General features: G+C 71.6%; 109 protein-coding genes, 1 tRNA gene and 1 pseudogene (2 of these 111 running past the window's edge). 73 read left to right on the top strand and 38 right to left on the bottom strand.

What is annotated here, in order from left to right; genetic code table 11:
* The 6 genes in view from QSK37_RS05005 to QSK37_RS04980 are tightly spaced (at most 35 nt apart) and all read left to right on the top strand, a layout consistent with a single transcriptional unit that may run on beyond the window.
* Positions 1-540, top strand: the 3' portion of a protein-coding gene (locus QSK37_RS05005; RefSeq protein WP_285617878.1) for an ABC transporter ATP-binding protein. Its footprint begins 258 nt before the window's first position; the window shows 540 of its 798 coding nt (coding positions 259-798); its start codon lies off the left edge, out of view; its stop codon occupies positions 538-540.
* Positions 527-1234, top strand: coding sequence for an ABC transporter ATP-binding protein (locus QSK37_RS05000; protein WP_285617877.1), 708 nt, complete (start codon positions 527-529; stop codon positions 1232-1234). The genes QSK37_RS05005 and QSK37_RS05000 overlap by 14 nt, the downstream gene beginning before the upstream one ends.
* Before the next feature lie 35 nt (positions 1235-1269).
* Positions 1270-2508: an ABC transporter substrate-binding protein gene (locus tag QSK37_RS04995; protein WP_285617876.1), complete on the top strand. Its 1239-nt coding sequence runs from the start codon at positions 1270-1272 to the stop codon at positions 2506-2508.
* Between the two features lie 9 nt (positions 2509-2517).
* Positions 2518-2769, top strand: a complete 252-nt coding sequence (locus tag QSK37_RS04990) for an ABC transporter permease subunit (protein ID WP_285617875.1) — start codon at positions 2518-2520, stop codon at positions 2767-2769.
* Complete coding sequence (locus QSK37_RS04985) at positions 2727-3380, top strand: branched-chain amino acid ABC transporter permease (protein WP_285617874.1); 654 nt, start codon at positions 2727-2729, stop codon at positions 3378-3380. Before QSK37_RS04990 ends, QSK37_RS04985 begins: the two co-directional genes overlap by 43 nt.
* Positions 3377-4387: a branched-chain amino acid ABC transporter permease gene (locus QSK37_RS04980; protein ID WP_285617873.1), complete on the top strand. Its 1011-nt coding sequence runs from the start codon at positions 3377-3379 to the stop codon at positions 4385-4387. The genes QSK37_RS04985 and QSK37_RS04980 overlap by 4 nt, the downstream gene beginning before the upstream one ends.
* Before the next feature lie 39 nt (positions 4388-4426).
* Here QSK37_RS04980 and QSK37_RS04975 read toward each other — a convergent pair whose 3' ends face one another.
* Positions 4427-4813, bottom strand: coding sequence for an AMP-binding protein (locus QSK37_RS04975; protein WP_285617872.1), 387 nt, complete (start codon positions 4811-4813; stop codon positions 4427-4429).
* Between the two features lie 20 nt (positions 4814-4833).
* The gene (locus QSK37_RS04970; protein WP_285617871.1) at positions 4834-5499 is read right to left on the bottom strand and encodes a TetR/AcrR family transcriptional regulator; all 666 of its coding nucleotides are present in this window, start codon (positions 5497-5499) and stop codon (positions 4834-4836) included.
* Between the two features lie 225 nt (positions 5500-5724).
* Here QSK37_RS04970 and QSK37_RS04965 point away from each other — a divergent pair, with 225 nt between their 5' ends.
* Positions 5725-7605 (top strand): helix-turn-helix domain-containing protein, encoded by a 1881-nt coding sequence (locus tag QSK37_RS04965; protein ID WP_285617870.1) that lies wholly within the window; start codon positions 5725-5727, stop codon positions 7603-7605.
* A 163-nt stretch (positions 7606-7768) separates the two neighbouring features.
* On the opposite strand, the pseudogene QSK37_RS04960 reads toward QSK37_RS04965, so the two are convergent.
* Positions 7769-8108 (bottom strand): annotated as a pseudogene (locus QSK37_RS04960) (helix-turn-helix transcriptional regulator); the annotation flags it as partial.
* 21 nt (positions 8109-8129) lie between these two features.
* On the opposite strand from QSK37_RS04960, the gene QSK37_RS04955 reads away from it, so the two are divergent.
* Complete coding sequence (locus QSK37_RS04955; RefSeq protein WP_285618906.1) at positions 8130-8273, top strand: hypothetical protein; 144 nt, start codon at positions 8130-8132, stop codon at positions 8271-8273.
* A gap of 121 nt (positions 8274-8394) precedes the next feature.
* Here QSK37_RS04955 and QSK37_RS04950 read toward each other — a convergent pair whose 3' ends face one another.
* Entirely contained in the window at positions 8395-9168 is a 774-nt protein-coding gene (locus QSK37_RS04950) for a class I SAM-dependent methyltransferase (RefSeq protein ID WP_285617868.1), read from the bottom strand.
* Positions 9169-9478: 310 nt separating this feature from the next.
* Here QSK37_RS04950 and QSK37_RS04945 point away from each other — a divergent pair, with 310 nt between their 5' ends.
* Complete coding sequence (locus QSK37_RS04945) at positions 9479-9823, top strand: hypothetical protein (RefSeq protein WP_285617866.1); 345 nt, start codon at positions 9479-9481, stop codon at positions 9821-9823.
* A gap of 186 nt (positions 9824-10009) precedes the next feature.
* Here the strand turns inward: QSK37_RS04945 and QSK37_RS51625 are convergent, their stop codons facing one another.
* On the bottom strand, positions 10010-10258 hold the full coding sequence (locus QSK37_RS51625) for a WYL domain-containing protein (protein WP_285618884.1): 249 nt from the start codon (positions 10256-10258) through the stop codon (positions 10010-10012).
* A complete protein-coding gene (locus QSK37_RS51620) occupies positions 10233-10598 on the bottom strand; it encodes a helix-turn-helix transcriptional regulator (protein ID WP_285617864.1) in 366 nt (121 codons plus the stop codon). The genes QSK37_RS51625 and QSK37_RS51620 overlap by 26 nt, the downstream gene beginning before the upstream one ends.
* 410 nt (positions 10599-11008) lie before the next feature.
* On the opposite strand from QSK37_RS51620, the gene QSK37_RS04930 reads away from it, so the two are divergent.
* A complete protein-coding gene (locus QSK37_RS04930; RefSeq protein ID WP_285617862.1) occupies positions 11009-12769 on the top strand; it encodes a hypothetical protein in 1761 nt (586 codons plus the stop codon).
* Positions 12770-13063: 294 nt separating this feature from the next.
* On the opposite strand, the gene QSK37_RS04925 is transcribed toward QSK37_RS04930, so the two are convergent.
* The 3 genes from QSK37_RS04925 to QSK37_RS04915 all read right to left on the bottom strand — a co-directional run bounded on the left by QSK37_RS04925 (position 13064) and on the right by QSK37_RS04915 (position 19154).
* Complete coding sequence (locus QSK37_RS04925) at positions 13064-15232, bottom strand: vWA domain-containing protein (protein ID WP_285617860.1); 2169 nt, start codon at positions 15230-15232, stop codon at positions 13064-13066.
* 444 nt (positions 15233-15676) lie between these two features.
* Positions 15677-16273 (bottom strand): cytochrome P450, encoded by a 597-nt coding sequence (locus QSK37_RS04920; RefSeq protein ID WP_285618883.1) that lies wholly within the window; start codon positions 16271-16273, stop codon positions 15677-15679.
* A gap of 181 nt (positions 16274-16454) precedes the next feature.
* Positions 16455-19154 carry a family 20 glycosylhydrolase gene (locus QSK37_RS04915; RefSeq protein WP_285617859.1) on the bottom strand — a complete coding sequence of 900 codons (2700 nt, stop codon included), beginning with the start codon at positions 19152-19154 and terminating at the stop codon, positions 16455-16457.
* A 233-nt stretch (positions 19155-19387) separates the two neighbouring features.
* Here QSK37_RS04915 and QSK37_RS04910 point away from each other — a divergent pair, with 233 nt between their 5' ends.
* The 3 genes from QSK37_RS04910 (at position 19388) to QSK37_RS04900 (ending at position 22633) form a co-directional block, all read left to right on the top strand.
* Positions 19388-20242: a hypothetical protein gene (locus tag QSK37_RS04910; protein WP_285617857.1), complete on the top strand. Its 855-nt coding sequence runs from the start codon at positions 19388-19390 to the stop codon at positions 20240-20242.
* Between the two features lie 16 nt (positions 20243-20258).
* On the top strand, positions 20259-21098 hold the full coding sequence (locus QSK37_RS04905) for a class I SAM-dependent methyltransferase (protein ID WP_285617855.1): 840 nt from the start codon (positions 20259-20261) through the stop codon (positions 21096-21098).
* 113 nt (positions 21099-21211) lie between these two features.
* Entirely contained in the window at positions 21212-22633 is a 1422-nt protein-coding gene (locus tag QSK37_RS04900; RefSeq protein ID WP_285617854.1) for an Ig-like domain-containing protein, read from the top strand.
* 61 nt (positions 22634-22694) lie between these two features.
* Here the strand turns inward: QSK37_RS04900 and QSK37_RS04895 are convergent, their stop codons facing one another.
* The 3 genes from QSK37_RS04895 to QSK37_RS04885 all read right to left on the bottom strand — a co-directional run bounded on the left by QSK37_RS04895 (position 22695) and on the right by QSK37_RS04885 (position 25065).
* A complete protein-coding gene (locus QSK37_RS04895; protein ID WP_285617852.1) occupies positions 22695-23279 on the bottom strand; it encodes a dihydrofolate reductase family protein in 585 nt (194 codons plus the stop codon).
* An 86-nt stretch (positions 23280-23365) separates the two neighbouring features.
* Complete coding sequence (locus QSK37_RS04890; protein ID WP_285617850.1) at positions 23366-24427, bottom strand: SUKH-3 domain-containing protein; 1062 nt, start codon at positions 24425-24427, stop codon at positions 23366-23368.
* Positions 24424-25065: a hypothetical protein gene (locus QSK37_RS04885; RefSeq protein ID WP_285617849.1), complete on the bottom strand. Its 642-nt coding sequence runs from the start codon at positions 25063-25065 to the stop codon at positions 24424-24426. The genes QSK37_RS04890 and QSK37_RS04885 overlap by 4 nt, the downstream gene beginning before the upstream one ends.
* Before the next feature lie 248 nt (positions 25066-25313).
* On the opposite strand from QSK37_RS04885, the gene QSK37_RS04880 reads away from it, so the two are divergent.
* Complete coding sequence (locus QSK37_RS04880) at positions 25314-26819, top strand: PucR family transcriptional regulator (RefSeq protein WP_285617847.1); 1506 nt, start codon at positions 25314-25316, stop codon at positions 26817-26819.
* On the opposite strand, the gene QSK37_RS04875 is transcribed toward QSK37_RS04880, so the two are convergent.
* The 3 genes from QSK37_RS04875 to QSK37_RS04865 form a co-directional block, all read right to left on the bottom strand.
* Positions 26792-28201 carry a sodium:solute symporter family transporter gene (locus QSK37_RS04875; RefSeq protein ID WP_285617844.1) on the bottom strand — a complete coding sequence of 470 codons (1410 nt, stop codon included), beginning with the start codon at positions 28199-28201 and terminating at the stop codon, positions 26792-26794. The genes QSK37_RS04880 and QSK37_RS04875 overlap by 28 nt on opposite strands.
* A 28-nt stretch (positions 28202-28229) precedes the next feature.
* Positions 28230-29129, bottom strand: a complete 900-nt coding sequence (locus QSK37_RS04870; protein WP_285617842.1) for an agmatinase family protein — start codon at positions 29127-29129, stop codon at positions 28230-28232.
* Positions 29130-29276: 147 nt separating this feature from the next.
* Complete coding sequence (locus QSK37_RS04865) at positions 29277-30017, bottom strand: hypothetical protein (RefSeq protein WP_285617840.1); 741 nt, start codon at positions 30015-30017, stop codon at positions 29277-29279.
* Between the two features lie 235 nt (positions 30018-30252).
* Here QSK37_RS04865 and QSK37_RS04860 point away from each other — a divergent pair, with 235 nt between their 5' ends.
* From QSK37_RS04860 to QSK37_RS04835, 6 genes are all read left to right on the top strand, one after another.
* Complete coding sequence (locus tag QSK37_RS04860; protein WP_285617839.1) at positions 30253-30549, top strand: hypothetical protein; 297 nt, start codon at positions 30253-30255, stop codon at positions 30547-30549.
* A gap of 328 nt (positions 30550-30877) precedes the next feature.
* Positions 30878-31411 (top strand): (2Fe-2S)-binding protein, encoded by a 534-nt coding sequence (locus QSK37_RS04855; RefSeq protein ID WP_285617837.1) that lies wholly within the window; start codon positions 30878-30880, stop codon positions 31409-31411.
* The gene (locus QSK37_RS04850; RefSeq protein ID WP_285617836.1) at positions 31408-32397 is read left to right on the top strand and encodes an FAD binding domain-containing protein; all 990 of its coding nucleotides are present in this window, start codon (positions 31408-31410) and stop codon (positions 32395-32397) included. Before QSK37_RS04855 ends, QSK37_RS04850 begins: the two co-directional genes overlap by 4 nt.
* Positions 32394-34526: a xanthine dehydrogenase family protein molybdopterin-binding subunit gene (locus QSK37_RS04845; protein WP_285617835.1), complete on the top strand. Its 2133-nt coding sequence runs from the start codon at positions 32394-32396 to the stop codon at positions 34524-34526. Before QSK37_RS04850 ends, QSK37_RS04845 begins: the two co-directional genes overlap by 4 nt.
* Positions 34527-34554: 28 nt before the next feature.
* Entirely contained in the window at positions 34555-35691 is a 1137-nt protein-coding gene (locus QSK37_RS04840; RefSeq protein WP_285617834.1) for a damage-control phosphatase ARMT1 family protein, read from the top strand.
* A gap of 58 nt (positions 35692-35749) precedes the next feature.
* Complete coding sequence (locus QSK37_RS04835; protein WP_285617831.1) at positions 35750-36307, top strand: DUF6939 family protein; 558 nt, start codon at positions 35750-35752, stop codon at positions 36305-36307.
* Here QSK37_RS04835 and QSK37_RS04830 read toward each other — a convergent pair.
* The gene (locus tag QSK37_RS04830) at positions 36304-36654 is read right to left on the bottom strand and encodes a TetR/AcrR family transcriptional regulator C-terminal domain-containing protein (RefSeq protein WP_285617830.1); all 351 of its coding nucleotides are present in this window, start codon (positions 36652-36654) and stop codon (positions 36304-36306) included. The genes QSK37_RS04835 and QSK37_RS04830 overlap by 4 nt on opposite strands.
* Between QSK37_RS04830 and QSK37_RS04825 the strand changes: the two genes are divergently transcribed.
* Positions 36643-37866 (top strand): serine hydrolase domain-containing protein, encoded by a 1224-nt coding sequence (locus QSK37_RS04825; protein ID WP_285617829.1) that lies wholly within the window; start codon positions 36643-36645, stop codon positions 37864-37866. The two genes, QSK37_RS04830 and QSK37_RS04825, sit on opposite strands and share 12 nt — an antisense overlap.
* 41 nt (positions 37867-37907) lie before the next feature.
* Positions 37908-37980: transfer RNA gene (locus QSK37_RS04820), tRNA-Glu, on the top strand.
* A gap of 497 nt (positions 37981-38477) precedes the next feature.
* On the opposite strand, the gene QSK37_RS04815 is transcribed toward QSK37_RS04820, so the two are convergent.
* Complete coding sequence (locus QSK37_RS04815) at positions 38478-41636, bottom strand: ATP-binding protein (RefSeq protein WP_285617828.1); 3159 nt, start codon at positions 41634-41636, stop codon at positions 38478-38480.
* Positions 41637-41717: 81 nt separating this feature from the next.
* Here QSK37_RS04815 and QSK37_RS04810 point away from each other — a divergent pair, with 81 nt between their 5' ends.
* Positions 41718-42773, top strand: coding sequence for a DUF2332 domain-containing protein (locus QSK37_RS04810; RefSeq protein ID WP_285617827.1), 1056 nt, complete (start codon positions 41718-41720; stop codon positions 42771-42773).
* Here QSK37_RS04810 and QSK37_RS04805 read toward each other — a convergent pair.
* Positions 42766-43095 (bottom strand): ATP-binding protein, encoded by a 330-nt coding sequence (locus QSK37_RS04805; RefSeq protein WP_285569246.1) that lies wholly within the window; start codon positions 43093-43095, stop codon positions 42766-42768. The two genes, QSK37_RS04810 and QSK37_RS04805, sit on opposite strands and share 8 nt — an antisense overlap.
* A 365-nt stretch (positions 43096-43460) precedes the next feature.
* Here QSK37_RS04805 and QSK37_RS04800 point away from each other — a divergent pair, with 365 nt between their 5' ends.
* Positions 43461-43697, top strand: a complete 237-nt coding sequence (locus tag QSK37_RS04800) for a DUF397 domain-containing protein (RefSeq protein ID WP_285571323.1) — start codon at positions 43461-43463, stop codon at positions 43695-43697.
* 142 nt (positions 43698-43839) lie between these two features.
* The gene (locus QSK37_RS04795; protein WP_285617826.1) at positions 43840-44745 is read left to right on the top strand and encodes a Sco1979 family transcriptional regulator; all 906 of its coding nucleotides are present in this window, start codon (positions 43840-43842) and stop codon (positions 44743-44745) included.
* 20 nt (positions 44746-44765) lie between these two features.
* Here the strand turns inward: QSK37_RS04795 and QSK37_RS04790 are convergent, their stop codons facing one another.
* The 3 genes from QSK37_RS04790 to QSK37_RS04780 form a co-directional block, all read right to left on the bottom strand.
* On the bottom strand, positions 44766-45581 hold the full coding sequence (locus tag QSK37_RS04790; RefSeq protein WP_285617824.1) for an SAM-dependent methyltransferase: 816 nt from the start codon (positions 45579-45581) through the stop codon (positions 44766-44768).
* 77 nt (positions 45582-45658) lie between these two features.
* Positions 45659-46492 carry a hypothetical protein gene (locus tag QSK37_RS04785; RefSeq protein ID WP_285617821.1) on the bottom strand — a complete coding sequence of 278 codons (834 nt, stop codon included), beginning with the start codon at positions 46490-46492 and terminating at the stop codon, positions 45659-45661.
* Between the two features lie 43 nt (positions 46493-46535).
* Complete coding sequence (locus tag QSK37_RS04780) at positions 46536-47180, bottom strand: MerR family transcriptional regulator (RefSeq protein WP_285617820.1); 645 nt, start codon at positions 47178-47180, stop codon at positions 46536-46538.
* Between the two features lie 74 nt (positions 47181-47254).
* Here QSK37_RS04780 and QSK37_RS04775 point away from each other — a divergent pair, with 74 nt between their 5' ends.
* Positions 47255-48238, top strand: a complete 984-nt coding sequence (locus QSK37_RS04775; protein WP_349497941.1) for a redoxin domain-containing protein — start codon at positions 47255-47257, stop codon at positions 48236-48238.
* 3 nt (positions 48239-48241) lie between these two features.
* Here the strand turns inward: QSK37_RS04775 and QSK37_RS04770 are convergent, their stop codons facing one another.
* On the bottom strand, positions 48242-48955 hold the full coding sequence (locus tag QSK37_RS04770; RefSeq protein WP_285569229.1) for an IclR family transcriptional regulator: 714 nt from the start codon (positions 48953-48955) through the stop codon (positions 48242-48244).
* A 76-nt stretch (positions 48956-49031) separates the two neighbouring features.
* Between QSK37_RS04770 and leuC the strand changes: the two genes are divergently transcribed.
* From leuC to QSK37_RS04750, 4 genes are all read left to right on the top strand, one after another.
* Positions 49032-50429 (top strand): 3-isopropylmalate dehydratase large subunit, encoded by a 1398-nt coding sequence (leuC, locus tag QSK37_RS04765; RefSeq protein ID WP_285617818.1) that lies wholly within the window; start codon positions 49032-49034, stop codon positions 50427-50429.
* 18 nt (positions 50430-50447) lie between these two features.
* Positions 50448-51038, top strand: a complete 591-nt coding sequence (leuD, locus tag QSK37_RS04760) for a 3-isopropylmalate dehydratase small subunit (protein WP_285569225.1) — start codon at positions 50448-50450, stop codon at positions 51036-51038.
* Positions 51017-51346 carry an SCO5555 family protein gene (locus tag QSK37_RS04755; RefSeq protein WP_285617816.1) on the top strand — a complete coding sequence of 110 codons (330 nt, stop codon included), beginning with the start codon at positions 51017-51019 and terminating at the stop codon, positions 51344-51346. Before leuD ends, QSK37_RS04755 begins: the two co-directional genes overlap by 22 nt.
* 106 nt (positions 51347-51452) lie before the next feature.
* Positions 51453-51737, top strand: a complete 285-nt coding sequence (locus tag QSK37_RS04750; RefSeq protein ID WP_285569221.1) for an HU family DNA-binding protein — start codon at positions 51453-51455, stop codon at positions 51735-51737.
* 83 nt (positions 51738-51820) lie between these two features.
* On the opposite strand, the gene QSK37_RS04745 is transcribed toward QSK37_RS04750, so the two are convergent.
* Both QSK37_RS04745 and cofC read right to left on the bottom strand, forming a co-directional pair.
* On the bottom strand, positions 51821-52021 hold the full coding sequence (locus QSK37_RS04745; RefSeq protein ID WP_285569219.1) for a cold-shock protein: 201 nt from the start codon (positions 52019-52021) through the stop codon (positions 51821-51823).
* 11 nt (positions 52022-52032) lie between these two features.
* A complete protein-coding gene (gene cofC, locus QSK37_RS04740; protein ID WP_285617814.1) occupies positions 52033-52686 on the bottom strand; it encodes a 2-phospho-L-lactate guanylyltransferase in 654 nt (217 codons plus the stop codon).
* Positions 52687-52767: 81 nt separating this feature from the next.
* Here cofC and QSK37_RS04735 point away from each other — a divergent pair, with 81 nt between their 5' ends.
* The 4 genes from QSK37_RS04735 (at position 52768) to QSK37_RS04720 (ending at position 57007) form a co-directional block, all read left to right on the top strand.
* Entirely contained in the window at positions 52768-53562 is a 795-nt protein-coding gene (locus QSK37_RS04735) for a lysophospholipid acyltransferase family protein (RefSeq protein WP_285617813.1), read from the top strand.
* Entirely contained in the window at positions 53559-54563 is a 1005-nt protein-coding gene (locus QSK37_RS04730; RefSeq protein WP_285617812.1) for an NAD(P)H-dependent glycerol-3-phosphate dehydrogenase, read from the top strand. Before QSK37_RS04735 ends, QSK37_RS04730 begins: the two co-directional genes overlap by 4 nt.
* A gap of 5 nt (positions 54564-54568) precedes the next feature.
* Positions 54569-55816, top strand: a complete 1248-nt coding sequence (locus tag QSK37_RS04725) for a trans-sulfuration enzyme family protein (RefSeq protein WP_285617810.1) — start codon at positions 54569-54571, stop codon at positions 55814-55816.
* Between the two features lie 93 nt (positions 55817-55909).
* The gene (locus tag QSK37_RS04720; protein ID WP_285617809.1) at positions 55910-57007 is read left to right on the top strand and encodes a D-alanine--D-alanine ligase family protein; all 1098 of its coding nucleotides are present in this window, start codon (positions 55910-55912) and stop codon (positions 57005-57007) included.
* A gap of 3 nt (positions 57008-57010) precedes the next feature.
* Here the strand turns inward: QSK37_RS04720 and QSK37_RS04715 are convergent, their stop codons facing one another.
* A complete protein-coding gene (locus QSK37_RS04715; RefSeq protein WP_285617808.1) occupies positions 57011-58837 on the bottom strand; it encodes a beta-propeller domain-containing protein in 1827 nt (608 codons plus the stop codon).
* A gap of 151 nt (positions 58838-58988) precedes the next feature.
* Here QSK37_RS04715 and QSK37_RS04710 point away from each other — a divergent pair, with 151 nt between their 5' ends.
* Together QSK37_RS04710 and QSK37_RS04705 are read left to right on the top strand one after the other, a co-directional pair.
* A complete protein-coding gene (locus tag QSK37_RS04710; protein WP_285617806.1) occupies positions 58989-59624 on the top strand; it encodes an acetamidase/formamidase family protein in 636 nt (211 codons plus the stop codon).
* A 156-nt stretch (positions 59625-59780) separates the two neighbouring features.
* Complete coding sequence (locus tag QSK37_RS04705; protein WP_285617804.1) at positions 59781-60161, top strand: ankyrin repeat domain-containing protein; 381 nt, start codon at positions 59781-59783, stop codon at positions 60159-60161.
* Positions 60162-60189: 28 nt separating this feature from the next.
* Here QSK37_RS04705 and QSK37_RS04700 read toward each other — a convergent pair whose 3' ends face one another.
* The 4 genes from QSK37_RS04700 to QSK37_RS04685 all read right to left on the bottom strand — a co-directional run bounded on the left by QSK37_RS04700 (position 60190) and on the right by QSK37_RS04685 (position 63867).
* Positions 60190-61146 carry a sigma-70 family RNA polymerase sigma factor gene (locus QSK37_RS04700; RefSeq protein WP_285569197.1) on the bottom strand — a complete coding sequence of 319 codons (957 nt, stop codon included), beginning with the start codon at positions 61144-61146 and terminating at the stop codon, positions 60190-60192.
* A gap of 147 nt (positions 61147-61293) precedes the next feature.
* Positions 61294-61842 (bottom strand): YceI family protein, encoded by a 549-nt coding sequence (locus tag QSK37_RS04695; protein ID WP_285617802.1) that lies wholly within the window; start codon positions 61840-61842, stop codon positions 61294-61296.
* Between the two features lie 184 nt (positions 61843-62026).
* Positions 62027-63082 (bottom strand): galactose-1-phosphate uridylyltransferase, encoded by a 1056-nt coding sequence (gene galT / locus QSK37_RS04690; RefSeq protein WP_285617800.1) that lies wholly within the window; start codon positions 63080-63082, stop codon positions 62027-62029.
* Positions 63079-63867 carry a DeoR/GlpR family DNA-binding transcription regulator gene (locus QSK37_RS04685; RefSeq protein WP_285617799.1) on the bottom strand — a complete coding sequence of 263 codons (789 nt, stop codon included), beginning with the start codon at positions 63865-63867 and terminating at the stop codon, positions 63079-63081. Before QSK37_RS04685 ends, galT begins: the two co-directional genes overlap by 4 nt.
* Before the next feature lie 210 nt (positions 63868-64077).
* On the opposite strand from QSK37_RS04685, the gene QSK37_RS04680 reads away from it, so the two are divergent.
* The 6 genes from QSK37_RS04680 (at position 64078) to QSK37_RS04655 (ending at position 73162) form a co-directional block, all read left to right on the top strand.
* Complete coding sequence (locus QSK37_RS04680) at positions 64078-65124, top strand: substrate-binding domain-containing protein (RefSeq protein WP_285569192.1); 1047 nt, start codon at positions 64078-64080, stop codon at positions 65122-65124.
* A 213-nt stretch (positions 65125-65337) separates the two neighbouring features.
* On the top strand, positions 65338-67350 hold the full coding sequence (locus tag QSK37_RS04675) for an NPCBM/NEW2 domain-containing protein (protein ID WP_285617798.1): 2013 nt from the start codon (positions 65338-65340) through the stop codon (positions 67348-67350).
* A 120-nt stretch (positions 67351-67470) separates the two neighbouring features.
* Complete coding sequence (locus tag QSK37_RS04670; protein ID WP_285569190.1) at positions 67471-68988, top strand: sugar ABC transporter ATP-binding protein; 1518 nt, start codon at positions 67471-67473, stop codon at positions 68986-68988.
* A complete protein-coding gene (locus QSK37_RS04665; RefSeq protein ID WP_285617797.1) occupies positions 68985-70007 on the top strand; it encodes an ABC transporter permease in 1023 nt (340 codons plus the stop codon). The genes QSK37_RS04670 and QSK37_RS04665 overlap by 4 nt, the downstream gene beginning before the upstream one ends.
* A 90-nt stretch (positions 70008-70097) precedes the next feature.
* On the top strand, positions 70098-70823 hold the full coding sequence (locus tag QSK37_RS04660; protein ID WP_285617796.1) for an HAD family hydrolase: 726 nt from the start codon (positions 70098-70100) through the stop codon (positions 70821-70823).
* Positions 70820-73162 (top strand): glycoside hydrolase family 65 protein, encoded by a 2343-nt coding sequence (locus QSK37_RS04655; RefSeq protein WP_285617794.1) that lies wholly within the window; start codon positions 70820-70822, stop codon positions 73160-73162. Before QSK37_RS04660 ends, QSK37_RS04655 begins: the two co-directional genes overlap by 4 nt.
* Here QSK37_RS04655 and QSK37_RS04650 read toward each other — a convergent pair whose 3' ends face one another.
* Entirely contained in the window at positions 73163-73618 is a 456-nt protein-coding gene (locus QSK37_RS04650) for a DUF3515 domain-containing protein (protein WP_285617792.1), read from the bottom strand.
* A gap of 30 nt (positions 73619-73648) precedes the next feature.
* Positions 73649-73882, bottom strand: coding sequence for an Lrp/AsnC family transcriptional regulator (locus tag QSK37_RS04645; RefSeq protein ID WP_285571319.1), 234 nt, complete (start codon positions 73880-73882; stop codon positions 73649-73651).
* Positions 73883-73945: 63 nt separating this feature from the next.
* Here QSK37_RS04645 and QSK37_RS04640 point away from each other — a divergent pair, with 63 nt between their 5' ends.
* The 3 genes from QSK37_RS04640 to thiD all read left to right on the top strand — a co-directional run bounded on the left by QSK37_RS04640 (position 73946) and on the right by thiD (position 76383).
* Positions 73946-74854 carry a thiamine-phosphate kinase gene (locus QSK37_RS04640; protein ID WP_285618882.1) on the top strand — a complete coding sequence of 303 codons (909 nt, stop codon included), beginning with the start codon at positions 73946-73948 and terminating at the stop codon, positions 74852-74854.
* 171 nt (positions 74855-75025) lie between these two features.
* A complete protein-coding gene (locus tag QSK37_RS04635) occupies positions 75026-75574 on the top strand; it encodes a cellulose binding domain-containing protein (protein ID WP_285617791.1) in 549 nt (182 codons plus the stop codon).
* Positions 75575-75594: 20 nt separating this feature from the next.
* The gene (gene thiD / locus QSK37_RS04630) at positions 75595-76383 is read left to right on the top strand and encodes a bifunctional hydroxymethylpyrimidine kinase/phosphomethylpyrimidine kinase (protein WP_285617790.1); all 789 of its coding nucleotides are present in this window, start codon (positions 75595-75597) and stop codon (positions 76381-76383) included.
* 115 nt (positions 76384-76498) lie between these two features.
* On the opposite strand, the gene QSK37_RS04625 is transcribed toward thiD, so the two are convergent.
* The gene (locus QSK37_RS04625; protein WP_285617788.1) at positions 76499-76990 is read right to left on the bottom strand and encodes a metallophosphoesterase family protein; all 492 of its coding nucleotides are present in this window, start codon (positions 76988-76990) and stop codon (positions 76499-76501) included.
* 134 nt (positions 76991-77124) lie between these two features.
* Complete coding sequence (gene rpmB, locus QSK37_RS04620) at positions 77125-77322, bottom strand: 50S ribosomal protein L28 (RefSeq protein ID WP_285569164.1); 198 nt, start codon at positions 77320-77322, stop codon at positions 77125-77127.
* 220 nt (positions 77323-77542) lie between these two features.
* Between rpmB and QSK37_RS04615 the strand changes: the two genes are divergently transcribed.
* From QSK37_RS04615 to QSK37_RS04605, 3 genes are all read left to right on the top strand, one after another.
* Positions 77543-79102, top strand: coding sequence for a DAK2 domain-containing protein (locus tag QSK37_RS04615; RefSeq protein ID WP_285617786.1), 1560 nt, complete (start codon positions 77543-77545; stop codon positions 79100-79102).
* An 85-nt stretch (positions 79103-79187) separates the two neighbouring features.
* On the top strand, positions 79188-81395 hold the full coding sequence (gene recG / locus QSK37_RS04610) for an ATP-dependent DNA helicase RecG (protein ID WP_285617785.1): 2208 nt from the start codon (positions 79188-79190) through the stop codon (positions 81393-81395).
* A 172-nt stretch (positions 81396-81567) separates the two neighbouring features.
* On the top strand, positions 81568-82164 hold the full coding sequence (locus QSK37_RS04605; RefSeq protein WP_285617783.1) for a HEAT repeat domain-containing protein: 597 nt from the start codon (positions 81568-81570) through the stop codon (positions 82162-82164).
* A 19-nt stretch (positions 82165-82183) separates the two neighbouring features.
* On the opposite strand, the gene QSK37_RS04600 is transcribed toward QSK37_RS04605, so the two are convergent.
* Complete coding sequence (locus tag QSK37_RS04600) at positions 82184-82819, bottom strand: O-methyltransferase (protein ID WP_285617780.1); 636 nt, start codon at positions 82817-82819, stop codon at positions 82184-82186.
* A gap of 56 nt (positions 82820-82875) precedes the next feature.
* Here QSK37_RS04600 and QSK37_RS04595 point away from each other — a divergent pair, with 56 nt between their 5' ends.
* Entirely contained in the window at positions 82876-83490 is a 615-nt protein-coding gene (locus QSK37_RS04595) for a TetR/AcrR family transcriptional regulator (RefSeq protein WP_285617779.1), read from the top strand.
* A 52-nt stretch (positions 83491-83542) separates the two neighbouring features.
* The gene (locus QSK37_RS04590; RefSeq protein ID WP_285617777.1) at positions 83543-84121 is read left to right on the top strand and encodes a hypothetical protein; all 579 of its coding nucleotides are present in this window, start codon (positions 83543-83545) and stop codon (positions 84119-84121) included.
* On the opposite strand, the gene QSK37_RS04585 is transcribed toward QSK37_RS04590, so the two are convergent.
* Complete coding sequence (locus QSK37_RS04585; RefSeq protein WP_285617776.1) at positions 84068-85588, bottom strand: DHA2 family efflux MFS transporter permease subunit; 1521 nt, start codon at positions 85586-85588, stop codon at positions 84068-84070. The genes QSK37_RS04590 and QSK37_RS04585 overlap by 54 nt on opposite strands.
* A gap of 127 nt (positions 85589-85715) precedes the next feature.
* Between QSK37_RS04585 and QSK37_RS04580 the strand changes: the two genes are divergently transcribed.
* On the top strand, positions 85716-86447 hold the full coding sequence (locus tag QSK37_RS04580; protein ID WP_285617775.1) for a TetR/AcrR family transcriptional regulator: 732 nt from the start codon (positions 85716-85718) through the stop codon (positions 86445-86447).
* A 72-nt stretch (positions 86448-86519) separates the two neighbouring features.
* Here the strand turns inward: QSK37_RS04580 and QSK37_RS04575 are convergent, their stop codons facing one another.
* On the bottom strand, positions 86520-87179 hold the full coding sequence (locus QSK37_RS04575) for a hypothetical protein (protein ID WP_285617774.1): 660 nt from the start codon (positions 87177-87179) through the stop codon (positions 86520-86522).
* A 222-nt stretch (positions 87180-87401) separates the two neighbouring features.
* Between QSK37_RS04575 and rsmD the strand changes: the two genes are divergently transcribed.
* The 12 genes from rsmD (at position 87402) to ftsY (ending at position 99988) form a co-directional block, all read left to right on the top strand.
* Positions 87402-87968, top strand: a complete 567-nt coding sequence (gene rsmD / locus QSK37_RS04570) for a 16S rRNA (guanine(966)-N(2))-methyltransferase RsmD (protein ID WP_285617772.1) — start codon at positions 87402-87404, stop codon at positions 87966-87968.
* 27 nt (positions 87969-87995) lie between these two features.
* On the top strand, positions 87996-88475 hold the full coding sequence (coaD, locus tag QSK37_RS04565) for a pantetheine-phosphate adenylyltransferase (protein WP_285569128.1): 480 nt from the start codon (positions 87996-87998) through the stop codon (positions 88473-88475).
* Positions 88476-88563: 88 nt separating this feature from the next.
* Complete coding sequence (locus QSK37_RS04560) at positions 88564-89148, top strand: YceD family protein (RefSeq protein WP_285617771.1); 585 nt, start codon at positions 88564-88566, stop codon at positions 89146-89148.
* Between the two features lies 1 nt (position 89149).
* Positions 89150-89326, top strand: a complete 177-nt coding sequence (gene rpmF / locus QSK37_RS04555; protein WP_285569124.1) for a 50S ribosomal protein L32 — start codon at positions 89150-89152, stop codon at positions 89324-89326.
* A gap of 217 nt (positions 89327-89543) precedes the next feature.
* Positions 89544-90260, top strand: coding sequence for a ribonuclease III (gene rnc, locus QSK37_RS04550; protein WP_285617769.1), 717 nt, complete (start codon positions 89544-89546; stop codon positions 90258-90260).
* Between the two features lie 10 nt (positions 90261-90270).
* Positions 90271-91125 carry a bifunctional DNA-formamidopyrimidine glycosylase/DNA-(apurinic or apyrimidinic site) lyase gene (gene mutM / locus QSK37_RS04545; protein ID WP_285617767.1) on the top strand — a complete coding sequence of 285 codons (855 nt, stop codon included), beginning with the start codon at positions 90271-90273 and terminating at the stop codon, positions 91123-91125.
* Between the two features lie 289 nt (positions 91126-91414).
* On the top strand, positions 91415-91693 hold the full coding sequence (locus QSK37_RS04540) for an acylphosphatase (protein WP_285569116.1): 279 nt from the start codon (positions 91415-91417) through the stop codon (positions 91691-91693).
* Positions 91694-91860: 167 nt separating this feature from the next.
* Positions 91861-92058, top strand: coding sequence for a hypothetical protein (locus QSK37_RS04535; protein WP_285569113.1), 198 nt, complete (start codon positions 91861-91863; stop codon positions 92056-92058).
* Positions 92059-92580: 522 nt separating this feature from the next.
* Complete coding sequence (gene smc, locus QSK37_RS04530; RefSeq protein WP_285617765.1) at positions 92581-96237, top strand: chromosome segregation protein SMC; 3657 nt, start codon at positions 92581-92583, stop codon at positions 96235-96237.
* 521 nt (positions 96238-96758) lie between these two features.
* The gene (locus QSK37_RS04525) at positions 96759-97511 is read left to right on the top strand and encodes a pyridoxamine 5'-phosphate oxidase family protein (RefSeq protein ID WP_285617763.1); all 753 of its coding nucleotides are present in this window, start codon (positions 96759-96761) and stop codon (positions 97509-97511) included.
* Positions 97512-97513: 2 nt separating this feature from the next.
* Positions 97514-98653, top strand: coding sequence for a globin domain-containing protein (locus tag QSK37_RS04520; protein WP_285617762.1), 1140 nt, complete (start codon positions 97514-97516; stop codon positions 98651-98653).
* A 180-nt stretch (positions 98654-98833) separates the two neighbouring features.
* Positions 98834-99988 carry a signal recognition particle-docking protein FtsY gene (gene ftsY / locus QSK37_RS04515; protein ID WP_285617760.1) on the top strand — a complete coding sequence of 385 codons (1155 nt, stop codon included), beginning with the start codon at positions 98834-98836 and terminating at the stop codon, positions 99986-99988.
* 320 nt (positions 99989-100308) lie between these two features.
* On the opposite strand, the gene QSK37_RS04510 is transcribed toward ftsY, so the two are convergent.
* Positions 100309-102690 (bottom strand): ATP-binding protein, encoded by a 2382-nt coding sequence (locus QSK37_RS04510; protein WP_285617758.1) that lies wholly within the window; start codon positions 102688-102690, stop codon positions 100309-100311.
* 263 nt (positions 102691-102953) lie between these two features.
* On the opposite strand from QSK37_RS04510, the gene QSK37_RS04505 reads away from it, so the two are divergent.
* The 4 genes from QSK37_RS04505 to QSK37_RS04490 all read left to right on the top strand — a co-directional run bounded on the left by QSK37_RS04505 (position 102954) and on the right by QSK37_RS04490 (position 108511).
* On the top strand, positions 102954-104354 hold the full coding sequence (locus QSK37_RS04505) for an ammonium transporter (protein ID WP_285617756.1): 1401 nt from the start codon (positions 102954-102956) through the stop codon (positions 104352-104354).
* Positions 104351-104689, top strand: coding sequence for a P-II family nitrogen regulator (locus QSK37_RS04500; protein WP_285569096.1), 339 nt, complete (start codon positions 104351-104353; stop codon positions 104687-104689). The genes QSK37_RS04505 and QSK37_RS04500 overlap by 4 nt, the downstream gene beginning before the upstream one ends.
* 2 nt (positions 104690-104691) lie before the next feature.
* Positions 104692-106995, top strand: coding sequence for a [protein-PII] uridylyltransferase (locus tag QSK37_RS04495; RefSeq protein ID WP_285617755.1), 2304 nt, complete (start codon positions 104692-104694; stop codon positions 106993-106995).
* Positions 106996-107122: 127 nt separating this feature from the next.
* On the top strand, positions 107123-108511 hold the full coding sequence (locus QSK37_RS04490; RefSeq protein WP_285617754.1) for a hypothetical protein: 1389 nt from the start codon (positions 107123-107125) through the stop codon (positions 108509-108511).
* A 646-nt stretch (positions 108512-109157) separates the two neighbouring features.
* Here the strand turns inward: QSK37_RS04490 and QSK37_RS04485 are convergent.
* Positions 109158-110099, bottom strand: a complete 942-nt coding sequence (locus QSK37_RS04485; RefSeq protein ID WP_285617752.1) for a LysR family transcriptional regulator — start codon at positions 110097-110099, stop codon at positions 109158-109160.
* Between the two features lie 74 nt (positions 110100-110173).
* On the opposite strand from QSK37_RS04485, the gene QSK37_RS04480 reads away from it, so the two are divergent.
* The 6 genes from QSK37_RS04480 to trmD form a co-directional block, all read left to right on the top strand.
* The gene (locus QSK37_RS04480; protein WP_285617750.1) at positions 110174-110323 is read left to right on the top strand and encodes a hypothetical protein; all 150 of its coding nucleotides are present in this window, start codon (positions 110174-110176) and stop codon (positions 110321-110323) included.
* A 106-nt stretch (positions 110324-110429) separates the two neighbouring features.
* Entirely contained in the window at positions 110430-111986 is a 1557-nt protein-coding gene (gene ffh, locus QSK37_RS04475; protein ID WP_285617749.1) for a signal recognition particle protein, read from the top strand.
* Between the two features lie 297 nt (positions 111987-112283).
* Positions 112284-112754 (top strand): 30S ribosomal protein S16, encoded by a 471-nt coding sequence (gene rpsP / locus QSK37_RS04470; RefSeq protein WP_285569081.1) that lies wholly within the window; start codon positions 112284-112286, stop codon positions 112752-112754.
* Between the two features lies 1 nt (position 112755).
* On the top strand, positions 112756-112998 hold the full coding sequence (locus QSK37_RS04465) for an RNA-binding protein (RefSeq protein WP_285569079.1): 243 nt from the start codon (positions 112756-112758) through the stop codon (positions 112996-112998).
* Positions 112999-113161: 163 nt separating this feature from the next.
* A complete protein-coding gene (gene rimM, locus QSK37_RS04460) occupies positions 113162-113659 on the top strand; it encodes a ribosome maturation factor RimM (protein ID WP_285569076.1) in 498 nt (165 codons plus the stop codon).
* Positions 113660-113670: 11 nt separating this feature from the next.
* A protein-coding gene (trmD, locus tag QSK37_RS04455) for a tRNA (guanosine(37)-N1)-methyltransferase TrmD (RefSeq protein WP_285617748.1) crosses the window boundary here: on the top strand, positions 113671-113799 show its beginning. The gene runs 645 nt beyond the window's last position; the window shows 129 of its 774 coding nt (coding positions 1-129); its start codon is at positions 113671-113673; the stop codon falls past the right edge of the window.

Raw genomic sequence — 113799 nt, 5'->3', positions numbered from 1 at the left:
CCCGAGGCCATCACCCGGCTGGGGGTGGCGCGCTCCTTCCAGATCACCAGCCTGTTCGCCGAGTTGACCCCCCACCAGCACGTGGAGCTGGCGCTGGCGAGCCGGACCGGCCTCGGGTGGCGGTTCTGGCGCTCCGATCGGGCGCTGGCTCGGTTCGCCGGACGCGCCGGGGAACTGCTCGAACAGGTCGGGCTGTCCGGGCACGGCGGCGTCCCGGCGGGCTCGCTGTCGTACGGGAGCAAGCGCGCGCTGGAACTGGCGCTCGCCCTGGCGCTGGATCCCAAGGTGCTCCTGCTCGACGAGCCGACGGCCGGGATGGGCGTCGAGGACCTGGAGCGCATCATCGAGCTCATCCGAAAGATCCGCACGGGCCGCACCGTGATCCTGGTCGAGCACAACATGAACGTGGTCGCCAGCCTCGCCGAGCGGGTGACCGTCCTGCAGCACGGCAAGGTGCTCATCGAGGGCCCGTACGCCGAGATCCGTCACGATCCGCGCGTCATCACCGCCTACCTCGGAGACTCCCATGCTGCGCGTTGAGGGGCTGTCGGCCTGGTACGGCGAGGCGCAGGCCCTGCGTGAGGTGTCGCTGCACGTCGACGCCGGCGAGATCGTCACACTCGTCGGACGCAACGGCGCGGGCAAGACCACGATGCTGCGCTGCCTCATGGGCCTGCACGGCTCGTACGGCCGGATCGTCGGCACGATCTCGCTGCTCGGCGAGGACATCACCGGTCTCGCCCCCCATCGCAGGGCTCGCCGCGGTCTGGGTTTCGTCCCGGACGACCGGGGCGTCTACGCCACCCTGTCGGTGGAGGAGAACCTGACGCTCCCGCCGGCGACGAGGCGCGGACTCGACCCGTGGCCGCTGGAGCGGGTGTACGAGGCGTTCCCGCGGTTGCGCGAACGGCGCCGGTTCGCCGGGACGAAGCTGTCGGGCGGCGAGCAGCAGATGCTCGCGCTGGCACGGGCGCTGCGGACGGGCGCCCGGCTGCTGCTGTGCGACGAGCCCACCGAGGGACTGTCCCCGCTGATCGTCCAGCAGATCGGCGACATCCTGCGCGAGGTCAAGGCGGCCGGCGTGACCGTCCTGCTCATCGAGCAGAACGTGCATTTCGCCGCGACCGTGGCCGACCGCTACTACCTGCTCGCCGAGGGCCGGATCGTCGAATCGCTGGACAACGACCAGGTCCGCGAACGCGAGGACGAGCTGCTCGACTACCTCGGAATCTGATGGCGGCCGAGATCTGTGACAGAGGAGACGCCGGAATGAGGATCATGGGTTGGAGCGGCGGCCTGGCCGCCGCGGGGCTGCTGCTGGCCGGGTGCGCGGGCGGACCGGGCGGCGGCGGAGGGAAGATCAGCGATGGCAAGGTGGTGCTGGCCGTGCTGAACGACCAGTCGGGCGTCTACGCCGACACCTCGGGCCGCAGCACGATCGAGGCCGTCAAGATGGCGGTGGCCGAGTACCAGGCCGAGTACGGCGACAAGGCGGTGGCCAAGAAGATCGAGGTGAAGGACGCCGACCACCAGAACAAGCCGGAGATCGCCAACTCCAAGGCGCAGGAGCTCTACGACCGGCAGAAGGCCGACGTGATCCTGGACGTGCCGACCTCGTCCGCCGCGTTCGCCGTCGCCACCATCGCCAAGAACAAGAAGAAGGTGTTCATCGACGTCGGCGCCGCCAGCACCGAGCTGGAAGGCAAGCAGTGCAACAAGTACACCTTCCACTACGGCTACAACAGCTACATGCTGGCCCACGGCACCGGTACCGAGGTGACCAAGGACGGGGCGAGGAACTGGTACATCGTCTATCCCGACTATGCGTTCGGGCAGGACATGCAGAAGACATTCGCGGCGGCCGTGAAGGCGGCCGGCGGCAGCGTCGTGAAGAGTGACCCGACGCCGTTCCCGAACGACAACTTCTCCACCTTCCTGCTCAAGGCGCCCGGCCTCAACCCCAAACCGCAGGTGCTCGGCACGATGCAGGCGGGCGGTGACCTGGTCAACCTGGTGAAGCAGTACAACGAGTACAAGCTGCGTAACAAGGGCGTCGGCCTCGCGGTCGGGCTGCTGGCCCTCAGCGACATCCACTCGCTCGGCCCGGACGCCCTGGCCGGGACCCGCTACACCGACATGTGGTACTGGAACCTCGACGGCAAGAGCCGCGCCTGGGCCGACAAGTTCCAGGCCAAGACCGGCAAGCGTCCCACCGCCAACATGGCCGCCAACTACTCGGCCGCACTGCAGTACCTGGAGGCCGTGCAGCGCGGCGGCACCGACAAGTCCGACGATGTGGTGAAGCAGCTGGAGGGCCACAGGTTCGAGGACGCCTTCGCCCGGGACGCCACCATCCGCGCCAAGGACCATCTTCTGCTGCACGACGCGTACCTGTCGCAGGTGAAGCCGTCCAGCGAGGTCAAGGAACCCTGGGACTACGTGAAGATCCTCAAGACCATCCCGGCGTCGGAGGCGTTCCAGCAGCCCGACCCGTCCTGTGACCTGTAGGCGGCCGGTGTGCTCCAGCAAGCGTTCAACGGGCTGGTGGGCGGGGCGTTCTACGCCCTGCTCGCCCTCGGCCTGGCCGTCATCTTCGGGATGCTGGGCGTGGTCAATCTCGCTCATGGCGCGTTCTACATGCTCGGCGCCTTCGGGGCGTTCATCGCGCTCGATTCGTTCGGCCTGAGCTTCTGGGCGGCCCTTGTGCTGGTCCCGCCGCTGTTGGCGTGGCCGGCATCGTCGTGGAACGGTTGTTCGTCCGGTGGCTGACGCCGCTGGACCCGCTCTACAACTTCCTGTTCACCTTCGGCCTCGCGCTGATCCTGCAGGACCTGATGAAGCGGGAGTACGGGGCGAACTCCCAGCCCTACCCGAGGCCGTCGGCGCTGAGCGGCACCGTCGACCTGGGGCTGTTCACCTACCCCGCCTACCAGGTGTTCGTGCTGGCGGTGTCGGTGGTGGTGTGCGGGGCAGTGTGGGCGGTGCTGGCCCGCACCCGCGTCGGCGTGATCATCCGGGCGGCAACCGAGCGGCCCGAGCTGACCCGCGCGCTCGGCATCGACGTCGGCCGGTGGGTGACCCCGGTCTTCGGCTTCGGGGTGGCGCTGGCGGCGTTCGCCGGGGTGCTGGCCGCGCCGATGCGGGCGGTCAACCCGCTGATGGGCTCCGATCTGATCATCACGGTGTTCGCCGTCGTGGTGATCGGCGGGCTCGGCTCGGTGTTCGGCTCGGTCGCCGCCGGGTTCGCGGTCGGGATCGTGTCGGCCCTCGGCAACTACTACGTCCCGTCGCTGTCGCAGACGCTGGTGTTCGTCCTCATGGCCGCGGTGCTGCTGTGGCGCCCGGCCGGGCTGTTCGGACGTGAGGAGGCGTCGCGGTGATCCTTTCCCGGCTGGCCCGCCCAGGCCGGAGCGGGCGGCTGCTCTTGGTGATCGGAATCTTCGTCGCCCTCGTGCTGCCCTGGATGATCTACCCGCCGGTGGCGCTCGACATCGCCTGCTGGGCATTGTTCGCCGCGGCCGTGGACCTGCTGCTCGGGTTCACCGGGCTGCTGTCGTTCGGCCACGCCGCGTTCTGGGGCGGGTCGGCCTACTGCACCGGCCTGATCGCGCTGCACACCGGGACGCCCTTCCCGGTCGCGATCCTGGGCGGCGCGGCGTTCGCGGCGCTGCTGGCGCTCCCGATCGGGTACCTGTCGGTACGGCTGACCGGAATCTACTTCGCCATGGTCACCCTGGCCTTCGCGCAGATGATCTACTTCATCGCCAACCAGTGGCGGGACGTCACCGGCGGGGAGAACGGCCTGCAGGGCATCCCCCGAGAACTGTTCGGCCTTGACCTGTCCGAGCCGTTCTACTTCTACTACGCGGGCCTGCCGTTCGTGCTGGCCGGGTTGTTCGCGGCCTGGCGGATCGTACGCTCTCCGTTCGGCCGGGTGCTGGTCTCCATCCGCGACAATCCGGCACGGGCGCGCGCCCTCGGCTACCCCGTCGACCGCTACCGGCTCCTGGCCTTCGTCCTGTCCGCCGCGCTGTCCGGGACGGCCGGGGGCGTGCTCGCGATCGGCCACGGCTTCGCCTCGCTCGAGGGGGTCTACTGGACCACCTCCGGGCAGGCGGTGATGATGGTCGTCCTCGGTGGCATCGGCACCCTGTGGGGCGGTGCCATCGGCGCTGCCCTCGTCGTCCAGCTCCAGGACTTCCTGGCGACCGCCGGCTTCGAGGAGACCGGGATCGTCACCGGCTCGATCTTCATCGTGATCGTGCTGCTGTTCCGCCGGGGCATCTGGGGAACGGCCCGTCACCTGCTGGCATCCCGGCGGTGCCCGGACGCAGCGTCCGGCGACACGGCGTCCGAGCCGAGAAAGCCGGCCGGCACCGCCGCCTGACCGCCGAGGGTGGCGGACGCCACGCCGGCCAGGGGTGGCTCACGCGCTCGCGCGACGGCTCAGCACGGTGCGGCCGGCCCGCGCTGGGCCCGGCGGTGCGCGGCGTACTGTTCCCTGAGCGCCACCTTCGAGAACTTCCCGGTCGCGATCTTGGGATCGCCGGCAGGACCCAGATCCGCTCGCGTCGTTGAGAATGTAGGTCGGTTCCGTCGCGAACAGCCGGTGGTTACGGGTGTGCAGCACGCGGCCGCCGCTCGGTACCGCGAGGTACAGCTCGACGTGTCGCTGGGAGTTCCAGCCGAACGTCCCGACGCGGGCGTGACGGGGCACGTCGAGCAGGTCGAGGGCGGCGGCGAGCCGTCGTGCGCGGCTGACCACCTCATGCCAGGTCGTGACGACCTCCCCGTTCGCCGGCCGGTGGAGCACAAGGCACGAAGGATCGAGACCTACCGGGCGACCATCTTGAGTGCGAGACCGGCGTAGAACTCGCCGAGTTCCTCCGGCGAGTCGGAACCGTCGAGCCGGTACCAGCGGACGAGGTCGATGCTGAGCGACAGCATCGCGCGCGTGACCCGCTTGACGTCCACATGCGCGAACGACCCGTCGGCAGCCCCGCGGGCGATGGCGTCGCGGAAGAACGCGTTGGTCTGGTGGCGCAGCTCCAGTATCTCCTCGTAGTGCCCTGCCGTGAGTCCGGCCAGCTCCAGCTGGCAGACGCGCGCCGCTACGTGGTGGCGGGCATGCCAGGAGGTGTACGCCGCGATGACGGCTCGGAGCCGGTCCGCCGAACCGTCGCCGCCCGCGCTCAGCACGGACGGGTCCTGGATGTGCGTCAGTACCCGCTCGTGACCGGTCCGGACGATCTCGAACAGGACCAGTTCCTTCGACGGGAAGTGGACGTACAGCGCCGCCGGGCTGAGCCCCACGCCCTCGGCGATGTCGCGCGTGGTCGTGGCGTGGAAACCGTTCGCGGCGAAGCACCGTACCGCCGACGTCAGGAGGCCGCGCTGTACGTCTCCGAGCTCTTCTCTCCAGAGAGCGGAAGAGTGGTCCCGCAGCCGCGGATCGTCCGCCAACTCCTGTGCGGTGAACCGGGCCTGCCGTTTGGCCATCCGCGACTCTCGCTCCTTCAGGTCCGGCACATGGTGCTGATGCCGCTCGCGAGTGCCTCACCGGACGTCGCCGCACGATCCGGCCTTCGCTCGCGGCGAGCCTTGACAGAGGCATCCTACTCAGTGACTATGCGCTTATTCATTGCGGCCGCCCGGTGGTCGACCGCGTTCGGCATCCTCGGACAGGACCGGTGGACGAGCCCGCGTTGACGGGAGCGAAGGGTTGTGAAAACGCGCAGTTTTCTCCGGCTTCTCGTTGACGGGGCGCCGCTGCCGCTCTACGACGAGGTCCTGCGCGACGCGGTCGCCGACGCCGCATCACCCGCCGAGGCAGAGAACCTGCAGGCCGAACACACGCTCGCCCTCCACCTTCGCGACACACTGGAGAAGCAGCGCGCTCGCCACGAACAGCAGCGTGCGCTGGTCGAGTGCGCGAAGGAACTGGCCGAAGACCACAGCGACCCCGACACCATCCTGACCCTGATCGTGGGGCAGGCGCAGCGGCTCCTCGGCTGCGACATGGCCTACCTCAGCCTGAACGACGACGAAGGCGGCGCGACCTGCATGCGAGTGATGGTCGGCGCTACGTCCTCGGCCTGGAAGGATGTCCGGATCCCGTTCGGAACCGGTGTCGGCGGCAGAGTCGCCGCAACCGGCACGCCGTTCTCGACGCCCGACTACTTCAAGGACGAACGGCTGACGCACGATCCCGCCGTCGACGCCTCGGTCAGGGCTGAGCGGCAGGTGTCGATCGTCGGCGTGCCGCTGCGCAACAGTGCCGTCATCGGGGTGCTCTTCGCCTCCAACCGCACGGCGGGCCCGTTCTCCCACGACGCCATCGCTCTCCTCGGCTCCTTCGCCGCGCTCGCCACGAGCGCGATCGAGCAGGCGCGGTCGAGGCATGATCGGGAACGGACGCTGGAGGCCCTGCGGCATACCAACCAAACCCTTCGCCGGCGCACGGCCGAGCAGGAGAGAGCGGTCGCCGTGCACGACCAGAGTATGGACATCGTCCTTCGGGGCGGCGGCGTGCAGGAGGTCGTGACCGCCGCCGGGGAACGGCTCGGTGGTGCGCTCGCCATCTTCGACGAATTCGAGACGCCCGTCGCCTGGACCCCGGGGACGTCCGAGGAGGTCCTGAAGGCGATGTCCGCCGCGGCGGCCGGCTCCGCCGGCGGCGTCCATGACGGGACGTACTGGGTCACCGGTCTCGTGGCCGGCACCGAGACCCTCGGCACACTGGCCTGGGCCCCGGCGACCACGCCCGGCCAGGTCGGCGACCCGGACCGGCGGCTGCTCGAACGGGCGGCCGTCGTCGCCTCGCTGCTCCAGCTGTTCCGCCGCAATCTCGCCGCTGCGGAGGCCCGAGTGCGCGGCGAATTGCTTGACGACCTCCTCACGCCCAACCCCCGCACCTACTCCTCGCTCGCCGAGCGCGCCCTGCGGATCGGCTACCAGCCGCACAAACGGCATGCCGTCGTCGTCGCGCACATCCGGGCGGAGAACCGGCAGAGCCTCGCGTCCGTGGCGTCCGATCTCGCGGCCGCTCGCGGCGGTCTGAGCACCGTACGGGACGACCGCGCGGTCCTGGTCATTCCCTCCGACGACCCGTCGTTGACGGGCCGCCGGACGGCGCGATCGATGACCAAGCGCCTTGGGGCGCCGGTCACCGTCGGCGCCGCCGGGCCGGTCGACGACCCGGCCGACCTGCCCGCCGCCTACAGGGAGGCGCTGGCCTGCGCACACGCCCTGCTCCGGCTCGACCGTGCGGGCACCGTCGCGACGGCCACCGACCTCGGGTACACGGGGCTGCTCCTCGGCGACAGTGCGTCCGCCGTCGCGTTCGTGGCACGGACCCTGGGTCCGGTCATGCAGCACGACGAAGAGCGGTCGACCATGCTGATGGAGACGCTCGACACCTACTTCACCACCGGGCAGAGCCTCGTAGCCAGCGCAAAGCGGCTGCACATCCACCCGAACACCGTCACCCAGCGCCTCGACCGGGTAAAACGCCTCCTCGGAGTGGACTGGAACAGTCCGGACCACACGCTGGAAGTGCAGCTGGCGCTGCGGCTGCATCGCCTGAGCCGCGAACTCGAGGACTGACACCGGCCGGCCGCCGCCCATCAAGCCGGTCACAGCCGGAGATCGCCGGAGGTCTGGCCGGAGGCGTCGATCGCTCGCTGATAGCGCTCGGTCAGCTTGCGTAGTGCATCCACCAGCTCCTGGGAGTCGACGATCGTGAAGTCCACGTCCTGCCGACACCGCACGCGATTCGTGCCGCGACCTCCTGGTCGGGCGGCAGCGGGCGGGGTGTGAAGCGCGGCCCCGTGGGTGGGCGCGGCTCGACCGAGCGTCGGCCGGCGGTACCGGAGTGTGTCCGGTAGTCGAAGCGGAGCCGTTCATGGTCCCGGCACGCGCCGCGATCAGGGTGAGTACGTCGGGGTCCGCCTGCGGGCAGCGCGAGGGCATCGGCAGCGCGTGGGACTGGAAGGCGCCGCCCCCGGTGGCGCAGCCGCGAGGGCAGCAGCTGCCGCAGGCTTCGCCAGCGCACGTACCGAGGTCTCCTCGAGTCCCGCGATCGAGCCGCTCGCGGCGGTGCGCAGTCCTGGCAGATCCGGGAATGGGCGTTGCGCGTCAAGCCGTTCACCAAGCTGCGCCGGACGGACCGCGACGCGCTGCTGGCCGAGGCCGTACGGCGGTGCGCCTTCGTCGCGCCCCAGGCGACCTACGACATCGTCCTCGACGAACCGCAGGTGGACGGGCATGCCTGATGACGACGAACAGCGCGTCCGCGGCGCAGGTCACCGTCGGGCCGGGCGCGGCCGGCCTTCTCAAGGTCTCAGCATGCGGTTCTGCCTACCGACAGCGAGGCTTCACTCGGATCGCGGTGGGTCAGCAGCCGAACGGTTCGTAGAACGAGTCGACGGCGGGCTGGCCGGTGTAGTTCGGACCGGCTTGGTCATCGGCTCCGAGGTAGCGGTGAGAAAGCCGGATCTCCCCGCCGCCACGACGCGAGATCCGGCGGCGAGCGGCGTCGTAGACGAATCCCTGCCGGCGTAGTTCGGCGGTGAGCCGGCGACCGGCCGGTGTACCGTCGGCGCGGCGGACCGAGTGCGCGTCGAAGTTGGCGGCGAAGAGCCCGTCCTCGGTCAGCCAGGAGGCGACACGCGCCAGAGTGCCGAGTTTGTCGCCGACATAGTGCAGCCCATGCACACACGTGATCAGGTCGAACCGGCCGTCGGGAACCCACTCGGCCACAGAGCCGGTGACCAGCCGCAATACCGGCGGAAAGGGACCCGCCACGAAGTGGTCCACGAGGTCAAGTCCGACGATCTCGATTCGTCCCGCCACATTCCGGCCGGTCAGCAGTCGGGCGGCCTCTGCCAGAGCGCGCCCACTCCCACAGCACAGGTCCAGCCACCGTACACAGGCCGCCCCCGCACTGCGGTCGGTCAGTTCCGCAATGATGTCCAAGCCGAGCTCACGACCATAACCGTTCGAACCGCTGAGCGACCGCTCGCGATTCATCGCGCAGTTGGCCACCACCGACGAACTCTCCAGCGCATCATCGTCCAGCAACCCGTCACACCGATCATTGTGTCCGCCGTGCGGCAAAAGCGACACGGACGGGTGGCAGCCTTCGCGGAGGCGGGCATCGACGCTCACGATGTCACACCGTGGAATGCCTATCCCTGGTACATCAATCGAGCGAGATCCTCGAGCACCAACGCTTCCAGGTGGTAAGCACGTACCATCCCGGCAGACAGGCATTGTGGTCCCGCGACCCCGTCGTCCGTGCTCGGGTGTAGGAGATCGGCGACTGGCGGGTGGGTATGGAGTGAGCAAAACAGTACCGGTCGAGTTTGGTGGGCGTTGGTTCTGGGCCTACGACGTAAGCCTCGGGATCTTGCTCCTGGAAGCCATTCACGTGGCCAGGGAGACGCCACCCGGGCAGCGGCCACCACGGACCGACGCCGTGTTGGACGACCTGCGAACTCACGTGCAGGTCGGCTCCAGTTTCGCCTTTCCACTGGACGCCGACGAGTGGGATGACGGGCAACGGGACTTCGTCCGCTCGATCATCGCGGAGGCGGGCCGCCGGCTGCGCGGGTACGGGATCGTCACGTCGGCGCAGGCTGCTCAACGCTACGTGATCGATGGTGAGCCCTACTTCTTGCGTGGACATGAGCACGTCAACGGCGAGGTGGTCGCCGACCTCGCCGAGGCGATCGAATGTTTGATCCAGGATCAACTGCCGCCGGTGCCCGTGACTGACCGACATTGGTTCTTCGGCGTAGAAGGTGGCCCACGCACGCTGTGAGGACAGCTCGGCGAGGTTGCCCGGAATCGGCCACCCACCGTACGGAGCCGAGCGATCCCAGGAGGCCTGAAGTCGGCCGAGGCCGGGCGGAGCCACGGTGCAACGCGTACCGGTCCTCGCCCAGGGGTCGCATTTCCACGGGGGTCGGCAGCCGGCCGCGTACGTACGTCGCGGGTGCGCGCAAGATCACCCGTGCCCGGTATCGCCAGGTCGCCTGGCCGACACCGCGCGCGATTCGTGCCGCGACCTCCTGGTCGGGCGGTAGCGGGCCCGGAAGGTACGCCGAGCGTCCCGGTCCACGTCCCACGTCACCAGGTACCAGCGTCGCCGGTCGTGGACCGGGCGGTGCGGCTCGACCGAGCGTCGGCCGGCGGTACCGGAGTGTGTCCGGTAGTCGAAGCGGAGCCGTTCATGGTCCCGGCACGCGCCCGCGATCAGGCGAGTACGTCGGGGTCCACCTGCGGGCAGCGCGAGGGCATCGGCAGCGCGTGGGACTGGAAGGCGCCGCCCCCGGTGGCGCAGCCGCGAGGGCAGCAGCTGCCGCAGGCTTCGCCAGCGTACGTACCGAGGTCTCCTCGACTCCCGCGATCGAGCCGCTCGCGGCGGTGCGCAGTCCGATCACGACCGCGACCGCCTCCTCGTCGTCCAGCAGCAGTGGCGGCATGGTGGCGCCCGTACCGATTCGGTAGCCGCCGGCCACACCCGGCCGCGCGTCGATCGGATCGCCGAGCTCGCGCAACCGGCCGATGTCGTCGCGGATGGTGAGGGTGGTCACGCCGAGCCGGGTCGCGAGCTCGGGGCTGGTCCAGTCGCGTCGGGGTGGACGCGCGGCGCCCAACGAGGGATTAGGCCGCTGCACAGCATTCGCTCGCGGGCCCGGTTCCACCGGGCGTTTCACGCGCTCTCGATCCCTATCGGGCAGAACGCGCGGATCGTGCGGACCAGGTTATCTACCTGTGGTGATGTGTGGGACTCCGAGCTGGCCGGGTTGGTTCACGCGTGGTCCATGTCTGGTCACACGCTGCCGCTACCTGCTGATCACCGATAGAACCACAGGATATTCACCCCGCTTCGTACTCATCGAGGCGTTCGAATGCTGAAGAGGTTCGCAGTGGCCGCTGCTACCGCGCTGGTTCTGACTGGCAAGTGTCTGGCTGTTGCACGCCCCCGCGTGGAGGAGATCGAATGCAGGACCCCTCGGACTCGATGGAGATCGCCGCGCCTGAGGAGAACGGCCAGAGCAGTACAGCCGACTCACCTGGTGCGGACGATTCGGCGCCCGATTCGGACGCGATATCGACGGTCATAGCGGAGGTACTCCCGGGGATTGCCGTCATCTTTGGTGAGGTCCCGGGCGAGCTCAAGCTCGATTTGATCGACTTTGGGCTCGTGCCGACCGCCGACCGCGAGCAGATCTCCAGAGTCCTCGCCTCGATCGGGAACACGGCGACTGTGACCGGCAACGTCGGAAACGCATTCGCCGGCGTGCAGGGGCTCTACAGGATCACCGACGCGACACAGGCCCTACTGAAGGCCGGTGGAACGCTCGCCGTCAAGGATGGCGCGAACCTCGGAACAGTGCTCATTTCCGGTGGCTTCGCTCAGGCCCGCTTCATCCCCGTGACCGCGGTGAGCGCGGCGAAGAACGCGGCCGCGCTCGGGCCGGTGCTGGCCATGGTCGCCCTTCAGATGCAGCTGAGTGAGATCACAGGCCTTGTCAGCACCAACATCGCGCTGACAAGCCAGGTACTCACGACGACCCGCCACGGGCAGTGGGCCGAGCTGACAGGGCTCGTCGCCGCCGTCGATCGTGCGCTTGACAAGGCGCGAGAGGTCGGATCGATTCCGACGAGCCTGTGGGACACCGTCGCGGGCAAAGAAGCGGACCTGCGCAAGCAGCTTGACCTGTACCGGCTGAACGTCGGCGACCATGTCCGGCAGATCCATCGGCTCGACGCACATGGCCGTCGTGAGTATCTCGATACGAACGCGGAGGCGATCCTCTTCGACGCCCACGCGCTCCTGTCCTCTCTCAAGGCATGGACCGGCTATCAGGCGCTCCACGCCGCGCGAGCGAGAGCCGCCGGCCCCGAAGACGCCGGCGAGGCACGGCTCGTCGACGCCATCGCGCGCGACACCGGCAAGGAGCTCGGCTCCGCGCTCACCGAGACGAGGAGCCTCGTCGACGCGCTGACACGGGAGCTACGAATCGTCGCCGAACTCCCCGGACGCGACGCACTCTCACCGTCACTGATGAGGAAGCGGAGGGACTCGAAGGCGGCCCGCCAAACCTCCGCCCGTCTTCTGGAGGCGATCGAGCCTCTTGCCGATGCTCTCCATCCTCCAGCCCCTCCGCTCGAGGCTCCGGAGGTCGTCTGCGCACCCGAATCGCTGGATCTCGATCCGTACCTTCGCATCCTGCGGTGGTTTCTTGAGGACGGTGAGACCCTCCGTGTCCTCGGATTCCCCGACCAGCTCGATGCCCTCGGTCCGCTTTCTGCGATCTTCAGCGTGGCGAGGGAGAAGTTCGCGGCAGCGATCGACAAGGCGGCGGCACAGACACTGGTCGCCGTCACCGATCGCCGCATCATCACGGCCAAGACGAGCGCATTCCTTGAGCAAGGCGAGATCGGTCAGGACATCCCGCTTGACCGGGTGCGATACGTCCGAGCAGCGACCACACAGAACGGAAGCGGGCGCTTGGCGATCGACCTCATCACGCGCGACGAGAACATCCGGTGGCTCTTCCACGCTGACATCGACAACACCAAGGTGGACGCGCTTGCCGCGGTGCTCGCCGAGTCGATGACGATCCCGGACGTTGAACGCGACGAGCTTCAACGGCGGTGCTACGCCCCCATCGAGGCGGGCAAGAAGGACGGAAGTACAGGCACGAGGTCTACGGAACCGACTGGACGCGAGGCTACGACAGGCGATGCCGAGTAGGACTCGAGCCGGTAGAAGCGGGGCCGCAACCGACCGCACGCGCGTCTGGTCACGTGCGGCGGTGGGCCTGGGTGCCAGATGCGGGCACGATCGATGGAGCGAGTGAGCGGCTTCCCCGCGTGAGTACTCATTCGCTCCACTCGGTGGGCAGTGGTGTGCGGCCGGCCTGCGTAGAGGACTGGTCCGATCTTGTTGTCCGGAGCCGAGCGACCTCGGGGCCTGAAGTCGGCCGAGGCCGGGCGGAGCCACGGTGCTCCGTCCGGCCTCGGGGTTGATCGGTTCAGGTGGGTCGGGTCATGGGCAGTTGCCGATGTCGCTTTCGGAGGAGGCCAGCACGACGTTGGTCTTGGCCAGGCCGAGGGCGTCGACGGTGATGTGGACGGCGTTCACGGTCAGGCCCTTGTCGGGAGTGGTGATCGGGGTCTGCTCGTTGAGGACGAGCTTGACGACGCCGACGTTGACCGTGGTGTTGGGCTGGATGGTGGTGGGTTCTGAGATGACCACCGTGTTGCCGACCTTGAGGAAGGCGATCGTTGTGGCTCCGGTGGATCCGGTGCAGGTGGTGGCGGAGCTGGAGTTGATGGTCTTGACGCTGATCACCGGGATGCCGGTGATCCCGACGGTGGTGTCGTCGATGGAGGCGGTGGCCACGGATTTGCCGGGGAATTCGGTGGTGGCGACCTTGGCGCACAGGGCGTGCGCGCTGATCAGTCCGCTGAGGCTGGCGGTGCAGGGCACCGAGGTGGTGCCGGTCGCGGTGGTGGAGATGTGGCCCGTGTCGGGAGTGGGGGCGATGTTGACCAGCTGGATGCCGGCCAGGTTGGCGTCGGCGGTCAGGCCGTAGGCCCGTCCGGTCAGGCGCTGCGGCGTGACGGTGACTTGTTCGTCGCTGCACGGTGAGGTGACGGCGTTGTTGTTGGCGTCGCCGCCGTAGGCGGCGGTCCACCGGTAGGTGCCGGCCGCGCCGATGGTGACGTCGCCGGATGCGGCGGTGCCGCTGCCGGACAGCGTGTCGGTGCGCGTCGCGATGGGCGTCGCGCAGCCGGTGTCACCGGGCGCGTAGAGCCGGAACGTGACGGTGCCGGAGGGGTGGAACCCGCCGGAGACGGTGGCGGTGTCGGACACGACGCCGCCGGCCGGCACGGACTTCGACGGGGTGGTGGCGATGCCCGGAGTGGCCTTGACGACCACGACCTGTTCATCGCCGCACGAGGAGGTGACCGGGTTGTTGCTGTCATCGCCGCTGTAGGAGGCCACCCATCGGTAGGTGCCCACCCCGCCCGCGGCGACGTTGCCGGACGTGGCGGTGCCGCTGCCCGACACCGTCCCGGTACGCGTCGCGATGGGCGTCGTGCAGGCGGTGTCGCCGGGCCCGAACAGCTGGAACGTGACGGTGCCCGTCGGGTGGAATCCGCCGGTCAGGGTCGCCGTATCGGAGACGTTCCCGCCCGCGGGCGCCGAGCCCGATGGCGTTGTGGCGATCGATGGGGTCACCTTCGGGACGTGTTCGGTGATCGTTTCAGTGAAGCCTGGTTGCAGGACGCCGTTGAGCAGGAAGTCCACCTTGCAGTTCAGCGTGCTTCCCGGTACGGCTCCGGCGCCGACGGAGACGACCTCGGTGAAGTTGGCGCTGTCGCCGCTGGTCACCGTCCGACTGTCCGGGGTCAGGGACACCGACAGGTTCGGGTCGCAGTCGCGCAGCTGGTGGGTGACCGTGACCGGCAGGTTGTGCAGGGCCGCCAGGATGGTGCTGCTGACCTGCGAGGCGTCGATGCCGGAGAACAGCTGTCCACCCGTGGCGTTGGTGATCGCGGTCGCCTGGCCGGTCGAGTCCAGCCCGGACAGGTCGAGCGCGAGTACGGTGATGTGGGCGGCCTGCAGGGCGCTGATCGCATCGGCCAGCGAATGGCCGTTGCTGGGGTCATGGCTGGGGGCGTCCCCGATCAGCAACACGATCCGAGAGCTGTTCGGCCGGAAGCCGACCGCCCCGGACGCGACCTGGAACAGACCGTTGATGCCGTCCTCGGGGAAGTCGCCGCCGCCCGTCGCGACCAGCGAGTTGAGACCGTTGGCGACGTCGGTCTGGTTGGCGGTGAGGTTCTGCGCCACCCGGAACGATGTCGGGTCCGCCGACACGTCCCGGTACTCGGCGACCGCGAACTGCGCGTCCGGCTGCGCCGAAGCGACGTTGGACAGGATGGTGTTCGCGTTGGCCTGCACGTTCGAGATGACCCCGCCCATGCTCCCCGTTGTGTCGATCAGGAACGTGATATCGGGCTTGGGGGGGATCGCCGGAGTGGACACGGTCTTGGCGATCGTCGCCGATTCGCCCGGGTTCAGGTTCAGCGTCACATCCGCCGGGGTGACCCCGGGCGTGGCGGACGCCGTCCCCACCCCGGCCAACAGCATCGCACCGGCCGCCATCACGCACACGGCGGCCCGTAATCTTCGCGTCAGTCTCACAGTGTCATTCCTTCTGGCGGGGTGTTATGCCATAACTAATTCGGGGTGGCCGGCCATGGAGGATTTCTATGACTGCGCCACCCGGGTGCCCTCTCCTCACGTGGTGGCGCGTGACGAATCACAATGAAATTGGTCGACGACCTTGCTGATCTTTTCAGTGCCGGCCTCTGATCAACGAGGCGGGGGTGTGGCCACGGCCATAGGGTGGCTGGTCGACTAATGGATGTAAATAGGCCGTTTACGGTAAGTTTCCGACTGGCCGCAGTAGGCCACTCCCTGCTGATGAGGGGTGTCCGCGCCAAGTGATCTTTGTTGAGGTATGCACGATGAAATGGGTGATCCACGGTTTGCCGCGCCAAAAAGAACGGCCGTTTCCCGTCCGCTGGACCGTCTGAATTGTGGTTATGGGCATCGCCGCAGAGTCGAGAGACGGCCTCATGTGGCCTATTCGGTAACAGCCGGATCTGTGGCCAGCGCGAGGTCGAGTACGTCGATGCCGACCGGCGTGCGGGCGGTGTCGATCCGGCTTACCGACCACGGGCCGGGCATCCGGTTCAGCAGCGCGCGTACCGCGATCGCGACCTGGTGCCGGGCCAGGTGCGCGCCGAGGCAGAAGTGCACGCCGTGGCCGAAGGACAGGTGTTCGCCGGGTGCGCGGTCCGGTCGGAATCGGTCCGGCTCGGTGAACACTCTGGAGTCCCGGTCAGCTGAGACGATCATGGCGATCACCCGCTGCCCGGTGTCGATCGTGTGCCCGGCGATGCGCGCGGGGCCGGTGGTGAACCGGTCGGTGCCACCGATCGGCGGAAGGAACCGCAGGACCTCCTCGATGGCACCGGGCACCAGACCGGGGTCGGCGCGCAGCCGGGCCGGCGCGTCCGGGTGGGCCGACAGGCACAGCACGGCGTTGACCAGCAGCGTCTTGGTGGTCTCGTGGCCGTTGATGAGCAGCAGTGTGCAGAAGTCGAGCAGCTCGTCGTCGGTGAGCCGGCTGCCGTCCGGTTCGCCGGCCGGCCGGCACCGCCCGTCCGGCATCACCACCCAGGTCAACGGCGGGCTGTGGCAGTGCTCGCGGCACCGCGGAGCCGGCCAGGATCCAACTCCCGGCCAGCACGCGGGTCAGGTCGGCGGGAACGGACGGCTCAGCCACAGGTGCGGTCAACCGGCCCGACACGGGCGAGGCCAACGATTAACGCGGTTCCGCGGCCTCGTCGAACGCCGGTCAACGTCCGCCGGTCACGTGGACGGTGAACGCCGCGTCGGCGGACCCGTTCGGGCCCGTGGCGTGGAGGTGGGCGGTGTACGTGCCGCGCTTCGAGTAGTCGTGCGTCCCGCTGACCCGGTAGGCGCCGTTGACGTGCGTGTTGTCGGCCGGCCTGGCGAGCGTGACGCCGGCCGGCGTCGGCGCGGTGCCGTCGCCCCAGTCGATCGTCACGCTCAGCGTGTTGAGCCCGGTGCCCGGAGCGACCACGGTGCCGACCGTCAGGTTCTGGCCGGCGTGCTTCACCCACTGGTCGGCGCCGGCCGCGTCGACGGTCCACGGCACACGGGGACTGGCGTGGAAGTTGGTGTGCTGCAGCGTCCAGCGGTCGCCCAGCTGCGCCAGCCGGGCCGAGAACGGCGCGTAGTCCTGGCCGGCCTTCGGAGACCAGGCGACCTCGGCGGTGGCGGCGGCGCGCGGCCAGGTCTGGTACTCGGCCTCGGCGTCGCTGCGCAGGGTCTCCGTCCACAGCGGATCCTCGACGCCCCGGATCGCGCCGGCCGGCACGTCCGGGACGGTCGCGGCGGGATCCCAGTTGTAGAACCTGTCGACGTCGGCGGCCGAGTACGGGTAGTCGAGGTAGGTGTACGGGTAGTACGAGGTGACCACGCCGGTGCCCTTGCTCTTGGCGTCGGTGGCGGTCGCCGCGTCCGAGCCGTTGTAGTACTGGACCAGGTCGCGCGAGCCGAGGCTGGCCGTCTCGTTGGCGTAGGAAAGGTTCCAACCGGTCGTGTTCTTGCCGACGGCGTGCACCAGCCCGATCACCCGGGTCATGAAGTAGTCGAAGTCCGGTCCGGACGTCGAGTAGGCCTCGTCGCCGCCGACCCCGAGGTAGCGCCCCGGCGTCATCGCCGCGAGCTGCTTGAACACGTGGGCCAGGAAGGTGTAGGTCACCTCGGCGTGCGTGTCGAGCGACGACTCGCCGACCTGCTGCGTGGTGTTGGCCGGGATGGTGTCCTGTCCGGGCGGCGGCTGCGGCACCGAGTGCGCGGTGTTCAGCTGCGGGATGGCGTGCAACAGCGAGCTCGAGTGGCCGGGTACGTCGATCTCGGGGATCACCGAGATGTAGTGCGCCGCCGCGTACGCGATGACCTGGCGGTACTGCGCCTGCGTGAGGAACCCGGTCTGGCCGGGCAGATCGTCCGTGCCGCCCTCGTCGATGGCGGTCGCGCCGCTGATCCGGGTCAGCCGGTCGTAGTCGATCGTGTCGCCGTGCGCCCGGCCGGCGTTGGTGATCTGGACGCGCCAGCCCTGGTCGTCGGACAGGTGCAGGTGCAGGACGTTCAGCTTGAGGTACGACATCTGGTCGATGAACCGCTTGATCTCGCCGACCGACAGGAAGTCGCGGGCCAGGTCGAGCATGATGCCGCGGTAGCCGAAGCGCGGCCCGTCGGCGATGTGGACGTTCGGCACGGTCCAGGCGGCGTCCACCGGGGTGGCCGACTCGACGAACGCGGGGAACAGCTGGCGAAGGGACTGCACGCCGTAGAACGCGCCGGCCGCGCTCGGGGCGGCCACCCGGACGCCGGCCGCGGTGGCGTCCAGCGTGTAGCCCTCGGGGTCGCCGGCGAAGCCGGGAACCGACAGGTGCGGGTCGACCACGACCTCGATGTCGCGTTCCGCCCGGCCCCCGCTCAGCGGCAACCGGAACCCGGTGGCCCGGCGCAGCCGCTCGGCCAGGGCGGCGGCCACGGGCACCGCGGCGCCGCGCGCGACGACGTGGGTCTGGGCGGTGAGCACGAACGGCGCCGCGTGGTCGGGTTGGGTCATCGACGCGGGCTTCGGCGTCACGTCGTTGGGCACGGCCACCGGCGGGGGCGGCGGTGTGGTGAACGTGAGCTCGGTGCCGTAGCCCGGCTCGGCCCCGGTCCGGGTGGCCAGCCGGTACAGGTAGGTGGTGCCCGGAGCCAGCCCGGTCAGCGTCGCGGTGACGTCGTGGGTGACCGGGTCCGCGCCGACGTCGGCCGGGGTCTTGGGGAACGTGCCGGTGCCCCACGGCCCCGTGCCGGCGGCACCGAACTGGAACTGGTAGGCGGTGTCGGCGCCGGCCGGGACGACCTGGCCGTGCAGGGTCGCTGAGGTCGGCGTCAGGTCGGTGACGGCGCCGGTCGTGACGTGCGGGGCCGGCGGGGCGGCGCCGTCCCAGACCTCGAATTCGTTGATCGAGTAGCCATAGCTCAGCCTGCGCTTGATGCCCTGCATGCGCACGTACCGGTAGGACTGGTCGAGGCCGGTCAGGTCGGCCGTGTCCCACGACCGGCAGGTGGCCGGGCCGCGCACCCCGGTGGCGTCGGTCCAGCTCGTGCCATCGTTGGAGACCTGCAGCTTGTACTGGGCCGGGCACGACGTGGACCACTGGACGGCCACGTGGTCGATCTTCGTGGGCTGGGCCAGCTCGACCTGGAACCAGCCGTTGTCCGCGGCCTCCCCCGACCACCGCGACGCGTCGCTGTCCCAGACGCCGTCGACGGCCAGCTCCGGGCCGAGGGCGTAGGTCACCTCCCGACCGGACGACGAGGCCACCGCGCCGGCCGAGGCCAGCGCGACGTCAGTGCCGTACGGCGCCTTGTCCGCCGACGCCAACGGGCCGTTGCCGACCGTTCCCAGCAACACCAGCAGCACCGCGACGGTCAGTGTGAGGACTCGTCGGCGTCGGTTCACGGGCACTCCCAGATTTACCTAAGCGAAGTCGAACAGACCTTCACCGTTCACCCGATCACCGGTCAAGGGGTGCGAAGCAGCCCGAGTAGACCTCTGCCGCGCGCGGCATCCGAACGGGCAGGTGATCCGAAGCCGACGGTTACGACGTCCGGTTCCGGTCGATTGGCTGGTGGATTCGCCTTTGTTGTGGGCAAGTGGTCTCATCCGATATCGGGTCTGCCGAGGAGCGGCGCGTGGACAACATCTGGGAACCAGTACTGGAGCCGGCCGACCTTTGGGGTCCGGAGATCGCCGATAAGCTGGGCGATGCGATCGGCCAGCGGTACGCGGACATCGCGGCGGCCGCGACGCACAAGCTCGACCAGCTGCGGAGCCACGCCAAGCTCGCGGTCGATCTGACCGGCGGCCTCATCGACGCGCAGTCCGGCGCCTCCGCGCGGGAGCAGATCCAAAAGTCGATCGCCGACGCCGCGCCGCTCAGCCCACCGCCGTCGGAGACCCTGGTCGAGGGACTGCCCCTCGCCGTCCTGCCGCGAGCGAACAGCTGCGTGACCGGTAACGGGCCGTACAACCAGTGGGGCAACACCTGGGATCCGCGCGAGCTGACCCACATCGTCCACCCGGCCGCGATCAGCACGCCCACACCTCGGGTGCTGCACCCGCGGGTCGTCGCCGTGATCGACGGGGAGCAGGAACAGATCACGGGCTCCGGGTGCTGGTTCAATGTCGCCGTCTCGGGACGGGCGACGCTCAACGTCGAGTGGTTCTTCAATGCCGGGTGCGATGTCTTCACCCTGCTGGCGGGCTACGGCTACGCGTTCATCGGCATGTACGGCTCGGTCTGGGGCGCGCGGGAGAACCGGTGGGTCGACCACGGCGGCGCCGGCCTGACCCTGGCCGACCAGCACTACATCGGCATCCAGGAGTGGACGGGCCAGTCCCGGCGAATCAGCGTGGGCTTCGACGCGATCGCCGGTGGCGCGTACTACTGCGCGGGCTGGCTCCACCTGCACGCGTTCGCCGCCGGGCTGAGCGGGGCCCGCGCCGAGTTCGCCACCGTGCTGAACCCGTTGCAGGTGTGCGTCTGATCGCTAACATCCCCGGGTGGCCGGGGACTGGGAATGGCAGTGGGACGAAACGCTCTACGCCGACAGCGCGCCGCATTACGCCGTCGGCCGGATGCCGTACCCGCCCGGCCTCGCCGGCGCCATCGGCGAGGAACTCGGTCTCGACGGCCGCGGCCGGCTGCTGGACGTCGGCTGCGGGCCCGGGTCGTTGACGCTGCTGCTCGCGGGCATGTTCGAGGAGGCGGTCGGCGTCGACGCGGACCGCGGCATGATCGCCGAGGCGTCTCGCCGGGCCGGCGAGGCCGGCGTCGCCAATGTCCGGTGGCGGCGACTGCGTGCCGAGGATCTGCCCGCCGGGCTCGGGACCTTCCGGGTGGTCACGTTCGCCCAGTCGTTCCACTGGATGGATCAGGCCCTCGTCGCCCGCCGGGTCCGCGACCTGCTCGACCCGGCCGGTGCCTGGGTCCATGTCCAGGCCACCACCCACCGAGGCGTGCCGGGCGAGGATCCGCTGCCGCACCCGCGTCCGCCCTGGGACCGCATCGACGAACTGGTCGCCCGGTACCTGGGGCCGGTTCGCCGCGCCGGGCGGGGGGTGTTGCCCACCGGAACCCGCGCCGGCGAAGAAGAGATCATGAGCCGGGCCGGCTTCACCGGCCCGGCCCGGATCGAGGTCGGCGGTGGCCGGGTGGTGGAGCGGGGAGTCGACGACATCGTCTCGGCGGTGTTCTCGCTCTCCGGTTCGACGCCGCACCTGTTCGCCGCCGAACTGCCGGCCTTCGAGGCGGACCTGCGTCGGCTGCTGACGCGGGCGTCGGACGGCGGCCGGTTCTCCGAGCGGACACGAGAGGTCCGCGTCGTGATCTGGCGTCCGTGAGGACACCGCGACACGGTGATCACTTAACGTGGTCAATCGAATGCGTAAAGTAACGTCCCCCGTGAAGTCGATCTACGAGGACATCCTCACGACAGAGCGGGAGTTCAGCACTCATGTCACAACGATCCAGGTCCGCGTTCGCCGTACTGGCCGGTGCGCTGCTGGCCGCAGGGGGAACGCAGGTGGCGGCCGGCACCGACGCGCACGCCGGCGCGCGGCAGGCCGTCGCCCGGACCCTCTCCGGGCCCTGCGTACGGCCGGGACAGGCGGCCTACCCGGTCGACTACTACTGGAAGAACCTCGTCGGCTGGCGGCTGGGCAGCGGGTCGGTCTCGGTCACCACCTCCCCCTCCCTGTGGGGCGGGCAGATCGCGCCGGGCGGCACCTTCAGCCTCACGCTGGCACACCGTACGACCCAGTGGCCGCTGGTGGTCTCTCAGTACCGCACCACGTGGGACCTGTCGTCACTGCTGGCCTACGCCGACGTCGTGGGCCAGTCCGGGGGCGGAACCATCAGCGGCACGACCCTGACGGTCTCCTCGCCGGGCGGCAAGGCCGACGCGCCCGCGCAGGTCATCACCTTCCGGGTCAAGCAGGGCACCGTCGGGCGGACCATGACCATCCGGCCGGTGGGGATCTGGAGTAACAATTCCGCTCCGGGCCAGCTCGGGAACAACACGGCCGCTCCACCGATCACGATCGTGAGCGGGCAGTCCATCTCGCCCACGAACGCCGTCGACGACACCGCCACCACCCAGGGCAAGGCCGTCAGCGTGCCCGTTCTGGCCAACGACACCGCGAACGCGCCGACGATCAGCAGTGTCACCAAGCCCGCGGCCGGCACCGCGACGATCTCCGGCGGCAACGTCGTCTACACACCCGCGCCGGGCTTCGTCGGCACCGACACGTTCGACTACACCATCGACACCGCCTGCGGAAGCAGTACCGCCAAGGTCACCGTCGACGTCACCTGCACCGACACGCCGATCAACCTGGCCAACGGCAGCTTCGAGGCCCCGCCGGTGGCCTCGGTCGACTGGAACATCGACGATGCCTCCACCAACCCCGGCGTCGGCTGGCACACCACCGCCACCGACCACAAACTGGAGTTCTGGCGGAACGGCGCGTACGGAGTCCCGTCGGCCGACGGACAGCAGTTCGCCGAACTCAACGCCAGCCAGGTCTCCACGCTCTACCAGGATCTGCCCACGGTGCCGGGAACACGGCTGACCTGGTCGCTGTACCACCGAGGCCGCCTGGGCACCGACGTCATGCGGGTGCTCATCGGCGCACCGGGCTCCACCGTGGCACAGACCCCGACCGGGGCCTCGTCTCCGGACATCTCCGACGGCAACACCGCCTGGCGCCACTACACCGGCGTCTACGTCGTCCCGCCGGGACAGACCACCACCCGATTCTCCTTCGAATCGGTGTCGGCCACCGGCGGGGCCCCGAACATCGGCAACTTCATCGACGGCGTGGCCTTCGGCACGCCGCCCTGTTCGCCGGCCACGGCCACGGCGAAGCAGGACTGATCGACGGACTCCTGTGCGGCAGGGCTCCCTGCCGCACAGGAGGTTCCGTTCGGCGGCCCCGTCAGCGTCGGGAGTAGTGGGCGATGATCACGCCCTTGGTGGTCGTGACGCTCCGGGTGAGCTCGAACTCGGTCAGCGGGGCGGGGCCGTCGAACAGGCGCTTGCCGTCGCCGAGGGTCAGCGGGTGGATCAGCAGCGTGTAACGGTCGATCAGACCGGCGGCGTGCAGGCTCCGGACCAGCGACGCGCTGCCGTTGATCGACAGATCGCCGCCCGGCCGGGCCTTCAGTTCGGCCACCGTGTCGACGGCCTCGCCGCGCAGCAGGATCGAGTTCTGCCAGGCGTCCGCGTCCTCCAGCGTTCTGGACACGACGTACTTCGTGGCCGCGTTCAGGTGCGCGGTGAACGGGTTGCCGTCGGTCGCACGTGCCCACGCGGTGGTGAAGTCCTGCCAGGTCGAGCGGCCGAACAGCATGTCTCCCGGCCTGGCCATGCCCTCGGCCAGTTCCCGGCCCATCACCTCGTCGTTGTACCGCGGGCCCCAGCCGCCGTGGGCGAAGCCTCCGCTGGTGTCCTCGTCCGGGCGGCCTAGTCCCTGAACCACGCCGTCGAGGGCGACGAACATCGTGGCCGTGATCGAACGCATGGTCTGCTCCCTTCCGCGGGCCGCTCTGCCGCGGCCCCGTCACCCCCTACACGAACGGCCATCGGCGATATCGACACCGGACCGGTTCAGAAACGGAGGGGCGTGGGGGACCGGCCGTGAATGAGCAGTTCGAGGGTCGCGTCGATGTCGTCTCCCAGCAGTTGCCAGCCGTGTTCCTCGTGGTGGCGGTACACGCGTCCGGCCTCGTCCATGACGAGCCAGTGATACTCATTGATGGTCTGCGCGATCGGGAACATCCGCATCCCCAGGTGGTGGCTGATCCTGGCGAAGATCCACGGGTCGATCCGGACGTCCATCGGGTAGAAGTGCAGCGGCCTCATGACCTCTCCGTCCTCGGTGATGCCGAAGAGGTCGATGTCGAGCAGTCCGAACTCGTGCAGGACCGCGCGGGCCGCGGGGAACACCTCATGGTGCCGGCCGGCGACACGCTGGGCGCAGAACGCCTCCAGCCAGGGGTCGACGCGGGCGGCGGCGTCGCGGCCGGGCATCCAGCCGTCGGCGACCAGATGATCCTCGACCCGCTGGGAGAAGCGGTGGTACCGGCCTTCGAGCATCGCGTCGAACTGGTCCTCGTCCAGGTGCACGGTCGGCGGCTCGTTGGACAGGTCGCCGCGGACCAGGGTGAACGGGGTCTGTTCCCGCAGGCGGTTCTTCTCCTGTTCCCGCTCGTACTCCTCTCGCTCCCGCTGCCGGCGGCGCCGGAGGTCGAGCCAGTCCTGGAAGGCCGCCTTCGCCGTCTCCCGGACGTCTTCGTCCACGACCGGGCACCGGTAGCGGTGGGCGACGATGTGGGCCAGGAAGTCCGGCTCCGGGGCGAGCCGATTCTCGCTGAGGTGGTAGGTGGTGATGCCGGACCAGATCCAGGTCCCGTCGGTGTGGAAGGACAGGGGGACGAGCGGTGGGCGGGACCGGTCGAACAGGTCGCGCGTGAACGTGTCCGGATCGTGGACGACCGCGCCGCCGAGCAGGTAGCCGAGGATCTGGTCGCGCTCGGCGGCGTCCTCGATCCACGGCCGCGGCTGCCAGGGCAGCGGCCGGTCGCCGTCGAACCCGTTGATCGGCCTGGCGAACCGGAGTCCCCGGATGATCTGTGGACCGGTGGGCTCCACCGGCGGCTCGCCGCTCATGGCCGCGCGGCCGGGCGCCGACGGCGGGCCCGTGCCCCGAGAAGGAACGCCGGGACCAGCAGGGCCTCGCCCAGCAGGCCGACGACGCCGATCCACGCCGGTACCTGAGTGAGCCTGACCTCGGGACCGACCCGCTTGGCCATGTCGCGGGTGACCGCCGACGTGCCGAGCGCGTGTGCCTGGACGACGCCGCTGGAGGAGCCCCGGTACTCGAACGGTGAGAGCGTCAGGCCGCCGTGCACCGTTCGGCCGCCGACCGTCCAGGTGACGTGGTCACAGGTGGCGTAGAAGCTGTTCGAGCCGCTGTGCCGGGTGCAGGTGCGCGGCAACCGGATGCTCACCGGACGGCCGTACGCCCAGGTGTAGGCGTTCTCGTGCCGCAGCGCCACGGACTCGAGCGCCACCACGACGAGCGCTCCGCAGACGATCATCGCGATCGCGGCGGGTATCCCGATGAGCCGGAGCGTCGTCGTTCCGTACGCCTTCGGCAGCCTGCCGCCCGCCACGATCAGCGCGGTCACGAGCATCGGCACCGCGACCGCCCCCGCGAGGTAGGCGTACAGCCCCAGGCCCGGCGCCTCATTGCCGACGATCAGCGCGGCGAGGCCGAGGGGGATCGAGAGCAGGAGCCCTGCCACGAGCCATTGCCCCGCGTACGGTGTGTCCTTCGCGGTGCCGGTTCCGCGACTTACCGGTCTGTTTATCGCGCCATCTCGCTTTCATGTTCCAACTGTGGAATGGCGCGTGATTCTAGGCACCGTCGGTATACGACCGGTACAGAATAAAACGCCGCCGGGCGATGCCGCAGGTCAGGTCGCATAGCATCCAGGGATCCGGTTGTGGCCGCCGTGCGGGGCGCACCGGACACGGAAGGATCGGATGTGCCATGCCTTTGACGGTTCGCCAGCTCGCCGCGCGTGCCGACCTGGGGCTGCGGGTGGTGGCCGGAGAGGCGGGCCTGGACCGCGCGATCAGCTGGGTGCACTCCAGCGAGGTCGGCGACCCCACTCCCTGGCTGGAGGCCGGAGCGCTGCTGCTCACCACCGCCGCGGGCCATCGGGCGCCGGGAGAGCTCGCCGATCTCACCCGCAGGCTCGTCGCGATCGACGCCGCCGGCATCGGGCTGGCCGTCGGCGTCGCGTTCGACGAGGTGCCCGCGGAGTTGCGGGACGCCGCGGACGCCGCGTCGATCTGTGTGCTCGAGGTCCCGTACGAGACGCCGTTCGTCGCGATCTCGCAGGCCGTCGCGGGCCGGATCGCCGAGGAGCGGCAGGCCACCCTGCAGCGCGCCCTGCGCGCCCACCATCTGCTCACGCGGGCCGCGCTGGAACAGGGGGCGGTGCGCGGTGTGCCGTCCGTGCTGGCGCGGACGCTCGGCGGGTGGGCGGCGATCATCGGCGGGGACGGCCGTCCGCTGTCGGTCTCACCGGCGGCCGCGACGGCCGAGGTGGAGGCGCGGGTGCCCGAGGTGCGTCGCGCACCGGGAGTCCGGTCGCTGGCCCTGTCGGAGCCGTCGGGCCAGCTGGTCGGGCAGGCGCTCGGGGTGCGCGGTGCCGAGCACGGCCATCTCGTGGTGTACCGGGACCACGCTCTGGAGGGGCCCGAGCAGGCGGTCGTGGCGGCGGCCGCCTCGCTGGTCACCTACGAGCTGGAGCACGCCCGGACCGCGGCGGCCCACGCGTCACGCGTGGACGAGCCGATCCTGCACGAACTGCTGCGCGACGGTCTCGACGCCGGCGCCGCGGCCCGTCACGTCCGCTCGTGGGGGCTGGACCCCGACGACCTCATCGTCATGGCGGTCCTGCCGGAGAGCGGGGACGACGGGCTGCTGGACCGGGTCCGGGCCGCGCTGGGCGCCGCCCGCGCGGTGGCCACCACCGACGCGCGGCGGCGGGTGCTGGTGCTGGCCTCCGACGCCGACACCGCGTGCGCCGCCCTGGCCGGCGCCGCGCTGCCGGGATGGGTCGGCGTCGGCGCGCCCGCGACCGCCGGTGCGCTGGCGCCGTCGCGCCGCCAGGCCGAGGAGGCGGCGCACATCGGGTCCCAGGAGGACCGGCGGATGGCGCGGATCGAGGACTTCGACGGGGTGTCGCTGCTGCTGGCACCGGGCGGCGACGTCGGCGCGGGAGTCCTCGTACGCCGGCTGCTGCATCCCCTCCTGCGGGTCGAGCGGGACCGGGGGATCCCGCTGACCGAGTCGCTGCGGGTGTTCCTCGACCACAACGGATCATGGGGGGAGGCGTCGGCGGCGCTGGGGGTGCACCGCCACACTCTGCGGGCCCGGATGGACACCGTGGAACGGGTGCTGGGCCGCAGCCTCGACTCGTCCTACCTGCGCCTCGAGCTCTCCCTGGCGCTACGCGCTCACTCGCTCGCCACCGACGCCGGCTGAACCGTCGCCGGCGCCAGGTCCGTACGGGACCCCGCGGGCATGAGCGCGCCGACGGCCAGGAACACCACCAGGCTCGCCAGCCCGCCGTACATCACCGGCTCGTTGGCGTACAGGCCGTCGACCACCATGAACACGACACAGCCCGCGGCTCCGGCGACCATCGACGCGACCGCCGCGGTGCGGGAGGCCCGCGACCAGAACAGCGCGCCCATCGCCGGTACGAACAGCGCGGCGGCCAGCAGGTCGGCGGCGACCGTGACCGTGCCGACGACGCTGCCGGAGGCGAACGAGACCAGGAGCGCGACCACGCAGACCGCGCCGAGCGCGATCCGGTTGGCGCGTACCGAGACGGTGCGCTCGCCGCGCAGCGGACGGTACACGTCGTTGGTCAGCACGGTGGACGCCCCGATCAGCAGACCGCTCGCGCACGACATCGTCGCCGCCAGGGCCGCGGCGATGACCAGGCCGAAGATGCCCACCGGGAGCACCTTGCGGGCCAGTTCGGCGTAGGCGTTGTCGGGGTTGGCCAGCGTCGGGAGGATCACCCGCGCGCCGGTGCCGATGAGCGCGCCGGCCAGGCCGTACAGCGCGCAGTAGACGCCGGAGGCGATGCTGCCGTAGAAGGCGACCTTCTCGCTCCGCGCGGTGAAGAGCCGCTGCCAGTTGCCCTGGTCGATCATGAAGCCGAAGAAGAAGAGCAGGAAGTAGGCGAGGATCGTGCCGACCCCGATGCCGACCGGCGAGAAGAACGAGTGGGGGAGCCGGGCCTGCATGTGGCCGAAGCCGCCCGCCCGGTGGAGCGACAGCGGCAGCAGGATCACGAAGATGCCGACCGTCTTGATCACGAACTGGATGACGTCGGTGAGGGTGATCGACCACATGCCGCCGGCGACGCTGTAGAGCGTGATCACCGCCCATCCGGCCAGCGCCGCGACCGTCGGGGACAGGCCGAACACGACGTTGAGCACGGTGCCGATGGCCACGATCTGGCTCACGCCGACCATGAGCGAGTAGAAGACGACGATCACCGACGCGAGATGGCGGGCAGAGATCCCGAACCGCCGCCCGATCAGGTCCGGGACCGTGTAGATGCCGGCCCGCAGCAGTTTCTTCGACATCAGCAGCCCGATCGCGGTGATGCCGCACGCCAGCGCGAGCACCAGGGCCATGCCGGAGACCCCGTACTGGTAGCCCAGGCTCACGCCGCCGACCGTGGAGGCGCCGCCCAGCACGACCGTGCTCATCGCGCTCGTGTACATGAACGGGCCGAGCCGGCGGCCGGCCACGGTGAAGTCCTCGGCGTCGCGGCTGCGGCGCATGCCCGCGTACCCGGCGCCGAGCATGACCACGAAATACAGGACGATGACCAGCTTGTCCGTCATGGGGACCTCTCAGAGACAGTACGCGACGTCATGCGGCGATCCGGCCGTGGATGACGTGGTGGGCGATCAGATAGGCGGCGAGGTTGGCGGTCTGGTCCCGTACGTCGGTGAGCGGGTTGACCTCGGTCAACACCAGGGCGTCCACGTACGGGGCGAGCGACCGCACCGCCTCCAGCGCCTGGTGGGAGGTGAGCCCGCCGGGCTCGTGCGCTCCGGCGCCCGGCGCGTGCGCCGGGTCGATCGTGTCGATGTCGAACGCCAGCAGCACCCGGTCGGCGCCGGACACGTGCTCCACGACGTCCGCGATCACCGCCTCGGCGCCCCGCCGGTGCACCTCGGCCGCGGGGATGTTGCGCAGCCCCCGGCTCTCGCGGAACCGCAGCGAGGAGGGGAAGTTGAAGTGCCGCGAACCGACCTGGAGCGACCGGGCCACCTCCACGTTGGGCAGCTCGCAGGAGCGCCGCATTCCCGAGGAGTGGCTGTACCGGCCCTGGTGCTCGTTCTCGTCGAGCAGGTCGAGGTGCGCGTCGAAGTGGACGATCGCCACCGTCCCGTCCGTCGCCTCGGCCAGGCCGCGCGCCGCCGGGTACAGCAGGGAGTCGTCGCCGCCCAGCAGGATGGGGGAGCGGCCCGCCCGTACGGAGCCGGCGACCGCGTCGGCGGCCGACGCCAGGGTCGCCTCCAGGTCGTGGCCGATGACGTGGACGTCGCCGCGGTCCTCCAGCAGGTCGTCCGGGAACGGGTGGACGGCCGCGTGGTCGAGGCAGTACACCTCGCCGTTCTCCCGGCGCTGCAGGATCCACTCCATCGCCTGCCGCACGCGCGCCGGCGCGTACCTGCTCCCCGGCCAGCCGAGCGTCGAGCCGCCGTCGAACGGGGCGCCGAGCAGGTCGTAGCGGCGAGGGGGACGTGAGGCGGGGACGGGCATCGGGGCTCCAGGCGGACGGCTCGGTGACGTGATCGGAAGGATTCCGACACTGTCGAGCACGATCGCGCCGTCCGCACCGGCCCGGATGTCCAGCGGAGGGTCGTTCCACCGGACATCCGGTCCAGCGTGGGCCTCAGGTGAGCCTGGTCATCCCGGCATGATCAGGATGGTCGCCTCGGCGGGGTCGCCGGCCGGTACGACGGCCCGGAGCGTGGCGTCCGGCGCGGCCAGAGTCACGCGCCAGGAACCGTCGGATCGCGGGTCGGCGCCGGTCACCCGCAGCAGATCCAGGCTGTAGTCCAGGGCGATCGCCGCGGCGATCGCGGCGTCGACGGCCTCTTCCTCGCTGAGCGGCTCACCGGTGCGCCCTCCTCGGTGCCGCCAGCGGTCCCGTACGGACTGGAAGAGCCTCGCGGTGGTCCGCACCACGGCGGAGTCGGCCCGGTTGCCGATGATGCCCCCGATGCCCGCGGCACCCAGATAGGCGGCCACCTGGACGGTCAGCTCCACCATGCCGGTGGCGGGAAGGGGCGCGAAGTCGGGCTCGTGTTCGGAGGGCGGCACCGGGGGCAGCGGAGTGGTGGGCGCCGGATCGGGCTGCCCGCTCGCCCTGCGCCACAGCGTGAAGATCGCCGGATCGTCCTCGTCGCCCGGCGCCGCCCCGTCGTGACCCTTGATCCCGCGCAGCAGGATGTGGAGCATCAGCGAGGTCTCGGGGAGAGCCCTCCCGTCCAGGTACTCCTCGACCTGGGACGGCGACAGGGGCAGGAACGTCCCGTCGGTTCTTCCGGCGATCCGTTCTGCGCTCGGCGATCCGTGGGCGGACCATATCCGCCGCAGGCAGGCTGCGTACGCCGATGATTCGTCGGCTCGGTCACATCCGTCCATTCCATAATTCTCACTCATCAACGCCTCGATGATCTACTTTTTCCGGAATTTCGGAGTGATGTTTCCGCTGGTGAGAGCGAGTATGAGTCACCCGAAAAGCGTTCATAACAGACACTTAGCATTACGAATTGATCACGCGTCGAGTCGTGGCGGTGTCACCGGTCGGTATTCGGATACCACTTGGTCGTGGCCCCGTGATCGGGGTCATCAAGAGTAACGATTTAGGGGGAAATCAGTGCTCAAGAAGCTCACCGCAACAGGGATCCTGGCAGGGGCGGCCACGGGCGTCATCCTGCTCGGTGGTCCCGCTCACGCGGACCGTCTTGCTGCCAGCCCGAACGCCTACCCGGCCGACTGTTACATCACCACGCCCGGCTACGTCCCGCCGGCCTGGTGCTCCACCTACCTGCCGGCGCCGGTCCAGGTCTATCCGCCCACCACGTACTACCCGCCCGTCACGTACGCGCCCGGCTATGGCTACGGCTACGGCTGGAACCGGTGGCACAACGGGTGGCACCACTGGCACCGCTGAGGCACACGCCCGGGCCCTGACCGGCTTCCGGCGTGACACCCGTGGCCCGTCCGCGTCATCGCGGGCGGGCCGCGGCCGTTTCCGGCTCGCCCCATGAGTGCCGCCCCGGTTGCCATTCGGAGTTTCCTCCGCTTAGGGTGGTGGGTGCGGAGGAGTCTCCGGTTACGTGCGGCGCAACGGCGGGTCGCGCCGCCGAGAACAGGATGTAAATGATCGACTTCACCTGTCCGCACCGCGTCATGGTGAGGACACGGCATACCCGACGGCGTTATGGAAGAGCGGCGGCGTGCTCCCACGAGACGCCGGCACTCCGCCCCCAGGAGACTGAATGACTTCCACCAGGTCCACGGAGATCTCGCTCCGTGTCAACGGCGAGACCCACTCCCTCACGGTCGACAACCGCACCACCCTGCTCGACGCCCTGCGGGAGCGGCTCGACCTCACCGGTACCAAGAAGGGCTGCGACCAGGGCCAGTGCGGCGCCTGCACGGTGCTGCTCGACAGGCAGCGGGTCAACTCCTGCCTCCAGCTCGCGGTCGCCGCCGAAGGGCGCGACGTGACCACCATCGAGGGCCTGGCCGACGGCGAGGAACTGCACCCGGTCCAGCAGGCGTTCGTCGACCTCGACGGATACCAGTGCGGCTACTGCACGCCCGGTCAGATCTGCTCGGCGGTCGCGGTGATCGAGGAGCTCGCCCGTGAGTGGCCGAGCGCCGCCACCGATGACGTACGGCGCCCGCCGGCGGTCAGCGAGGAGGAGATCCGCGAACGCATGAGCGGCAACCTCTGCCGCTGCGGCGCGTACGTCAACATCGTCCGTGCCGTGACCCAGGCCGCGAAGAACGAGCAGGTGAACGCATGAGGGAGTTCGACTACCGGCGTGCCGCCGACGCCCACGAGGCGGTCGCGCTGCTTTCCGGCGAGCCCGAGGCGCGCTTCCTCGGCGGCGGCACGAACCTCGTCGACCTGATGAAGACCGGCGTGGAGAACCCCGCGCTGCTGGTCGACGTGCGCGGCCTTCCGCTGGACCGGATCGAGGTCGCCGGCGACGGCGCGCTGACGATCGGCGCGACGATGACCAACAGCGACCTCGCCGCCCATCCCGAGGTCAGGCACCGCTACCCGGCGCTCGCCGAGGCCGTCCTCGCCGGCGCGTCCGGGCAGCTGCGCAACATGGCCACGGTCGGCGGCAACCTGCTCCAGCGCACGCGCTGCGGCTACTTCACCGACCTGAGCCGGCCCTGCAACAAGCGCGAGCCCGGCAGCGGCTGCTCGGCGTTGAACGGCGAGCACCACAACCACGCCATCCTCGGGTGGTCCGAGCACTGCGTGGCCACGAACCCCTCGGACATGGCCGTCGCACTCGCCGCCTTCGACGCCGTCGTCCGCGTCCTCACGCCGGAGGGGTCCGCCGAGATCCCGCTCGCGGACTTCTACCTGCCGGTCGGCGACACCCCGCACCGCGAGACCGCGCTGCCGGACGGCGCGCTGATCACCGGGGTGACCCTGCCGGCCGCCCCGGTGGCCGCCCGGTCCCGCTACCGCAAGGTGCGCGAACGCGCCTCCTACGCCTTCGCCAACGGCTCGATCGCCGCCGCCCTGCACGTCGAGGACGGCACCGTACGGGACGTGCGCATCGCCTTCGGCGCGGTCGCCTCCCGGCCCTGGCGCGCGCGGGAGGCCGAGCGGGCCCTCATCGGCGGCCCGGCCACCCCGGAGGCGTTCGCCGCCGCGGCCGACGCCGAGCTGGCCGCGGCCCGGCCGCTCGCGCACAACGGGTACAAGGTGCCGCTCATCCGGAATCTCGTCGTCTCGACGCTCACCGAGCTTCAGGAGGCCGCTCGATGACCACCCCCGCCGCGCCACCCCGCACGTCCGCGACCGGAACGCCGCACACCCGGCGGGAGGGCCGCGCCAAGGTCACCGGGGAGGCCCGTTACACCGGGGACATCCCGTTCGCCGAGCTCGCCCACGGGTGGCTCGTGACCTCGACCGTGGCCCGCGGCCGGATCCGCTCCGTCGACACCGACACCGTGCTCGCGATGCCGGGCGTGCTCGCCGTCCTGCATCCCGGCAACGCGCTGCGCCTGACGCCCGGCGCGGGCTTGATGGGACCCGACGCGAACCTCCAGCTCCTGCAGGACGACCGGGTGCCGCACGTCGGCTGGCCGGTCGCCCTCGTGGTCGCCGAGACGCAGGAGCAGGCCAGGGCGGGCGCCGACGCCCTCGTCATCACCTACGACGAGGAGCCGTACGACACCGCCTTCCGGGCCGACCACCCCGGCCTGCGCCCGACGGCGCCGAGCCCCCTCGCCATGCCCGACGTCGACCAGGGCGACCCCGACGCCGAACTGGCCGCCTCGGCCGTCGTGGTGGACCGTGAGTACACCACGCCCGAGGAGTTCCACAACGCGATGGAGCCCCACGCCGCCATGGCGCGCTGGGAGAACGGCCGCCTGGAGGTGGTCGACTCCAACCAGGGTTCCTACGCGGTCGCCCAGGTGCTGGCCGCGCTGTTCTCCCTCGACGCCGACACGGTGCGGGTGCGGTCGGAGCACGTCGGCGGCGGCTTCGGCTCCAAGGGGCTGCGGCTCCCGCACACCGTGCTCGCGGTGATGGCCACCACCATCCTTCACCGGCCGGTCCGGGTGGTGCTCACCCGCCGGCAGATGTTCTCGCTGGTCGGGCACAGGCCCGCGACCGCGCAGCGCGTACGGCTCGGCGCGGACGCCGACGGACGCCTGCGGGTGGTCGAGCACGAGACCGCGTCGCCCACCTCGACCGTGCACGAGTTCGCCGAGCAGTCCACGCGGCACAGCCGGACCCTGTACGCCGCGGACGCGTTCCGCCTGCGCACCAGGGTGGTTCCGCTCGACGTGCCGACGCCGGGGTTCATGCGCGCGCCCGGCTGGGCTCCCGGGTCCTTCGCCGTCGAGTCGGCGATGGACGAGCTCGCCGCCGAGGTCGGGGTGGATCCGATCGCGCTCCGCCTCCGCAACGAACCCGAGACCGGTCCGGTGTCCGGGCTGCCGTTCAGCAGCCGCAACCTGGTCGCCTGCCTGGAGGAGGGCGCGCGCCGCTTCGGCTGGGCCGACCGCGACCCGCGTCCGGGCGTCCGACGGGACGGACGCTGGCTCCTCGGCACCGGGGTGGCGGCGGCCGCGCACTCGGCCGGCGTCGGAGCGTCGACGGCGGCCATCACCGCCGAGGCGGACGGCACGTACACCGTGCGCGTCACCGCCGCCGACATCGGCACCGGCGCCCGCACGGCGCTCGGCCAGATCGCCGCCGACGCCCTGGAGGTGTCCCCGGAGTCGGTACGGATCCGGATCGCGGACAGCGACTTCGGCCTCGCCTGGCTCGCCGGCGGCTCGATGGGCACCGCGTCCTGGGCCTGGGCGATCAACGAGGCGGCGGTGGCACTGCGCAAGAAGCTGGCCGACCTGCCCGGCGACATGGCCGACCTCCCGCCGGAGGGCGTCACGGCCCACGCGGACACCACCGAGCTGCTCGCCGCCCGTGAACAGCGCGAGAGCCACGGGTACGGCGCCCAGTTCGCGGAGGTCGCGGTGGATCCGGCCAGCGGCGAGGTCCGCGTGCGCCGGATGCTCGGGATCTTCGCCGTGGGCCGCGTCGTCAACCCGCTGACCGCGCGCAACCAGTTCATCGGCGGCATGACGTGGGGGCTGTCGATGGCGCTGCACGAGGAGGGCGTCCGCGACGACGCCTCCGGCGGCCTGGCCAACGGAGACCTCGCGGGCTACCACGTGGCGGCCAACGCCGACGTCCCCCTCATCGAGGCCGACTGGATCGACGAGCACGACACCTACAACCCCTCGGGGATCAAGGGCCTCGGCGAGATCGGCATCGTCGGCGGCGCGGCCGCCGTCGCCAACGCCGTCTGGCACGCGACCGGCGTACGTCACCGGCACCTGCCGATCAGCCTCGAACGGGTGCTGAGCGGCGGCCGGCGGTAACGTTCGTCGCGAACGACGGGAGGTGGCGGTGCCCCGGGGTGATCTCGACACGCCGGAGCCGCTCGGCAACGATCCGAGCGGCTACGGCTGGAAGGTGCTGCGCGAGCGCACTCCGAAACTGATCACCGAGGTGCGCGACCGGCACCCGTACGGGCCGGAGCAGCGCCGGGCGCTCGACGCGCTGCGGGAGGAGATCGCCTCCGGCCCGATGCGGCCGCTCGGCGAGGACGCGCCCGATCGCGCACGCTGGGACCGCTGGGGCGCCGCCTACTTCGGCCGCCCGTGGGCCGACGTGCCGTTCCTGTGGTGGGAGTCGTACTTCTACCGGCGGCTTCTGGGCGCGGTGGGGTTCTTCACGCCGGGCCCCTGGTACTGGGTCGACCCGTTCGAGTACTGGAAGGCCGCGGAGCTCCGGGACGCGACGGTCGCCGTGCCCGCCGCCGAGGAGCGGCAGGCGCTCCTGCGGGCCTCGCTGTGGGGCAACCAGGCGGATCTGGGCTTCCTGTTCGGGGCCGCCGGAGACCTGGACGCCTCCGGCGGCCTGGTGGCCGACGACGGCGCCCTGGTGTGGTCCGCGCTCGACGCGGGCGGTCCGCACCACGTGGGCGTCGTCGCGGACAACGCCGGCCGGGAGCTGCTCGCGGACCTGCTGCTGATCGACCACCTGCTCCGCACCGGCCTGGCCGCGACGGTGACGCTCCACCTGAAGCCGCATCCCTACTACGTCTCCGACGCGACAACGGCCGACCTGGTCGCCTGCCTGCGCCGCCTCGCGGCCGCGGACGGCGAGGCCGCCGCCGTCGAGCGGAGGCTGTCCGAGGCGATCGGAGCGGGCCGTCTCCGCCTCCGCGCCCATGCCTTCTCCTGCGCGCCGTGGTCGTACCACCGCATGCCCGCCGACCTGGCGGAGGAGTTCGGCGGCCACACGCTCACGATCATGAAGGGCGACCTGAACTACCGGCGCCTCGTGGGCGACCGCGCCTGGCCGGCCACGACGCCGTTCGCCGAGGTCACCGCGTACTTCCCCGGCCCGGTGGCGGCGCTGCGCACGCTGAAGTCCGACGTCGTGACGGGAGTCGACGCCGCGACGCTGTCCTCCCTCGACGCGTCCGGCGGTGACTGGCGGACGGGCGGCACCCACGGCCTGATCCAGGCGCGCCTCTGAGACTGTCGGTGCCGTCGGCCATGCTGGACCCGGTCCGCACAGGGGAGAGGGGTCCGGCATGCCGATCCAGGTCGCGAGCCGCCGCCGCTCGGCGGCCAGGCTCGCCGAGGCACATCCGGGAGCGCGCGTCATCGACGTGACCTCGCGGGCCGAGGAGCCCTGGGTGCGGCTCAGCCCGTTCTACCCGCACGGCGGCATCCCGGTGCCGCGCTCGCCCGGCGTCACCGCGCAGTCGGTCGAGGGCATCTGGCAGGCGCTGAAGGTCTTCGCCACCGCGGACGTCGACCCGGCCCTCCTAGACAACGCGCGCATGCGGGGGCTGAAGCGCACGGTGCGCAGGTACGGCCCGGTCCGCGGCCATCGCGACGGGCTCGACGGGGAGACGCTGCTGCCGTACGAGACGGCACGGCGCCGCATCTACCTGCCGGCCTACCGCTGGGTGCTGGAGCACCGGACGGCCGACCTGGTCGACCGCCTCCGCGCCATGTCCGCCGACGGCGACGTCGTGCTGCTCGACTACACGACCAACGGCGACGTCGCCGACCCGTCCACCCCGCTGTCGCACGCCGCACTCGTCGCCCTCCACGTAGGAGGCCGCTGGCCCGAGGAGGCCTAGCGTCGGTCGAGCATCGCGCGGCAGCCGGCGACGAGCACGGCCAGGCCGTATTCGAACTCGCGGTCGTGGTCGCGGCCCTCGGCCCGCAGCGCTGCGGCGCGGGCGACGCGCGGAAACCGGCGGGCGTCGATCCGCGCGTTCCCGGCGCCCGGCGGGACCTGGTCCTCCTGCTGGGCGATGACCGAGCCCAGGATGTGGTGGCCCACCGTGAAGATCGCCGACATGGCGTCCTCCACGGTGAAGCCGGCCTCCTCCATCATCTGCAGCAGCAGTTCGAGGCCCGGCCACTGGTCGGACGGGTCGTGCATGTGCTCCCGCAGCCGCCCGCCGTCGCGGTGGGACAGCATGGCCCGCCGCACCGCGCGCGACAGGGACGGACCGACCGGACCGCGGACCGTCCGGTCGACGAGCACACGCTCTTCAACGGCTGGTCCACGGGCAAGGGGCTGGCCGCGACCGTCGTGCCCGCCGAACACGGGCGGCTCGGCTACGACGTTCCCGTCGCCGAGTACTGGCCCGAGTTCGGCGCCCACGGCAAGAGCGGCATCACGCTCGCCCACGTGCTCACCCACACGGCCGGAGTGCCGCTCGCACCGCCCGGCCTGACTCTCGGCGACCTGCGCGACTGGGACGCCGCGTGCGCCGGCGTCGCCGATCTGCGGCCGCTCTGGGCGCCCGGCGCCGTGACCGCCTACCACGCGCTGGCCTTCGGCCACATCGTCGGTGAGACCGTACGGCGCGCGACCGGCCGCACCATCGCCCAGGTCCTGCGGGAGGAGGTCGCCGCCCCGCTCGGCGTCGACGGCGAGCTGTTCTTCGGCGTGCCGGAGGAGCACCTGCCGCGCGTCGCGCGGCTGGAGGACGGCGGCTGGGCCGGCGCCCTGGCCGCCAGGCCCGCAGACTCGATGTTCTTCCAGGCGGCCCCGGCCGCCCTGCAGGCGGACGCCGAGCTGGGCAACCGGGCGGAGTACCTCACCGCCGACGTGCCCTGCGCGGGCACGATGACGGCACAGGCGCTCGCACGGATGTTCGCCGCCCTCATCGGTGAGGTCGACGGAGTCCGGCTCATCTCCGCCGCGCGCCGCCACCGTCGTGATCGCCGAGGCCGACCGCGTCCTCGGCGGGCCGGTCCCGAAAGGCCTCGGCTACTTCCTCGGCCTGCCGGAAATGCCGCCGGGCGCCTTCGGGTCGAAGGGGAGCGGCGGAAGCGTCGCCTTCGCGGACCCGGCCGGCCGTTTCTCCTTCGCCTTCACGCACAACCGGCTGACAGCGCCGTCCGGCGACAACGCGGCACGGGCCGTCGGCGTCATCCGCTCCGCTCTTGGAATGGCCGATCGCTGAGATGCGTTGACGAAGGAGGACCGGGGATCCCCTGGTGGGGGCCGGAGGCGGGACGATCACCTCCCGTCCGCTCGGCCCCGGCGCCGGACATCCGGTGTCTCAGGTTGGCTGTCGTCGCCGAGGCTCGGTATGCTTTTCCCGCCGATGAACGCGGATTCCGATCTGCGGGCTCGGTGCCTCGAAGATCCCGGTTCGTACAACGGGAGAACGTCCGCTAAGCTGGGCGTCGCCCGCAAGGGAGACCAAGCGGGCGGGATGAGGTCCCGTCGTCTAGTGGCCTAGGACGCCGCCCTCTCAAGGCGGTAACGCCGGTTCAAATCCGGTCGGGACTACAGCATGAAGGGCTGATCGCCATAACGGCGGTCAGCCCTTTTGTCATAGCCGCCTCCACTCGCCTCTCAGGGAACACTGAGGCGATCTTTTTCCCCGCCTGTTCCGGATATGTCGTGATCCATGTTTGGAAGCAGACAAGGTCGGTGGGGCGATTAAGCGGTCCGAGGTCATCTCCCGGGCGAAATACCGGTACGACCGCCACGACGAGTTCCGCTACGACTGACAGGGCTCCCATCCGGATCCCCAGGGCCGGCACTACCGCACGGACTGCTCCGGCTACGTCTCCATGGCGCTCCACCTCAAGAGCAGCCTGAGCACCAAGGGCTACACGGCCTACCGCTACGACAAGATCAAGAGCGGCTGACACCCCGCGCGGGCGGCCCCTCCAGGCCGCCCGCGCCCCTCAGCCACCGACGAGGAGGAGATGCCTCGCGGCGCCGCGTACGAGGGCCGGGTCGCCGGGCAGGGATTCCGCCTGGGGCTGGGCTCGCGTTGGTCAGGGGGCGAGGAGGGCGAGGGCCTCCTCGCGGGGCATCGCCGTGCCGCGTGCGAAGGCCGACTCGTACGCCCTCTCGCCGATCAGTTCCCCGGCCCGGCGGGCGACGCGTGCGACGTCCGGGTCGCCGGCGACGGAGATCCCGCGCAGGGCCGTGCCCGCGCCGAGCAGCGTCGCGGCGCGCTCCCCGTCGCCGTGGAGCAGGGCGACCCCGGCGAGCCCCTCGGCCGCGTCCGCCGCGGCACGTACGTCCTGACCGCCGGCCGCCAGCGCTCGTCGGTGCCACGCCTCGGCCTCGGCGGCGTCACCCTCGGCCTCGGCGATCCGGCCGAGGCTGACGAGGACGTGTCCCCGTATCTCGGTGACGCCGAACGACTCCGCCGTGCACGCCTTCAAGGCCTCCTCGGCCAGGCGGCGGGCCTCGCCCAGGTCGCCGGTCAGCCGCGCCAGCTCGGCGAGCCCGTGCCGCACCTGGGCCACCCGCTCCGGCGAGCCCGACCGGCGCGCGACCTCACCCGCCTGCGCGTAGCAGGAGCGCGCTCCCGCGACGTCGCCGGAGCGGCCCAGCCCCTCGGCCCGCAGGCACAGCAGGTCGGCCATGTCCTCGGCGGCGTCGAGCAGGCGGACCAGTTCGAACGCCTCATCGGCCAGGGCGAGCGCCCGGCGGTCGTCGCCGCGCCAGGCCACCAGGCGGGCCAGCGCGGACAGGACCCCGGCCAGCCCCCAGCGGTCGCCGACCGCCCGGAAGCCCTCGGCGCCGGTCGTGAACTCGGCCTCGGCGCCGTCGACGTCGCCGTGGAAGAGCAGGACGTATCCCCATCCGAGGTGACGGAGCGCCAGCGACCACGGGTCGCGGCTCATCAGCCGCTCCTGCAACTCGGCGTCCGCCTCGGCCGGCCCGATGCCGAGCGCCCACATCACGGTCACCACCGGGCGCAGCGGCCGGTGCTCACCGGCCGAGCGGCTCGCGACCAGCACGTCGGCGATCCGCTGGAGGTCACGGACCCGTGGCCCCTGGGCGCCGCCGACGACGGCGGTCAGGACGGCGAAGAGGTACTCCTCCTCGAGCCCGGCCGGCGGCTCGGGCCCGATGACGTCGAGCAGTTCGAGGGCGATCGGCACGCCCTCGCTGCGCAGCCCGCGCAGCCACCAGTACGACCCCACGGCCGTGAGCAGGCGCAGCGCCAGAGCCGGGTCGGCGGGCACGGCCCACCGCAGCGCCGCCAGGAGGTTGCCGTGGTCGGCGTCGAGCCGGGCCAGCCAGTCCACCTGCTCGGTCCGGCGCAGGTACGGCTCGGCGGTCTCGGCCAGGTCGAGGAAGTACGCGGCGTGCGCCGCGTGCGTGGACTCGTCCTCGCCGGCCTCGGCCAGCCGCTCGGCGCAGAACACCCGGATCGTGTCGAGCATGCGGTAGCGGCCGCCCACGTCCTCGACGAGCGACTTGTCCACGAGGTCGGCGAGCAGGTCGTCGACGTCCTCGGCGGGCAGGGCGCACACGCGCGCCGCGGCGGCCGCCGTCGCGCCGCCGGCGAAGACCGTCAGCCGCCGCGCCAGGGTTCGCTCGTCCTCGCCCAGCAGGTCCCAGCTCCACTCGACCACCGCGCGCAGGGTCCGGTGCCGCGGCGCCTTCGTGCGGTCGCCGCGCGAGAGCAGCCGGAACCGGTCGTCCAGGCGGGCGGCGACCTCCTCCACGGTGAGCGAGCGCAGGCGCGCCGCGGCCAGCTCGATGGCCAGCGGAAGCCCGTCGAGCGCGACGCAGATCCGCTGGATGGTGGGGAGCTCGGTGGCCGGGTCCAGGTCCGGGCGCACGGCGGCGGCGCGGTCGGCGAACAGGCGGATCGCCGGGTAGTTCAGCGCGTCGAGGGCGTCCGTCGCGGGCGGTGGCAGGGGAAGCGGCGGAAGCGGGCACAGGCCCTCGCCGGTGATGCCGAGCGCCTCGCGGCTGGTCGCCAGCACCCGGAGCTCCGGGCAGGCGCCGAGGAGCCGGTGCGTGAGCCGGGCGGCGCTGTCGACGACGTGCTCACAGTTGTCGAGGATGAGCAGGATCGGCCGTTCGAACAGGGCGGCGACGAGCCGGGCCTCGGGGTCGGGCCGTGCGTCGGCCGGCTGCGCGAACAGGCCGGACTCGCGCAGCCCGAGGGCCTCGACCACCGCCTGCACGACCGTGTGCCGGGACCCCGCGGCGTCGCCGACGACCGGCGCCAGGTCGACGAAGCACACCTCGCCCTTCTCCTGCGCGGCGGCCTCGAGGGCCAGGCGCGTCTTGCCGGACCCGCCCGGGCCGAGGAGCGTCACGAGGCGTCCGGCGGCGAGCAGCTTGCCGATCCGCTGCAACTCCTCGTCTCGTCCGACGAAGCTGGTGAGCTGGGCCGGCAGGGGGCGGCGCGGGCCCGGCGTCTCCGGCGGTGCGGCCGCCTCGCCGCGCAGGATCGACAGGTGCACGGCGGTCAGCTCGGGCGACGGGTCGGCGCCGAGTTCCTCGGCCAGGACGCGGCGCGTCTCCTCGAACACGGTGAGGGCCTCGGCCTGCCGGCCCGCGCCGTGGAGCGCGCGCATCAGCTGGCCGCGCGGGCGTTCGCGCAGGGGATGGGCGGCCACCAGTTCCTGAAGCTCCGGTACGAGGTCGCGGCCGCGGCCCAGTGTCAGCGCGGCCTCGGCGCGATCCTCCAGCGCGGACAGGCGAAGCTCGTCGAGCCGCGCGGCCTGCGCCTCGGCGAACGGCGCGTCGGCCACGTCGGCCAGCGCGGGCCCGCGCCACAGCTCCAGCGCCTCGCGCAGCAGGCCCACGGCGCGCGCCGCGTCACCCGCGGCCAGCGCGCTCCGCCCCTCCCCGGCGAGGCGTTCGAACCGGTGGACGTCGACGTCGTCCGGCTCGACGGCGAGGCGGTAACCGGCCGCGTGGAACTCCACCACCCCGGCGGCCAGGCCGGCGGCGGCGAGGCCGCGCCGGAGCCGGGAGACCTGGGACTGCAGGGCGTTGGCGGTGCCCGCGGGCGGCTCGTCGCCGTACAGGCCGTCGATGAGGCGCTCCGTGGTGACCAGCCGCCCGGCGTTCAGCAGGAGGAGGGCGAGGAGCGCGCGCACCCTCGGGCCGCCGACCGGAACCGGGACCCCGTCGGCGGACCGTACCTCTGTCGCCCCCAGAATGCCGAACCCCATGGCGTCGATTGTGACGCATCGGCGGAATATTGATTATAATCAACATTGACGGCGATTGATCGGCTGAGCGACGATCCCGGCATGAGCACCGCCCAGAGCGCCGCGGACCCTCTCGTCGAGCTCTTCGCCGACTCGCCGCGTCACTTCGCCGGCTCGCCGCTGTACGCGCGGCTCGGCCAGGTGGTCGCGGCCGACGACCGGCTGCTCGCCATCGCCCGGCACGCGCGTTCCGGCCAGCTGCCCTCCAACCTGCTGCTGGCGTCGGTGCACTACCTGCTGCTCCGCGATCCGGCGCAGGAACTGGCCGCCTGGTACCCCTCGTGCGGCGCGGGGACCGCGGCGGGCGACCCCGGTCCGGCGTTCACCGCGTTCTGCCTGCGCCGGAGAGAAGAGATCGTCGCGCTGATGCGCCGCCGGCTCGTCCAGACGAACGTCGTGAAGCGCTCGGCCGTCCTGCGCCTCGGCATGGCGGCGGTCGCGTCGATGACGGACGAGCCGGTGACGCTGATCGAGGTGGGGTCCAGCGCGGGCGTGCACCTGCGCTTCGACGACTACCGATACGCCATCGCGGGACGTACGTGGGGGAGGGCGTCCTCACGCGTGGTGGTGTCGGCCGAGTGGCGCGGAGAAGGACCGCCGCCCGACCTCGGCCCGCTGCCCGTCATCGCCGATCGAGCGGGCATCGACCTCAATCCGATCGACGCCCGCGATCCCGACGAGCGGCTCTGGCTGCGGGCGCTGATCTGGCCGGAGAACACCGCGCAGGCCACCCTTCAGGACGAGGCGCTGCGGGCCGTGGCGGCGAATCCGCCCCGGACGTACGCGGGGGACGCGGTCGAGCTGCTGCCGGAGGTGGTCGCCGGGGTGCCGCGCGGGACGCCGGTCGTGATCTTTCATTCGGCGACGCGCCTGCACGTACCCGCCGAGCGGCGGGAGGCCTTCGACGCCGCGATCGCGGGCGCCGGGCGGGAGCACGACCTGTTCCATCTGTCGTTCGAGGCGTCCCGTGACCTGGGGACGCAGGGGTTCGCTCTGGAGCTGCGCCGTGGCGGTGAGCCGGGCCGGCGGCTGGCGATCGGCCACGGGCACGCGGAGTGGATCTCCGACTCCGGCGAGGCCCGGCCGGACGTCAGCTGATCGAGAAGGACGCCCAGACCGCCTTGCCGCCGCCGAGGAGCGGGGTCCAGCCCCAGGCGCGGCTCATGGCCTCGATGATGTGCAGTCCGCGACCGGTCTCGGCGACCCAGTCGGGCTCCTGCATCTTGGGCGCGGTGTCGGTCGGGTCGGTCACCATGCAGACGAGCTGGCGTTCGTAGCGGGCGAGCACCAGGCGCAGCGGGTCGCGGGCGGCGGGACACAGGCCGTACCGGATGGCGTTGGTCACCAGTTCGGAGACGACCACCGCGGCGTCGTCGTAGAAGTCGCAGAGACTCCAGCGAGTAAGTGTGTCCTTTGTCACATTCCGGGCTATACCCGGCGAGGCAGCCTCAGAGGGCAGGTCTTGGGCGGCGACCAGCGGCCGACCGCCGTCCGACCAAGGGGTGCCGTCAAAAGGGCGGAGCCAATCGTCCCACCCCTGTTCGGGGCGGGAGAAGCCGGTGGTTTCGCTCGATGGCGGCAAGTTCATTGCGGACCCTGGGGGAAGTCGTGAACGTCGCGGGGCGCGTCATGCGCCGTTCCGCTATCTTGCTCCTCAAGTCGTGCATATGCAAGCACGCATGCACGCACGAATGCACGTGCATGTGCACGAGCGTTGTGCCGCTCCCGGAAGGGGTCCGACCTTTGGCTCACCGGTCGGGCGGTCTTGGATGGCTTGGAGGCGACATGTATCAGGCCTACAACGGAATATCGGCAGCCCGCCTGCGGGAGGCCAGCTGGCTGAAGAGCCATGCCAGTAATCCGAGTGGAAACTGCGTCGAACTCGCCGAACTGCCGTGCGGCGAGATCGCGATTCGCAACTCACGGTTCCCGGACGGCCCCGCGCTGCTGTACACCCGGGCGGAGATCGACGCTTTCATCAAGGGAGCGAAGGACGGCGACTTCGATCACATGCTCGCCTGAGGGCGAGCGACCATACGCTGCCCGAGGCGGGTTACCTCACGCTCGCCGAGGGCGGCCGGACCATGCCCCGCCCGAGGCGGGCGCTTTGCAACGACGGGCTCCAGTGGGACACTGGGCCGATTCCAGTGTCCTAGGGGAGCAGATGATCGGGTCCCATGCCGGCGGTGAGGACGCCGCACGCGACGTGTTCGGTCCCCACCGCGGTGGGCCGACCGTGCTGCGCATCGTCCTGGGCTCCCAGCTGCGGCGACTCCGCGAACAGCGGCAGATCACCTGCGAGGAGGCCGGGGCGGCGATCCGAGGCTCGCACTCGAAGATCAGCCGCATGGAGCTGGGCCGTGTGCGGTTCCGGAGCCGCGACGTCGCCGACCTGCTGACGCTCTACGGCGTGGACGACGAGAGCGACAAGGCGGCGATGCTCGCACTGGCCGACCAGGCGAACGCCCCGGGCTGGTGGCACAGCTACTCCGACATCCTCCCGGCCTGGTTCGAGGTCTACATCGGCCTGGAGGAGGCCGCGTCGCGCATCCGCGCGTACGAGGTGCAGTTCGTCCCCGGGCTGCTGCAGACCGAGGACTACGCGCGCGCCGTCACGCTGCTGGGCCACCCGTCGGCCCCGGGCCACGAGGTCGAGCGCCGCGTCGGCCTGCGGATGCGGCGGCAGTCGCTGCTGCGGTCCGACGACCCGCCGCACTTGTGGGCGGTCGTCGACGAGGCCGTGCTGCGGCGTCCGCTCGGCGGCGTCCAGGCCATGCGCCGCCAGCTGCGGCACCTGCTGGAGATGACCGAGCTGCCGAACGTCACGCTGCAGATGGTGCCGTTCGCGCTCGGCGGGCACGCCGCCGCGGGCGGGCCGTTCAGCATCCTGCGGTTCGCCGAGCGCGACCTGCCCGACGTGGTCTACCTCGAACAGCTCACCAGCTCCCTCTACCTCGACAAGCGCGAGGACGTCGACCACTACCACATGGTGATGGAGCGGCTCTGCATCGACGCCGAGCCGGCCTCGAAGATCCAGGACACCCTCAACCGCATCCTGCGCGAGCTCTAGCGCGAGCCGGCTCCGTGCGTTCAGGGTTTGCGGCCGATGCCGCCGACCTTCCAGATCTTCTCCGCCGCCCGCGCGTGCAGCGGGTGGTCCGGGCGCCACTGACGTAGCCAGACCAGACCGGGGTCGACCAGCTCGAAGCCGTCGAAGAAACGCAGCACGTCCTCACGGTTGCGCGCGGTGTGCGCCTCGGGCCGGTGGAGGACGGCCCGGTAGACCTCCTCGATGTGGCGGGCGATCTCGGGCCGGGTGTCGAAGACGAGGTGGGAGAGGGCCAGGTGGCTTCCTGGCGCCGTCGCGTCCCGCAGCGCCGCGACGCATCGGAACGGGTCGTCCGCGTTCGGGACGACGTGCAGCGCGCCGAAGATGAGGACGGCGACCGGCTCCTCGAAGTCGATGACGCGGCGCACCCCTGGGTCCTCGACCAGCTCTCGCGGGTTCCGGATGTCGCCCTCGACGACGGCCGTGCGCTCGTCGCTGGGGAGGACGGCGTGGCCGTGCGAGATCACCACCGGGTCGTTGTCGACGTAGACCACGCGGGCGTCCGGGAGCACCGAGCGGGCCACCTCGTGCGTGTTCTGCAGGGTGGGAAGGCCGGACCCGATGTCCAGGAACTGCCGGATCCCCTGCCCGGCGAGGAAGCGCACGGCCCGGCCGAGGAAGCTCCGGGTCTCGGCCGCGATCGCCCTGATCTCCGGGGCGATCGCGAGCAGCTCTTCCGCCGCGTGCCGGTCGACGGCGAAATTGTCCTTGCCGCCGAGGAAGTAATCGTTGATGCGGGCGATGTTCGGCCGGGTCGTGTCGAACGCCCCGAGTGCCCGCCGCGACGCGCCGGTCACATCTCACCCTTTCTGGCGTTGTGGGCCGATCTTAGACCCATGAGGAGAACGCCAGTATCGATGTCGTTCGCTCGGTGTCAGGAAGGGTCCGCGGCGAGCTCGCGGGCGCGGCGGCGCGCCTCCTCCGCGGTGCGTTCGGCGCGGTCGTGCTCCCGCTCGGCCACCTGGGCCCGGCGGGCGAGGCCCGTCCGCCGGGCCTCGGCGTCGCGCACGCGCTCGCGCAGGTCGTCGAGCTCGCGTTCGGCGTCGGCCAGCCGCCCCCGGGCCTCCTCCAGGGTGGACGTCCACTCGGCGAGTGAGCGCTCGGCCTCCTCGGCCTTCCGCTCGGCGTCGCGGGCCCGCTCCGCGCGCCGCTCCCGATCCTTTCGCTCCCGCTCCGCCCGCGCGGCGTCCTCGTCCTCGCGGGTCTTCTTCGCCGGGCGCGGCGGGGGCTTCGGGCGGGCCGGCGGCGCGGCGGCCCCGAACGGGCCGAAGCCCGTGTGCCGCAGCGGATGGTCGAGCCGCCCCGCGCGTACGGCGTCGGCGGCCGACGGGTCGGCGATCGCGGCGCGCAACGTCTCGTCCACCTCGTCGGCGAAGGCGTCGCTCAGCGGCCGCCCGGCCTCGTCGGCCAGCGTGCGGGCGCGCCGGACCAGGTCCTCGACGAGGGACGCCCGCTCGCGGTCCAGCGCGGTCAGGTCGCCGCCCTCCGACCACGCCGCGCGCATGCGTTCGCCGAGCTCCAGGACGGGGCCGACCGCGTCGTCGCGGACGAGGAGGTTCACCGCCCAGGCCGGGACGGTCGGGCGGCGCATCGCGGTGAGCCGCCGGGCGTCGTCGCGCGGCAGCTCGCCCGCCAGCCGTTTCCGGGTCGCCGTGAACTCCGACGGCAGCACGCCGTACAGCTCGTCGGCGGCCTCGTCGAAATCCACACCGTCATGATTACCCGCGCCGGGCCGGACGTGAAGCGTACGGTCAGCGGTCCTCGGTCCCGTCGCCGAACCGGCGGGCCGAGACGTTCTCCTGCGCCATGCGCCGCAGGGCGAGCAGCACCTTCTCGTACAGCACGTTGGTGGCGACCGCCGTCTGCACGGCCTGGCCGCGCTCGCCCTCGACCGGGATGCCGCCGATCTCGTGCTCGGCGATGATCGTGGCGGCCTCGATGTAGGGCCGCAGGTCGGTCCAGACGATGGGGCGTCCGAGGCGGCGCAGCGCGAGGAACGCCTGGGCGAGCAGGTCGCGGGTCGGCGCGTCCGTGGAGACCTGCCAGCCGAGTTCGGCGACGATCGCGTCCACGTCCTCACGGGCGGAGCGCCAGTCGGGGTCCTCGGGGCGGGGCTCGACCGCCGGGCTCAGTGTGTACGCCGCGGTGCCGAGCAGCTCGTGCAGGCCGACCGCCTCGTCGTCGACGGCGCCGATGATGCGCTTCACCGACGCGACGGGCAGGTCGCCGACCTCCCGGAGCGCGCGGATGAGCCGCAGCCGCTCGAGGTGCTCCTCGGCGTACTCCGCCCTGGTCGCGGCGGTCGCCGCGCCCTTCGGCAGCAGGCCCTCCCGGATGTAGTACTTGATCGTCTGCACCGGCAGGCCGCTGCGGTCGCTGAGTTCGGAGATCTTCATCCGCGTCATCCCCCTTGACTTGGATACTAGCGCTATCCAATATTGGAGAGTGTCACTATCTAATGGGAGGCGTCGTGGAGTACGCGCTTTTGACCGACGGCCGCGAGGAGCGGATCGACCTTGACGACGACCTGTGCGCGCCGCTGACCGCGCCGGTGCTCGGATGGGTCCGCAGGCCGTACGGCTGGTGCCGCGACGACTCGTGTGTCCCGGCGGCCGCCGTACGCGAGGCCGAGACCGACCGCGGGATCGACGTCATGGCCTTCGCCGCGCTGACCGGGAAGATCGCCGTGGCCGACCGTGAGGAACGGGTGCTCGCCCTCGCCGACGCCGCCCCGCTGCCCGCGACCGGGCGGGCGCCGGACTTCACCCTCGGCGGCCGGTCCCTGAGCGACTTTCGCGGACGCAAGGTCGCGCTGGTCTTCTGGGCGTCGTGGTGCGGCTGCCGGTACGACCTGCCGGCGTGGGAGGAGCGTCACCAGGCGCTGGAGCCGTACGGCCTCACCGTCGTCAGCGTGGCGTGCGACCGCGACCCGGAGCAGGCGCGGCCCTGGCAGCGGGACCTCACCCATCCCGCGCTGATCGACGCCGAGGGAATCGTCGCCGAGCGCTACGGCATCGTCAACGTGCCGACCGTCGTCTGGGTGGACGAGGAGGGCCGGATCGCCCGCCCGCAGGACACCCAGACGGCGACCGACCTGTTCCGCTCGATGAACGGCATCGACTCCGAGGCGTCGTGGGCGGCGCTGCGGCGCTGGGTCGTCGACGGCGATCGCGGCCTCACGGACGCGCAGATCGGCGAGCACCTGCGCGTCCCGACGCCTGAGGAGCAGCGGGCCCGCGCCCACGCCCGTCTCGCGGTGTGGCTGGCCCGCCGCGGGCGTACGGAGGCGGCGGACCGTCATCTGTCCGAGGCCGCCGCCCTGGCCCCGCACGACGTGGCCATCCGCCGGGGCCTGATGCCGCTGACCGGAGTGGACCCGTTCGGCGACGCCTACTTCGCGCTCCGGGAGGAACTGGAGACCCGGGGCATCCCGGTCTACCGCCCGCTCTTCTGAGGTCTAGGGGCGGCGCATGGACTCGGAGATCTTCTCGGCCGCGGCGAGGACCGGCGGGGCGTGCATCCGGCCGGGGGAGCGGGTCAGGCGTTCGATCGGGCCCGAGACGGAGATCGCGGCGATCACGCGCGCGCCGGTGCCGCGGATCGGCGCGGACACCGACGCCACGCCCTGCTCGCGTTCGCCGATGCTCTGGGCCCAGCCGCGGCGGCGGACGGAGGCCAGCGTCGTCGCGGTGAACTTCGCGCCGCGCAGGCCCCGGTGGAGGCGGTCCGGCTCCTCCCAGGCGAGCAGGATCTGGGCCGCCGACCCGGCCGTCATCGGCAGCGAGCTGCCGACCGGCACGGTGTCGCGCAGGCCGCTCATCCGCTCGGCGGCCGCCACGCAGACGCGTGCGTCGCCCTGGCGGCGGTAGAGCTGGGCGCTCTCTCCGGTCAGGTCGCGCAGCTGGGTGAGGATGGGCTGGGCGACGGCCAGCAGCCGGTCCTCGCCGGCCGCGGCGGCGAGTTCGGCCAGCCGGGGGCCGAGGATGAACCGGCCCTGGGTGTCGCGGTGGACCAGCCGGTGGTGCTCCAGCGCGACGGCGAGGCGGTGGGCGGTCGGGCGGGCCAGGCCGGTCGTCTGCACGAGCTGGGCCAGCGAGGCGGGGCCGGCCTCCAGGGCGTTCAAGACGAGTACCGCTTTGTCAAGTACGCCGACTCCGCTAGAGTTGTCCATGCCTCGATACTGCCGTCTCGCAATCTGAGATGCAAGTCGTGAGCAAAGGAGCCCAGGACCAAGAAGAGGTGAAGTGATGGGCCGGACACTGGCGGACAAGGTTTATGACGCGCACGTCGTGCGCAGCGCTGAGGGCGAGCCGGACGTCCTCTACATCGATCTTCACCTCGTCCACGAGGTGACGAGCCCGCAGGCCTTCGACGGCCTGCGCATGGCGGGCCGCAAGATCCGCAGGCCGGACCTGACGATCGCCACCGAGGACCACAACGTCCCGACCACCGACATCCTGGCCCCGATCGCCGACCCGGTCTCGCGGACCCAGGTGGAGACCCTGCGCAAGAACTGCGCCGAGTTCGGCGTACGCCTGCACCCGATGGGCGACGCGGGCCAGGGCATCGTGCACGTGATCGGCCCGCAGCTCGGGCTGACCCAGCCGGGCATGACGGTCGTCTGCGGTGACTCACACACCTCGACGCACGGCGCGTTCGGCGCGCTGGCGTTCGGCATCGGCACGAGCGAGGTCGAGCACGTCCTGGCGACGCAGACGCTGTCGCAGAAGAAGCCCAAGATGATGGCGGTCACCGTGAACGGTGAGCTGCCCTACGGCGTGACCGCCAAGGACCTGATCCTGGCGATCATCGCCCGCATCGGCACCGGCGGCGGCCAGGGCCACATCATCGAGTACCGCGGCGAGGCGATCCGCGCGCTCTCGATGGAGGGCCGCATGACGGTCTGCAACATGTCCATCGAGGCGGGCGCCCGCGCCGGCATGATCGCGCCGGACGAGACGACCTTCGCCTACCTCGAGGGCCGTCCGCACGCCCCGGCGGGCGCCGAGTGGGAGGCGGCCAAGGAGTACTGGCGTTCGCTGCGCAGCGACGACGACGCCGTCTTCGACCGCGAGGTCGTGATCGACGCCTCGACGCTGACCCCGTTCGTGACCTGGGGCACCAACCCGGGCCAGGGCGCGCCGCTGTCGGCGAACGTCCCCGACCCGGCCGAGTTCGAGGACCCGACCCGCCGCAGCGCCGCCGAGCGAGCCCTGCAGTACATGGGCCTGACCGCCGGCACCCCGCTGCGCGACATCGCCGTCGACACCGTGTTCGTCGGCTCCTGCACCAACGGCCGCATCGAGGACCTGCGCGCCGCGGCCGCGGTCGTCAAGGGCCGCAAGGTCGCCGACGGCGTCCGCATGCTGGTTGTCCCGGGTTCGATGAAGGTCAAGGCGCAGGCGCAGGAAGAGGGCCTCGACGCCGTGTTCACCGAGGCTGGCGCCGAGTGGCGCGAGGCGGGCTGCTCGATGTGCCTCGGCATGAACCCCGACCAGCTCAAGCCGGGGGAGCGCAGCGCCTCGACCTCCAACCGCAACTTCGAGGGCCGGCAGGGCAAGGGCGGCCGTACCCACCTGGTCTCGCCCGCCGTCGCCGCCGCCACCGCCGTCACCGGCCACCTGGCCGCTCCCGCCGACCTGTAACGAGGGGACCCAGCAGACATGGAAGCCTTCACCGTTCACACCGGGCGCGCCGTGCCGCTGCGGCGCAGCAACGTCGACACCGACCAGATCATCCCGGCCGTCTGGCTCAAGCAGGTCAGCCGTACCGGCTTCGAGAAGGGCCTGTTCTCCGCCTGGCGGGAGGACCCGGAGTTCGTGCTGAACCGTCCGGAGTACGCCGGGGCGTCGATCCTGGTCGCCGGGCCGGACTTCGGCACCGGATCCTCGCGCGAGCACGCCGTCTGGGCCCTGCAGCAGTACGGCTTCCGCGCCGTCATCTCGGCCCGCTTCGGCGACATCTTCCGCAACAACGCCACCAAGATGGGCCTGCTGCCGATCGAGCTGCCCGAGGACTACATCGAGGGCCTGCAGGACAAGATCGAGGCGAACCCGGCCAAGGAGTTCACCATCGACCTGCCCGCCCGCGAGCTGCGCTGCGACGAGGGCGGCGTGCGGTCCTTCGAGATCGACGACTACACCCGCTGGCGTTTGACGGAGGGGCTCGACGACATCGGCCTCACCCTGCGGCACGCCGACGACATCACCGTCTTCGAGAAGAGCCGGCAGCCGTGGCTGCCGGTGACCGCCTGACCCACCCGCGTACGCCGGCGGGCGCCCGTCGCGCCCGCCGGCGGACTCGCCGCGCCGACGCCACCGAAAAAACGGGTGTGATTATGAACGCATCGCGCGGAGGCTGGAACGATCCGGAGCTCGACGCCCTGGCGGAGGGACTCCGGATCGCGCATGCCCGGGTCGCGGACCTGTCTCCGCTGGTCAGACCCCAGATGACCAGGCATTTGTTGGTGATCACCGACCTCGCGAAACGGGATGCCGCGCTCGCCCTGAGACGCCTCGAATCATTCCTCGGCGATCTCGATGGCGATGAAAACGTTCCCTGATCGGCACTTCCGCCTGCGACACAGCCGAAAACCTCGGCCATGGGTGATTGTGTAGATGCTGCGAGTCCCCTAGTTTCAAGCGAGCAAGGGGGAAGAGGAGTAACCCATGAACAAGCGTGAGCTCGTCGACGCTGTCGCCGAACGAGTTGGCAGTAAGAAGATCGCGGGAGAGGCCGTCGACGCGATTCTGGACACCATCCAGGACACCGTCGCCAAGGGGGAGAAGGTCGCCATCACCGGCTTCGGCTCCTTCGAAAAGGCCGATCGGCCGGCCCGTGAGGCCCGCAACCCGGCGACCGGCGCCACCATCAAGGTTCCGGCGACGTCGGTCCCGAAGTTCAAGGCCGGCGCCGATTTCAAGGGCCAGGTGGCCGGTCCCAAGAAGAAGTAACGCCTGAAGAACCGATGCGTACGGTCACGGCGCCCGGAGAGACATCCCGTCTCCCGGGCGCCGTCGGCGTTGCGCCCTGAGCCTCAGGGCAGCGGGAACGTCGAGAGGGTGATCGCGGTGATCCAGTCGTCCTGGACGGCGATGTTGACCCGCTGACCGAGCCGCAGCAGCCGCAGGCCGCCGGCGTCGAACGCCAGCGCGCCGAACGGCAGCTCGCTCCCGTCGTCCAGCAGCACGCTTCCACTGCGCGTCTCGCGATCGAACGCCTTCACCGTCGCCTGCATAACCGCAGAGCTTAGTGGCGTGCGGACGGCAGGAGCGGGGCGACGGCGGCCGTGCGGGGGCCGACGCCGAGTTCGAGGGCGGCTCGCAGGTCGTCGATCGTGTCGACGTCGCGGCGCACGCTCGGGATGCCGTCGAGCGCCAGTTCACGTGCGCCGCCGTCGCGGTGGCGGGCCCGGGAGTCCAGGCCGAACGCCGGGGCGAAGACCGCGTCCGGCCGGGCGGTGTAGAGCGTGGTGCCGACGCCCGCCGCGTCCGGGACGAAGGCGTTCGGCACCGCCCCTGCGGCGTCCAGCACCCGCGTCAGCTCGCCGGGGCGCAGCGACGGCAGGTCGGCGCTCAGCGCGCCGACGGCGCGTTCGGGGGCCAGGCGCCGGGCCTCGGCGGCGCCGTGCACCAGCGCCGGGTTCAGGCCGTCGTCGGGTTCGTCGGGCACGATGATGGCGCCGAGGGCGGCCAGCTCCGGCGCCGCGACCGGGTCGTCGGTGACCACGACGACCCCCTCCACCCGCGATGATCGGAGTACGGCCGATACCGTGTCGGTCGCGATCGCGAGCGCGAGTCGCTCGCGGTGCGGCCCGGCGGGTCCGGACAGGCGCGACTTCGCCCGTGCCAGCAGCTTGACCGGCACGACGAGCGTCCAGGTGAGACGGTGGGTACGAGGCATCGTGGGTCGACACTATGCGGAACCAACCGCGAGACTTGACCGGACCCCGCAGTTGGCGGGGACGAACCTAGGAGATGGGCAATGAAATATTCGCCCGTGTGGCGCACGATCGTCGTGGGGATCCTGCGGCCGTTGCTGTTCACCCTGCTCAAACGCGACTGGAAGGGGCAGGAGAACATCCCGCGCACGGGCGGTGTGGTCATCGCGCCCAACCACCTGTCCGAGTCCGACCCGCTGGCGCTGGCCCACTTCGTCTACACCGCCGGCCGTTTCCCGGTGTACCTGGCCAAGGACTCGGTGTTCAAGAGCCGGGTCCTCGGCCACATCCTCCGCCGTACCGGCCAGATCCCGGTCTACCGCGACCGCTCCGACGCGGGCCTGGCGCTCCGCGACGCGGAGAAGGGCCTGCGCTCCGGCGAAAGCGTGATCTTCTACCCCGAGGGCACCTGCACCCGCGACCCGGACCTGTGGCCGATGACCGGCAAGACCGGCGCGGCCCGCGTCGCCCTGACCACCGGTGTCCCGGTGGTCCCGGTCGCGCACTGGGGCGCGCACGAGCTGTTGCGGTACGGCACGAAGAAGATCCGGCTGTTCCCGCGCAAGACGATGCACGTCGTCGCCGGGCCGCCCGTGGACCTGTCGAAGTACGAGGGCAGGCCGCTCGACGCCGAGACGCTCACCGCCGCCACCGCCGACATCATGGCCGCCATCGCCGCCCTGCTGGGCGAGCTGCGCGGTGAGACGCCGCCCGAGACGCTCTATGACCACCGCGCGGCGACGCGCGCCGCCCGCGCGGCCAAGCGGGTCGCCGACGAGAACGACAAGGACGGCACGGACGACACGGACGGCGAGAACGAGGAGGCCAAGGCCTCTTGAAGATCGCGGTACTGGGAGCAGGGTCCTGGGGGACCGTCTTCGCCAAGGTGCTCGCCGACGCGGGCGGCGACGTCACGATGTGGGGACGCCGTACGGACGTCGTCGACGCGATCAACCAGACCCGCCGCAATCCGGACTATCTCCCGGACACCACGCTGCCCGAGCGCCTGAGCGCCACCACGGACGTCGCCGAGGCCCTCGACGGCGCGCCGTACATCGTCCTGGCCGTGCCCGCCCAGACGCTGCGCGCCAACCTGGAGGAGTGGCGGCCGCTGATCGGCGGCGACGCCGTGCTGGTCAGCCTGATGAAGGGCATCGAGCTCGGCACGTGCAAGCGGATGAGCGAGGTGATCCGCGAGGTCGCCGGGGTGCCGGAGGAGCGGGTCGCGGTGATCAGCGGGCCGAACCTCGCCCGCGAGATCGCGCTGGAGCAGCCGTCGGCCGCCGTCGTCGCCTGCACCGACGAGCCGACCGCGCAGAAGCTCCAGCTCGCCTGCATGACGCCCTACTTCCGCGCGTACACCAACCCGGACGTGGTCGGCTGCGAGCTGGGCGGCGCGGTCAAGAACGTCATCGCGCTGGCCGTCGGCATCTCGGTCGGCATGGGCATGGGCGACAACGTCCGCGCCCTTTTGATGACGCGGGGACTCGCCGAGATCGCCCGGCTCGGCGCGGCGCTCGGCGCCGACCAGCACACCTTCGCCGGGCTGGCGGGCATGGGCGACCTCGTCGCGACCTGCGGCTCGCCGCTGTCGCGCAACCGGACGTTCGGGGAGAACCTCGGGCGCGGCATGAGCCTCGACGAGGTCATCGCCGTCACGAAACAGACCGCCGAGGGCGTCAAGTCCTGCGACGCCGTGCTGGAGCTCGCGCGGCGCCACCACGTCGAGATGCCGATCACCGAGGGCATCGTGGCCGTCATGCACGGCGGCCTGAGCCCGGTCGAGGCCGGACGGCTGCTGATGTCGCGCACGCCGAAGCCGGAACGCTACGGAGTTTGAAGAACATGAGCGAACAGCCCCTTGGGGAGAACACCCGCGCCGTCCACCTCCCGCCGGCCCCCGTGCCCCGGCAGGAGCCGCTCGGCACGCCCGTGTGGCGCTCGGCCACCTACGCCTTCCCGACGTCGCAGGAGTACGCCGACGTGCTGGGCGAGCGCATGCCGGGCTACACCTACAGCCGGATCGACAACCCGACCTCCGACGGGTTCGCGGCGGCGGTCGCCGCCCTGGAGGGCGCGCGCGTCGGCGGCGTGACGGGCGAGGCGTTCGCGTCGGGCATGGCGGCGATCACCGGGGTGCTCCTGGCGTACACCCACGCGGGCGCGCACGTCGTCGCCCCGGCGGCGGCGTACGGCGGCACGTACGGGCTGATGTCGGAGCTGCTGTCGCGGTTCGGGGTGACGACCGACTTCGTCGACCTGACCGACCCGGCGCGGGTGCGCGCGGCGATCCGGCCCGAGACGCGGCTGGTGTGGGCCGAGACCCTGGCGAACCCGACCATGGCCGTGGCCGACCTGCCCGCGCTGGCGGAGGCGGCGCACGAGGCGGGGGCGCTGCTGGTCGTCGACTCGACGTTCGCGACACCGGTCGTCTGCCGCCCGCTGGAGCACGGCGCGGACCTCGTCGTCCACTCGGCGACCAAGTACATCGGCGGGCACAGCGACGCCACCGGCGGTGTCGTCGTCGGCCGTCCCGGCGTGCTCGGGCCGGTCCGCGCGGTGCGTCTCCACACCGGGGGAGCGCTGGCGCCGGACGAGGCCTTCCTGCTGCGCCGCGGGCTGGAGACGCTGCCGCTGCGGGTGCGCCGCCAGTGCGACACCGCCGCGCTGCTGGCGGCCGCCGCCGCCCGGCACCCCGCGGTCGCCCGGGTCGACTACCCGGGGCTGCCGGACCACCCCGGCCGCGAGACGGCCGTCCGGCTGTTCGACGCCGGGCCGGAGGGCACGCGGTTCGGGGCGATCGTGACGATCACGCCGCACGGCGGCCCCGAGGCCGGCATGGCCCTCGCGGACGGCCTCCGCCTGGCGAAGGTGGCCACGTCGCTGGGCGGCACCCACACGCTGGCCGGGCACATCGCCTCCACGACGCACCGGCAGCTGGACGAGCAGGCGCTGGCCGCCGCGGGCATCGGCCCGGCGGCCGTCCGTTTCTCCGTCGGCCTCGAGGACGCCGACGACCTGATCCATGACGTCAACAACGCCTTGACCGCTCTGGGGCGGATCGGGGAGCGCGACGGGGCATTCAACTCCTGAGCCGGTCAGGCCGATTCGCGCCACCGGCCAGGGAAAAAGGCCGTGTAGGGTCGAGGCCCGCGAGTGTTGACGCAGGTGAGAAGGGGTGGAGGCATGAGCAGGATCCGTGTCGCCGTCGTTTTCGGCGGACGCAGCTCGGAACATGCGATCTCCTGTCTCACCGCGGGCAGCATCATCGCGGCGATCGACCCGGACCGCTACGAGGTCGTCCCGGTGGGCATCGCCCGCGACGGCAGCTGGGTGCTCGCCTCCGGGCAGCGGCTCGCGGTCGAGGGCGGACGCCTGCCCGAGGTGGCGGCCGACGGCGCGCCGCTCGCCCTCCCGTTCGACCGGCCGGGCGGCGGCCTGATGGTCGTGGAGCCGGGCGAGGTGCCGCGCGCGCTGGGCGAGGTGGACGTGGTGCTGCCCCTCCTGCACGGCCCGTACGGCGAGGACGGCACGATCCAGGGCCTGCTCGAACTCGCCGGGGTCCGCTACGTCGGCGCCGGGGTGTTCGCCAGCGCCGCCAGCATGGACAAGGCCTTCATGAAGGTCATCCTGCGGGACGCCGGACTGCCCGTCGGCCCGTACGTGGTCGTCGGCGACCGCCGCTGGCGGCGCGAGCGCAAGCGTGTGGTGGACGACGTGAAGGAGCTCGGCTGGCCGGTGTTCGTCAAGCCCGCGCGCGCCGGGTCGAGCATGGGCATCTCCCGCGTCGACGCCGAACCGGAGCTGGAGGCCGCGGTTGAGGCGGCGCGCGAGCACGATCCCAAGGTGATCGTCGAGGCGGCGGTCGAGGGCCGCGAGATCGAGTGCGGCGTCCTCGAGGGACTGGACGACGGCCCGCCGGAGGCGAGCCTTCCCGCCGAGGTGCACGTCGGCGACGGCCACGACTACTACGACTTCGAGGCCAAGTACCTCGACGAGGGGCTGCGGCTCGACATCCCGCCGGATCTGCCGGCCACCGTCGTCGACGAGGTCCGGAGGCTGTCGGTGCAGGCCTTCGAGGCGGTCGGCTGCGAGGGCCTCGCCCGGGTCGACTTCTTCTACACGCCCGACGGCCGGGTCATCGTCAACGAGATCAACACGATGCCCGGATGCACGCCCGCGTCGGCGTTCCCCAAGATGTGGGCGGCGACCGGCCTGGACTACCCGGCACTCGTGGACCGCTGGATCCGCACCGCGATGCGGCGCCCCATCGGCCTGCGTTAGGCCCTAGAACGGCAGCCAGGCCGTCTTGGCGAGCGTCGTCGCGTCGTTCGCCTGGAGGCCGGACGCCGACAGCGTCCACAGCGTGCCGCCGACCAGCAGCGCCCGCTGGACCGGCCCCGCCGCGTCCGGTGGCCGTACTCCGCCCAGACGCCGCACGCTCGACGCACCGGCCGACAGCACGAGGGCGCCGTCCCGGCCGCCCATCGGGACGACCGTCAGGCCGGTGGCCGGCCAGTAGAGGAACGCGCGCGGGTCGCCCTCGACCGTCGACCATGAGGACGGCAGCGTGTACCCGCTCAGCCTCCGCGGCGCGGCCGGGTCGCTCACGTCGAACAGCGACACCTGCGCGCCCTTGACGTGCCCGTCCGCGTCGGCCTGCTGCCCGACGCCGATGAGCCGCCCGTCGCCGGCCGGGTGCAGGTAGGCCGAGTAGCCGCTGATCTTCAACTCGCCGGTGACGCGGGGCCGGGCGGGGTCGCGCAGGTCAAGGACGTACAGCGGGTCGGTCTGGCGGAAGGTGGCGACGTACCCGGCCGGGCCGGCGAAGCGCACGGCGTAGAGCCGCTCACCGCGACCGAGCCCGCCGGCCTCGCCCACCTGCTCCAAGCGTGTGCCGTGCCGCGCCAGGACGTACACGGCGCTCTGCGACGTGCCCGGGGACGTCACGGTGCCTCCGGAGGTCGTGGCGACCCGCAGGTTCCCGGCGTACTCGGACAGGGCGTACCGGCCGACCGGGGTGCCGGGCACCGAGCCGGAGGCCGCGAAGCGGGGCGGGCCCGAGCTCCCCGCGTCGAACCGGTAGATGTCGGTCCGGTCCGCCGCGCCGGACGGGCGGTCGGTGACGTACAGGCCGGTGCTCGATCCGTACACCGTCTCGCCGCCGGCCACGACGGCGACGGGGGAGGCGTCGGCCATGTCGCCGGACAGGTCCACCGACAGTACCGACACCATCGACAGCCCGGTGTAGGACGCCGGGTGGCCGACCTGGTCGCACGGCACCTTATCGGCCGTGGTGCGGCCGCCTCGCGTGACGCTGTAGCGCGGCAGCCAGGCGTCCAGAGGCGCGCTCCGCACGGCCCTGCGGTTCGCCGCGGTGGCCTCGGCGTCGGTGCCGCCGTGCCGCTGAGGGAAGGCGATCCTGGGCGCCGACCGTACGACGATCCGCGCCGTCGGCCCGGTACGGCGGGCGTCAACGTAGGAGCCGTCGACCTGCATCGAGCTCACCACCCGTGGCGTGCCGCGCAGATCGACCAGGACCAGCCGGGGGCCCGATCCGCCGGGAGCGGTCCCCGGCACGTCGACGATGCCCTCGCGTGCGAAGGTGATCGCCGGGTGCAGCACGACGAGGGCCCGGTCGCCGTACAGCATCAGCTCACCGGCGGACCAGGCGCCGCCCGCCCGCAGGTCGAGCGAGCCGGTCCGCCTGCGCGACGCCGTGTCGACCACGATCAGCCGCCCGCGCGCCACCGTCACGATCCGGCGGCCGTCGGTCTTGACCTGGTCGGGCTCGTCGACGCCCGGCTCCTGCACGTTCGTGTCGGAGTGCGGTGTCGCGGTCTGCTGCCCGGCCTTCATGTCTCCCGGGACGCGCCCGCCGGCGAGCGGCCGCATCACGGGGTCGCCCCCCAGGCCGTAGGGGCCGACATGCGCCGCGGTGGCCTTGCGGAGGCCGCCGAGGAGCTCGCCGCAGTCGTCGTAGGCGACCAGGCGAATCGACGAACCCGGTCGTACGTGGGTGGCGGCGCCGCCCGCGCCGCAGCCAGCGATGATCAATCCGGCGACCGCGACCGCGAGGATCGGCCGGGCGCCCGAACGCGAATCGGAGCCCATGGGACTTCGACGCGGACCGGCCGCGCCCGGTTCCGGTGAAACGCAATTGACGGGCCGGTAAAAGCCGCGAAACCGAGCCGAAACAGCCTGACGTGCAGGATTGACCCATCAGATCCGCGGAAGGTCCGCTGACGAGAGAAGGGACCGGCACTTGCTGTTCACGCCCGCCGCGCCGCTCCGGACGGTGCAGTACATTCCCGGTCACAACCGCTGGCATCCCGACATCCCGCCCGTCGCCGAGGTGATCGCCGGAGGCTCGATCCGGCTGAACTGCCAGGGCGATGAGGTCCTGTGCGGGCCGATCGGGGTCGTCGGCGCCGAGCCGGGCGACCTCCTCATGGTCGAGGTCCTGGGCATCGGCCGCCTGGACGGATGCTTCTCGCCCGCGGGCCACCCGGGCATCCTCGGCTGCGCGCCCTCGCACGCCATGCTCGGCGACATCGCCGGTGCCCCGGACGGAGCGCTGCTCGGACGCATCGCGCCCTCGTCCGCCGACCACGCGCGGGTCGCGGCGAGCGCCTCGCCGGTGCACGGCTCGTGCCGGGCCCTGGCACCGCGCGCCCAGATCCTGCTGCCGGTGCACGTCCCGGGCGCCCGCGTGTCGGCCGGGCACCTGCACTTCCCCGACGAGGGTGGCTGCCGGACCGAGGACGGCTGGCTCGACCTGCGGATGCATCTGACCAAGCGCGGCATGGAGCGGTTCCATGTCACCGAGCCGGTGCTCATGCCGATCACGACCAGTTCCCTCGACGCGACGGTCGCCGGCCTGACCGTCGGAGTCGCCTGAGGCCGCGCCGGAAGGCGCCGAGAAGCCCGAAATGGGGCTGAGGAGGTGAACGCCTAGGGGAGCACCCAACCGTCAGGAGGCACCTCGCCGAGGAGTGCGCACTCGTCTCCCGCACTCCTCGGCGTCTCTCCGTGTCTCCGTGGCATGCTGGAACCGATGGACGATCCTGAGCTGGTGGAGTTCGCGACCAGGCTTTTCGGCCTCGCCCGCGAAGGCCGCACCGAGACGCTCGCCGCGTACATCGACGCGGGCGTGCCGGCCGATCTCGGCAACGACGCGGGGGACACCCTGCTGATGCTGGCCGCCTACCACGGGCACGCCGACACCGTACGGGCGCTGCTCGAACGCGGCGCCGACCCGGTGCGGGCCAACGACCGCGGCCAGACACCGCTGGCCGGCGCGGTGTTCAAGAAAGAGGCCGACGTCGTACGCGCCCTGCTCGACGCGGGCGCCGACCCTCAGGCCGGCACCCCCTCGGCCGTGGAAACGGCCCGGATGTTCGGCCACGAGGACTTTCTGCGGTGGTTCGGCGCGTGAGGCCCCCGATGTGCCGTGCGGGCGGCCCTCAGGCGGCGAGCGGCGCGTCCAGCCGCTGCGCCATCTCCCGCATCCGCCGCAGCGCCGCCAGCTCCATCTGCCGCACCCGCTCCGCGGACACGCCCAGACGCATCGCGATCTCCCGGCGGCTGTGCTCGGTGCCGTCCTCCAGGCCGTAACGCGCCCGCAGGACCACCGCCTCGCGCGGCTCCAGCCGGTCGAGCATGCCGTCGATGATCTCGAGCTGGGCGCCGGCCATCGCCTCGTCCTCGGGCGAGGGCGCGTCCTCGTCGGCCAGCAGGTCGCCCAGCGAGGTCTCCTCGTCCTCGCCGACCACGGCGTCCAGGCTCGCGGGCGTACGGTCCCAGCGGTCCAGCTCGCCGATTCGCTCGACCGGCAGGTCCAGCTCCGCGGCCAACTCCTCGTCGGTGGGCTCGGAGCCGGTGAGCAGGACCAGCTCGCGGCGGGCCTTGCGCAGCCGGTTGACGTCAGTGTGCACCGCGCCGGGCAGGCGTACGGATCGGGACGAGTTGGCCAGGGCGCGGCCGATCGCCTGCCGGATCCACCAGGTGGCGTAGGTGGAGAACTTGAAACCACGGCGCGGATCGAATCCCTCGACCGCCCGGATCAGGCCGATCGTGCCCTCCTGGATCAGGTCCAGCAGGCTCATGCCGTCGGTGGGGTAGCGGCGCGCGACCGAGACGACCAGGCGGAGGTTGGCCAGGATGAACCGATCCTTGGCCGCGTCGCCGCGCGCGGCGACCTCCTCCAGCTCCTCGACGGTGGCGCCGTCGGGACGGGTGCCGCCGTCGAGATGGTTGTGCGCCAGCAGCCCGGCCTCCATGGCCAGGGCGAGCTCGATCTCCTGTTCGGCCGTGAGCAGTGGTGTCGCGGCGATCTCATCCAGGTAGGCGCCGAGCAGGTCGCCATCGGCGGCACGTCCTGGCCGCCTGATACGCCTGCCGCTGTTCGTGGTCGCCGCCATGGGCCACCTCGCTCTCACGTCGGATCCCGTATGGATCAACGCCGATCTCCCCTTTGCTGTTCCGCGATACCCCGAATGTCGGCTTCGCCAACACGGAGAAGAGCACCCGGCCGGGGTGCTCTTCGTCACGCGGTGCAGGCAGGGGCCTCAGGCGTGCGTGGCCTGGACCTCGAGCTGGATGTCGACGTTGTCGCCCAGGAGCGCCTTGTCGCCGCCGAGCGGGATGTTGAACTCGATGCCGTACTCCTTGCGGCTGATCGAGGTCGAGGCGCTGAAGCCGACGCGCGTGCCGCCCCAGGGGTCCTGGCCGGAGCCGTTGAACTCCAGGTCGAGGGTGACCGGACGGGTGACGTCGCGGATCGTCAGGTCGCCGTCCAGGAAGTACTTGTCGCCGTTCTCGCGGACGCCCGTGCTGACGAACCGGATGGCCGGGTGGTTGTCCAGGTCGAGGATCTCGGCGGACCGGATGTGGTTGTCGCGGTCGGCGTTGCGGGTGTCGATCGACTTGATCTGGATCTCGACGGAGGTCGAGGACTCGAGGACGTTCTCGGCGATCTCGAACGAACCGGAGAACTCCGTGAAGGAGCCGCGGACCTTGCTCATCAGGTGCCGGATCACGAAGGTGACCTCGCTGTGCGCGGGGTCGATGTTGTACGTGCCGGGCGTGATCCCGAGCTCACTGGCGAGGGCGGACATGGAAGCCTCCATTGCTTGAACCTTCAACAATGTGCGGGAGCTTAGTTGAAACTTAAACCAGATGCAAGTGCAGGAGATACCGATACCGTACGGGGATGAGTGCCGCTCCGCTAAGGCGCGCGCTACTGGACTTCGCCGTCGCCCTGGCGGACCGCGCCGGGCGCCGCGGCGCCCGGCGGATCCATTAGGCCTCGCGCAGGCGCCGGGCGGCGTCCTCGGGGTAGACGTCGTTCACGAAGGCGCCCATGGCGGCCTCCGACCCGGCGAGGTACTTCAGCTTGTTCGCCGCGCGACGGCTGCTGAACAGCTGCAGGTGCAGGTACGCGAGGTCACGGTCGACCGCGACCGGTGCCTGGTGCCACGCGGAGACGTACGGCATCGGCACGCCGAACAGGCGGTCCAGCCGCTGCAGCACGTCCACGTACAGCGGGGCGAACGCGGCGCGCTCCTCCGCCGACAGGGCGCTCAGGTCCGGCACCTTCCGGTGGGGGAACACGTGCACCTCGAACGGCCAGCGGGCCGCCTCCGGCACGAACGCCGTCCACAGGTCGTTCGTGGCGACCACGCGTACCTCGGCGGCGCGCTCGGCCGCGAGCGCGTCGGCGAACAGGTCGCCGCCGGTCTCGTCCCGGTGGGCGCGGGCGACCTGGAGCATCCGCTCGGTCCGCGGCGTCACGAAGGGATAGGCGTAGATCTGCCCGTGCGGGTGGGCGAGCGTGACGCCGATCTCCGCGCCGCGGTTCTCGAAGCAGAAGACCTGCCCGACACCGGGCAGCGTGGACAGCTCGGCCGTACGGTCGGCCCACGCCTCCATGACCGTGCCGACCTGGGCCAGGTCGAGCGTCGCGAACGACGCGTCGTGGTCGGGGGAGAAGCACACCACCTCGCAGCGGCCCAGTCCCGGGACGACGCCGTCGAGCTGCTCGGGCACGCGGCCGGAGTAGGACGGGAACCGGTTCTCGAAGACCGCCACCTCGTAGTCGGCGGCCGGGATCTCGGTGGGCCGGCCGGGCGTGGAGGGGCAGAGCGGGCACTGGTCGCTCGGCGGCAGGTAGGTGCGGTCCTGGCGGTGCGCGGCGATGGTCACCCACTCGCCGAGCAGCCGGTCGCGGCGCAGCTCGGACGCCCGCGGAGGCGGCGGCAGCGTACGGGTGTCGACGGCGGACCGGTCGGCGTCGTCGTGCCGGTCGAAGTAGATGAGTTCGCGTCCGTCGGCGAGATGGGTGACCGTGCGTTTCACTCGTCCGCCTCGTCGGGATCGACGGCGATCAGTTCGCCGACCTCGTCCGCCAGCTGCTTGCGGGCCTCGTCGCCGAGGCCGGAGTCGGTGACGAGCACGTCGGCGTCGGACAGCCGCGCGATCGTGCTGAGGCCGACCGTGCCCCACTTGGTGTGGTCGGCCAGGACGACGAGACGGCGGGCCGCGCCGACCATCGCCCGGTCGGTCTCGGCCTCCATGAGGTTCGGCGTGGTGAAGCCGGCGCGCGTACTCATGCCGTGCACGCCGAGCAGCAGCAGGTCGACGTTGAGCGCGCGGACCGCGTTGACCGCGACGGGCCCGACCAGGGCGTCGGAGGGAGTGCGGATGCCGCCGGTGAGCACGATCGTCTGGTCCGCGCGGCTCGCCCGGTAGAACACATCGGCGATCTGGATGGAGTTCGTGACAACGGTCAGCTCCGGAACGTCGGTCAGGTGATGGGCGAGCGTCCACGTGGTGGTGCCGGCCGAGACGGCGACCGCGGTGCCGGGCCGTACGAGCCGGGCGGCGCGGCGGGCGATGGCCTCCTTCTCCTCGCGCTGGCGTACGGACTTGGCGGCGAAGCCGGGCTCTTCCGTGGAACCCGCGCCGACCGTCGTCGCGCCGCCGTGCACCTTGGAGACCAGGCCGCGGTCGGCCAGCACCTCAAGGTCGCGCCGGATCGTCATGTCGGAGACACCGAACTCGCGTACCAGGTCGGCGACCCGGACGCCGCCGTGCTGCTGGACGCGGTCCAGGATCGCCTGCTGCCGCTGTGGGGCGAGCATCGTCACCTCCTCTCGGTGACCGTCACCGCGTGCAGCGTGCCCGCAGAAACGACATATGTCAACACAGCCGAACATCGTGATGCGCCAGGTCTTGTTGGTTTGTGTTGGCAATGGTAGGAATGCGCACATCGCCTGGTAACTCAGCGGAAACATCGGGGTAACGGGACCAGGACCATCACCAGCCGGCAGTCGTCAGAAGGAAGGCAGAGCATGGCCCGGATACGCAGGCCCGGAGCCGCGGTCGTCGCGCTCGGCGTCGCGATCGCCCTCAGCCTCTCCGCCTGTTCATCAGGCAAGGAGAGCACCGACACGAGCTCAGGCAAGAAGGTGTCGGGCAAGATCTCCCTCGCGTACCTGCAGAAGCAGGGCGACCAGCAGTACTTCATCGACGAGGCACAGGGCGCCAAGGACAAGGCGAAGCAGCTCGGCAACGTCGACATCAAGGTCGTCAACCTCGGCAACGACACCAACAAGGCGGTGTCGGAGACGCAGGCGGCCGTCGCCCAGAAGGTCAACGGCGTCATCATCGTGCCGCCGGACCCGGCCGTCGGTCCGCAGATCGTGCAGACCGCCGCCGCCGCGAAGGTGACGCTGCTGACCAGCGACGACCAGGTCTGCAAGAACGGACCGGACCCGTCCAAGTGCGCCAAGGACCAGCTCGTCCAGCGCGTCGGCTTCTCCGGCAGCCAGATGGGCCAGCAGGTCGGCCAGCGCGCGGGTGAGGAGTTCAAGAAGGCGGGCTGGAAGGCCTCCGACACCGCGGTGATCTCGGCCTGGAAGCAGGACGTGACCGTGTGCACCGACCGCGTGGTCGCCGCCCAGGCCGCGTTCGAGCAGGCCGCCGGCACCAAGGTGCAGGTCATCAAGGTCGGCACCGACAACACCCCGACCGACGCCCAGTCCAAGACCGGCGCCGTCGTCTCGGGCCACCGCTCCGTCAAGCACTGGGTCGTGTGGGGCTGCAACGACGAGAACGTCTCCGGCGCGGTCACCGCGTTGCAGAACGCCGGCTACAAGGCCGGTGACATCGACGGTGTCGGCCTCGGCGCGTACCTGGCCTGCAAGGACTGGAACTCGGGCAAGGCGACCGGCATGAAGGCCGCGCTGTTCATCAACGGCTACGACGTCGGCGGTCTCGCCGTCCAGACGATCGTGGACAACCTGCGCAACGGCAAGCCCATGCCGCAGGAGGCGTTCGCGCCGACCAAGATGGTGGACGCCTCCAACTGGAAGCAGGAAGGCGTCAAGTGCACCTGACCTGAGCCAACCGGCCGGGGAGCACGGCGTTCTCCCCGGCCGGCGCCGGTGCCCGCCGCCTCGGGTACCGGTGCCCCGGCGCTACGCCGACGATCGCGACCGGTGCGCACCCCTCCGCCGCCCGCCGGTCGCATCACCTCCGGGAACGACGCGGTGCCCGATACACCGCGCCGGTCCCAGCAGTGCGCTAATCCCCGAACGCAGGAGCAGCACATGCGCACCCTCCGTGTCCTGGCATCGGCACTCGTCGCCACCGCGGCGAGCGTCGCCGGCGCCGCCACCATCACCCTCGCATCGGCCCCGCCGGCCGCCGCCCTCGACAACGGCCTCGCCCTGACCCCGCAGATGGGCTTCAACAACTGGAACGCGACGCACTGTGGCTCGGACTTCAACGAGGCCATGGTCAAGAGCATCGCCGACCTGTTCGTCTCCTCCGGACTGAAAGACGCCGGATACCAGTACGTCAACCTCGATGACTGCTGGGCCGAGCACGACCGCGACGCGAACGGCGACTACGTCCCGAACAAGACGCGGTTCCCGAACGGCATCAAGGCCGTCGCCGACTACGTGCACTCCAAGGGCCTGAAGTTCGGCATCTACACCAGCGCCGGCACCATGACCTGCGCCCAGACGATGCCCGGCTCGCTCGGCCACGAGCAGCAGGACGCCCGGCTGTTCGCGTCCTGGGGAGTGGACTACCTGAAGTACGACAACTGCAACAACCAGGGCGTCGACGCCATCCAGCGGTACACCGCGATGCGCGACGCGCTGAAGGCGACCGGCCGCCCCATCCTGTTCTCGATGTGCGAGTGGGGCGAGAACAAGCCGTGGCTGTGGGCCAAGGACGTCGGCAACTCCTGGCGCACCACGGGCGACATCAGCGACGGCTACTCCAGCATGCTCGGCATCGTCCACCAGAACATGGCCCTGGCGCAGTACGCCGGGCCCGGCCACTGGAACGACCCGGACATGCTGGAGGTAGGCAACGGCGGCATGACCGACACCGAGTACCGGTCGCACTTCAGCCTCTGGGCCGAGATGGCGGCGCCGCTGCTGATCGGCACCGACCTGCGCAAGGCCTCGCCCGAGACGATGAAGATCCTCACCAACAAGGACGTCATCGCGGTCGACCAGGACAAGCTCGGCGTCCAGGGCGCGCCGATCTCCACCGACGGCGGCCGGGACGTCTTCGTCAAGCCGCTCGCGAACGGGGACAGGGCCGTCACCCTGTTCAACGAGTCGGACGGGCCGCAGCGGATCACCACGTCGGCCAAGGCGATCGGGATGCCCTCCGCTCCGGCGTACCGCGTCCGGGACCTGTGGGCGCACACCGATCACGAGACCGCCGGCACCCTGACCGCCATGGTCCCGGCGCACGGCACCGTGATGCTGCGCGTCGCGCGTGACCCGCGCTGGGCGGTGTACCCGCCGTCGGTGGACGCCGCCACCGACGTGCCGGTGGCGTATCCGGGCGCGCGGCCGTTCGTCGAGCCCGGCAGGTCCGTCACCGTGACGACGACCGCGACGAACTCCGGCAGACTGCCCGCGCTGCTGCTGCGCAACGGCCTCGCCGTCCCCGACGGCTGGACCGTCCAGGCCACGTCGCGCAGGTCCACCGCGCTCGTGGGCTCGGGCAAGAGCTTCGCGACGACGTGGACCGTCCAGGTGCCGGCCGGCGCGAAGCCCGGCACGTACGACCTGACCACCACCGCGACCTACGAGCCGGACTCCACGGCGGCCCGGAGCACCGTCCAGGTCGACGTCCTGAACGCGACGCCGCCGCCGTCCGGCACGTCCTACCTCAGCGACATCCCCTGGCTTCGCAGCGACAACGGCTGGGGGCCGGTCGAGAAGGACACCAGCAACGGCGAGACGGCGGCCGGCGACGGCCACCCGATCACCATCAACGGCACCGTCTACAAGAAGGGGCTCGGCGCGCACGCTCCGAGCACCGTCGAGTACTACACGGCCAAGAAGTGCACCTCCGTAACGGCCGACGTCGGCGTGGACGACGAGAAGACGGCCAAGGGCTCGGTGACCTTCGAGGTCTGGGCGGACGGCACCAAGGTCGCCGACAGCGGCCTGCTCACGACCGCCGATCCGGCCAGGCACCTCACCGCCGACGTCGGCGGGGCGACGTTCGTCCGCCTCGTCGTCACCGACGGCGGGAACGGCAACGACAGCGACCACGCGGACTGGGCCGACGCCCGGCTCACCTGCACCTGATTCACCGGCGGGGCGGCTCACCGGCCGCCCCGCCACTACCCGAAGGCTTGCCATGACCGAGCGAGGCGAGGGAATCGTAGGCGCGTCTCGGTGGTCACGCCCACCGACGAAGGAGGACTCATGACAGAGTTGAGCGTCGCAGGGATCTCCAAGCGGTTCGCCGGCGTACGGGCGCTGAACGACGTCACGCTGGACTTCCCCAGCGGGGCGGTGACCGCCCTCATGGGCGAGAACGGTGCCGGGAAGTCCACCCTCATCAAAATCATCAACGGTGACTACCTGCCGGACGAGGGTGAGATCGTCCTCGACGGCCGGCCGCTCGGCCTGCACTCACCGGCGGACGCGCGGCAGGCCGGCATCCGTGTCATCCCGCAGGAGCCCGAGATCGTGCCGCACGTCTCGGTGGCCGAGAACGTCTACCTCGGCGCGCTGCCCCGCCGGGCCGGCCGCGCCCTCGACCGGGCCACGCTCAACCGGCGCGTGCGCGCCGACCTCGAACGCCTCGGCTTCGAGCGCGTCATCGACCCGGACACGCTCGGCTCGCGCCTCACGCCCGCGCAGCGCCAGCTCGTGGAGATCCTGCGGGCCCTGACCACCGACGCCAAGGTGATCGCGTTCGACGAGCCGACGTCGTCGCTGTCGGAGCACGAGGTCGACGCGCTGTTCGCGCTGATCCAACGGCTGCGGGAGGACGGTCTGGCCGTCATCTACGTCTCGCACCGGATGCAGGAGATCTTCCAGCTCGCCGACCGCATCGCGGTGCTGCGCGACGGCGGACTGGTGGGGGTGCGCGACGCGGCCGAGACCGACGAGAACGAGATCGTGCGGATGATGGTCGGCCGTGACCTGTCGGCCATGTTCTCCCGCGAGCACTCCGCCACCGGCGACGTCGTGTTGGAGGTCGACCACCTCACCAGCGACGATGTGCGGGACATCAGCCTCACCGTGCACGCCGGCGAGGTGGTGGCCCTTGCCGGCCTGGTCGGCGCGGGCCGCTCGGAACTGGCGGGGGCGCTGGTGGGCGACCTGCCGATCCGCTCCGGGGAGGTACGTGTCGAGGGCCGGCGCGTACGGCTGCGGCAGCCGAGCGACGCCGTACGGGCCGGCATGGGCTACGCCCCGGAGGAGCGCAAGGCCCAGGCGCTGCTGCTCGAGCGCTCGGTGCGCGACAACACCTCCCTCGTGGTGCTGGACCGGCTGCGCCGCTTCCGCTTCGTCAGACGCGCCGAAGAGCGCCGGCTGACCCGGGAGTACGTCGACCGGCTCAACGTGCGCACCCCGGACATCGAGCACGAGGTGCGCAAGCTGTCCGGCGGCAACCAGCAGAAGGTGGTGCTCGCCCGCTGGCTGGCCCGCAAGCCGAAGGTGCTCATCCTCGACGAGCCCACCCGCGGCATCGACGTGGGCGCCAAGGCCGAGATCTACCACCTGATCGACGACCTCGCCCGTTCGGGCGTGGCCGTCCTCGTCATCTCGTCCGAGCTCCCCGAGGTGCTCGGACTGGCCGACCGCGTCATCGTCATGCAGAACGGTCGCATCACCGGCGAACTCGACCGGGCCGACGCCTCCGAGGAGGCCATTCTCGGCCTCGCCATGGCGGAGGACCTGACCACGTCGCTATCGGAGGGACAGCAATGACAACCGCCACCCGCGAGCCCGTGGACACGCCGCCGAAGGACCCGGCGCCGCGCCGCGTCCTGAGCATGGTCGGGCCGCAGAACCTCAGCCTCATCGGCGCGCTCATCGTCGTCGTCGCGATCTTCACCTGGCTGAACTCCGGCTACCTCACCTGGGACAACGTCCAGGTGATCGGTGAGGCCGCGACCGTGGCCGGGCTGCTGGCCGTGGTCCAGACGGTGGTGATCATCTGCGGCGCGATGGACATCTCCGTCGGCTCGCAGACCGGCGTGGCCTCGGTCATCTCCGCGATGGCCTTCATGTCGACCGGCCACAACCCGTTCCTCGGCATGGCCGCCGCGGTCGGGTTGGGCGTCGTGATCGGCGTGGCGAACGGTCTGATCATCGTGTACGGCCGCGTCAACCCGGTCATCGCGACGCTGGCCGGCCTCGCCGCCTACAAGGGCATCGCCCAGCTGATCTCCGGCGGCCGGGCACAGGGCTTCGTCCTGGGTGACGACCTGTTCATCTTCATCGCCCGCGGCCGGATCGCCGGCATCCCGGTGCAGGTCTGGATCCTGATCGTGGTCGCCGTCCTGGTCCACCTGATGCTGAAGTACACCGACATCGGGCGCAACATCTACGCCATCGGCGGCAACGACACCGCCGCGCGCCTGGCCGGGATCAACATCAACAAGTACCTCATCGCGGTGTACGCGCTCGCGGGCATCGTCTCGGCGGTGGCCGGCATCGTCCTGACCGCGCGTACCGGATCGGGCCAGCCGACCAGCGGCAGTGAGGGGCTGGAACTCCAGTCGATCACCGCCGCGGCGCTGGGCGGCTGCGCGCTGAAGGGCGGCAAGGGCGGCATCGGCGGCACCCTGCTGGCGGTGCTGCTCCTCGGCGCCCTCAACAACGGCCTCAACGTCGTGGGCGTCAACACGTTCTGGCAGAACGTCGCCCAGGGCGCGCTCCTGGTCGTCGCGGTCATCATCCAGCAGCGCCGTAGCGGAGAGCGGGCGGTCGGCCTGCCGACCTGAGGACGCCTTTCACGGCCCCCCGGGGTCCGGACGGTTGAGACGGCGCGATGGGGTAAGCATGTGTCGTTCACCGATCCCGGGGAGGAACACGTGCTCGGACTGCCGGACGCCGCGACGGCGTGCCTGTTCGACATGGACGGGGTGCTGACCCGTACCGCCACTGTCCACGCCGCGGCGTGGAAGCAGATGTTCGACGACTTCCTACGGGAGCGGGAGGGCGACGCGTTCACGCCGTTCGACCCGGTCGCCGACTACGACGAGTACGTGGACGGCAAGCGGCGTGAGGACGGCACCCGCTCGTTCCTGAAGTCGCGCGGCATCGAGCTGCCGGAGGGGTCGCCGGACGATCCGCCGGGTGCGCCCACGATCAACGGGCTGAGCGAGCGCAAGAACGCGCTGGTGCTGGAGAAGCTGCGCGAGCACGGCGTGGAGGTCTACTCCGGGTCGGTCCGCTACGTCCGCGCCGCGCGGGACGCCGGGCTCCGGACCGCGGTGGTCTCCTCCAGCGCCAACACCGCGCAGATACTCGACGCCGCGGACATCGCCGATCTGTTCGACGCGCGCGTCGACGGCCTGACCGCCAAGGAGCGTGGCCTGGCCGGAAAGCCGGCGCCCGACATGTTCCTCGCCGGCGCGGCGGCCCTGGGCGTGGAGGCGTCGGCGGCCGTGGTGTTCGAGGACGCCCTGGCGGGCGTGGAGGCCGGCCGGGCGGGCGGCTTCGCGTGCGTGGTCGGCGTGGACCGCGTCGGCCAGGCGGACGCGCTGAAGCGTCACGGGGCGGACGTCGTCGTCAAGGATCTGGAGGAGCTGCTTTGATCAAGCAGGCCGCGTACGCCGTCGAGCCGTGGTGCGTCCGCGAGCAGCGGCTGAACCTCGACATGCTCGCGCAGAGCGAGTCGGTGTTCGCCCTGTCCAACGGGCACGTCGGCCTGCGCGGCAACCTCGACGAGGGCGAGCCGCACGGGCTGCCGGGCACCTACCTCAACTCCGTGTACGAGCTGCGGCCGCTGCCGTACGCCGAGGCCGGGTACGGCTATCCCGAGTCCGGGCAGACGATCATCAACGTGACCAACGGCAAGCTGTTCCGGCTGCTGGTCAACGACGAGCCGTTCGACGTCCGGTACGGCGAGCTGCGCTCGCACGAGCGCCTGCTGGACCTGCGGGCCGGCACGCTGACGCGCAAGGCCGAATGGACCTCCCCGGCCGACGACACCGTACGCGTCTCCTCGGTCCGGCTCGTCTCCCTCGTTCAGCGCGCCGTCGCGGCGATCTGCTACGAGGTCGAGGCGGTCGACCAGCCGGTGCGCATCGTCGTGCAGTCGGAGCTCGTGGCCAACGAGTCGCTGCCGACCGCGGGCAAGGACCCGCGCGCCGCGGCGTCGCTGGAGGCGCCCCTCGTCGCCGAGGAGTGCGTGGGCACCGACCAGAGCGTCGTCATGGTGCACTGCACCCGGGAGAGCGGGCTGCGGGTCGGCGCGGCGATGGGCCACGAGATCGACAGCCCCGACGGCGCGATCGACACCGAGGTCCGCGACGACGTCGGCCGCGTCACCGTCGCCACGCGCCTCGAGCCGGGCCAGCGGTTGCGCATCATCAAGTACCTCGCCTACGGCTGGTCCAGCCAGCGGTCGCGGCCAGCCCTGCACGACCAGGTCATCGCCGCCCTGGCGGCGGCGAAGCTCACCGGCTGGGAGGGGCTGCTGCGCGAGCAGCGGGAGTACCTCGACGACTTCTGGGCGGGCGCCGACGTCGAGGTCGACGGCGACGCCGAGGTGCAGCAGGCGGTGCGCTTCGCGCTGTTCCACGTCCTGCAGGCCGGGGCACGAGGTGAGCGCCGGCCCATCTCCGCCAAGGGCCTGACCGGGCCCGGGTACGACGGCCACACGTTCTGGGACACCGAGTCGTTCGTGCTGCCCGTGCTCACCTACACCCAGCCGCGTGCCGTCGCGGACGCGCTGCGGTGGCGGCACTCGACGCTCGACAACGCCAGGGCGCGTGCCCGGCAGCTCGGCCTGGAGGGCGCCGCCTTCCCGTGGCGCACCATCCAGGGCGACGAGTGCTCGGGGTACTGGCCGGCCGGCACGGCGGCGTTCCACATCGGCGCCGACATCGCCTACGCGGTCGTGCGCTACCTGTCGGCCACCGGAGACGAGGCGTTCGCCCGCGACTACGGCCTCGAACTGCTCGTGGAGACCGCCCGGCTGTGGCGCAGTCTCGGCCACCACGACGCCCACGGGCGCTTCCGCATCGACGGCGTGACCGGGCCGGACGAGTACAGCGCGCTGGCCGACAACAACGTCTATACCAACCTCATGGCGCAGCGGAACCTCCAGGCCGCCGCCGACCTGGCCGAACGCCACCCGGAGCAGGCCGAGCAGCTCGGCGTCACCGACGAGGAGACGGCGTCGTGGCGCGACGCGGCGGCCGACATGTACATCCCGTACGACCGGCGGCTCCACGTGCACCCGCAGAGCGAGGGCTTCACCGAGCACGCGCCGTGGGACTTCGAGTCCACCGGGGCGGACCAGTACCCGTTGATGCTGAACTTCCCCTACTTCGACATCTACCGCAAGCAGGTCGTCAAGCAGGCGGACCTCGTCCTGGCCATGCACCTGCGCGGTGACGCCTTCACCCCGGAGCAGAAGGCGCGCAACTTCGCCTACTACGAGGCGCTGACGGTCCGCGACTCGTCACTGTCGGCCTGCACCCAGGCGGTGATGGCGGCCGAGACCGGCCACCTCGACCTGGCCCACGACTACCTGGGCGAGGCCGCGCTGATGGACCTGGACGACCTGGAGCACAACACGCGCGACGGGCTGCACATCGCCTCGCTCGCCGGTGCCTGGACCGCGCTGGTCGCCGGCCTGGGCGGGATGCGAGTGGAGGACGACACGCTCGGGTTCACCCCGCGGCTGCCCGGCGGCATCACGCGGCTGGCCTTCCGGCTGCGGTACCGCGGACGCCGGCTGAAGGTCACCGTCACCGCGCACCAGGCCGTGTACGAGCTGCTCGACGGCGACCCGCTGGAGATCACCCACGACGGCGAGCGCGTGCCGCTGGACGGCGGAGCGGTCAGCCGCCCGGTGACGCCGCCGCCGATCCGGCCCACGCCCACGCAGCCGCGTGGGCGCGTGCCCCGGCGCCGCGGCGAGTGATCAAAGGGAGCCGTCGGGGTTGGCGGGGACCGCCGCCTTGATCGCGCCGGCCAGCTCGATCAGCACGTCGCCCGGCGGCTCGTACGCCCCCGGCACGGTCACCTCGATGTAGGCCCGGCGCCCGACGGCGGTGAAGGTGACCGGGCGGTCCGGCGGCACGGCCAGCCAGTTGACGCCGTTGATCACCGCCAGCTGCGAGGTGGGCTTCAGCGCGGTGGGCCGGGGCACGCCGCACCGCACCACGATCGCGGGCGAGCCCCACGCGGTGACGAGCGGCGACTTCGGCGACGTCGCGCGCCGCGCCTTGCCGTGGACCTTCGCGGGCAGCCGGTCATGCAGACTCCGGCACACGGACGCGATCGCCGCGGGCGGCCCCGGCACGGGGACCTCGACGGTGCCGGCGCCGCATCCGGCGAGCAGGGCCAGCACACCGCCCGCCGCCAGGGTTCGTCTCATGGTGCAGACTGACGGCGGGAGGGACACCGGTCAGATGTGGACGATGGGGCAGGTCAGTGTGCGCGTGATCCCCTCCACCGACTGGATCGACGCGACTACGAGTTTGCCCAGCTCATCGACGTTGTTCGCCTCGGCGCGGACGATGACGTCGTACGGGCCGGTGACGTCTTCGGCCAGGGTCACGCCCGGGATGCCGGAGATCTCACCGGCCACCTCGGCGGCCTTGCCGACCTCGGTCTGGATGAGGATGTAGGCCTGCACCATCACGTCCTCCCTGGGACTGCCAATCTGACGGTCACCGTACCGTGTCTTCACTGGAGGTGGGTCATCACCGTCGGCGAACTCGGCGAGTTCGGAATCATCGCACGGATCACCGCGCGTCTCGCACCCGGCCCCACCGTCGAGCTGGGACCGGGAGACGACGCCGCGATCGTCGCCGCGCCCGGCGGACGGGTGGTCGCGACCACCGACGTGCTGGTCGAGGGGCGCCACTTCCGCCGCGACTGGTCGCCGCCGTACGACATCGGCCGCAAGGCCGCCGCGCAGAACCTCGCCGACGTGGTCGCGATGGGCGCCCGGCCGACGGCGCTGCTCGTGGGCCTCGGCGTTCCTCCGGAGACCGACGTCGCCTGGGTGGAGGCCCTGTGCGACGGGATGCGCGACGAGTCGGCGGAGGTCGAGGCGTCGATCGCGGGCGGCGACATCGTCCGCTCCGACACCGTGCTGATCTCCGTGACCGCCCTGGGCGCGCTGGACGGCCCGCCGCTGACCCGCGCGGGCGCCCGTCCCGGCGACGTCGTCGCGGTCTGCGGCCGGCTCGGCCACGCACAGGCCGGCGTCGAACTGCTCGAACGCGGGCTGCGGGAGCCGGCCGGCCTCGTCGACGCCCATCGCCGCCCGCGCCCGCCGTACGCGGCGGGCCTGCGCGCCCGTGACCTCGGGGCCACCGCGATGCTCGACGTCAGCGACGGTCTCGTCCAGGACCTCGGGCACATCGCCGACGCGAGCGGCGTCCGGATCGAGCTGAGCGGCGACGCCGTACCCGGCCCGCCGGTGCCGGACGCGCGGCGGCTGGCGCTCACCGGTGGTGAAGATCACGCTTTCGCGGCGACATTTCCGCAGGAGACGGCGCTGCCCGCGGAATGGCAGGTCATCGGACGTGCGGTCGCCGGACCTGCGGGCGTCACGGTGGACGGGCGGCCGTACGGGACCGGCGGATGGGACCACTTTCTTTAACCAGATGGAACAGTTCTCCCTGTTGACGCCCCTCGTCTGGTAGGCATGACTGGTGTGCTTTTGGTATACATCCCGAGACCGGAGAGGGACGGGATGGGACGACACACCAAAGACGTGGAAGACGACGTTCCTGAGGAGGACGGCCCTCACAGGCACGGGAGGGTCGGCAAGGTGCCGCTCCTGCCGGCGGTCACCGGTGTCGTGGCGATCGGTGCGATCGTATCCGCGATCAGCACGCAGCAGATCTCACTGAACTTCGCCGGCGGGCCGCCACCGCCGGGCGACCAGTCGACGCAGCCGCAGGTCAGCGACTCGCCCTCGCCTCTGGGCCGCAGCCGCCGCACGGCGCGCGACGGCGACTCGTCGCTGATCCCGCGCGCGGGCGGCAGCCCGCGGGCGAGCCGGGGGAGCGGGCGTAGGACCGTCACCGTCGCCTACCGCACCCTCACGACGGGGGCGACCGGGTTCCGCGGCCAGGTGACGATCACCAATCACGCGAGCGCACCGGTCAGGGGCTGGACGCTCATTCTGCGCTACCCGCAGGCCCAGATCCTGTCCGCGTGGGACGTGAAGGTGGTCCGCCGGGGCAACACCCTCGTCGCGGACAACCCCGCCGGCCATCCCTACATCGCGCCCGGAAAGTCGGTCAAGGTGTCCTTCGTCGCCACCGGCGCGGCGGCCCGGCCGTCCGGCTGCTCCTTCAACGGAAGCTCCTGCTGACCCGGCCGTACGCTTGGCCCATGACTCCTCCTCGCGTGCTGACGATCGCCGGATCCGACTCGGGCGGCGGAGCGGGCATCCAGGCCGACCTCAAGACGATGCTCGCCCTCGGCGTGCACGGCATGAGCGTCATCGCGGCGGTCACCGCCCAGAACTCCCTCGGTGTCCAGGGCTACTGGGAGCTCCCTCCGGAGGCCGTGCGCGCCCAGCTCGACTCCGTGCTCTCCGACATCGGCGTCCAGGCCGTGAAGACCGGGATGCTCGCCTCGGCCGTTCTGGTCGAGACGGTCGCAGCCGTGCTGTCGGAGGTGACCGCACCGGTCGTCGTCGACCCCGTGGGCGTCTCGAAACACGGTGACGCACTGCTGGACCCCGGAGCGCTCGGCGCGGTCCGCACGGAGCTTCTCCCGCTCGCGACGGTCGTCACCCCGAACCTCTGGGAGGTCGAGCAGCTCACCGGAGTCAAGGTCGTCGACGAGAGCGGGCTGCGCGAGGCGGCCGAGGCCGTACGCGCGCTCGGACCGCGATGGGCGCTCATCAAGGGCGGTCACCTGCCCGGAGAGCCGGTGGACCTGCTGTTCGACGGCACGCGCGAATACCGGTTCGCGGCGGAACGGCACGACAACCGGCACACGCACGGCACCGGCTGCACGCTCGCCTCGGCCATCGCCTCCCACCTCGCCCTCGGCCAGGACGTGGTGAGCGCGGTGGGGCGGGCCAAGGAGTACGTCACCGGGGCGATCGAGCACGGCTTCCCCCTCGGCGCCGGCATCGGCCCGGTCGACCACGGCTGGCTCCAGCGCCGCTGACCCGGAGACCTCCTGTGGTCATCCGCTCACCCTGCGCGGTCGTGCGTGGTCGGATTCGCCCGGCCACGCACGACTCCGGGGACGACCGGACCGCGCACCCCGCCCCGAGCGACGCTCAGGTCACCGGCACGATCTCGGCATCGAGAAGGCGGCCGTCCTCGACGTGGAGCAGGCCGATCGTGCCGTGCGGCTGACGGCGGCGGTCGGTGGGGGAGCCGGGGTTGAAGACGCGGACGCCGTCGCCGGTCTCGTCCAGCGGAATGTGGGAGTGCCCGAAGACGACCAGCGCGGCCTCGGGAAAGCGGCGATGCATCCGCGCGGTGCGCCGGGCGGCCGGGCCGCTGTCGTGGATCATCGCCGTCGGCAGCCCGTCGAGGTCGAACTCCAGGGTCTCCGGCGCCCCCCAGGCGGCGACCTCCGGACCGTCGTTGTTCCCCAGCACGACCTTCACCGGGGCGTACGCGGCCAGCTCGTCGAGCACCGAGGGAACGCACACGTCACCGGCGTGCAGAATCAGGTCCGCACCACGGAGGTGCTCGGCCACCGCGGGGGGACACTCACGCCACCGCCGAGGCGCGTGGGTGTCCGAGATCGCCACCACTCTCACGGTTTCATCCTGCCCCGTACGGAGCGGAGATCACCGGCAATGCCGAACGGCCGGCCCGTGTGGAGGCCGGCCGTTCGCAACTGCCCGGTGAGAGCAGAGTCCGTGGTGGCGCAGGGGCGCCGACGAACGTGGTGTCAGCGCGCCGTGGGGCGGGTGACCTTGCCTGCCTTGATGCAGGACGTGCACGCGTTGATGCGCTTGGTGGTGCGGCCGACGACCGCACGCACCCGCTGGATGTTCGGGTTCCAGCGGCGAGGGGTGCGGCGGTGCGAGTGAGAGACCTGCATGCCGAACCCCGGCCCCTTGCCGCAGACGTCGCAGACGGAAGCCATGGATGCGCTCCAAAGGTTCGAGTGGGATGGCCCGGGATCGGGCGCTCGTCAAAGGAGGCCCGGACCGAGCCTTCGGTAGAGGATAGCCGACCCCGCCCCGTGGGTGCGAATCGCCGGGTTACCCAAGCCGCCCGGAGTCCGGTAAGTCTAGGGGCCGCCACGCGGCCGGACGGAGTTCCACCCGACACCCGTGTGGCCGACGATGACCATGGGAGGTGGCGTGGCAGACCTTCTCGACGCCGCGGGCGTACGGCGGTGGAGCCGGCTCGCGGCGGACGCCCTCGGCCGTACCCGCGCGGAGATCGACGCGCTCAACGTCTTCCCGGTGCCGGACGGCGACACCGGCACCAACCTCCACCTGACCGTGCTGGCGGCCTCCGAGGCGGTCGAGCGGCTGCCCGAAGACGCGGACGCCGCCTCGGCCTGGCGCGCCCTCGCCGACGGGGCGCTGATCGGCGCGCGGGGCAACTCCGGGGTGATCCTCAGCCAGATCCTGCGCGGCCTGGCCGAGATCCTGGGCGGCGGAGGCCGGCCGGCCGAGGCGCTGCGGCACGCCTCCCGGCTGGCCGACCGGGCGGTCGCCCACCCGGTCGAGGGCACGATTCTCAGCGTGCTCCGCGCGGCCGCGGACGCCTGCCCGGACGACGGCGCGCCGGGCGCGGTCGCCTGGGCCGTCGCCGAGCACGCGCGCGCCGCGCTCAAGGAGACGACCGGGCAGCTCGACGTGCTGGCCCGCAGCGGGGTGGTGGACGCGGGCGCGGCCGGGCTCTGCGTCATCCTCGAGACGCTCGCCGCCGTCGCCAGCGAGGAGTTCCCCCAGTCGTACGCGGTGCCGCGCCGCACGGCTCCCCGGGAGACGGCGTCCTGCGAGCCCGGGAGCGCGCCGGACGGCGGCGCCTATGAGGTGATGTTCCTCCTCGACGCCGGCGACCAGGAGGTCACCGAACTGCGCGCCGAGCTCGACCGGCTCGGCGACTCCCTCGTCGTGGTCGGCGGCGACGGCCTGTGGAACGTCCACGTGCACACCGACGACGCGGGCCCGGCGATCGAGGCGGCCGTCCGCGCGGGCCGTCCCCACGGGATCCGCGTGACCTACCTGCAGGCCCACGTGGACCGGCACGCGCGCACCGCCGGGCGCGGCGTCGTGGCGGTGACCCTCGGTGCGGGGCTGACCGCCCTGTTCGAGCAGCACGGCGCCCGTGCCGTACGCCGTGAGGCCGGCGGCCTGCCGTCGCCGGCCGAGCTGACCGCCGCGATCGTCCAGGCCGGTGACGAGGTCGCCGTGCTGCCGGGCGACCGGGCGGTCCTCGCGGTCGCCGAGGCGGCGGCGCAGCGCGCACGGGAGGACGGCGTTCGCGTCGCGGTCGTCCCGTCGCGCGCGTCGGTCCAGGGGCTCGCCGCGCTCGCCGTGCACGACCCGCTGCGGCGCTTCGACGACGACGTGATCGCGATGACGAGCGCGGCGGGCGCGACGCGGTTCGGCCGCCTCGAGACGGCGGAGGAGGAGGCCGTCACGAGCGCGGGCATCTGCCGTGCGGGCGACACACTCGGGCTCATCGACGACGACGTGGCCGTGATCGGCGCCGACCCGGCGGACGTGGCGACGCGGGTCCTGGAGCGGATGCTGTCCGGGGGCGGAGAGCTCGTCACACTGATCACCGGGGAGGCGGCCGGCGGCCTCGCCGACGCCGTACGGGAGCACCTGCGCAGGCCCGAGGTGGAGATCGTCGTGTACGAGGGCGGGCAGGAGCGCTACCCGCTGCTCATCGGCGTCGAGTGACTCGGGGGCGGTTCGGGAACGTCACGGCCCGGGAGCCGGTAGAACTGTCGGTACCTGGCTGTTGGATGGCTGGAGGAAGGGTTCCGTGACGATTTTCGAGCAGCCACTGGTCAAGGCGGTGGGGGCCAAGGCGGCCAAGAGGCTCGCCGCCCTCGACCTGGAGACCGCCGGTGATCTGCTGCGCCACTATCCGCGGCGCTATGCCCAGCGCGGTGAGCTGACCGACCTCGACAGCCTCGCCGAGGGCGAGTACGTCACGGTCCTGGCCGAGGTCGAGAAGATCCAGGGACGCAAGATCAGCAAGCGGCCCGGATACCTGCTCGAGGTCACCGTCACCGACGGCCGCGGCCTGCTCACCCTCACGTTCTTCGGCAAGGGCGCCTACATACCCGAGCGCGAGCTGCCGCCGGGCACCCACGGGCTGTTCGCCGGAAAGGTGTCGTTCTTCGGCTCTGGCCGCCACCTCAAGCGGCAGCTCGTCCACCCGGAGTACAAACCGCTCGCCGGCGGTGACCTCACCGGCGCGGCCCGCGAGTTCGCCGAGGAGCTGATCCCCGTCTACCCGGCGGCCAAGGGAGTGACCTCCTGGCAGATCGCCGACTGCGTGCGCATCCTCCTCGACGCCGCCGACCTCGGCGACGACGCCCTGCCCGAGCACGTGCGCAGACGCCACCGGCTCATCGGGCTGTCCGAGGCATACCAGGGCATCCACCGGCCGCGGGACATGGCCGAGGCGGGGCGGGCGCGCAAGCGGCTCAAGTGGGACGAGGCGTTCGTGCTGCAGACCGCGCTGGCCCGGCGGAGGCGCGCGGCGGCCGAGCTGGCCGCGACGCCCCGGCCGCCGGCCGCCGGGGGGCTGCTCGCCGCGTTCGACGCGCGCCTGCCGTTCGATCTGACCGAGGGCCAGCGCGCCGTCGGCGACGAGATCGCGGCCGACCTGGCCCGCACCCACCCGATGCACCGGCTGCTCCAGGGCGACGTCGGCGCGGGCAAGACGGTCGTGGGCCTGCGCGCGATGCTGCAGGTGGTGGACGCCGGCGGGCAGGCGGCGCTGCTCGCGCCGACCGAGGTGCTGGCCCAGCAGCACCACCGCTCGATCGTCGCGATGCTCGGGCCGCTCGCCCAGGCGGGGCAGCTCGGCGGCGCCGAGCACGCCGAGCACGCCACGCGCGTCGCCCTGCTGACCGGCTCCCAGGGCGCCAAGGCGCGCCGTGCGGGCCTGCTCGACGCGGCCTCGGGCTCGGCCGGCATCGTCGTCGGCACGCACGCGTTGCTCCAAGAGCACGTGCAGTTCGCCGACCTGGGTCTCGTCGTGATCGACGAGCAGCACCGCTTCGGCGTCGAGCAGCGCGACGCGCTGCGCGAGAAGGCCACCGGCGGCCGCCCGCACGTCCTCGTCATGACCGCGACGCCGATCCCGCGCACGGTCGCGATGACCGTCTACGGCGACCTGGACACCTCGGCGCTGACCCAGCTGCCCGCCGGCCGTTCGCCGATCGCCACGCACGTTGTGCCGTCCGGCAACCGCGCCTACTGGGACCGCGCCTGGGAGCGCATCCGCGAGGAGGCGGCCAAGGGGCGCCAGGCGTACGTCGTGTGCCCGCGCATCGGCGACGAGGAGCCCTCCTCCTCACCGGACGACGTCCCCGAAGACGGCCCGGAGGACGACGGCGCGCGGCGGCCGCCCCTGGCGGTGCTCGACGTCGCGCCCAAGCTGACCGAGGGCCCGCTGCACGGCCTGCGGCTCGACGTGCTCCACGGCCGGATGCACCCGGACGAGAAGGACGCGGTGATGCGCCGGTTCGCGGCGGGCGAGCTGGACGTCCTGGTCGCCACCACGGTGATCGAGGTCGGCGTCGACGTGCCCAACGCCACGGTCATGGTCGTCATGGACGCCGACCGGTTCGGGGTCTCCCAGCTTCACCAGCTGCGCGGCCGGGTCGGGCGCGGCCGGCACGCGGGCCTGTGCCTGCTGGTCACCGACGCGGTGGAGGAGTCCAAGGCCCGCGAGCGCCTCGACGCGGTCGCCTCGACGCTCGACGGGTTCGAGCTGTCCCGCATCGACCTGGAGCAGCGGCGCGAGGGCGACGTGCTCGGCGAGAGCCAGTCCGGCCGGCGGTCGAGCCTGCGGCTGCTCACGCTGCTGCGCGACGAGGAGATCATCAAGGAGGCCCGCGCCGAGGCGACCACGCTCGTGGAGGCCGATCCGGAGCTGCGCGACCATCCCGCGCTGGCGGCCGAGCTGGCCACGCTCGTCGACGAGGAGCGCGCGGAGTACCTCGAGAAGGCCTGAGTTCCCTACCAATTCGATTGACATTAGAGGTTTCCTGGTTCACGATCGAGGATGTGTACCGGAGAGATCCGCTGATCGCACGCCTCCACGTCGACCTCCGACGGCAGGCCAGCTCGCTGTGTCGCCGCTGATCGCCCCGCGCCCGATCGCCACATCCGCTCCGGAGGATCATGTGACCGTCGTCGACCTGCCCGTGGGTCATGCACTCGGCGAGGAGGCCGGCAACCGGCTGGCCCACGCCCTCACCGACACGGACGCCGGCGTACGCCGCGCCGCCGCCGACGCCCTCATCGACGAGACCGAGGTGCTGATCGGCGAAGAGGGCGTCCGCGCCCTCGTCGCCGCCGAGTCCGACGGCCCCGACCCGTACGTCCGCGCCGTCGCCGCCGAACTCGTCCGCGCCATGCGCGCGGCCGCCTGGGAGATCTACGCCCGGGCCCTGAGCCGTGAGGACGCCGCACGGGCGCAGACCGTCCGCGGCCTCGCAGCGCTCCGCGCCGCCGCCGAACTGGGCGAGGTGGCGCTGACCGACCCCGACTGGCGCGTGCGCCGGCGGGCCGTGACCGCGCTCGGCGGCCTGGACAGCCGTGAGGCGATCGGCCCGCTGACGAGCGTGCTGGAAGATGAGATCGTGTCCGTCCGCCGGAGCGCGGTGCGGGCGCTGGGCACCTGGGCGGCGGACCGCCACTACGCCCGTACGGCGCTGACCGCCGCCCTGAAGGACCCGGACGCGGGCGTGCGCGCCGAGGCGCGCTGGGCCCTGGCCTGACGGTCCGCCGCCGGGGCGGTCAGGCCGCCCGGCAGCTGACCTCCATGCCGTCCTCCACCGGGAAGGCCACGCTGACGTAGCCGTTCGCCGGATCCCGCACGTACGCGAGGTAGCCGGCCATGCTCGCCTGGTCGATGTCGTCCGCCACGACCAGTGCGCCGGGCGCGAGGCGGGGTTCGAGCAGCCGCAGCACCGGCAGGCACAGGTCCTTCCAGCCGTCGAGCAGGACGACGCCGATCGGCCCGGGCACGTCCGCCAGCGTTTCGAGGGCGTCTCCGGTGAGGACGGTCGTCGCGCCGGAGAGCCCCGCCTCCTCCAGGTTGGCGCGCGCGGCGGCGACCTTGGCCGCGCTCATCTCGGTGCCGAAGACCCGCCCGGCGCCGTTGTCGGCGACGGCGGCGGCGAGGCAGATCGTGGAGATCCCGAACGACGTGCCGAACTCCACGACGGTCTCCGGCCGGCAGGCCCGTACGAGCGCGTAGAGGAGCTCGCCGCCCGGCCGCGAGATCGGCATGTAGAGCTCCTCGCGTGCGTCGGCGAGCTCCTGCGCGGTGCCGGACGTGCGGCCGACCGGGCGCTCGTCGTCGCGGCTCGCCTCGGCGAACAGCCGGTCGAGCGTCTTGTGGACCCGTGGTGTGTGAAGGGTGATCGTCATGGTGGCCAGAGTAGACGCGACGGTGCGTCTTGTCTAGCGTTCGTTAGAGTACGGACATGAGCGAGGGCGGGCCGTCCCGTACGGCACACCATGGCAACCGGCACGGACGCAGCGAGCAGGCGCGCCAGGCCGTGCTGGAGGCGGCCGACGACCTGCTGGTCGAACGCGGGTTCGCGGGCGTCACGATCGAGGGCATCGCGGCACGGGCCGGCGTGGCCAAGCAGACCATCTACCGCTGGTGGTCCTCCAAGGTCGACGTCCTGATCGAGGCGTTCGTCGACGACATGGCCCAGTATCTGACGCCGTCCGACGAGGGCGACCTCGAACACCGGCTGCGCACCCACCTCCGCCGGTCGGCGCGCTTCCTGACCCGGACCGCCCCGGGCGCCGTCTTCCGCGCTCTGGCCGGGCAGGCCCAGCACGACCCGGAGGTGGCCGTCCGGTTCCGCGCCGAGTGTCTGGGCCCGCAGCGGGCCCTCGACCGCCTGCCCCTGGAGCGGGCCGTCGAGCGCGGCGAGCTCCCCCCGGACACCGACCTCGACTTCGCCGTCGACCAGCTCGTCGGCCCGCTGTACTACCGCGTGCTGGTGACCGGGCACCCGGTGCCGGAGGAGTTCACCGACGCTCTCGTCGAACGCTTCCTCGCACTGAGCCGGCTACCGATTCAGTGATCGTCGGCGCGGGGCATGGCAGGGAACGGACGGTTGCCGATACCCTCCCGCAGTGGAGCAGAAGAGCGACTTCCGGCTTCCCGTCGCCGCCGCGCCCGCGTACCTGACCGCCACGGTCGCGGCCGTCTCGGCCGCAGGGGCCCTCGTCGTCCTGGTCATGGTGGGGTACCTCGTGGCCACGATGAACCGGCTCTCCCGCGAACCCTCCACCACGATCGTGTTCGTCTTCTTCCCCGTGCTCGCCTTCGGGCTGCTCGCCTCCGCGGCCGTGATGGCGGTGCTCGCCCGCGGTGAGTTCCGGCTGTTGCGCGACCCGCCCGTCTTCACCGCCGACGGCCTGCGGCTGCGGGTCTTCGCCCGCCGTGGCTACGACGTCTTCGTCCCCTGGGAGCGCGTGGCGCGGCTGCGCATCGCCGACGAAGGGCCCCGGCCCTTCCTGGTCGTGGACGTGCCCGGCGCGGAGGACCTCGTCGGCGACGACCCCGGCAAGGCCGAGCGTCTGCGCCGGACCGCCGAGCGGTTCGAGGGCGCCGCGTTCGTGTACGGGCTGCGCGGCGCCCTCATCCACGCCGAGGACCTAGACGCGGTCGTCGAGCGGCTCAGCGACGGCGCCGTCGCCCTCGACTACTGAGAGACCGTCGCGGGGGCGGCCGGGGATCAGCGCGATCGGGACGAGCGCGACCGCCGCGATGGCCAGGGCCCACCAGAAGCCGTGCGCGAAGGTGTGCGCCAGGCGCGTGAGGGCGTCCGGCGTACGGACCGCGGCGGCCGACGCGACGCTGCCGCCCGTGGCCGGGAACCCGCGCCGGAGGTAGATCTGCAAGGCGACCGCCAGCGCCGCGACGCCGAACGAACTGCCCACGCGGACCACGATGTTGCTCGCCGCCGTGGCGGCCGGGACCGCCGCGCGATCGAGCCGCTGGTACGCCGCGGCCATCAGCGAGGGCATCATCGTGCCCTGTCCCAGCCCGACCACGAAGATCGCGAGAGCCGGCGCGAGCGTGCCGGTGTGCGCGTCGAGCCGGGTGAAGAAGGCCAGCCCGGCCAGGACGAGGACCAGTCCGGCCAGGGCGGGCAGCCGGGACCCGGCGCGGTCGGTCAGGCGTCCGGCGACCGGCATCATGATCATCGCGCCGATGCCCATCGGGGCGAGCAGGAGCCCGGCGCGCAGCGGCGTGTCGCCGCGCACGGCCTGGAAGAACACCGGTGAGGTGAACATCACGCCGAACACCGCGGCGACGTAGACGAACATCGCCGTGACGGACGTCGTGAAGGCGCGGTCGCGGAACAGCCCCAGGTCCACCAGCGCGCGCTCGCGTCGCCGCAGCGCGTGAGCGGCGAACACGGCGATCAGCGCGGCGCCCGCCGCCACCCACCCGTACACGCGAGGGTCGCTCACCCCATGCCCGCCGCCGGCCTGCGCGAGCCCGTACACCAGCGCGGCCAGACCGGGGGAGAGCAGCACGAGCCCGAGCACGTCGAGGCGCGCGTCCCGTACGCGCTCGGTGTCGGGGGGAAGCCAGGCGAACGCCGCGGCGAGGGCGACCGCGCAGACCGGGACGTTGATGAAGAACATCCAGCGCCACGCGAGGTCGTCGACCAGGATCCCGCCGAGCACCGGCCCGACCACCGGGCCGAGCATCGCCGGCACCGCGACGACGCTCATCACCCGGCCCATCCGCCGCGGGCCCGCCTTGGCGGCCAGCATCGTCTGCCCGACCGGCATCAGCATGCCGCCCCCGACGGCCTGGACCACCCGGAACGCGATCAGGCTGCCCACGGACCAGGCGGCCCCGCACAGCACCGAGCCGGTGATGAAGAGCACCAGCGAGGCGATCCACATGGTCCGGCCGCCGAAGCGCCGGACCGCCCAGCCGGTGACGGGGATCGTCACGGCGAGGGCCAGCGTGTACGCGGTGAGCACCCACTGGATCGTGGCCAGCGACGTGTGGAAGTCGCGGCCGAGCGTGTTGACCGCGACGTTGACGATCGTCGAGTCGAGGATCGTCATGATCGCGCCGAGTACGACCACGACCGCCAGCCGCCGCAGTTCCGGATCGAGGCCGGTCTCCGCCGGCCGGCCGGATCGTGCCGTCATCCCGCCTCCATGAGGTCCGTACGGCGTATCGAATCTCCGTACACCGTAGCACCTTGGCCGTACGGCGTATCGGTTGTTCGTACGGCGTATCGAAGAGGTGCTACGGCGTACGGGTACGATCCCGAGCGTGACATCCGGAGCCGGTGAGCAAGGGGAGCGCGACGACGAGCACGTGCCGATCTGGGCACGTCAGCGCGGGCGGCGAGCGAGCACCCTCACCCGTGAGGCGATCGTCGAGGCGGCCATGGAGATCGCCGACGCCGAGGGCGCCGACGCCGTGTCGATCCGCCGGGTCGCGGCCGCGCTCGGCGCGCGCACGATGAGCCTCTACACCTACATCGACAGCAAGAACGACCTGTTCGACCTCATGGCCGACCAGGTGGCCGGCGAGGTGCTGATCACCGACGAGCTGCCCTCCGGCTGGCGGGAGGCGATCACCGTGATCGCCCGACGCGAGCGAGAGGTCGGCCTGCGGCATCCCTGGATCGTCGACATGGCGAAACACCGGGCGCACGCCATGGTCGGGCCCAACCTGCTGCGTCACCTGGACCAGGCGCTCGGGGCCCTGGCCGGCCTCAAGCTCGAACCGCGCGAGGCCCTCAAGGTCATGGAGGCCGTCGACGACTACATGTTCGGCTTCACCGCCCGCGAGGCGCGCGAACGCGAGATCACGCGTCGCGCCGGCCCCGACGAGGCCGACCGCTGGTCGGCCTTCCAGCCGTACCTGCGGGAGCTGATCGACAGCGGCGAGTTCACGAGCATCGCGCCGCTGCTCCGGGGCGACGTCCAGGCCGCCGAGTCCGACTTCGAACAGGGGCTGCGCTGGCTGCTCGACGGCATCGAGCGCGAGTACACCTAAGGCCGCCGAGAACGCCGAAGGGCGCCCCCGTCGCATGCGGGGACGCCCTCAGGGCCTGTCTCAGGGCTTGAGTCAGGCGTCGCGGCCGAACCGGAAGCGGGAGCCGGCGACGCCGGCCGCTCCGGTCAGCACGGCGGTGGCGCCGAGCAGCGCGAGCGCCCCGATCGGGCCGCCGGTGAACGGCAGGGAGCCGCCGACGACCGTCAGGGCGTTCGTCGCGGGAGCGGCGGCGCCGGGCGGGGCCGCCTCCGGCGGCGTGGGGTTGCCGACCGGCGGGGCCGGCGGCGGCGTCGGCGGACCGGGCGGGATCGGGCTTGGCGGAGCCGGCACCGGCCCGCACTGCTGCGGCGGGTGGGCGCACAGGTGGAGGCTCACGTTCGCCCGGACGCCGTCGGTCGACGCCTTGACCGACGTCTTCAGGCCCGCCTTCAGCTCGGGGCCGGAGTGGCCGGGCTTGTCGCCGCCGCCGGACCGCTGCGGGGCGCCCAGCCGTACGCGCACCGGAAGGTCCACCCGGAGGGCGGGCTTCGCGGAGCTCCGCGTGCCGGACGTCGTCTGCTTGACCACCCCGTCGACGGTCTTGGTCACGCCGTCGACGGTCTTGCCCAGCGGGCCGGGCAGATCGAGGGAGAGGTTCGGCCCGCCGGTCTCGGCCTGGGCCATGCCGCTCATGGCGGTGAAGCCCAGGACCGTCACACCGGCGGTCGTGGCCAGTCTCGTGCGTTTTCGCATACAGGGATCTCCAGGTCGGGAGGGCCGTCCGCGGAGGTGACGCCCCCATCACCGCATGTCTCGGGAGGGAGGCCCGAGGAGCGCCTGCCGTACGGTCAGCGATTAGTTTGTCACGACAAGTAGCTTTTTAAAATTGCTTTGACGGCGATCTGTCAATAACTCACAGCGCTCCGTGGTCGGCGGGTGAACCGGGAGGCCGGCCCGCTGGGCCACACTGAGTGCGTGACCCGAGTCATCGCAGGAACCGCCGGCGGCCGGCGGCTCACCGTGCCCACCGGCCGCGACACCAGGCCGACCAGCGACCGCGCTCGGGAAGGACTGTTCGCGACCGTCCACTCGCTGCTCGGCGACCTCGACGGCCTACGGGCGGCCGACCTGTACGCCGGGTCCGGCGCGGTCGGCCTGGAGGCGCTGTCCCGCGGCGCCGCCCACGTCCTCCTCGTCGAGTCGTCGCCGCGCGCCGCCAAGGTGATCAGGGCCAACGTCGAGGCCCTCGGCCTGCCCGGCGCCGAAGTGGTCGCCGACCGCGTCGAGCGGGTGCTGCGGCAGCCTCCGGCGGAGCCGTACGACCTGGTCTTCGCGGACCCGCCGTACGCCGTGGCCGACGACACCGTGACGCTCGTGCTCGAGGCGCTGCGCGACAACGGCTGGCTCGCGCCCGGCGCCCTCGTCGCCGTCGAACGCGCCACCCGGGGCGCGCCTGTCACCTGGCCGTCCGGGTATACCGAGAGCAGGGCCCGTCGTTACGGTGAGGGCACGCTTTGGTACGGTCACGCCGCAGGCCACTGACGACTTCCTGCAGAGGGGACTCACCTCGTGCGCCGTGTTGTCTGTCCGGGTTCCTATGACCCCGTCACCAATGGGCATCTCGACATCATCAGCCGCGCGTCGCGCCTCTACGACGAGGTCGTCGTCGCCGTACTCATCAACATCTCCAAGAAGAGTCTCTTCACCGTCGAAGAGCGCGTCGACATGATCGGCGAGGTCACGAAGGAGTACGGCAACGTCACCGTCGAGAAGTTCCACGGGCTGACCGTCGACTTCTGCCGCGAGCGCGGCATCCCGGTGATCGTCCGTGGCCTGCGCGCGGTCAGCGACTTCGACTACGAGCTGCAGATCGCCCAGATGAACCACCAGATGGCCGGCGTCGAGACGATGTTCATGGCCACCAATCCGCTTTACTCCTTCCTGTCATCCAGCCTCGTCAAGGAGATAGCGCAGTACGGTGGAGACGTGTCCGGACTGGTGCCCGAGTCCGTGCAGCAGCGGCTCGCCCGCCGTTTCGCGGAGTCCTGACCGGCGGCTGAACCACCGCCGAGTTGGGGATGCGGGCCCGCGTTCGGTAACCTAACCAATCGACCTTGCCCGACGGCGGTGATGCGCCATGCCTCACGGAAGCAGGAACGACCTGACACGCATCGATCCCCGCGACCCCTTCGTGATCGACACGCGCACGCTGGGGCGCCGGCCGGGATCGATGCGCAAGGACTCCTACACCGTGCCGGCTCCGGCGGATCTCGGCGTCGAGATGGTCGGTGTTCCCGAGGGCGCCGACGTCGAGCTGGACATCCGGCTCGAGGCGGTGTTGGAGGGCGTACTCATCACGGGTACGGCGCGGGCCGCTCTCTCCGGAGAGTGCGCGCGCTGCCTGGATCCGCTCACCTCGTCGATCGAGGTCGAGTTCCAGGAGCTCTACGTCTACGACGACACTCGCTCCGGCGAGAACGCCGGAGACGACGAACGCCGTCTCGAGGGAGATCTGATCGATCTCGAGCCGGTCGTCCGGGACGCGATGGTGCTCGCACTGCCGCTGTCCCCACTGTGCCGGGACGACTGTCCCGGACTGTGCTCGGACTGCGGGGTCCGGCTGGCCGACGCCGAGCCGGATCACCACCACGACGCCGTCGACCCCCGGTGGGCGGCATTGCAGGGCATGTTGGATCAACGACAAGAAGACCAGGAGGGCTGACGTGGCCGTACCCAAGCGGAAGAAGTCGCGCAGCAACACGCGGCACCGTCGCTCGCAGTGGAAGACTCAGGCGCCCACGCTCGTGCGCTGCCCGCAGTGCCGCGACGAGAAGCTGCCGCACACCGCGTGCCCGACCTGCGGCACCTACAACCGCCGTCAGGTCATCGACGTGGCCTGAGAGCCTGTCCGGGCCTCTTCACGAGGCCTCTGACAGTCTCTGACGACGTTCTCGGGGGCGGCGGCGAGCCGCCCCCGCCCGTCTCGCGACGAAGACTCGCCCGAGGCCGTGGCGGACGCCGGGGGATGACCCGGCGTGCACCTCGCCCTCGCGGAACCTTCCGCGGAGGAAACATCGTGAATCCCGTCAATGGCGCCTCCCAGCCGGGGAGGACAGCATGAAGTCCGATCACTCGGTGACCGACCGCAGCGCACTCGAGGCCGCCCTCGGCGTGGCCCCCGACCCCGCGCTGCTCGAACGCGCTCTCACACACCGCTCGTTCGCGTACGAGAACGGCGGCCTGCCGACCAACGAGCGCCTGGAGTTCCTCGGCGACTCGGTGCTTGGCCTCATCGTCACCGACACCCTGTTCCGCGGCCACCCGGACCTGCCGGAGGGCCAGCTCGCCAAGCTGCGGGCCGCCGTGGTCAACATGCGGGCGCTCGCCGGCGTCGCCCGCCAGCTCGACCTCGGCGCCTACATCCGCCTCGGCCGTGGCGAAGAGGGCACCGGAGGCCGGGACAAGGCGTCGATCCTCGCCGACACGCTCGAGGCCGTGATCGGCGCTGTCTACCTGGACCAGGGCCTGAAGGCCGCCGACGCGCTCGTCCACCGGCTCTTCGACGCCCTGATCACCCGCTCGGCCAGCCTCGGCGCCGGACTCGACTGGAAGACCTCTCTGCAGGAGCTGACCGCCACCGAAGAACTCGGCGTGCCCGAATACCACGTCGAGGAGAGCGGCCCGGACCACCAGAAGAGCTTCCGTGCCGTCGTCTCGGTCGGCGGCGTGGAGTACGGCCGTGGCGAGGGACGTTCGAAGAAGGAGGCCGAGCAGCAGGCGGCCGAGGCGGCGTGGACGGCGATCCGCGAGCAGTCCGCGACCCGCCCCGAATAGGAGGCCGTCGTTGCCCGAGCTGCCCGAGGTCGAGGTCGTACGCCGGGGCGTCGAACGCTGGGTGGCGGGGCGGACCATCGAGTCCGCCACGGTCCTGCACCCGCGCGCGGCCCGGCGCCACGCCGAGGGCCCCTCCGACCTCGCCGCCCGCCTGACCGGCCGCGTGGTCTCCGGCGCGTGCCGGCGCGGCAAGTACCTCTGGCTGCCGGTCGGCGACGACGAGTCGCTCCTGGCCCACCTGGGCATGAGCGGCCAGCTGATCGTCGGCGAGTCGGACCGGCCGTACGAGAAGCACCTGCGCGCGCGGTTCACCTTCACCGACGGCGGGGCGGACCTGCGGTTCATCGACCAGCGCACGTTCGGCCACCTCATGCTGACCGAGACGACCGACGGCGTGCCCCTGCCGATCGCGCACATCGCCCCGGACCCGCTGGAGAAGGCGTTCGACGAGGAGGCGTTCTTCCGCGCGCTGCGGAGACGCCGCACGGGCATCAAACGCGCGTTGCTCGACCAGTCACTGATCAGCGGCGTCGGCAACATCTACGCCGATGAGGCGCTGTGGCGGGCCCGGCTGCACTGGGCCCGGCCGACGGAGACCCTGAACCGCTCGGAGGCCATGCGCGTGCTGGCGGCCGCCCGCGAGGTCATGGAGGCCGCCCTTCTGGCGGGCGGCACGTCCTTCGACAGCCTGTACGTCAACGTCAACGGCGAGAGCGGCTACTTCGAACGATCACTCAACGCGTACGGCCGCGAGGACGAGCCATGCCCACGCTGCGGCGACCCGATCCGCCGCGACGCGTTCATGAACCGCTCCTCCTACACCTGCCCCACCTGTCAGCCCCGCCCCCGCCGAGCCCGCTACTGAGCCTTCGGCCCACAACCGCCGGAACCAGTGTCGTCGATCAAGAAGCGGTTTCCGGGCGGCCCGGTACGGGCGTCCGGGTCCGGTCACGGGGCATCGGCCGGACGGGTTGCCGGGTTTCGCCCGGAGTGCTAATCGACGGCCCGTCCTGGCCGGCGGTCCGGACGAAACCCCGCTTACAGTCGGCGAAATCGCCGGTCAGGCGGCTGTACGGGATCGTTCCAATCCGCTCTCGCGCCCCGTGGGCGTCCGTGCGTGATCGGCTCCGTCGACGTGACTAGGATCCCGGAGGGTGGATGAGCAGACACGGCTGACCGCGTGGGTCCGCGGTCGCGTCCAGGGCGTCGGGTTCCGTTGGTGGGTACGTTCCAGGGCGCTTGAGCTGGGCCTCGCCGGCTCGGCGAGCAATCTGGCCGACGGGCGCGTCGAAGTGATCGCCGAAGGGGCGCGCACGGCCTGTGACGATCTGCTCGCGCTGTTGCGCGGCGGCGGCACTCCGGGAATGGTCACAGGCGTCGCCGAACGGTGGAGCGAACCCCGTGGGGATCTTAACGGGTTCATCGAACGCTGATCGTCCCCGGAAGTCTGCTAAACTCGTATAGACAGGTTGTTACGCGTCTGTGACATCCGTCTTGACCGGCTCTCGCGCCGGTGCGACCCTAGTTGTTACGCGCATCTATTCGGCTCTCATGTGCGCGATCATTCCTGCTGGTCACTCAGCGTGGAGGACCCTTAATCATGGCGAAGGCTCTACTCGGCCACGTCGGCGGTCCGGACCCCCGCATGGTTGCGGAGATGCGGCGCCTTCAGCAACGTGTCCGTGACCTGGAGGCCGAACTCGTACGGCTCCAGACCGAGAACGACGCGCTCGCGGCGGTCGCTGACAACGAAGTCATGGCGCTGAGCGCCAACGACCGCGAACCGGCGCTGACCTAGGGGGTCAGGCCGCTCCGTAAAAGGGACGTCGATCGTGACGTCCCTTTTTGTTGCCCGGAAATTGTCGGCGGCCGCGCTGGCCCCAAGCTTCTTCCTCGTCTCGTACGGGGAGGCAATCAGTTCGGAAATGTATGCCCGATCACGATCTCCCCAGGTCAGGACCCTGTTCGACGGTCGGGTGAATTCGACCTGACGCCGTACGGCAAGGGAAATGTGGCGCCGGGATAAGGCGTCCGGGCAAAGATCGCACCATTTCGGCCCGATCCACGGCACGCGACGAAGATGTCCGGCGCGGCCCCCAAGGGGCCGTACCGCGACAGCCCCCGAGAACCCGGGGCCCGTGGCGGCGCGGCGGTTTCCCGCAGAGCCCCGCGAACCACGAGGGTTCATGGCACATTTGGGGATGTCAGATGCCGGTGAGACGGCTTCCGGCCGGTATGGTGCGCAGAAGCCGGGCCCGGTGAACCCCTCGCAGAACTCCCGGGCCGTGCCGAGTCGGTCGGGGAAAGGATCGGTGGACGTTTGTACTTGAAGAGCCTCACGCTGCGCGGCTTCAAGTCCTTCGCGTCCTCGACCACGCTGCGTCTCGAACCGGGCATCACCGCCGTCGTCGGGCCCAACGGCTCGGGGAAGTCGAACGTCGTCGACGCGCTCGCCTGGGTGATGGGCGAGCAGGGCGCCAAGTCGCTGCGCGGCGGCAAGATGGAGGACGTGATCTTCGCGGGCACCTCGTCGCGCCCGCCGCTCGGCCGTGCCGAGGTCCTCCTCACGATCGACAACACCGACGGTGCCCTGCCGATCGACTACACCGAGGTCACGATCAGCCGGCTGATGTTCCGGTCGGGGCAGAGCGAGTACTCCATCAACGGCGACACCTGCCGCCTGCTCGACGTCCAGGAACTGCTGTCGGACTCCGGCATCGGCCGCGAGATGCACGTGATCATCGGTCAGGGCCAGCTCGACCGTGTGCTGCACTCCGGGCCGGAGGGCCGCCGCTCCATGGTCGAGGAGGCGGCCGGCGTCCTCAAGCACCGCAAGCGCAAGGAGAAGGCCCTCCGCAAGCTCGACGCGATGCAGGCCAACCTCACGCGCGTCCAGGACCTCACCACCGAGTTGCGGCGCCAGCTGAAACCCCTGGGACGCCAGGCCGAGATCGCGCGCCGGGCCGCCGTCATCCAGTCCGACCTGCGCGACGCGCGCGTACGCCTGCTGGCCGACGACCTGGTGACGCTCAGCACGCGGCTCAAGCAGGAGGCCGTCGACGAGGCCGCCGTACGCGAGCGGCACATCGCCGTCGAGGAGGCCCTCGCCGCCTCCCAGCAGCGCGAGGCGGAGCTGGAGGCCGAGGCGGCCGCGCAGGCGCCCGTGCTGACCCGTGCCCAGGAGACCTGGTACTCCCTGTCGTCGCTGCGCGAGCGGCTGCGCGGCGTCGGGGAGGTCGCCGCCGAGCGTCACCGCCACGCCACCGAGGCGCAGGAGGAGGACCGCCGGGGCCGCGACCCGGAGGACATGGAGCGCGAGGCCGCGGAGATCGCCGAGCAGGAAGAGGTCCTCGCCGAGCGGCTGGAGGCGGTCGAGGAGGTGCTCGCCGAGGCCGTACGGGAGCGGTCGGAGGCCGAGTCCGCGCTGGAGATGGAGGAGCGCCGCCTGCAGGCCGCCGCGCGGGCCGCCGCCGACCGCCGGGAGGGCCTGGCCCGGCTGCGCGGGCAGGTCGGCGCGCTCGAAAGCAAGACGCAGGCCACCGAGGCGGAGATCGGCCGGCTGACGGAGGCACGGGCCGCCGCGGAGGAGCGCGCGCGGATCGCCGAAGAGGAGTACTCCTCCCAGAACACCCAGGCGGCCGAGGACCCCGAGCTGGCGGCCGAGCACGAGCGCGCCCAAGAGGTCCTCGAACAGGCCAAGGAGTCCGCCGAACAGGCCCGCGAGGCCGTCGAGGAGCCCCGGCGCGCCGTACGCGAGGCGCACGAGCGCGTCGGCGCGGCACGCGGCGCCGACCAGGCCGCGCAGAAGGAGGCCACCGCGCTGCAGGCGCGGGTCGAGGCGCTCGACCTGACCCTCGGCAGCGCGGCCGACGGGGGAGAGGCGCTGCTCGCCGCCGGTATCGACGGCGTCCTGGGCACACTCGCCTCCCTCCTGTCCGTCGAGCCCGGCGCCGAGGTCGCGATCGCCGCCGCCCTGGGCGCCGCGACCGAGGCCGTCGCGGTCGACTCGCTCGACACCGCCGAGTCCGCGCTGACCCGGCTGCGCGCCGACGACGCCGGCCAGGCCGGCCTCGTGGTCGGCGACGGCCCCGCCGCCGAGCCGGCGGGCGGCCCGCTGCCCGACGGCGCCCGGCGTGCCACCGACCTGATCACCGCCGCCGATTCCGTACGCTCCGCCGTGCACCACCTCCTCGCCGACGTCGTGGTCGTCGAGGACCTGGCCGCCGCCACCGCGCTCGTACGCCGGGCGCCGGAGCTGCGGGCGGTCACGCGTGACGGCGACCTGCTCGGCGCGCACTGGGCGCTGGGCGGGGGAGGCGGCCGGCAGAGCGCGCTGCAGATGCGCGCCGCCCGCGACGAGGCCGCCGAGCGGCTCGCGGCGGCCCGCGAGAAGGCCGAGGGGACCGCCGAGGCGCTCGACGAGGCCGTGGAGGCCGAACAGCGGGCCCAGGCGGTGCTGGAGGCGGCCCAGGCCGCCGTCGGTGAGGCGCAGACGGGCGTCAACCGCGCCCAGGCGGCCCTCGACCGCGTACGCGCCCGGCTCCGCGAGGTGGCCGCCGAGGCCGCGCAGGAGGCCAAGCACATCGCCGGGCTCCAGGCGGCGGCCAAGGCCGCCCGGCAGGAGGCCGAGCGTCTCTCCGCGTCCGTACGGGCCGCGGAGGAGGCACGTGAGCGTGACGCCGAAGAACGCGTCCGGCTGCGCGAGCGGCTGGAGGCCGCCGAGTCCGAGCCGGTCGAGGAGGACGACGAGGCGTCGTTCCGCCGCGACGAGCTCGCCGACCGGTGCCAGGAGCTGCGTTCCGCGGAGATGGAGGCGCGGCTCAACGTCCGTACCGCCGAGGAGCGGGTCACCGCCATCACCGGCCGCGCCGACGCGCTGTTGCGGGCGGCCGCGGAGGAGCGGGCCGAGCGGGCCCGCGCCGCCGACCGCCGCGAGCGCCGCGTCCGTGACGCCCGCGTCGCGCAGGCCGTCGTCGTCGGCGCGCACCGGGCCCTGGGCCGCATCGAGGTGTCGATCGCCGCGGCCGTCGCCGAGCGCGAGGCCGCCGAGCAGGCGCGCGCCGCCCGCGAGGAGGAGCTGAAGGCCGTCCGTACGCGCGTGCGCGAGCTGACCGGCGAGCACGAACGGCTCGTCAACGTCGCCCACGGCAGCGAGGTCGCCCGCGCCGAACGCCGGCTCCGCCTGGAGCAGATGGAGGAGCGGGCGATGGAGGAGTTCGGGCTGGAGGTGGACGTACTGATCGCCGAGTACGGCCCCGACCAGCTCATCCCGCCGGCGCCCGACGCCCCCGAGGACGCCGAGCCCCAGCCGTACGACCGTGCCACGCAGGAGAAGCGCGCCAAGCAGGCCGAACGCCAGCTCACCCAGCTCGGCAAGGTCAACCCGCTGGCACTGGAGGAGTTCGCCGCCCTGGAGGAGCGGCACGCCTTCCTGACCTCCCAGCTGGAGGACCTGAAGAAGACCCGGCGCGACCTGCTCACGGTCGTCAAGGAGGTCGACGAACGGGTCGAGCAGGTCTTCACGTCCGCGTACGAGGACACCGCGCGGGAGTTCGAGGGGATCTTCTCGCGGCTGTTCCCCGGCGGTGACGGGCGTCTGTCGCTGACCGAGCCGGAGGACATGCTGACCACCGGAATCGAGGTGGAGGCACGGCCGCCGGGCAAGAAGGTCAAACGGCTGTCGCTGCTGTCCGGCGGCGAGCGTTCCCTGGTCGCGATCGCGTTCCTCGTCGCGATCTTCAAGGCGCGGCCGTCGCCGTTCTACGTCCTCGACGAGGTCGAGGCGGCACTCGACGACACGAACACCCAGCGCCTGCTGGGCATCTTCGAAGAACTGCGCGAGTCGTCGCAGCTGATCGTCATCACCCACCAGAAACGCACGATGGAGGGCGCGGACGCGCTCTACGGCGTGAGCATGCGAGGCGACGGCGTCACCCAGGTGATCAGCCAGCGCCTGCGCGAACCCGAGCCGGCCTGAACCGGCGCTCGCCGACGAGATCCGGCCGGGCCGCTACTGACCAGGAATTCGAACGCCGGCGGAGGCGCGGAACCGGTCCGGGTGCTTGCGGAGAGTAGCGAAAGGTGGAATCGCGGAGCCGGGGAGCCTGTCCGCGGAGCAGAGCGCCAGGGGCTGGTAAGCAGGCTCTTAGGGGGATCGGCCGTCGGTGCTGCCCCTGTTTTCCGTAGCACGCGTGCGATCTCACGGTTACGGACAGTCGTTCCGTGACGGGGAAACCGGGGGAAGGCGGCTGCTTTCCGTGCCCGGACCACTGAGAACTACCGTCCGTCGTTACCGTGCTCCAAAAGGTGATTTTTTCCTCCAAGCGGCCACAATGCCGACAAAATGTTCCGAAACGTGGCAAATGGGGTATCGTCAGGGCCGTTTGTTGCAGGCGTCACACAAGGAACGTCAGTCACGGCACGCCCCAGCCAAGTACCCCTGACCGGGCCGGGGCGCGTCCCGGCCCGGTCAGGGGAGTTCCGACAAGGAGTGCCGTGATGGCCAACCCGGCACACGTCTTCGGTCCAGATCGGCCTGGATCGCGTGGAGAGCATCTGCTCCAGCGGCTACTCGGCAGCGATGCTCGGGCCGCCGCTTTTTATGACAAGCAAGTACTCGACCATCTCAACCCGCGTATGCGGGATTTCATCGCTCGCCAGGAAATGGCATTCATCGCGACCGCCGATGGCCATGGTGAGTGCGACTGCACTTTCCGTGCCGGCCCACCGGGTTTTATCTGTGTCATCGATGACCGAACACTCGCTTATCCCGAATATCACGGCAATGGCGTCATGGCGAGCATGGGCAACATCGTGGAGAACGGCCACGTCGGGATATTGATGGTCGATTTTTTCGAGGACCTGGTCGGTCTGCACGTCAACGGACGTGCTCAGATTCTCGGCGACGCGGAGGCGGCGGGGTGGGACCTGCCCCACGAGCAGACCGCGCCGCGCCGTGTCGAACGTTGGATCGCCGTGAGGGTCGAGGAGGCTTACATCCATTGCGCGAAGAACATCCCGCTGCTGATGAAGGAGGACCGCAGAGCGAAAATCGCCGACCGGTCCGTCCGTCCGGCTGGCTCCGGCTATTTCACCGGGGAGAAAACGAAGAGCGCTCTGGAGCCGTCCTCGGAGAGGTCGACGGCTGGCACGCAGAGTCCCAGCGCACCGATTCCGGATCGGCCGGCGCTTCCGCGGACACCCGTTCCCCAGGGGAGGCCGATTTCGAGTACGCCGGCGCCGCCCCTGTGACAGTGGATGTCGCTGTCCTCCGAGAAAGCTGGGCACTCGTCTCGGACGTCTCCGACAAGGTGGCGTCGGAGTTCTATGGCCTGCTCTTCTCGAGGTACCCCGCGATCCGCGCGCTGTTCCCGGCGATGATGGATGCGCAGCGGGACCGGCTGCTCAACGCTCTCACCTACGTTGTGCTCCACGTCGACGACATGACGACGGTGACCAGGTACCTCCGCGATCTCGCGAGGGATCACCGCAAGTTCGACGTGCGGCCGGAGCATTATCCCGCCATCGGCCGATGCCTGGTCGCGTCGATGCGAGCCAACGCCCGAGATGCGTGGAAGCCGGAGTACGACGAGGCGTGGCTGGCGGCCTACGATCTGATCGCCGGTGTCATGATTCAGGCCGCCGAAGTGGACGCGGCCACATCACCGCCCTACTGGGGCGCGCGGGTCGTCGCCCACGAGCAGAGAACGCACGACATCGCGGTTCTCACGGTCGAGCCCGACCAGCCCTACCCGTACGACCCAGGTCAGTACGCGACAATTCAGACCAGCCGCTGGCCGCGGGTCTGGAGGCCGTACTCGATCGCCAACGCCCCCCGGCGGGACAACCTGCTGACGTTCCACGTGCGCGTCGTGCCGGGTGGTTGGGTGAGCACCACGCTGGTCCACCGGACGTCCGTGGGAGACCAACTGCTCCTCGGCCCGCCGCGCGGGGTGATGACGCTGCCCGCGCCACGGCCGAACAGGCTGCTGTGCGTGGCGGGCGGCACCGGACTCGCCCCTCTCAAGGCGATCATCGAGGAGACGCTGCGGACTTCGCGAAACCCTGACATCACCCTGGTGCACGGTGTGCGGCTGCAACAGGAACTCTACGACGGCGCCGACCTGGTACGCCTGGCATCGGGGCCGGGGAGACTCCGTCTCATCACCGCGGTGTCGGCTGATCCTTCCCACCTGCCGTCTCAGACTGCCGCCGATGTGGTCGGGCCCCTCGACGTGCTGGACTTCCCCGCCACATTCGTCTGTGGGCCCGGGGAAATGGTCATGGCCGCACTGAACCGGCTCGCCATGTTGGGGTTGCCGTCCCACCATATTCGCAGCGAACCGGACGTCGGGGAGTTCGTTCACCGGCTACGTGTTCGTGCCCCGCTCTGACCCCGAATCAGCGAGCGGTGGGTTGAGGGTGTCACCAACCGCCGATGATTCTGGTCTGCTGGTTCGGAACATCATCGCCGCCCGGCCGTCGAGCGGGAGCATTGCGGGCACGACGCGCTGCCCGCCCCGCCGCCCCGATTGCGGTGACCGACTCCAGCCTCTGCGACACTGGGACACGCTATGGAATACCTGATCCTCGCCATCGCGATCGTCGTGGTCGCCGTCGTCGCGGGCGGCCTGTTCCTGCTGCGTGGGCGCGGCCGTACGGCTCCGCCACCGCAGGCTCCGCCGGCCCCGCCGGAGAGCGGCGTCTCACCGGGCGGCACCGCCGTCCTGGAAGAGGACACCGCGACCGTCGAGGCGCCACCGGTGGAGGTCCCGGCACCGCCGGCGCCGGAGATCGAGCTTCCGCCGCCGTCCGCGGGCCGTCTCGTACGCCTGCGCGCGCGGCTGTCCCGGTCGCAGAACGCCCTGGGACGCAGCCTGCTGGTGCTGCTGTCCCGCGACGCGCTCGACGACGAGGCGTGGGAGGAGATCGAGGACACCCTCGTGACCGCGGACGTCGGCGTGGCGCCCTCCCGGCAGATCGTCGAGGACCTGCGCACCAAGGTCAAGGTGCTGGGCTCCCGCGACCCCGCCGAGGTGCGCGCGCTGCTCAAGGAAGAGCTGCTGGGCCAGATCGGCAAGGACTGGGAACGCTCCCTGCGCACCGAGCCGCACGGCGCCCAGCCGGCCGTCGTCCTCGTCGTGGGCGTCAACGGCACCGGCAAGACGACCACGTGCGGCAAGCTCGCGCGGGTCATCGTGGGCGACGGCCGTACGGTGCTGCTCGGCGCCGCCGACACGTTCCGCGCCGCCGCGGCCGACCAGCTCCAGACCTGGGGGTCACGGGTCGGCGCGGAGGTCGTACGCCGGGACGAGGGCACCGACCCGGCGAGCGTCGCCTTCGAGGCGGTCAAGCAGGGCATCGCGGCCGGCGTCGACACGGTGATCGTCGACACGGCCGGCCGCCTGCACACCAAGACCGGACTGATGGACGAGCTCGGCAAGGTCAAGCGGGTGATCGAGAAGCAGGCGCAGGTCGACGAGGTGATCCTGGTCCTCGACGCGACCACGGGCCAGAACGGTCTCCAGCAGGCCCGCGTCTTCGCCGAGGTCGTCGACGTGACCGGCATCGCGCTGACCAAGCTCGACGGCACGGCGAAGGGCGGCATCGTCATCGCGGTCCAGCGTGAGCTGGGCGTGCCGGTCAAGCTCGTCGGCCTGGGTGAGGGCCCCGACGACCTGGCCCCGTTCGAGCCGGAGGCCTTCGTCGAGGCGATCCTCGGCGACTGAGCGACGCCCCGCCCCGGCGGGGCACGGCGGGTACCCCGATCGTCGCCGCTCTACCCACCGGCTCGGTGGAATAGGTACCTATACGGGTATTTCTCCCCGTTCGCCCGGCCTGCTCGGGTGGCATGGTCGTCAATGAAGGCCGTACGCCCGCCGGCCGGGCGCCGGTCTCTCGCCGGGACACCCTTCGTCCCGTCCAACTCCCCTGGGAAACGGTGGTGCCATCCCCCGGCGCCACACGCCGGTGTCGTGCCCCCCCGCGACGCCGCCCCGGCGATGCGGGCCCTGGACCCGCATCGCAGGTACACCGGGGCCGGCACCCGTCATCGCAGGTGCCGGTCCCGGTGCTCCACCTCGGTGCCGTTCCGGCCGTCGTGCTCACTGATCCACACCGCGATCTGCGAGCGCGACCCGAAGCCGAGCCGGTGCATGATCTGCTCCACGTGGCCCTCGGCGGTGCGCTGGGAGATCACCAGCTCGGCGGCGATGTCGCGGTTGGTCAGCCCGCGGCCGATGAGCCGGGCCACCTCGGTCTGACGCCGGGTCAGGGGCGTCGAGCACGCGCCGGCCGGCGGTCCCGCCGCCTCCGCGACGTCGTCCCCGGCGCTCTCCTCCAGCGCGTAGGCGAGGGCCTGGTCCACATCGAGCCGGGCGCTCCCGCGTACCTTCGCCTCGAAGTCCGTCTCGCCGAGCGCGCGCCGGATCTCCGCCACGCACTCCTCCTGGTAGGGACGCAGATGCCGGTATCCGGCCACCTGGGCGCCGATCGCCTGCCGTGACCGCGGCTCCCGCGAGAACCTCTCGAAGATCCCCAGCAGCCGCGCCGCCCGCTCGTACCGGCCGTCCGCCGCCGTGATCCACGCGAGGACCGCCATGTTGAGGCCGATGCCACGGGAGTTGCCGAGCTCACGGTGGAAGGTGAGGCTCTCCTTCACCAGCGTGCCGGCCCGGCCCGTGTCGCCCCGGCGCCAGAACGCCACGCCGAGCATGGTCAGCAGGTGGGCGCGGTACAGGCTCTTGGCGTGGGCCTCGCACAGCGCGATGCCCTCCTGCGCGGTGCGGACGGCGGCGTCCAGGTCGCCGGTGAGGGTGAGCGCCCCGGCGAGCCACAGAGACGCGCGGATGCGGCCCATGATGTCGCCGGTCGCCCGGTGCCGCGCGTCGGCCGCGCGGCAGAGTGTGATCGCGGTCTCCGCGTCGCCCCGGTCCAGCGCCAGCAGCCCCTGCTGGAGGGCGACGTCGGCGAGGATCACGCCGTGCCCCAGGCGCTCGCCGATCTCCCGCGCCTCGTCGAACAACCGGGTCGCCTCGTCGGGCCGGCCGTCGACGACCGCCAGCCAGCCGTCCACCGCCAGGGCCCGTCCCCTCGCCTCGTCCGCCGCGTGGTGCAGGGCCAGCCCCTGCGCGAGCCGCTGCCGGCCCTCCCCGAGGTAGCCGCTGAGCCAGTGGTTGCGCAGGTCGGCGGCCATGCGCAGGCCGTACGCGGCGTCGCCGGCCGTGCCGAAGCAGTAGTCCATGGCCGAGCGCAGGTTGGCGGTCTCCAGCTTCACCCGGCTGAGCAGTTTCAGCTGGCACGACTCCGACGCGAGCGTGTCGGCGCACATCCGGGCGAAGTGGTCGCGGTGCCGCCGCTGCACGGTGTCGGTGCCGCCCCACTCGGCGAGCCGCTCCCGGCCGTACTCTCGCAGCGACTCCATCAGCCGGTAGCGGACCCCGAACGGCGTCTCCTCGGTGATCAGCACGGACTTGTCCACGAGCACGGCCACGAGGTCCAACACCTCCTCGCGGGCGATCCCGTCGCCGGCGCAGACCTCCTCGGCCGCCTCCAGGTCGAAACCGCCGACGAACACCGAGGCCCGCGCCCACAGCAGGCGTTCCTCCGGCGTGCAGAGCGTGTGGCTCCAGTCGATCAGAGCCCACAGCGTCCGATGCCGTTCGACCGCCGTACAGGAACGGCGTTCGAGCAGACGGAACCGGTCGTCGAGGCGGCCGAGCAGCTGCTGGACCGACAGGGCCCGCAACCGTACGGCCGCCAGCTCGATCGCGAGCGGGACGCCGTCGAGGCGGCGGCAGAGCCGCTCGACGGCCTGGCGGTTGTCCTCGGTCAGCGCGAAGCCGGGGCGTACGGCCCGCGCCCGGTCGACGAACAGCCGGACCGCGTCGTATCGCGTCGATGCCTCGACCGATCCCGGATCCGCGCCGGGCAGCGGCAGCGCCTGCACGTCCAGGGTCTGCTCGCCCGGGATCCCCAGAAGCTGCCGGCTGGTGGCGAGGACGCGCACGGAGGACGAGGCGCGCAGCAGGGCGTCGGCCAGTACGGCGCACTCCGGCAGGAGGTGCTCGCAGTTGTCCAGCACGATCAGCGCGGTCATGTCCCGCAGGTGCTCGGTCAGCGCCTCCACCGGGGGACGCCCGGAGTGGTCCTCGACGCCGAGCGCCGCTGAGACGGCCTGCGCGAGGAGCTCGGGGTTCTCCAGTTCGGCCAGCTCGACCGGCCACACGCCGTCGGGGAACGCGCGGCACAGCTCCGCGGCGACCCGGTACGCCAGCCGGGTCTTGCCCACCCCGCCCACACCCGTGAGCGTCACCAGCCGGGAGCCGGGCAGCAGACGCTTGACGTCGGCCACCTCACGCCGACGTCCGACGAAGCTCGTCACCTCCGCGGGCAGCCCGCGCGTGCGCCACCGGGCGGAGGGGTGCGACACCGCAGACACCGTTGCCGGTCCCCGTCCTGGTAGGGATGACCTGGGAACTTGTCCTCACACTGTACGTCCGGCGGTGTGCGCGGCCCACGACGCCGGCGCTACCGACCGCGAACGCCTACGAAGCAGGGCGTAACACTTCGAAACACGTCGGAAACATGGACGGGCGGGGTTTCACACCGTCGAAACACTCATGCCCCGTAGGTGAAACGGCTCTGCTCGAAGCTCCAGAGCAGTATCGACCACCTCACCCGAAGGGACGCCGCATGCCGCCGGACGTTCTCAAGATGTTGAATTCAGGCGACACCGCCTGGCTGCTGGCGAGCTCTGCTCTCGTGCTTCTCATGACCCCGGGTCTCGCCTTCTTCTACGGCGGTATGACCCGGTCCAAGAGCGTCCTCAACATGCTGATGATGAACTTCGCCACGATCGGCATCGTCAGCGTGCTGTGGGTGTTCTATGGCTACTCACTGGCATTCGCCAAGGACGTTGGGAACCACGGTTTCATCGGCGGGTTCGGCCGGGTCGGGCTGAAGGACACGCTGATCTCCGCGTCCGGCACGTCGCCCGAACTGGCGTTCGTCTCCTTCCAGCTCATGTTCGCCATCATCACCCCGGCGCTGATCAGCGGTGCCATCGCGGACCGGGTGAAGTTCGGCGGCTGGTGCGCGTTCGTGGCGATCTGGACCACGGTCGTGTACTTCCCGGTGGCGCACTGGGTGTTCTTCTTCGGTGACCTGTCCACCACCAAGGACGGCGGTTTCCTGGCCGACCACATCGGCGCGCTCGACTTCGCCGGCGGCACCGCGGTGCACCTGAACGCCGGTATGGCGGGTCTGGCCCTGGCCCTGGTGGTCGGCAAGCGGGTCGGCTGGCCCAAGGAGCCGATGCGCCCGCACAACGTGCCGTTCGTGCTGCTCGGCGCCGGTCTGCTGTGGTTCGGCTGGTTCGGTTTCAACGCCGGCTCGGCGCTGGCCGCCAACGCCCAGGCGTCCGTGGCGTTCATCAACACCCAGGTGGCGACCGCGGCCGCGGCGCTCGGCTGGATCATCGTGGAGAAGTTCCGCTACGGGAAGTCCACCGCCCTGGGCATGGCCTCCGGCGCGGTCGCCGGCCTCGTCGCGATCACCCCCGCCTGTGCCTCGGTGAACCCGGTCGGCGCGATCATCCTCGGCCTCATCGCCGGCGCGCTCTGCTCCGTGGCGGTCGGCATGAAGACCAAATTCGGCTTCGACGACTCCCTCGACGTCGTCGGCGTGCACGCGGTCGGCGGCGCGGCGGGCGCCCTGCTGATCGGCTTCCTGGCCACCCCGACGGTGACCGGCATCCTCACCCCGGCCAAGGGCGACGGACCGGCGGGCCTGTTCTACGGCGGCGGGTTCGGCCAGCTCGGCAAGCAGGCCATCGGCGTGGTGCTGGTGGCGGTGTACTCCTTCGTCCTCACCTTCGTCATCGGCAAGGTGCTGGACAAGATCATGGGTCTGCGGGTCAGCGAAGAGGACGAAGTGTCCGGCATCGACCTGGCCGTCCACGCGGAGACCGCGTACGAGATCGGCACGTCGCACGGCGGTTCCGGCGGCGGACACGGCATCCTTGCCGCACTGACGGCGGACAACGCCAAGGGCTCGGCGGAGCCGGGCGACAAGAAGGTGGAGGCTGAGGCATGAGACTCGTCACGGCGGTCATCAAGCCCTTCAAGCTCGATGACGTCAAGGCGGCGCTGGAGACCTTCGGGGTCAACGGCCTCACGGTCAGCGAGGCCAGCGGGTACGGCCGCCAGCGCGGTCACACCGAGGTCTACCGGGGCGCGGAGTACAAGGTCGACCTCGTGCCCAAGCTGCGGGTCGAGGTGCTCGTCGACGACGAGGACGCCGAGGACATCGTCGACGTCATCGTGAAGGCCGCGCAGACCGGCAAGATCGGCGACGGCAAGGTGTGGTCGGTGCCGGTCGACACCGTGGTGCGCGTGCGCACCGGTGAGACCGGGCCGGAGGCACTGTAAGGGTGACGGACACGCTCGGGGGGAGGCACGGCCCGGCTGAGGCGACGACTCAGCCGGGCCCGGCCGCGCAGGGCGGCGACGGCGCCCGCGCGCGGCTGCGCGCCGAACGCGCGCGCCGCGCCGGCGAGCTCGACCGCCGGCTGGCCCGGCTGGTCGGCGCCGAACCGGACGTCGCGCTGGTCGCGGTCGGCAGCCACGGACGCGAGGAGCTCACCCCGGGCGGCGACGTCGACCTGGTGCTCCTGCACCGTGACCGTCCCGACGTCGCGGCCCTGGCCGACCGCGTCTGGTATCCGATCTGGGACTCCGGGCTCCGGCTCGACCACTCGGTGCGCACGCCCGCCCAGGCGCGCGCCGTCGCGCGCGAGGACCTCAAGGCCGTGCTCGGCCTGATCTCCGCCCGGCACGTCGCGGGCGACCCGGACCTCACCCGCGAGGTGCGCGAGACGGTGCTCGCCGACTGGCGCTCCGACGCGCGCCGCCGGCTGCCCGAGCTGCGGGAGATGACACGCGCCCGCTGGCGCGACTCCGGCGAGCTGGCGTTCCTCCTGGAACCGGACCTGAAGGAGTCGCGCGGCGGACTGCGCGACGTGCACGCCATCCAGGCGGTCGCGGCGGCCTGGATCGCCCCGGCGCCGTCCGCACGGGTCAAGGACGCCTACGCGCTGCTCCTGGACGTCCGGCACGCGCTGCACGAGACGACCGGCCGCGCGGCGGACCGCCTCGTCCTGCAGGAGCAGGGCGCGGTGGCCGAGGCGCTCGGCCTGCTCGACGCCGAAGTGCTCCTGCGCACGGTGGTCGAGGCCGCCCGTTCGGTCACGTTCGCGGTGGACCACATGTGGCGGGCGGTGGACCGTTTCTGCTCCCCGTCCGGCCGGCCGGTGCGCCGGCCCCTCGCCGACGGGGTCGTCGAGCACGACTCCGAGGTCGTCCTCGCCCGCGGCGCGGACCCGCGCGACCCCACGCTCGTCCTGCGCGCCGCGGCGGCCGCCGCGCAGGCCGGCCTGCCGCTGGCGATCTCGACGGTCGAGCGGCTGGCACGGGAGACGTCGCCGATGCCGGTGCCGTGGCCGGCGGAGGCACGCGACGCGCTGGTGACACTGCTCGGCGCCGGATCGCCCGCCATCGGCGTCTGGGAGGCGCTCGACCAGGTCGGCCTGATCGAACGCCTGCTGCCCGACTGGGAACGCGTGCGCAACCGCCCGCAGCGCAACCCGGTGCACACGTTCACCGTCGACCGCCACCTCGTGGAGACCGCGACGCGGGCCGCCGCCCACACACGTGACGTCGCCCGCCCCGACCTGCTGCTGGTCGGCGCGCTCCTGCACGACATCGGCAAGGGCTGGCCCGGCGACCACTCCAAGACCGGTGCTGTGATGGCGCGCGACCTGGGGGAGCGGCTCGGCTTCGCCGACGGTGACGTCCGGGTGCTGGAGGCCGTCGTACGGCACCATCTGCTGCTGCCCGAGACCGCGACACGCCGCGACCTGGACGACCCGGTGACGATCGAGACGGTGGCCGAGACGGTCGGCGACTCCGTCGTCCTGGAGACGCTCGCCGCGCTGGCGGTCGCCGACGGCCAGGCCACCGGACCGGCCGCCTGGGGGCCGTGGAAGGCCGGCCTGGTCGCCGAGCTCACCCGCCGCGTCGCCGCCGTCCTGGCCGGCGCGCCGCCGCCGGTGGCGCCCGAGCCGACGCCGGAGCAGCTCGCCCTCGCCCGGCACGGCGGCGGGTCCGTACGCGTCGTCGGGTCGCGGATCACCGTCGTCGCGCCCGACCGGCCCGGACTGCTCTGGCAGGCCGCCGGCGTGCTCGCCCTGCACCGCCTGGCCGTACGCGGCGCTCGCACGGTGTCCTGGGGCCAGGGCGCGGAGGGGCCGACCGCGCTGCTGGAGTTCATGGCCGTGCCGGAGTACGGCTCCGGGCCGGACCCGGCCGCGCTGGAGGTCGACCTGCGCCGCGTGCTGGCCGGCCGGCTGGACGTCGAGAAACGTCTCGAACGCCGGGCCCGCTCGTACCGCCCGCGCAAGGGCGTGCCGGTGCCGCCGCCTCGCGTGACCATGATCGACGACGCGTCCGCGACCGCGACGGTGGTGGAGGTGCGCGCGCACGACCGGCCGGGCCTGCTGTGGCGCGTCGGGCACGTGCTCGGCTCCTTCGGCCTGCAGGTACGCGCGGCGCGCGTCGAGACGCTCGGTGCCGAGGCCGTCGACGTCTTCTACGTGGTCGACGCCGAGGGACGCCCGGTCACCGACGAGCGCCTGCGCGCCTCGATCCGCGCGGGCGTGCTCGACGCGGTGCGCTGAGTCCCTGACACAGGTGTCCTGGCCCAGACCGGCCAGTGAAGATCACGGGAACCTCCGTCGCGATCATTGACCGCGCCCGTGGGCCGCGATGACGCTTCTTGCGTTTCGCGATACCTGGGAGGCTCCTGTGCGAAGATTTTCGCTGGTCCATGCCGCCGTGCTGGCAGGTGCGGCGTCCGCCGCCGCTCTGACCGCCGTGCCGGCCGCCGCCGCGGAGACGAAGACCGTCGACCGAGGTCACGACCGTACACTCACGTTCCGGGCCGACCGGGCGGGCGAGGCGCTCGTCGACGTGACGGCCGCCGCGCCCGGGGTCTCCTGGGCGAACCAGGGACACGAGTCGGCGGTGCTGTCGCTCTACGTCGACGGCCGGTACGCCACCGACGACGTGGTGCCGGCCGCGTTCCCGATCACCCGGCAGTTCGCGCTCGGGCACGTGCGGGCGGGCCGGCACCGGCTGACGCTCCGGTTCGCCGCGGACCGGTCGCGCGGCACGCGCGTCCAGGTCTCCCGCACCGCCGTCCGCGTGGTGAGCCGCGGGCAGGCCTACCTCGACCTGGCGCACGCGCCGATCCTGTACGGCCGGAACGGGGCCGACTGGGGCGGGCCGTTCCAGAACTCCTACACCGACACCCCGCTCGTCGCCTGGCACGAGGACGTGCCCGCGGCCGTCCCGGGACACCGGCTGCTGACGTACTCCTACATCTGGAGCAACGAGGACGGCGGCACGTCGACGCCGCAGCTCATGGCACGCTGGGGCCGTACGACCGACATCGAGTGGATCTACCAGGTCGAGGTCGACGCGCAGGGCCGCCGCGTGCCGGGCACCGCCGTGATCCAGGCGCCGAACCACGTGACGCAGCCGTTCGGCGGGACGTACGAGGGCGACCACCCGCTGATGCAGACCTGCACGCTCAACAACAACATCTGCGACACGGTGGACGACCCGATGCGGTTCTTCCTGTCCACGTCCGCGTCGCTGAACGCCGCCACTGAGGCCCGTGAGCAGATCATGGACCGCAACCCGTGGACGTACTGGGTGTCCGACGCGGAGTCGCGTCGCGAGGGCAAGGTGGAGGCGGACCCGCCGACCTCCTCCACGACGTCCATCGCCGACCCGCGCGACTACCTCTACCTGGTCGTCCGCAAGGTGACCGCGAACCCGCCGAACGGAGCCACCGACTGGGTGGGCCTGTCCATCGGAGTACGGCTGAAGGGCGACCCGACGCTGTACCGCTCGGACCACCTGTTCCCGGACCGGTCGATCCAGCGTGACGTGCCGGCGGCCACGACCGTGCAGCTCCCGCCGGGCACGACGTCGTCGGACATCGCGGAGATCACCGCGATCCGGGTGCCGACCTCCGCCGCCGACCCGGGCTCGACGATCGAGGTCCAGGCGGTCAACCGGGCGTTCTTCCTCGGCCGCGACGACGAGCCGCAGCAGTCGTTCCTGTCCGGCGCGACCCCGGCCACGCTGACCAAGGCCGCGCCGACCGCGGTCCTCTACACCGGCTGAGCCGTTCCGACCAGACCGGCACGACGGTCCGCCCGTTCACCGAGGTGCACACCACCGGCCGGGCGTGCTGAGACCCGTCGTCGCCCAGCGCGAGCGGGACCCCGGCGGCACGACCACCGTGCCGCCGGGGCCCGCCTCGCACGGGTCTCCGCCGATCGTGCCCGACGGCCGCGTCCGGACCGTACGACGAAGACCTCCTCGCGGACCGGACGGCCGGCTCGCCCGTCCGTATGCGGCGGTGCGACAGCGGTCGAGCCGGGGGAGCGCTGGGCGTCACCGAGCAGGCCGCCGTGCGGCCGGTGGACGAGCCGGAGCGGCGTGGCCACGTCGAACGCCACCCGCACCCGGCGCTCCTGTGTCGGGCGGGTTGTGGCGCTGTGGGTCGAGGTGGAGGACCGTTGGGTCGGCGCCGCCCGCATCCGGTGCGCCGGCGTCGTCGTGTCGGCCGTTCCTGTGTCGGGCGGGTTGTGGCGCTGTGGGTCGAGGTGGAGGACCGTTGGGTCGGCGCCGCCCGCACCCGGCGTGTCGGCGTCGTCGTGTCGGCCGTTCCTGTGTCGGGCGGGTCGTGGCGCCGGGACCGAGGTGGAGGACCGCGGGGCAGGCCTGGTCCGCGAGTCGCCGTCGGCGTACGTCACCGCTGGCCGGCTCACCGCCGATCCGGCCCTTCCGGCAGTGACACGAGATCCCGGCCGGCCTCCTCCAGCGCGGCCAGGCCCCGCGCGATCGCGGGCCGGCGGTCGCTGCCGAGCCGGACGCACGCCAGGACGCGGCGGGTGGGCGCGTCGCGCAGCGGGAGCCGGGCGACCGCGTGCCGGGTGGGCACCGTGGCCGTACGGGGGATCAGGGCGACGCCGAGCCCGCAGGCGACCAGGGCGGAGACCGCGGTGTAGTCGCGCGCGTGGTGCGCGACCCGGGGCGTGAAGCCCGCGGCCGAACAGGCCGTGACGGCGACTTCGTACAGGTCGCAGCTGCCGGCGGCGGCCAGTACCCAGGGCTCGTCCGCGGCGTCCGCCAGGGCGGTCTCCACCCGCCCCGCCAGCGGGTGGCCGGCGGGCACGATCAGGTCGAACGGCTCGGCCAGCACCGGGCGGCGGCCGAACTTCGCGTCGTCCAGCGGCAGCGTCGCCCCGCCCAGGACGGCCACGGCGATGTCGGTCTCCCCGGCCAGCAGCCGGTCCAGCGCGTCGGCCGGCTCCTCCTCCGCCACGTGGACGGCCAGCCCGGGGTCCGCGGCGCGCAGCCGGGCCGCCGCCGGTGCCAGCAGCCCCGCGACCGCGGAGGGGAATCCGCACATGCGCAGGGACGCGGAGCTGCCGTCGGCGTACGCGGCCAGCTCGGCCCGCGCCCGCTCCCAGCCTGCGTGCAGCGCGTCGGCGTGGGCCACCAGCGCGCGGCCGGCGGGTGTGAGGCGCACGCGCCGGCCGTCGGGCTCCAGCAGCGCGACGCCGGTCTCGCGGGCGAGCTGGCGCAGCTGGTGGGAGACGGCGGACGGGGTGAGGTGGAGCACGTCGGCGGCCGCGGTGACCGTGCCGTGGCGGTGCACGAGGCGCAGCACCTGGAGGCGCCGCAGGTCGACCGACTCGATCATGCGATTTCCTCACACGGTCATGGGAGAAAAGATGAGCTGGACCTCAACTGTAGGCGCGGCCGACACTGGCGGGCATGAACCGGTGTCACCGATGCGGCAGCCCGCAGGAACCCCCGTACACCGTCGTCTCGCGTCACCTCACGTCGGAGGGCGTGCTCCTGTACACCCGCTGTGCCTGCGGCGCGGTGCGGCCGTGGCTGCTGCGTTACCAGGGACTTCGCTGAGAAGCGGCCGGTGACGAGGGTCGCGCGCCGAGCGTCATGCCCAAGGCCGGTCGAACGGATAGTGTGGTAGGTCGATCCCCGAAGCTTCCTAGGACTGGCCAAAGACGTGTTCGAGACGCTTTCCGACCGGCTGACTACGGTCTTCTCCTCACTGCGCAGCAAGGGCAAGCTGTCCGAGTCGGACATCAACGCCACGGCGCGCGAGATCCGCATCGCCCTGCTCGAGGCCGATGTGGCGCTGCCCGTCGTCAAGGACTTCATCGCGCAGATCAAAGAGCGGGCCGCCGGTGCGGAGGTGTCCCAGGCGCTGAACCCCGCCCAGCAGGTCGTCAAGATCGTCAACGACGAGCTGATCAACATCCTCGGCGGCGAGACGCGGCGGGTGCGGTTCGCCAAGACGGCGCCGACCGTGATCATGCTGGCGGGTCTGCAGGGTTCGGGTAAGACGACGCTGGCGGGCAAGCTGTCGCGCTGGCTGAAGAACGAGGGCCACGCGCCACTGCTCGTCGCCGCCGACCTGCAGCGGCCCAACGCCGTCCAGCAGCTGCAGGTGCTCGGTGAGCGCGCCGGCACGCCGGTGTACGCCCCCGAGCCGGGCAACGGCGTCGGCGACCCGGTCGAGGTGGCCCGGCGCTCGATCGAGCACGCACGGCACGCGCAGCACGACGTGGTCATCATCGACACCGCCGGCCGGCTGGGCATCGACCAGGAGATGATGCGCCAGGCCGCCGACATCCGCGACGCGGTGAAGCCGGACGAGATCCTCTTCGTCGTCGACGCGATGATCGGTCAGGACGCGGTCACGACGGCGCAGGCGTTCGTCGACGGCGTCGGCTTCGACGGCGTCGTGCTCACCAAGCTCGACGGCGACGCGCGCGGTGGCGCCGCGCTGTCGGTGCGCCACATCACCGGCCGGCCGATCATGTTCGCCTCCACCGGTGAAAAGCTGGAGGACTTCGACGTCTTCCACCCCGACCGGATGGCGGGGCGGATCCTCGACATGGGTGACATCCTCACCCTGATCGAGCAGGCCGAAAAGGCGTTCGACGCCGAGCAGGCCGAGAAGATGACCTCGAAGTTCGCTTCGGGCGAGGACTTCAGCCTGGAGGACTTCCTCGAGCAGATGCAGATGATCCGCAAGCTCGGGCCGATCAAGAACCTGCTCGGAATGATGCCCGGAATGGGGCAGATGCGGCAGCAGATCGACGAGATCGACGACCGTGATCTCGACCGGGTGGGCGGCATCATCAACTCGATGACGCCCGACGAGCGGCGCAACCCGAAGATCATCAACGGTTCGCGGCGCGCGCGCATCGCGAAGGGTTCCGGCGTCTCCGTGACCGAGGTCAACAACCTCGTCACTCGCTTCTTCGACGCGCAGAAGATGATGCGCCAGATGGCCGGCGGCATGGGCATTCCCGGTATGCCGGGCACTCGTCGCAAGGCGGTCAAGGCCAACAACAAGAAGAACAAGAAGGGCCGGCAGCGCAGCGGTGACCCGCGCAAGCGCGCCCAGGAGGCGACCGGAAAGGGCGGCGCCGGCCAGGACGCCCTGCCGAAGGGCCTGCCGCCCGGCCTGGGCGGCGGCCTGCCGGGACAGCTGCCCCCGGGCTTCCAGATGCCGGACTTGTCCAAGCTGCAGGACCCCAAGAAGGGGAAATAACCGAATTCCGCTGATCGTGCGGTGATCGTCTGCTTCGCCGCACGACCGGCGGTGAAAACGACCTCGGGAGGGCGGCCGGAGAAACCGGGCGGTCGGTCGGGGCCGGTTGGTCGGGGGAAACAAGAACCTGATCGATTGCGACTTCGCCGCGATCGTCTGGCAGAATGGCAGGCTGGAACCGCGGTCAGCCAGGGACCCTCTCTCAACCCGGGCGAGCCGTGTCCTTCCGAGTGGCAGCGCAGGTCCCCACCCGGCGCCCGTCCGCTCATCCATTCGAATCTGGAGAACACCACACCCGTGGCAGTCAAGATCAAGCTCAAGCGTCTGGGGAAGATCCGGGCACCGTACTACCGGATCGTCGTTGCCGACTCCCGCACCAAGCGCGATGGCCGCGCCATCGAGGAGGTCGGCAAGTACCACCCGAAGGAGGAGCCCTCGCTGATCGAGGTCGACTCCGAGCGGGTGCAGTACTGGCTGGGCGTCGGTGCCCAGCCGACCGAGCCCGTCCTCGCGATCCTCAAGGTCACCGGCGACTGGCAGAAGTTCAAGGGCGAGCCGGGTGCCGAGGGCACGCTGAAGGTCGCCGAGCCGAAGCCGGACAAGGCCGAGGTCTTCGCCGCCGCCCTCAAGGAGACGGCGGACGAGCCCGAGGGCAAGGCGACTCAGCCGAAGTCCAAGAAGGCCGCGCCGAAGAAGGCCAAGAAGGACGAGGCGAAGGCGGAGGAGCAGCCGGCCGAGGACGCCGCCGAAGCCAAGAGCGAGGCGTAGCGTGCTCGAGGAGGCGCTCGAGCACCTGGTGCGCGGCATCGTCGAGCACCCGGACGAGGTTCGGGTGCGGGCACGTCGGCTGCGCAACGGCAGGGTCCTCGAAGTACGCGTGCACCCCGACGACCTGGGTAAGGTCATCGGGCGCAACGGCCGTACGGCCAAGGCCCTGCGCACCGTCATGAGCGCCATCGCCGGAGGACGATACGTCCGCGTCGACCTGCTCGACCTCAACGAGGCGCGCTGACGGTGTCCTCCGGATCCCCGGCCCGCGCCACGGCGCCCGGGCCGCCGACGCTTCGGCCCGGCGAAGGATCCGCGCCCGTCCGATCCCCGGCTGCCACCGTGCGGCCGGGGATCTCGGCTTCCTTCCGCGACGGGGCGGCCCGATCTGTACGAGGCGGGGTCTGATGCTGCTCGCCGTCGGCCGCATCGGCCGCGCACACGGAGTCCGGGGCGAGGTCAGCGTCGACGTGCGCACCGACGACCCGGCCGCCCGGTTCGCCCCCGGAGCCGCACTCGGCACCGAGAACGCGGGCACGCTGACCGTGGAGACGGTCCGTACGCACGCGGGGCGCCTGCTGGTGCGGTTCGCCGGGATCGAGGACCGCACGGCCGCCGAGGAGCTCCGCGGCCTGCTGCTGCTCGTCGACTCCACCGAGATCCCGCCGAGCGGCGACCCGGAGGAGTTCCACGACCACGAGCTGATCGGCCTGGCCGCCGTCGCCACGGACGGCACCGCGCTCGGTGAGATCGTGGACGTCGAACACCACGGCCAGGACCTGCTGGTCCTGCGCCGCCCAAGTGGCGACGACGCGCTGGTGCCGTTCGTCAGCGCGATCGTCCCGACCGTCGACGTCCCCGCCGGCCGCGTCGTCCTCGACCCGCCGGCCGGTCTGCTCGACTAGAGAAGACCCCCATGCGACTCGACATCATTACGATCTTCCCCGACTACTTCGCGCCGCTCGGCGTCTCCCTGCTGGGCAAGGCCCGGCAGCGCGGCGACGTCGACGTCCACGTACACGATCTGCGGGGCTGGGCCCACGAC

The organism is Actinoallomurus iriomotensis, assembly GCF_030269445.1.
Taxonomy (GTDB): domain Bacteria; phylum Actinomycetota; class Actinomycetes; order Streptosporangiales; family Streptosporangiaceae; genus Actinoallomurus; species Actinoallomurus iriomotensis.
This window is presented reverse-complemented; position numbering and strand designations above follow the sequence as displayed.

Bases quoted from the DNA above. Each gene is read 5' to 3' on its own strand.
- QSK37_RS05000 (WP_285617877.1), top strand. From the start codon at position 527: ATGCTGCGCGTTGAGGGGCTGTCGGCCTGGTACGGCGAGGCGCAGGCC.
- QSK37_RS04995 (WP_285617876.1), top strand. From the start codon at position 1,270: ATGAGGATCATGGGTTGGAGCGGCGGCCTGGCCGCCGCGGGGCTGCTG.
- QSK37_RS04970 (WP_285617871.1), bottom strand. From the start codon at position 5,499: ATGGCCAAACGGCAGGCCCGGTTCACCGCACAGGAGTTGGCGGACGAT.
- QSK37_RS04930 (WP_285617862.1), top strand. From the start codon at position 11,009: ATGCAGGACCCCTCGGACTCGATGGAGATCGCCGCGCCTGAGGAGAAC.
- QSK37_RS04900 (WP_285617854.1), top strand. From the start codon at position 21,212: ATGTCACAACGATCCAGGTCCGCGTTCGCCGTACTGGCCGGTGCGCTG.
- QSK37_RS04895 (WP_285617852.1), bottom strand. From the start codon at position 23,279: ATGCGTTCGATCACGGCCACGATGTTCGTCGCCCTCGACGGCGTGGTT.
- QSK37_RS04890 (WP_285617850.1), bottom strand. From the start codon at position 24,427: ATGAGCGGCGAGCCGCCGGTGGAGCCCACCGGTCCACAGATCATCCGG.
- QSK37_RS04880 (WP_285617847.1), top strand. From the start codon at position 25,314: ATGCCTTTGACGGTTCGCCAGCTCGCCGCGCGTGCCGACCTGGGGCTG.
- QSK37_RS04875 (WP_285617844.1), bottom strand. From the start codon at position 28,201: ATGACGGACAAGCTGGTCATCGTCCTGTATTTCGTGGTCATGCTCGGC.
- QSK37_RS04870 (WP_285617842.1), bottom strand. From the start codon at position 29,129: ATGCCCGTCCCCGCCTCACGTCCCCCTCGCCGCTACGACCTGCTCGGC.
- QSK37_RS04865 (WP_285617840.1), bottom strand. From the start codon at position 30,017: ATGGACGGATGTGACCGAGCCGACGAATCATCGGCGTACGCAGCCTGC.
- QSK37_RS04855 (WP_285617837.1), top strand. From the start codon at position 30,878: ATGACTTCCACCAGGTCCACGGAGATCTCGCTCCGTGTCAACGGCGAG.
- QSK37_RS04850 (WP_285617836.1), top strand. From the start codon at position 31,408: ATGAGGGAGTTCGACTACCGGCGTGCCGCCGACGCCCACGAGGCGGTC.
- QSK37_RS04845 (WP_285617835.1), top strand. From the start codon at position 32,394: ATGACCACCCCCGCCGCGCCACCCCGCACGTCCGCGACCGGAACGCCG.
- QSK37_RS04835 (WP_285617831.1), top strand. From the start codon at position 35,750: ATGCCGATCCAGGTCGCGAGCCGCCGCCGCTCGGCGGCCAGGCTCGCC.
- QSK37_RS04830 (WP_285617830.1), bottom strand. From the start codon at position 36,654: ATGCTGTCCCACCGCGACGGCGGGCGGCTGCGGGAGCACATGCACGAC.
- QSK37_RS04815 (WP_285617828.1), bottom strand. From the start codon at position 41,636: ATGGGGTTCGGCATTCTGGGGGCGACAGAGGTACGGTCCGCCGACGGG.
- QSK37_RS04810 (WP_285617827.1), top strand. From the start codon at position 41,718: ATGAGCACCGCCCAGAGCGCCGCGGACCCTCTCGTCGAGCTCTTCGCC.
- QSK37_RS04800 (WP_285571323.1), top strand. From the start codon at position 43,461: ATGTATCAGGCCTACAACGGAATATCGGCAGCCCGCCTGCGGGAGGCC.
- QSK37_RS04795 (WP_285617826.1), top strand. From the start codon at position 43,840: ATGATCGGGTCCCATGCCGGCGGTGAGGACGCCGCACGCGACGTGTTC.
- QSK37_RS04780 (WP_285617820.1), bottom strand. From the start codon at position 47,180: ATGAAGATCTCCGAACTCAGCGACCGCAGCGGCCTGCCGGTGCAGACG.
- QSK37_RS04770 (WP_285569229.1), bottom strand. From the start codon at position 48,955: ATGGACAACTCTAGCGGAGTCGGCGTACTTGACAAAGCGGTACTCGTC.
- leuC (WP_285617818.1), top strand. From the start codon at position 49,032: ATGGGCCGGACACTGGCGGACAAGGTTTATGACGCGCACGTCGTGCGC.
- leuD (WP_285569225.1), top strand. From the start codon at position 50,448: ATGGAAGCCTTCACCGTTCACACCGGGCGCGCCGTGCCGCTGCGGCGC.
- QSK37_RS04750 (WP_285569221.1), top strand. From the start codon at position 51,453: ATGAACAAGCGTGAGCTCGTCGACGCTGTCGCCGAACGAGTTGGCAGT.
- QSK37_RS04745 (WP_285569219.1), bottom strand. From the start codon at position 52,021: ATGCAGGCGACGGTGAAGGCGTTCGATCGCGAGACGCGCAGTGGAAGC.
- cofC (WP_285617814.1), bottom strand. From the start codon at position 52,686: ATGCCTCGTACCCACCGTCTCACCTGGACGCTCGTCGTGCCGGTCAAG.
- QSK37_RS04735 (WP_285617813.1), top strand. From the start codon at position 52,768: ATGAAATATTCGCCCGTGTGGCGCACGATCGTCGTGGGGATCCTGCGG.
- QSK37_RS04725 (WP_285617810.1), top strand. From the start codon at position 54,569: ATGAGCGAACAGCCCCTTGGGGAGAACACCCGCGCCGTCCACCTCCCG.
- QSK37_RS04720 (WP_285617809.1), top strand. From the start codon at position 55,910: ATGAGCAGGATCCGTGTCGCCGTCGTTTTCGGCGGACGCAGCTCGGAA.
- QSK37_RS04715 (WP_285617808.1), bottom strand. From the start codon at position 58,837: ATGGGCTCCGATTCGCGTTCGGGCGCCCGGCCGATCCTCGCGGTCGCG.
- QSK37_RS04705 (WP_285617804.1), top strand. From the start codon at position 59,781: ATGGACGATCCTGAGCTGGTGGAGTTCGCGACCAGGCTTTTCGGCCTC.
- QSK37_RS04700 (WP_285569197.1), bottom strand. From the start codon at position 61,146: ATGGCGGCGACCACGAACAGCGGCAGGCGTATCAGGCGGCCAGGACGT.
- QSK37_RS04695 (WP_285617802.1), bottom strand. From the start codon at position 61,842: ATGTCCGCCCTCGCCAGTGAGCTCGGGATCACGCCCGGCACGTACAAC.
- QSK37_RS04685 (WP_285617799.1), bottom strand. From the start codon at position 63,867: ATGCTCGCCCCACAGCGGCAGCAGGCGATCCTGGACCGCGTCCAGCAG.
- QSK37_RS04680 (WP_285569192.1), top strand. From the start codon at position 64,078: ATGGCCCGGATACGCAGGCCCGGAGCCGCGGTCGTCGCGCTCGGCGTC.
- QSK37_RS04675 (WP_285617798.1), top strand. From the start codon at position 65,338: ATGCGCACCCTCCGTGTCCTGGCATCGGCACTCGTCGCCACCGCGGCG.
- QSK37_RS04670 (WP_285569190.1), top strand. From the start codon at position 67,471: ATGACAGAGTTGAGCGTCGCAGGGATCTCCAAGCGGTTCGCCGGCGTA.
- QSK37_RS04665 (WP_285617797.1), top strand. From the start codon at position 68,985: ATGACAACCGCCACCCGCGAGCCCGTGGACACGCCGCCGAAGGACCCG.
- QSK37_RS04650 (WP_285617792.1), bottom strand. From the start codon at position 73,618: ATGAGACGAACCCTGGCGGCGGGCGGTGTGCTGGCCCTGCTCGCCGGA.
- QSK37_RS04645 (WP_285571319.1), bottom strand. From the start codon at position 73,882: ATGGTGCAGGCCTACATCCTCATCCAGACCGAGGTCGGCAAGGCCGCC.
- thiD (WP_285617790.1), top strand. From the start codon at position 75,595: ATGACTCCTCCTCGCGTGCTGACGATCGCCGGATCCGACTCGGGCGGC.
- rpmB (WP_285569164.1), bottom strand. From the start codon at position 77,322: ATGGCTTCCGTCTGCGACGTCTGCGGCAAGGGGCCGGGGTTCGGCATG.
- QSK37_RS04600 (WP_285617780.1), bottom strand. From the start codon at position 82,819: ATGACGATCACCCTTCACACACCACGGGTCCACAAGACGCTCGACCGG.
- QSK37_RS04595 (WP_285617779.1), top strand. From the start codon at position 82,876: ATGAGCGAGGGCGGGCCGTCCCGTACGGCACACCATGGCAACCGGCAC.
- QSK37_RS04585 (WP_285617776.1), bottom strand. From the start codon at position 85,588: ATGACGGCACGATCCGGCCGGCCGGCGGAGACCGGCCTCGATCCGGAA.
- QSK37_RS04575 (WP_285617774.1), bottom strand. From the start codon at position 87,179: ATGCGAAAACGCACGAGACTGGCCACGACCGCCGGTGTGACGGTCCTG.
- QSK37_RS04560 (WP_285617771.1), top strand. From the start codon at position 88,564: ATGCCTCACGGAAGCAGGAACGACCTGACACGCATCGATCCCCGCGAC.
- rnc (WP_285617769.1), top strand. From the start codon at position 89,544: ATGAAGTCCGATCACTCGGTGACCGACCGCAGCGCACTCGAGGCCGCC.
- QSK37_RS04535 (WP_285569113.1), top strand. From the start codon at position 91,861: ATGGCGAAGGCTCTACTCGGCCACGTCGGCGGTCCGGACCCCCGCATG.
- QSK37_RS04525 (WP_285617763.1), top strand. From the start codon at position 96,759: ATGGCCAACCCGGCACACGTCTTCGGTCCAGATCGGCCTGGATCGCGT.
- ftsY (WP_285617760.1), top strand. From the start codon at position 98,834: ATGGAATACCTGATCCTCGCCATCGCGATCGTCGTGGTCGCCGTCGTC.
- QSK37_RS04505 (WP_285617756.1), top strand. From the start codon at position 102,954: ATGCCGCCGGACGTTCTCAAGATGTTGAATTCAGGCGACACCGCCTGG.
- QSK37_RS04500 (WP_285569096.1), top strand. From the start codon at position 104,351: ATGAGACTCGTCACGGCGGTCATCAAGCCCTTCAAGCTCGATGACGTC.
- QSK37_RS04485 (WP_285617752.1), bottom strand. From the start codon at position 110,099: ATGATCGAGTCGGTCGACCTGCGGCGCCTCCAGGTGCTGCGCCTCGTG.
- QSK37_RS04480 (WP_285617750.1), top strand. From the start codon at position 110,174: ATGAACCGGTGTCACCGATGCGGCAGCCCGCAGGAACCCCCGTACACC.
- rimM (WP_285569076.1), top strand. From the start codon at position 113,162: ATGCTGCTCGCCGTCGGCCGCATCGGCCGCGCACACGGAGTCCGGGGC.